Below are 115,343 nucleotides of genomic sequence, written 5' to 3'. Positions count from 1 at the left end.
CCCCCAGAACCAGACCGATGATAATTTGCCAGTGGGTCAGACCGATGAGCGTAACAAAGGTCAGGGAACTGGATAGGGAAATGAAAAATTCGGCCAGATTGACCGAGCCGATTGTGTAACGCGGATGACGACCGCTGGCAATTAGGGTGGAAGACACGATCGGTCCCCAGCCTCCACCACCAATGGCATCCATCGTGCCGCCAAACCAGGCCAGCAACCCGATTTTTTTGATCGGCTTCTTCTTAACCCGTTTGGCCAAGGCTTTCTGAATGATCAAAACCCCCAGAATGGCCGTATAGACCGCCACGATGGGTTTGATATACACCGAATATTGTTCCAGTGACACCAGCACATAGGCGCCCATGCAGGCCCCAATGACACCGGGAATAAGGACGGCTTTAAAGAGTTTGCTGTTGACATTCCCGAACCGCAGGTGCATATAACCCGACACTCCGCTGGTAAATATTTCGGAACTGTGAACACTGGCACTGACAGCCGCCGGACTTACGCCCACGGTCAGCAGAAGCGTCGAAGCCGTCACCCCGTAAGCCATGCCCAATGCCCCGTCGATCATCTGGGCCACAAAACCGCCCGCTACGTAATACCAGAAATCACTGTTCAGTTCCAGCGACGTCATGACCAGCGTCAGCCGGTCGAGCGTGAGGTAACTGAACAGCAAATGCCCGACAATCATCAGGGCCAGGGCCGAAGAAATATAAATGGCAATTTCGGTTCGGTTACGACGGCGAAGCATGACGGACCGGGCCGGACCATCGGCAATCAGATCAACTTCCAATTCCGGAAACGCCTGCCGCAAGGCTTTCACCTGCTCAGCCGCCGATTCACCCTGAACCGTTATTTTCAATCCATTTAAGTTCAGCCCGACGGGGGTAGAAGCTTCTGGCGAAGAGTCGGAGGCTGAGATAGACTGCATAGGTAATTAGCTATATATAGTTAGTAGAGAATTCTTCTCATGAAAAACGGCATTAAGAAATGCCGCCGGGATAATCGAATTCGAGTGCAAAGGTGGGCAATAGATTGGATTAAAGCAAGAACCACGCCTGATTATTCACCCCCGGCAATCGGATCTGCGGTTCCATCCGGATCATTCTTGACAAAGCCGTTGGTCGGGATGGTTCGCCCCCGGATTAGCAGCAAACCGGCCACGTGCGGAGACGCCATCGAAGTGCCCGACAGGGTGGCATAGCGACCGTTCAAATACGTCGACGTGATCCGAACGCCATACGCGCAGATGTCGACCGTCGGGCCGAAATTGGAGAACGAAGCAAAATTGCCGCTTTGGTCCATGGCCGAAACCGTAAACACATTGGCGTGATTAACATTGGCCGGCGCGTATTTCTCGGCGGATTCTCCTTCGTTTCCAGCCGCAATCGCAAACAGAATTCCTTTGTCGGCGGCCTGTTTGATGACCCGTTCGAGGCTCGCTGACGTCCCTTCGCCACCGATGCTGATGTTGACGACATCGCCCGCTTTGCCGTTGGTATTGACGTAGGAAACCGCCTGAACCAGCGCCGACAGTTTGCCTTCGCCTTCATTGTCCAGCACCCGCAGGGCCACCAGCGTGGCACCCGAAGCAACGCCGGTTACGCCGATGTTATTATTCAACGCACCAATAATGCCAGCAATGTGGGTTCCGTGGCCATTTTCGTCATCGGCGGTTTTGCCGGTCAGAAACGATTGGCTCCGTTTGGTATCGACGTTCAGATCGGGGTGATCCAGATCAATACCGGTATCGAGAATCCAGGCGGTTTTGTCGGGATTCAGATCGCCCCGTCCGTAGCCGGTTTGCTTCACATTCCAGGTCAGCGTGGAGGTGACGGCCACATCGACGCAACTGCAAATGGAGATAATACGGTCGGGTTCGACTAGTTCAACGGATGGGTCGGCTTTCAGCGTTTCCGCTTCGGCGGCACTCACGTGTGCCAGAAAACCGGTCGATTCGCCGGAAAAAAGCACCTGCGCATTTGGATCGTTCAGGCCGTGGCGGGTTAAAAGTTGCTGAACGGCGGCACCAACCCGCGCATTCGGCGCTACCGGTAAGTTCTCCGTGGATTTGTACGTCACAATATAGGAACCGGCAATGGCCTGTCCGTTGGTGACGGAAGACTGAACCAGGCAATCACCCGCTGGTCCAATGGCGTCCGGATCAGACTGACACCCAATTAATAGAGAGAGAATTGCGACATTGACAGAACAAGTCGATAAAAATGTCCACCGCATACGAATTGATTTCTAAGAAAGCCGGGAAATGAAAAAAGTAGCGGTAGATCGATAAGATTCATGTAGTTACAGTGAAAAGACCTCATTAATTAACGAATGGGAAAATCGAAAATTGTACCCGGTTTCATGCGGTTGCGATTTTGCAGAAATGAAACCAGATTAGTAGAAAAAGCCGTTAATTTGCTTTTTTTCCTATACTTTTCCCTCATGAGAAAATACGCAGTTGTAGTGCTTTTCGTTGCACTTTGCGGCCTAAAAATTCCGGTAGCCCTTGCTCAGGATACAACCTTGACAATTCGGGCCATCGAAGGCCTGAAGTACGATGTTCCGCGTTTTGTGGTGCGCCCCGGCACCCGGGTCCATCTGACCCTCGATAATTACGACGACATGGCTCACAATCTGGTGGTTACGTTGCCCAATTCGCGGTTGAGGGTGGTCAACACGTCGCTGGCGCTCGGCGATCAGGCCGTCAAACTCAATTATGTTCCCCGCACCCCGGATGTTGTGGCGCACACGGCAACGGTCGAACCGGGCAAATCGGAAAAAATTAGCTTTGTGCTGTCACAGGAAGGGATTTACTCCTACGTCTGTACGTATCCCGGGCACGGTTTTGTGATGTATGGCGTCATTTACGTTACCCGACGGCCCGCAACGGTTCCCCCGCTGGACAAAGATCCCAACGTAGCGGCCAACCGCAAAGACGATATGGCTGGTCATGCCGGACACATGCCCGACCATCCGTATGAATTGAAATACCCGGCGGTATATAGAACCTTCATGCCCGATTCCGGCCCGGCCTCCATTGCGGTCGGACTGACGCCCAAACAGGCGTATTGCTGGGATGCCGGGGCTTGCCGGTTGCGTTACGCCTGGACAGGGGGATTCATCGACCAAAGCGACCACTGGGATGGGAATGGTAAAAAACCGACGCACGTGGTCGGCGACGTCTATTTTCGGGATCAGGGCGGTTTTCCGATCCGCTTTGGTACCGCCGACCGGCTGCCGGAAGTCCATTTCAAAGGCTACAAACTCATCAACCGCTACCCGGAATTTCGGTATACTGTAAATGGAATTGAAGTTCGGGAGATGATCAAACCGTTGCCGACGGGGCGGGGGCTGGTGCGGTATTTCAGCCTGGGGGCGGTTTCCGGACCGGTTTATTTTGCCTGTAAATCCGGCGATGGCGTCAAATACCGTCCGTCGGTGGGCAAAATTCAGGACGGCATGGTGCGACTGCCGGTCGGAACGAGGAACTTCACGATAACGATGACTGCGGAATGAAAACGACAACTACGAGTTTGATAGCAACACGGATGACACGGATTGGACGGATCAAACGGATTTTAATTTATCTGTTGTTATCCGTTCTATCTGTATCATCTGCGTTCCCATCAAAAAACTTCCCCGCCGATACGATTACGGATTATTACGAGGTTGAAACCATTCAGATGCCCAAAGGGCTGACGGCAGAAACGGATGGTCTGGCGATTATGCCCGATGGCCGGATTGTCGCGGGGTTTCACCGGGGGGAAATCATGATGTATAACCCCAAAACGAAAACCTGGAAGCTGTTTGCCGAAGGGATTCACGATCCGCTGGGGATTATGGCAATCAGCAACAACGAGATTCTGGTCATGCAACGCCCGGAACTGACCCGCATCAAAGACACCAACGGCGACGGGGTTGCGGATGAATACCTTACCGTGACCGATGACTTTGGGCTGTCCGGCAATTACCACGAATTTGCCTTTGGTCCCGTGAAAGACAAACAGGGAAATCTGTTCATTGCTCTGAATTGTGCGTCGAACGGAGCCGGAATTTTCCCGGAAGTACGCGGGAAACTGGACACCCTGGGCCGACCGGGCCGGATGTATTCGGCGGTACCATACCGGGGCTGGATCATGAAACTGACCCCCGACGGAAAACTGCATCCCTATGCCAGCGGTTTTCGGTCGCCCAATAGCATCGGGTTTGATGCCTATGGAAATCTGTTTGCTTCTGATAATCAGGGCGATTGGTTGGGGACGAGCAAATTGTATCACGTTCAGGAAGGGAAACACTACGGCCATCCGGCGAGCCTGTTGTGGAAGGAAGGGTTTCCGCATCTTACGCCCATCAAATTGCCGGTCAAAATGCTGGATAGTCTCAGGACAGTCGAGAGCGTGGCGTTTCCCCATAGCCGGATCGCGGATTCTCCGACGCAGCCGGTGCTGGACAATACCGGTGGCAAGTTTGGGCCGTTTGCGGGAAAAATGCTGGTTGGCGAGATGAACCATCCGTACCTGGTTCGGCTGATGCTTGAAACCGTCGATGGGCATATTCAGGGAGCCTGTGCGCCGTTTCTGGTCGGAAGTGGTTTGCGGAAAGGAAATAACCGGCTGGCTTTTGCGACCGATGGAAGTCTCTGGATTGGCCAAACCGACCACGGCTGGGCGGGCGATCGGGGCATTCAGCACGTTCGCTGGAAGGGGAAAGTACCGCTCGAACTGGCCGACATGAAACTGACGCCGACCGGTTTTGCGCTGACGTTCACGCAGCCACTCGATGCGGTTACGGCGAAGCAAGTGGCTAATTTTCAGTTCAAACGCTATTATTACGAATACCACGAAGCCTACGGCTCCAAGCAGTTCGACGTGCAGCCCGTGGCGGTTTCAAATGCCGAACTCTCGGCCGATGGGAAAACTGTGACGCTGAAACTGTCGGAACTCAAGGCCGGGTATATTTACGAACTCGAACTGGGCAAACTTCGCTCCACGACCCAACAAAACCTTCTGAATCACCTGGTTTGCTATACCCTCAACCGACTTCAGAGAAATACGCAGGCGAATCCATAAGAAAATCCTACTTTTGCGGGACGAGAAAAAGTTGTTTCGCAGAGTTAAGCGGAGGAAATCAGAGTTTATCAGAGTTTTCTCTGCTTAACTCCTTTTTTCTCTGATAAACTCTGCGATACAACTTTCTTTAAAGCGCATAAAAAGAAGTTTATATGTCTGAATACAACCACAAAAAGATTGAAGAAAACTGGCGGGCGTTCTGGGAAAAGAACCACACCTTTCGCACCGAAAACGACGCTTCAAAACCCAAATATTACATTCTCGACATGTTTCCCTATCCGTCGGGCGCCGGTTTGCACGTCGGCCATCCGCTGGGATACATTGCCTCTGATATTGTTACCCGCTACAAACGGCTGAAAGGATTCAACGTGCTGCACCCGATGGGCTTCGACTCGTTTGGTCTGCCCGCCGAGCAATACGCCATCCAAACCGGTCAGCATCCGGCGATTACGACCGAAGAGAATGCGACCCGCTACATTGAGCAATTGAAAAATATTGGCTTCAGTTTCGACTGGAGCCGCGAAGTCCGCACGTCCGACCCGAAGTTTTACAAATGGACGCAGTGGATTTTTATGGAGCTATTCCGCAGTTGGTACAACAAGGAAACCGACCAGGCCGAACCCATCGAGACCCTGATTGCCAAATTTGAAAGCGCGGGCACCTACGGAATTCAGGCCGTGTCCGACGACGACGTGCCCCATTTTACTGCCGAAGAATGGAACGCCAAATCGGAACGCGAGCAATACGAAATTACGCTGAAATACCGCCTGACCTACGTGGCTGATGCCGTCGTCAACTGGTGTGCGGCTCTGGGGACGGTTTTGGCGAATGACGAAGTGAAGGACGGCGTTTCGGAGCGGGGCGGTTATCCGGTGGAGCAGAAACTGATGCGCCAGTGGATGATGCGGATTACGGCCTATGCCGACCGGTTATTGCGCGGGCTGGACACCGTCGATTGGTCGGATTCGCTGAAAGAACAGCAACGCAACTGGATCGGAAAATCGACGGGAGCGGAAGTAGCGTTTCCGGTTTCCGGTTTTCAGTTTACGGAAGGTGATCCGGAAGGGTTACCAAAAACCGAAAACCGTGAACCGAAAACCATAAAGGTTTTTACGACCCGGCTGGACACCATTTTTGGCGTGTCGTTTATGGTGTTGGCACCGGAGCACGAACTGGTGGCAGAACTGACAACACTGGCGCAAAAACCGGCTGTCGATGCGTACGTTACGGCCGCCAAAATGCGCTCCGAGCGCGACCGGATGGCCGATGCCAAAACGGTTTCGGGTGTGTTTACGGGCAGCTATTGCATCAATCCGTTCAACGGCGAGCGCGTGCCCATTTATTTGGCGGATTACGTGTTGGCGGGTTATGGAACCGGTGCCGTCATGGCGGTTCCCTCCGGCGATCAGCGCGACTGGGCGTTTGCCAAACACTTCGATTTACCGATCATTCCGATTCTGGACGGTCAGAAAGGCATTGACAAACAGGCGGATAACACCAAAGAAGGCCGGTATATCAACTCCGGAATCATCGACGGACTGACCTATCAGGAAGCCGTGCCGGTGCTGGTCAAGTTTCTGGAAGAACACGGCATTGGCAAAGCCAAGATCAATTTCCGGATGCGCGATGCGGTTTTCAGTCGCCAGCGGTATTGGGGTGAACCCGTTCCGGTTTATTTCAGAGACGGACTTCCTTATCTGCTGGACGAACAGGATTTGCCGCTGGAATTGCCGCCGGTCGATAAATACCTGCCGACCGAAACCGGTGAGCCGCCGTTGGCGCGTGCGGAAGATTGGAAATATAAAGGAGAATTTGAGTACGAATTAAGCACCATGCCTGGCTGGGCGGGTTCGAGCTGGTATTGGTATCGCTACATGGACCCGCAGAATGACCAGGAATTTGCCGATCAAAAAGCAATCGACTACTGGCGCGATGTGGATTTGTACGTGGGCGGTTCTGAACATGCGACGGGTCACTTGCTGTACAGCCGGTTCTGGAACAAGTTCATGAAAGACCGGGGTTACGTTCCGGAAGAAGAGCCGTTTAAGAAACTGGTGAATCAGGGCATGATTCTGGGGCGGTCGAATTTTATGTATCGCTATGTTGATACTAAAAATACTCGGTTGACCTCTGAATTGGCTACTCCTTTTCAATATAAAGTGACAAATATCTTTGTTTCTTATGGCATTTATAAGAAACTGACCGCCTTGCCTGATGCAGAAGCAAGAATTGAGTTCAAACAACTTGTAAGAGAACAATTAGGAGATGAAGTCGCTAATGGGATTAGTGATGATAATGAACGTGACTACGAAGATGGAGTTCCTTTACCTAATTTTTATATCGGAGACCTTCACGTAGATGTAAATATTGTTGCTAACGACGAATTAGATATTGAAGTATTCAAGAAAACCCGCACAGATTTATCTGATAACCCATTATTTATTCTGGAAGATGGCAAATACATCTGCGGGGTTGAAATTGAGAAAATGTCAAAATCGAAGTTCAATGTCGTCAATCCCGATACGATTGTTGAACGTTACGGTGCTGATACGTTGCGGCTCTACGAAATGTTCCTCGGCCCGCTGACCGACGCCAAACCCTGGAATACGAACGGCATCGACGGCGTGTACCGTTTTTTGAAAAAGTTCTGGCGGTTGTTTTACGAAGAACCGACGGAAACCCGCCCCGGCCGCTGGCTGGTGACCGACGAAAAACCGACGCCCGCCGAACTGAAAGTGCTGCACAAAACCATCCGGAAAGTGGCGGAGGACATTGAACACCTGTCGTTCAACACCTCGGTGAGCGCGTTCATGGTGTGTGTCAATGAGTTATCGGCCTTGAAGTGTAACAAAAAGGCGGTTTTACAGGAATTGGTCGTGGTGCTGGCTCCGTTTGCGCCCCACATCACGGAAGAACTCTGGGCCGCTTTGGGCAACGAAGCCGGTACCCTGAGCTACGCCGAATTTCCGGTGTTCAATCCGGCTTACCTGGTGGAAGACACGATTGAATACCCGGTGCAAATCAACGGGAAAGTCCGAACGACCCTGGTGTTTTCGGTCGATACCGCTACGTCGGACATTGAGAAAGAAGTCCTGGCGAATGAGGTGGTTTTGAAGTGGCTGGAAGGAAAAACACCGAAAAAAATAGTAGTCGTGCCGAAGCGGATTGTGAACGTGGTGATTTAACAACTTGTCACTAAATCCGGTCTTTGTCCCCGACCCCTAAAGGGGCACGGACGCCGAGCCATCCGGATAAAGCGACGTCCGCGCCCCTTTAGGGGTCGGGGGCAAAGGCGCAGGACGAAGCGAATTCTTAGAAAATTACGTTGTCTAATGACCAATACCGACACATTCAATCACTCCGGCGAAACCGTTAAAATCCTGACCTACAACCTCAACGGCATCCGGTCGGCGCTGAGCAAGGGACTGGTCGAATGGCTTGCTCAAAATTCGTTCGATATCCTGTGTTTTCAGGAAGTGAAAGCTACCCACGACGTGGTCGATTTGCTGCCGTTTGAAGAACTGGGCTATCAATATCACTGGCATGCGGCCGAGAAGAAGGGCTACAGCGGGGTGGCCACGTTTTCGAAACTGCCGCCGGATCTGGTCGTTTTGGGGTGCGGCATGTCGGTTTACGACTGCGAAGGCCGGATTCTGCGCACCGATTTTGGCGACCTGACGCTGCTGAACTGCTATTTTCCGTCGGGAACGACCGGCGAAATTCGGCAAACCGTCAAGATGCAGTTTCTGGATGATTTTTTCGACTACGTTCAGGAGTTGCGCCAATCCCGACCGAATGTCATTGTCGTCGGCGACTACAACATCGCACACACGGCCATCGATATTCACGATCCGGTTCGGAACAAAACGTCGTCGGGTTTTTTGCCGGAAGAACGGGCGTGGATGACGAAGTGGTTCGACAGCGGTTTTATTGATTCCTACCGCTACAAAAATCCGGACAAAATCGAATACAGTTGGTGGAGTTACCGGGCCGGTGCGCGCAGTAGCAACAAGGGCTGGCGGATCGACTACATTTCCGTCAGCGAGCCCTACAAAGATCGCATCGTGGCCGCCGGACACCTGCCCGACGCCGTTCATTCAGACCACGGCCCGGTCTGGCTCGAAGTCACGCGATGAAAGAATTATTCGATATTGAGTCGATCTTCTTTACGGTTCTCGGCTATCCGATGAGCTACCTCGAATTTTTTGGAACCGTTACGGGGGCGGTCGCAACGCTGCTGTCGGCGCGGGCTCACCTCTGGAGCTGGCCGGTGGGCATGGTGAGTGTGGTCATCTTTCTCTTTCTTTTTTACCAGATTCAACTCTACCCCGACATGTTTTTGCAGGTGTTCTTTTTCATCACCAACGTTCTGGGGTGGTGGGAGTGGACGCACCCGAAAGCTGGTGAAGAAGACCGTCGGAATGAGCTGAAGATTACGCCTTTATCGACGAAAAACTTTGCCATTTTGCTGGGTGCGGGGGTGTTGGCAACGGGGGTTTTAGGCACCATTGCGCAGAACCTGCACGCCTGGTTTCCGGTTTTGTTCAGCCAGCCCAGCGCGTTCCCGTACCTCGATTCGTTCACGACGGTCATGAGCATTGTGGCGACATTTCTGCTGATTCGCAAGAAACTGGAATGCTGGTACGTCTGGCTGCTGGTCGACCTGATCAGCACGTACATGTACTTCACCAAAGGCGTCAAAGTGCTTGGCATTGAATATGGTTTTTATTGCCTGATCGCGTTTGTCGGCGCCTGGCACTGGACGCGCGAATACCGTAGTTATCCCACAACCACGGCATGAAAAAGGGGCTAATTTTCGGGAAGTTCATGCCGGTTCATCGGGGGCATATTGCGCTGATCGAATTTGCGGCCGGTCAATGCGATCACCTGATTGTGTCCATGAACTGCACGCCCACCGATCCGATTGATCCTGAACAGCGGATGGCGTGGCTGCGGGCTTTGTTTGGCCATCGTGGAAACATCGAATTGGTGTCGGTTCTGGATGATTTTTCGGACGACGATCGGCCGTTGTGGGAAGCCACGCGCTTGTGGAGCGATTTTATCAAACAGCGGTTTCCGGACATCGACGGTTTTTTCTGCTCCGAACCGTATGGGGAGCCTTTGTCGCAACACCTCGGATTGCCCTGCATCGAATTCGATTCTGAACGGAAGCAAGTGCCGGTTTCGGCCACGCAAATCCGGCAGCACCCGGCCCGGTACTGGGATTTTATTCCTGACGTGGTCCGGCCGTATTTTGTGAAGAAAATCTGCCTGTACGGTTCTGAAAGCGTTGGAAAAACCACGCTGGCAGAGCAACTGGCTGCGCATTACCAGACGGTATTTGTACAGGAAGTCGCCCGCGATCTGATTACGTCCAACGACCTGACGCTCGACGATTACGTGACGATCGGCCACGCCCAGACGAAGGCAGTGCTGGAGGCCACCCAAAAAGCGAACAAGCTGCTGATTTGTGATACGGATCTGATTACGACCGAATTATACGCTGATCATTATTTACAGGAAGTTCCTCCGGTTCTCTTCGAACTGGAAAAACAGGTTACCTACGACCGCTATTTTCTGCTGAACATCGATGTACCCTGGGTGGCCGACGGTTTGCGCGACCTGGGTCATCGCCGGGAAGAAATGTATAACCGCTTCAAAACCGCCCTGGCCCAACGGAATATCGCTTACGTCGATGTGTCGGGCGATTGGGCCGCACGTTGGGCGATTGTAACGGGGGAGATTGATCGGTTACTCGCCTAGCTTCAGGTGGTCCGCGAGTTTAAAGACCTCTTTTAAACACTTCGCCGTTAAAACCGCATCTTCGAGGGCGTTGTGAATGTCGGACTCGCGTTCGAAGCCGAAATGGCCGGCAATGTCTTTCAGACTCAGCCGTTGCGGAACCGGTTTGTTGTTCTTTTTCAGAATCCGAAACGAAAAATAACTCAGCGTGTGCAGGTCGATTAACGTCCGGGAATACGGCCATTTGAGTTTCTCCAGGCGGTAGGCTTCCTTCAGAAAATTGATGTCATTGATCACGCTCTGCCCGCAAATGATGACGTCGCGCAGATACGGGTTGTTGTCGGTCGTCGTCTGGGTTTTCCGAATTCCCAATTGGGTGATAATCCACTCTTCCAGTTCCGGCAATACGTCGTAAATCATCGGCGCATCTTCCAGATCGGCCAGCGATAGGTTGTGAATTTTCTCGGACGAACTCGAAAATGCGTCTTCGTTTTCGGGATAGACGTTGGTCAGATACTGGCCTTTTTCGACCCAATTATCGTCGAAAAGAACGGCACCCACCTGAATAATTTCGTTCCAATCCGGCTCGGGACCGGTCATTTCAAGGTCAAGCACTAAAAAGGGCATACAGGTTTATTTTAATCTACGGTCGAATGAAATGGGTTGAATGCTAACGACTTCCAACGTTTTGTGTTCCGGATGTAATGGATTTAACAAATAATTGAATTCAGTGGGAGAGTGGGCTGATGGAACACGCATAGCCCAGAACTTCATTTCAGTTATCCACCGTTCAGTAATATCGGCTAAGGTTTCTTCATAAGGTATATTTCTCCAATCCGATGGCAAATCTTCAAGCCTAGTCTGACGAATTGAAGCCATTTCAGGAAGCTCTACCGTTACTAGACTCACGTTGATGGGCAATATTTCTGAATTGGCTAGCGTCTCAAGCATAGCTAAGGAAACGTGTTCGGCAAAGTAGAGAAGCAAGGTGCCTTCACGGTGCCACCGTCCCGAAGCATAAAGGCCACCAGTGCCGTTAAGATCGTTAGCGTAATTTGTTTTTGTGATTCTATAAAGTCTCATGTGGGCAAAAGTAATCCCAGATTGTACACCTTTTTTTATGAAACGCTTTTCAGTTATGGGCAGTAAGTAATTTTTGTTATAGAGTAGCTGTCAAGTGTAAATACCGTGCAAAATGGCGTTCAAAACATTTAAAACCTGTTTGCGACCGATCATTGAATCTAATAGATCAATCGGTTTTTGGCTTTGTAGGGCTATTATTTTTGCATTTAACCAATACTCAAAGTCTTCTTTGATTTCAAAAACCTCCATGCCTTTTGCGTAAATCTCAGATAAAGCAATGGCTTTTTCCGTTTCGTCCTGATTTAGTTTAGACTGATTTCGGATGCGACGTTGGTAGGTGCTTTCCGAAATGGCAAGAATATGGCTCATCGTTTTATTCGTGAAACCCATATTTTTTTGAAGGTGAGTGATAGAATCCATTGGTAACCCTTCTCTGGCAACAGCCAACAAATCAAATTCATGTCTGACCTGATGATTGATCAGACCTTCACCTCCCAATGCTAATACAATCTTCTGAAGTGGGACTTGCATAGTTATTTGAATAGTTTAGTCCTGTCATTTGACAACATCCTGACAAATATATAAATTCCATGCGTATCTATTGGCTTGTGTTCTACCTTTGCCACCGGAAGCGCCGGGCAAACCCGCCGGCACCTTTTTCTCAAGTCTAAACATCTTTAGTCTTCACAATGGAATACCGGATTGAAAAAGACACGATGGGCCAGGTTCAGGTACCGGTCAACGTGTATTGGGGCGCACAAACCCAGCGTTCGATTGAAAACTTCAAAATTGCGCAAGACATCAATAAAATGCCCCGCGAAATCGTTCGGGCGTTTGCCTATCTGAAAAAAGCCGCAGCCCTGACCAACCTCGACGCGGGCGTGTTGTCGCAAGAGAAGTCTGACCTGATCGGGCGGGCCTGCGACGAAATTTTGGACGGCAAACTGGACGATCAATTCCCTCTGGTTGTCTGGCAAACCGGTTCCGGTACGCAGTCGAATATGAACGTCAACGAAGTCGTTGCCTACCGCGCCCACGTGTTGCAGGGTGGTCAGTTGACCGACGAAAAGAAAGCATTGCATCCGAACGACGACGTCAACAAGTCGCAATCATCGAACGATACGTTTCCGACGGCCATGCACATTGCGGCTTACAAGATTCTGATCGAAGTGACGATTCCAGGAATTGAAAAACTGCGGGACACCCTGGATGCGAAGGCGAAAGAGTTTAAAAATGTCGTCAAAATTGGCCGGACGCACTTCATGGATGCCACGCCGTTGACGGTAGGGCAGGAATTTTCGGGTTACGTTTCCCAGTTGACGCACGGTTTACGGGCCATCAAAAACACGCTGGCGCATCTCAGCGAGCTGGCCCTGGGCGGAACCGCCGTAGGAACGGGCATCAACACGCCCCCGAATTATTCCGAAAATGTTGCCAAGCACATCGCTGACCTGACGGGTTTGCCGTTCGTTACGGCCGAAAACAAGTTCGAAGCCTTAGCTGCCCACGACGCCATTGTGGAAGCGCACGGGGCGTTGAAAACCGTTGCCGCCAGTCTGATGAAAATCGGGAACGACGTGCGGATGTTGTCGTCGGGACCGCGCGCCGGCATTGGTGAAATCTTCATTCCCGACAACGAACCGGGTTCGTCGATCATGCCGGGGAAAGTGAACCCGACGCAGTGCGAAGCCATGACGATGGTGGCGGCTCAGGTGTTTGGCAACGACGTCGCCATCAACATCGGCGGTTCCATGGGTCATTTCGAACTGAACGTTTTCAAACCGGTAATGATCTATAACTTCCTGCACTCGGCGCGGCTGATTGGGGATGTGTGTGTGTCGTTCAATGACAAATGCGCTGTCGGGATTCGTCCGATTGAAGAAAATATCCGGAAACACGTCAACAATTCGCTGATGCTGGTGACGGCCTTGAATACCAAAATTGGGTATTACAAAGCCGCCGAAATTGCCCAAACCGCCCACCGCGAAGGCAGCACACTGAAAGAAACCGCCGTGAAACTGGGTTACCTGACGGAAGCAGAGTTTGACGAATGGGTGAAACCGGAAGACATGGTGGGTACGATTGATGTATAGTAATAAACACCGGTTAGGTTTTTAAAACCTAACCGGTGTTAGTATGATAGATTAATCAAAACACCGGTCAGGTTTTAAAAACCTGACCGGTGTTTGCACACTTCACAACATGAAACGAATTTTATGGCTTGGTTTTACGATCGGTTTACTAACCGGTTGTGCGCCCAAAACCGTCCTCAACACCTACCGCGTTCCGGCGGGCGGGCTGTCGACTTTTTTCAAATACACGCCCGGCAGAACCGCCATGATCAGTGCCCACCGGGGTGGGGGCGATATCAAAGGCTACCCCGAAAATTGCATCGAATCGTTCGCCTATCTGGCCGAAAAACTGCCCGTGATCATCGAATGTGACATCGACCTGACCCGCGACAGTGTGCTGGTGATGATGCACGACCAAACCCTTGACCGGACGACGACCGGAACCGGCAAACTCATCGGGAAAACCTACGAAGAAACGCAGCAATACCGCCTGGAAGACAACCTGGGCAACGTGACGAACTTCAAAATTCCGACACTGGAGCAGGTGCTGCGGTGGGGGAAAGGCAAGGTGATTTACACCCTGGATGTCAAGAAAAATGTGCCGTTTGCCAAAGTCGTCGAGATGGTTCGGCGGACGGGAGCGGCTGATTATTCGGTGGTGATCACCTACAGTGCCACGCAAGCCGCTGAGGTTTACCGGCTTGACCCGAACCTGATGTTGTCGGTTACGATTCTGAAAGAAGAAGACTACCAGCGGCTGCACGACCTCGGTATTCCCGACCGCAACATGGTGGCGTTTGTTGGTGTGAAAGAACCGACCCCCGACTTATACCGGTTTTTGCACGAGAAAGGCATTTCGTGCATCCTCGGAACGCTCGGCAACCTCGACAAACAGGCCGCTGCGAAAGGCGATCAGGTCTATAAAAAGTTTGCCGAAAACGGTGCGGATGTGATGTCGACGGATCGGCCGTTGGAGGTCTATCAGGCGGTAAAATAACAGATCTCCAGGCAAAGAGCGTCTTGATCCAGGTCTTTCACGACGACCCGGATCAAGACCAATGATTACTTTTTCCGCTGAATAACCGCCAGCGCTTTGGCCACAATCGAAGCCGCCGTTAATCCGTATTTTTCCATCAGTTGCTCCGGTGTTCCGCTTTCGCCGAATGAATCGTTGACGGCCACCATTTCCAGCGGGGCCGGATGGTTCAGCGCCAGGACCTGCGCCACGCTATCGCCGAGACCGCCGTTCATCTGGTGTTCTTCGGCCGTTACGGCACAACCCGTTTTCGAAACCGATGCCAGAATTGCCTCTTTGTCCAGCGGTTTGATGGTGTGGATGTTGATGATTTCGGCTTCTACACCCTGTTCGGCCAGCAGCTTACCGGCTTCCAGTGCCTGCCAGACCATATGCCCGGTGGCAAAAATAGATACATCCGCACCTTCGTTGAGAAGGATGGCTTTTCCGATTTCAAACGGTTGGTCGGCGGGGGTAAAGTTTGGCACAACGGGACGTCCAAACCGGAGGTAAACCGGTCCCTCATAATCGGCAATGGCGATGGTGGCGGCTTTGGTCTGGTTGAAATCGCAGGGATTGATAACGGTCATGCCGGGCAGGGCTTTCATCATACTGATGTCTTCCAGCACCTGGTGCGTTGCGCCATCTTCGCCCAGGGTCAGCCCCGCGTGAGAGACACAGATTTTAACATTTTTATTCGAGTAAGCAACCGCCTGACGAATCTGGTCCAGCACCCGGCTTGAGCCAAAGTTGGCAAAGGTCGTAGCATAAGGAATCAGGCCGTTCAGCGTCAGACCGGCGGCAACCCCGATCATGTTGGCTTCGGCAATCCCGCACTGGATAAACCGGTCCGGATTTTCTTTGATGAACGTGTCCAGTTTAAGGGAAGCCACCAGATCGGCGCAGAGGGCAACGACATCCGGATGCGAGTGGCCCAATTCTGCCATGCCCGCGCCGAAACCGGAACGGGTATCTTTCTTTTCGGTAAACGTGTAGGTTTTCATGAGGTCAGAATTAATAGTCGCCGAGGGTTTCTTCCAGTTGAGCCAGGGCTGCGGTGAGCTGTTCGTTGTTGGGAGCCGTTCCGTGCCACTTGTGGGTGTGCATCATGAAATCGACGCCCTGTCCCATTTCCGTCTTCATGATGATGCAAACGGGAGCGCCCTGGCCACCAGCCTCTTGGGCCGATTTCAGGGTCGACGCCACCTCTTCGAGATTATTGCCGTCCATGTGGAGCACTGTCCAGCCGAAGGCTTCGTATTTGGCACCCAGGTCACGATTGTTGAGAACCACATCGGTTGGGCCGTCGATCTGCTGTCCGTTAAAGTCAATAATGGCAATCAGATTATCCAGTTTGCGGTGCGGAATAAAGGCTGCGGCTTCCCAGATCTGCCCTTCCTGTTGCTCGCCATCACCCATCAAACAGTAGACCCGGTGGGGGTCGTTGCGGATTTTTTTGCCATAGGCAGCACCAGCCGCTACCGAAAGTCCCTGCCCCAAAGAACCGGAAGCAATGCGGATTCCGGGCAGGTGTTCCGCCGTTGCGGGGTGGCCCTGCAACCGGGAATTCAGTTTGCGGAATGTCGCCAGCTCGGAAACCGGGAAATAACCACGGCGGGCCAGCACGGAATATAGTACCGGCGAAATATGACCATTGGACAGAAAGAACAGGTCTTCGCCCGAACCGCTCATATCAAACACGACGGATCCCTGATCGTCCGTTTTCAGGTTCATGGCCTGGAAATACAGACTCACCAGTAAATCAGTACACCCCAGCGAACCACCCGGATGCCCGGATGCGACGCCATGCACCATGCGGACAATATCCCGGCGTACCTGCGAAGCGACTTTTGCTAATTCACTCGTTTCCATGCGTTTATTTTTTAGTATCATCCGTATATTCGCCACTCAGGCCACAAAAACATCGGACCTGAGTGGCGAATAGGAAAGGGAAAATATTAGATATACTGATTGATGAGGCTCTCCAGCCATTCCTGTTTGCCACTACGAACGGCAGGCTCCCCGTTTTCGAGCGTGTAGCTGCGCAGATCTTCCAGCGTCAGTTTGCCTTCTTCAAACGCTTTTCCGGGGCCGCCATCGAAAGAGCTGTAACGTTCAGTCCGGAATTTGAGATAGTCTGAATCTTTCAGAATGGCATCCGCCACGATAAACGAACGGGCAAACGCATCCATACCGCTGATGTGTGCAATGAATAAATCCTCGAAATCGGTGGAGTTCCGGCGCACTTTGGCGTCGAAGTTGATCCCCCCGGGTTTGATGCCTCCCGCCTGGTGAATCACCAGAGCCGCTTCGACCAGTTCATACAGATTGATCGGGAACTGATCGGTATCCCAGCCATTCTGGTTGTCGCCCCGGTTGGCGTCGATGCTGCCCAGCATCCCCGCATCGGCCGCTACCTGCAATTCGTGGTCGAAGGTATGCCCGGCCAAAGTCGCGTGGTTGACCTCGATGTTCAGTTGAAAATCATTCTCTAAACCGTACTGACGCAGGAAACCAATAACCGTTGCCGCGTCGTAATCGTACTGGTGTTTCGTGGGTTCCATCGGTTTCGGCTCAATGAAGAAGGTGCCTTTGAAACCTTGCTGGCGGGCATAATCGCGGGCCATGGTCAGAAACTTCGCCAGGTGCTCGACTTCCCGCTTCATGTTGGTGTTCAGCAGAGACATGTAGCCTTCCCGGCCACCCCAGAACACGTAGTTTTCGCCACCCAAAGCGATGGTGGCATCAATGGCATTTTTAACCTGGGTTCCGGCATAGGCCAACACCGCAAAATCCGGATTGGTCGATGCGCCGTTCATGTAGCGCGGGTTCGAGAACACATTCGCCGTACCCCACAGCAGCTTGACACCACTGGCCGACTGCTTCTGTTTTGCGTAGTCGACAATGGCCTGCAGGCGGTTTTCGTAATCATTGACCGATGGGCCTTCATCCACCAGGTCAATGTCGTGGAAACAATAATACGGCGCTCCGATCTTGGTGAAAAACTCAAAAGCAGCGTCCATTTTCAGTTTCGCCCGCACGTTGGCGTCGCTGTCCTGATCCCACGGAAAAACCCGCGTTCCGGGACCAAACGGATCTCCGCCCGCTCCGCAGAAGGTGTGCCAGTAGCTAATGGCAAAGCGGAGTTGTTCCCGCAGCGTTTTGCCACCCAGCATGTGATCAGGATTGTACCACTTAAACGCTAACGGATTCTTGGATTTGGGGCCTTCGTAGGCAATGGCGCCAATGCCGGGGAAAAATTCCCGGTCGCCCAGGGTGATGGTTGACATGGTTTGTAAACTGGTTAAGCGGTTTTGAATTCGATCTAGTTTCAAATGCAATTTTTTAATGGTGTAAAGTTGACACTTATTTTATAAATGTCAAAACGACACCTACTATTTTTTTATTGAACTCCTCTCTGTATCTGGCCGTAAAGTAGCAAGTCGTTGCGCTCCGGGAGATGAGATCGCTGGCTGGAAATTTGAGCTAGGTGGGTATGAAATTTAAAAAGGAGTCGGTGGCCTGCTGGTATTTGGTTTGATCTACCTGGTAGTAATAGGCTCCTTTCCGGGAAAATCCTTTCTGCTTTTCGTCCAGTTTAATGAGAAGGTTCGTCGAGAGGATTTTTCGGCTGAAGTTTCGTTTATCGAATTCGGTGTTGTAGACCGCATCATACAACTTTTTAAGTTGGGGAATTGTAAACTTCTCAGGCAGAAGTTCGAAACCAATGGGGTGCTGGGCCGCTTTGTAGCGTAACCGTTTGATGGCCAGGTCGACCATATCGCCGTGGTCGAACAGCAAAGGGGGTAAATTATAGATCGAAAACCACCGGGCCTGATACGTCTCCGTAATTTTCGATTCATAATCTGCCACTTTTACCAGCGAGAAATACGCCACCGAAACTGTTCGGACAATGGGGTCGCGGTGCGGGTCACCAAAAGCATGCAACTGTTCCAGGTATACGTTGGTCAGGCCGGTCAGGTCAAACAAGATGCGGGCGGCTGCCTGTTCCAGGCTTTCAACGGGTTGCAGCCATCCACCCATCAGCGACCAGGTACGCTCTTCCATGCCGCGTTTGACGAGTAACACTTTCAGGCTTTCCCCGTCAAAACCGAAGATGATGGAATCCAGAGCCACTAAGTACGGATGTTGCTGTTTATATTGGTCTAACATGGGTTGTTGAAAAGCCGGCGGTTTCGAAGTAAAGGCGAAAGTAGGGAATTCATCTCATTTTTACGGTTTGCCAAACACATCGTTCCGCCATAACAATCACCGACTGATCCAATTCAGGTCATCAGCCGCTCTGTTTTCCGGTCATTCTTCTGCTTTTACCGGTCGGTCCGAAAGGGGGATGCCGGTAATCCTTCCCGGTTATACAGATTGGGATTCACAGGGTTATCGGCCCAGGCATAGCGCACATACCGGGGCTCCGGCACCTCATCACTCCATACCACCACCTGGCCATTTTGGATACGGGCTTTTGCCCATACAAATTTTTTATCGCTACCCGCAATGGCAAAGTCACCGGGTGCTTCACCGTCCTGCGTGACCAAACCTCCACCGGTATGGGTGAAGCTGACCACAATTGTATTCCCCTCAATTGCCGATGATTGGTAGATTGGGCCGGAAGAAACCAGGTTTTCGTGGTAAGCGGTTTTCAAGGCAGCCAGAGCCAGCCGTTCGCCCACGTCTTTTTTATTATCGGGGTGAATGTCGTTCCATTCGCCCAAATCAATCGCCACGGCCATACCCGTGTTAGGCTCCTTCAGGGCGTTGAGCTGTGCTTCCCGCAAAACCGCCCAATGGCTCTCAGAGGGCTGGTAATTGTAGTCCATAAAACCGGGTAGCTGAACATACAGAAAGGGCAGCGTCCCCTGGTTCCAATGCCGTCGCCAGTCCGAAATCAAGGCCGGTAGCAGCGTAGCGTATTCGGCAGGACGACCGGCATTGCTTTCCCCCTGATACCAGCAAAAACCTTTGATGGCGTAGTTGGTTTCCGGCGCCACCATCGCATTATACAAGGCGGTGGGTTGATTTTGCGCACTGATTCCACCCCCGGAAACGCCAACTGGGGGCCGATAGGCCGCACCTACTTTATACTGCCAGGTGCCTTTCAGATCGAGGGTGTCGGTTCCGGCAAAAAGACAGTAAGGTTTGTCGGGAACAAAACCGCCTTTCCCCGCCGTGTTGGTGACCCGGATGACGAGCACATTCTTCCCGGCTTTCAGGACACCGGCAGGTAGTTTATACCGGCGCTGGGGGTATTGATACGTTGTTTTTCCGACTGATTTTCCATTGATAAATAGTTCATCGGCGTCCACGATGCGACCCAGAAAGACTTTGGCGGGCTGGCCGGTCATTGAAGCCGGTACGTCGATTTCCTTGCGATACCAGACCACGCCATTCAAGTCTTTCAGTCCCTGATCCTCCCAATAACCGGGAATGTTGATCGGGCGCCAGCCCTTCGGCGTATACGAAACGTCAGACCATTTTGGGGTGGCGGTTAGCCCGACATCTTCGGGTTGTATTGCAAGCGCAGGCGGTTTTCGGTTCTGGTGATTGAAATACGTCGTGTCTTTGTTCTTCGCGATGGTGGTTTTCATGGCCGGGAAACTGGCCAATCCCGCTTCACTTGTCCAGGCTTCGATGGGCGTCCCGCCGACACTGGCGTTGATGATGCCAATGGGGATTTTATAGGTTGCGTACAGTTTTTTAGCAAAAAAATAAGCCACTGCCGAAAAAGCCCTGACGTCTTCGCCCACGGCGGCTTTCCATTGTCCGGCCGGAAGATCACTTTGGGGCATTTGGAGGTTCGTCAGAGTGGGGACCCAGAACTGCCGGATTTGGGAGTCGTTGGCCTGTTCAATTTCTTTTGCGTACGTGACGTCATGGATGTTGAGTTGATGCACCATGTTGCTTTGCCCGCTGCAAAACCAGACGTCGCCCACCAGAATATCCTTGAGAGTCAGCCGGGAACTTCCCACAATATCCATCGTGAAGGGCCCGCCCGCCGGCATGGCGGATAGCCTAATCTGCCATTGACCGGTGGCGTCGGTGACGGTTTTGTAGCTGCGGTTTTTAAAACGGACGGAAATTTTTTCGCCCGGTTTTGCCCACCCCCAAATCTTCAGGGGGGCGTCGCGTTGGAGCACCATGCCATCGCTGATGAATTTGGGTAGGCGCACCTGCCCGAAACTCACGACCGACGCCAGCAAAAGAACTGTCAGGACATTCAGGACTTGTTTTGTATTTACGCTCATGGGTTAGGTTCAATTGATTCTTTTGCCCCGATAAAAAGTTGCCATAAAAATGCCGTCGTTTTGTTGTAAACGACGGCATTTTTACGCTGATCTTCATATATTACTCTACCACAATAACCGGTGGCAGCACTTTCTGTTCTTCCTCGGCCGACACTTCCTTCTTCTTCTCCGGTTTAGAACGCGCCTGCCGTTTCATGGTAATGTCGTACAGATCGGTTCGGCGGTCTTTCAGGATTTGAACCGAGCCTTGCTCGTGCAGTTCAGTCAGCAGTGACAGATCGAGATCGGTGATTAGCACCATTTCGGTGTTGGGCGTCGACTCGGCTTTGATGGCATTGTTGGGGAACTGAAAATCGGATGGCGTAAATACCGCCGATTGGGCGTAATGAATGTCCATATTGGCTACCCGGGGCAGGTTACCGACGCAGCCCGAAATGGCCACGTAACATTCGTTTTCAATCGCCCGCGCCATCGCACAATGCCGCACCCGGTTGTAGCCATTCTGGGTGTCGGTCAGGAAGGGGACGAACAGAATCTGCATGCCCTGATCGGCCAGAATCCGGCTCAGTTCCGGGAACTCGACGTCGTAGCAGATCAGCAACCCAATCTTGCCGCAGTCGGTATCAAATGTCCGGATTTCGTTGCCACCCACCATGCCGTAATGCCGAACTTCATTGGGTGTAATGTGAATTTTCCGGTACTCTTCGAACGACCCGTCCCGGCGGCAGAGATAGGCTACGTTGTATAGCTTGCCTTCGTCGATGAGCGGCATACTGCCACCCACAATGTTGACATTGTACGAAATTGCTAATTCTGACAACCGCTGCCGCACTTCATGCGTGACTTCGGCCAGTTTCCGAATGGCAACCGGGCCCGGCAGGTCATTGTAATCGGCCATCAACGGCGTATTGAAAAATTCCGGGAGAACCAGAAAATCGGCTTTGTAGTCACTGACAGAATCGGCGAAAAATTCGACCTGTTCGAGCAGTGCCTTCATATTCGGAAACAACCGCATTTGCCACTGCACCACACCCAACCGGATGATGTCGTTGGTATGCGGTTTTTTCTTCTTTTCATCGACGTAATAGATGTTGTTCCACTCCAGCAAGGTTGCGTATTCCAGCGATTCACTGTCGCCGGGCAAATAACCGCGCAGCACTTTCTTGACGTGAAAATCATTGGAAAGCTGGAACGTCAGTGTGGGGTCGTAGATTTCCTTCTGCTTTACTTTGGCAATAAACTCGCGGGGCGACATTTCGCCGGCATAGCGCACGTAGTTCGGAATCCGTCCGCCCGCCATGATGCCTTTCAGGTTCAGCGACTCACAAAGTTCCTTGCGGGCGTCGTACAGCCGTCGACCCAGTCGCAAATCCCGGTATTCGGGGTGGACGAACAACTCGATGCCATACAGCCAGTTACCTTTCGGATTGTGCGTGTCGAAACTGTAATTACCGGTAATTTCCTCGTACGTGTGGTTGTCGCCAAAATCGCTGTACTTCACCCGGATCGCGAGTGAACAGGCCACCACTTTGCCATCGACTTCCACACAGAACTGGCCTTCCGGGAAGATTTTCAGCAGTTTATCGATGAGGTTCTTTTCCCAATAATCCCCACCGATTCCGCTGTAGACTTCGATCATGGACTCCTTCAGGTCGGCGTAATCGGATTTTTGTAGTGTTCTGGTTTGAATATGCATAATACGGTCGTATTGTGAAGTTGTTACACAGAGTTAATCAGAGGAAATCAGAGATAAACAGAGACAAACTCTGATAAACCCTGATTTCCTCTGATTAACCCTGTGTAACAACGCCTTCTTTAATTTTCTCTTCTAAACTCAAAAGGTGTTCATCTGTAAAGTCCAGATGCGTGACGAAGCGGACCAGATGTTTCCCGAAGGTAACGGCTAAAATTCCTTTGCGGCCTAATTCTGCAACGTAATCGGCGGCTAAGATGTTCTGGTTCAGCCGAAAAATGACAATATTGGTATCGATGGGGTAAATTTCTTCCACTTCCGGCAACGGTAGCAGCATCTGACCGATTTTTCGGGCGCGGGCATGGTCGAGTTTCAGGCGGTTGATGTGGTGGTCGAGGGCGTAGATGCCCGCAGCCGCCAGGTAACCGGCCTGCCGCCATCCACCACCCATTAGTTTCCGGTAGCGACGGGCCTGTTTGATCACCTCCGCTTTCCCCAGCAACAACGATCCCACCGGACAACCCAGCCCTTTGGACAGGCAAATGCTAATCGAATCGAAGAGCTGACCGTAGGCTTCCGGGCTTTCCCCGGTTTCGACCAGCGCATTGAACAGGCGCGCGCCGTCGAGGTGCAGTTTCAACCCGTGTTCGTCGCACACCTGCCGGATGGCGGCAATTTCGGGAATGGTGTAATAACAGCCCCCGCCTTTGTTGACGGTATTTTCCAGACAAACCAGCCGCGTAATCGGCTTGTGCAGATCGTCGGGCTGAATATGGTCGCGCACCAGCTCGGGCGTCAGTTTGCCGCGTTCGCCCTGTGCCAGGCTGAGCGACGCCAGCGCATTGACGGCGATGCCCCCGCCTTCGTAGAGGTGAACGTGCGAGAGCTGGTCACAGATCACATCGTCGCCCGGGCGGGTATGGGTGCGAATCGCCAATTGGTTGGTCATTGTGCCGGAGGTGCAGAAAAGGGCGGCTTCCATCCCGAACAACCGGGCGGCTTTCTCTTCCAGGGCCAGCACCGTGGGGTCGTCGCCCAGCACATCGTCGCCCACTTCTGCGGTGAACATGGCTTCCAGCATCGCCGGGCTGGGTTTGGTAACGGTATCACTTCGTAAATCGATCGGCATAGCCTGACAGGGAAAATTTCGGTTGTACACAACTTACAAAGAAAACAAAAAAGCCGTCCCCTAAAAAGGAGACGGCTTTCTAAAACAGTAACAACAAATACTACTCTACTCTCACTTATATCGTTATAAACCAAAGTTTTTCGAAATTCCGAACGACGCCCCACTGCCAAAATCAAATTTAAAATTCGTCGTACTTTCAGAAGCGCCCTTGGGTTTGAGGGATGCGTAGCTCAAACCGCCGAAGCTAAAGTTTAAAGCAAACCCGTTTTTCATATTAACACCAATTGCCGGGAAGAAAGTGCCACGAAACCCATTTGACGATATGCCACCGGTTTTGCCTGAGAGAATATCGGCGTTAAACTGGCCATAGAGGGCGAAAATGTCCGAAAGGGGAACGGCATACCGGATAAAGGGGCCAACGGCAAAGGCCGAGGTTTTCGACTCGACGGCGTTCGTGGTGGTTTTCCAGCTTTCGGTCGAAAGCGACAAGCCGGCCGTCCAGTTGTCGGTAAACTGGTAACCAACCGCAGGTGAAAAACCGAAGGTATTGACCTTGTTACTCTCGCTGGTCTTTTGCGATTCGGCTTTGATCGACCCATACACCAATACCGTATTTTTCTGGGCATAAACGCCGGCTACGCTCAAGGCGGAAACCAGCAAACTCATTACTACTTTTTTCATTTCTTGTGTCTGGTTGTAAGATGACGCCCTTTTTCGAAGGGTTTACGTTGAGACGTAGAAATTTTTAAAAGTTACATTTTTTGAAAAAAAAACGGTTTAAACGGCACAAAAACGCGATATGCGGGCAGTCGGCAGGGTGGGGTGCCGGATTCGTTGGTTACGAATCCGGCACCGGATTTGCAGAAATGATTAGAGAAGAGCCGAATCAGTCTTTCCTGGTTTTAAACAACAGGTATGGATGAGTTGATCCATTACGCCATTCCGGGGTTTGTCCTTCTGCTGCTTACGGAAGTTGTGGTTACGGCGGTTCAGCAGAAAGACTATTACGAAACCCGGGATACACTGAGCAGTCTGTCGATGGGCATTGGCAATGTCATCATCGGACTGCTGGGCAAGGTTATTGTGTACGGAGCCTATGCGCTGGTGTATGAATACCGGCTCTTGACCATTGATATGACCCGGTGGTGGGCATGGGTCGCGTTGTTTTTGGCCGACGATTTCAGTTACTACTGGTTTCACCGAATCAGCCACAGCAGCCGGTATTTCTGGGCGTCCCACGTGGTGCATCACTCGTCGCAGAAATACAATTTAGGAACAGCGCTCCGGCAAACGTGGACGGGCAGTCTGAGCGGGGCGTTTGTTTTCTGGATCTGGCTACCGTTGCTCGGTTTTCATCCGGCCGCAGTTCTGACCATGCAGGCAATCAGCTTGTTATATCAGTTCTGGATTCATACCGAATACATCAACCGGTTTCCGGCTTTCATCGAAGCGGTTTTCAATACACCTTCGCACCACCGTGTTCACCACGGTTCGGATCTGAAATACCTGGATAAAAATCATGCCGGGGTGCTGATTATCTGGGATCGGGTTTTTGGCACTTTTCAACAGGAAGAAGAACGACCCACCTATGGGCTGACTAAAAATATTGAGACCCACAACCCCGTCCGGATTGCGTTTCACGAATGGGTAGACATAAGCCGGGATGTGGCCAAATCCGGTTCTTTTCGACGGGCTATTCAGTATGTGTTCGGTCCACCGGGCTGGAGTCACGATGGTTCCCGAAAAACCACCCGACAATTGCGCAGGGAAGCTTCAGTTCCGGAAAAACACGATACTGGAAGGCTATAAAACAAGATGACCGGAATCACAATCATACTTTTTTCCGATATTCCTGACTAATCAACCGATTATATTCCGGATGGTTTTTAATGTAAGTCGCTACAAATGAACAGGATGGGATTATTTCTAGGTTGTATTTCTCGATGTATTCCAGCGTGCCTTGCACCAATTGAGAGCCTAAACCAGCGCCTTCCTGTTTGGAGGGCACTTCCGTATGCGTCAACACCAGCGTTTTTTCGTCTTTAGGAGTGTAGGCGATAAAAGAGAGCTGTCCATAATTTTCGAGTTCAAAGCGATTTTCCGCCCGATTGATGGAAACCGCTTTTTCCTGAGTTTTCATGATGAGGGGTTTTTAGGTTTTGTACGTAGGTAACCATTCAAGAAATAATATGTTACGATTCTGTGGTAATTTATGAGGAAAATACGGCTGTTTGTCAATTGCCAACCTAAGCGTTGAAAATTCTCTTGCCATAATCGACGGTTTTCCTGAAATTAACGCTCTGGATAGGAACACGGATGGAGCGGATGTGACGGATTTTCACCGATTAAAATCCGTCACATCCGCTCCATCCGTGTTCCTATCTAAATCCCTAACCATTTCAAATCATGAAAATCAAAACCGTATTTTCCCTTTTGCTGGTGTTGTGGATGGCCACAGCCTCCCGCCAATCCGTTCCTTCGCTGGCCGGTTCCTGGCGCCTAACCGATAGTGGTGGTGCCACGGTCGACTTTGTGCTTTCGGAAGGCTATATGATGGGGGCCTTTCACGAAAATGGCCGCTTTCTGGGTGCGCAGGGAGGAACTTACCAAACCGATGGCAAGCAACTGAAAATCACTTACGAATTCAATACTGAAGACAGTATGCAGGTAGGAACCACGCAAACGCTGACCATCGATTCATTCAAAGACAACCGCCTGGTTGTGAAAAGCGACGACGGCACCGATACTTACGAACGCACCGATACACCGACGGCCCAAACCCCGATGGCTGGTTTATGGCGCATAACGGGCAACATCGACGATAATGGGCAGGTGAAAACCCGTCAGCGAACTGCCCGGAAAACCCTGAAACTCCTGACTGGAAACCGGTTTCAGTGGGCCGCCATCAATCCGGAAACCAAACAATTTATGGGAACGGGTGGTGGCACCTACACCGCTGTAAACGGCAAATACACCGAAAAACTGGAATTCTTCTCCCGCGACAACAACCGCGTGGGCCGTTCCCTGCCATTTGATGCCGAACTGAAGGGAAACGACTGGTATCACCGGGGGCAAAGCTCGACCGGCGGAAAGGTCAGTGAAGTTTGGAGCCGCGAAAAATAAGCTTACCTTGGGGCTGAAATACTGTTTCAGCCCTTTTTACTGAAAATTGCCTGCCATGTTTTTGATTGATGCCCACCTGGACATTTCCCTGAATGCGATTGAATGGAACCGCGATTACCGGCTGTCGGCCCACGAAATCCGGGACGTGGAAGCGGGAATGACCGATAAAATTGACCGCGCCAAAGGCACGGTTTCGTTGCCCGATCTTCGCCGGGGCGACATTGGCCTCGTGGTCGCCACGCAAATCGCCCGGTTTAACCAGAGCAACGGCAACCTGCCCGGTGCAGGTTGGAATTCGCCCCACCAGGCCTGGGCCATGACCCAGGCGCAGCGGGCGTGGTATGAAGCCATGCAGGACGCGGGTGAGATGATTCAGATTCGCGACCTCACCGGACTCAATCAGCACGTTGCGCTTTGGCTCGATGCATCGATTCCCAACGAAAAAAAACCGGTGGGCTACATTCTGAGTCTGGAAGGGGCCGATTCGCTGGTGAACTTGTCGTACCTGGAAAAAGCCTATGCGTATGGACTGAGAGCCTTGGGACCAGCGCATTACAGCTCCGGCCGCTATGCACCCGGCACGGGATTGAGCGGTCCGCTGACGCCCCTGGGCCGGGAACTGGTGTTGGAAATGGATCGGCTGGGGATCATTCTGGATGCCACACACCTGACCGATGAAGGGTTTTCGGAAGCTCTTTCGCTGTTTAAAGGTCCGGTTTGGGCCAGTCACCACAACTGCCGGACGCTCGTGCCGTACCAGCGTCAGTTGTCCGACGACCAGATTCTTCAGTTGGCCGAACGCGGTGGGGTGATTGGCGGATGTTTTGATGCCTGGATGATGAAACCCGGTTTTACGCAGCGAACCAGCAATCCGGCCGATTTTGGCATCACCATCGAAACCATCATCGAGCACTACGACCACATTTGCCAGCTTACGGGCAGCAGCCAGCACATCGCCATCGGTAGCGATCTGGACGGAACGTATGGCACCGAGCAGTCGCCCACCGACCTGGATACCATCGCCGATTTGCAGAAATTGACCGGTTTACTGGCTGCGCGGGGGTATGCTCAGAATGATATTGAAAACATCTTTTACAAAAACTGGCTGCGGTTTCTGCGGAATGCCTGGCGTTGAACCTGTGGAATTCAAACTGGCTGGCGGGGTTGCCTTTTTCGGGTGAGCATGAGCCGGATGATGAAGACAAAAATCAGCAAAACCACAACAGCGGCCAGTAGCGGCAGAAAAACCGCCATCAGCGAAAGCCCGAAGGATGCGACGTTCTCGACACTGGCGACCACCGGATTGCCCAAACCACCGGTTGTGGCCGTCGAGCCGATGCGTAGCAAACTGGTGCCGGTCTGAATGAGACCCGCCGTTCCACCGCCCGCAATGATGCCCAATCCCCATTTCAAAACCGGCTCGTCGATGGCAACGAACGAGGTTGTCAGGATGGCACCGGCTACGAACGCAATCGGCGTGGCCACCGTATCCAGCGCATTGTCGAGCCACGGAATGTAATACGCTCCGACTTCTATCAGGGTGGCTGTCGCCAGTAAAAAGAAAGCAGTCCAGGTTCCCAGCCATTCAAAACCGGGCGTTACGGCAATCCAGCCCACTTTGACGGCCAGGCTGGCGACGAGCATGGGGACAAATATCCGAAAACCGCAACAGGCACTTAAGGCAATGCCCAGGCAAAAACTGAGTATCCATTCCATACTGGTGTGTATCGTAATCCGGGAAGAAAGATAGGAGATGGGCGTTAATAATCTCAGGAATTCCGTATTTTTCGCGCCAAATCGTTCTTATTCCCAAACCTTTCATGAACCGTCGTCAGACCCTTGCTGCCTTAGCCGCCACGACTGGTGGAGCCGTTATGTCGCCCTCAACGTTGTTAGCCCATTCTTCACCCGAAGTGGTAAAAGATCCTCCGCCGTTTACGTTTGCTCTGAATATGAGCACCATACGGGGGCAAAATCTTGGTTTTGTGAAAGAACTGGAAGTGGCTTCGAAAGCCGGTTTTCGCTCGGTCGAAATCTGGATGAACTCCTTTCAGGAATACCTGAAAACCCATACCGTTGCCGATGTTCGCAAATTGCTGGGTGATCTGGGAATCAAAGTTGAAAACGCCATCGGGTTTGCGCAGTGGATTGTCGATGATGAAACCACCCGAACGAAGGGCGTAGAACAACTGAAGCAGGAAATGGAATTGCTGGCGCAGATTGGCTGCAAACGCACCGCTGCACCGCCGATGGGAGCGACCCAGCAACCCGGTCTGGACCTGCGGAAAGCCGCCGAACGGTACCGGACAATTCTGGAACTGGGGGATAAAACCGGCGTGGTACCGCAACTGGAACTGTGGGGCGGTTCCAAAAACCTGAATAAACTGAGTGAAGTGATGTTCATTGCTGTCGAGAGCGGACACCCGTCAGCGCGGGTGTTGCTGGACATTTACCACTTGTATAAAGGCGGGTCGAGCCCTGCCAGCCTGCCGTTGGTGGGCAAACCCGGCATCGAGGTTTTCCATTTGAACGATTACCCCGCGAATCCGCCCCGCGAAACCATCGTGGATGCCGACCGTGTGTATCCGGGCGATGGCATTGGGCCGGTTCGTGACACGCTCAAGCAACTGAAAACACCCGGCAAAACGATCGTGTTGTCACTCGAACTGTTCAACAAGAACTACTACGCGCAGGACGCGCTGCTGGTGGCAAAAACCGGGTTGGAGAAAATGAAGAAAGTGGCGGAGGGGGTTTGAAAAGAAGTTATTTCGCAGAGTTGAGCGGAGAAAAAGGGAGTTAAGCAGAGTTTTTTGTCAAGAAATTCTCCGCTTAACTCCCTTTTTCTCCGCTCAACTCCGCGAAACAACTCGTCTAAACTCACTTAGTGCGAGTCCCGCTTCACCACCGGGCCGGAACCGCCTTGCAGGAAGTCGAAGTCGGCGCCCTCGTGGGCTTGCAGAACGTGGCGGATATACATTCGGGTATAGCCGCGTTCGTAACCCAGGTCGATGGGTTTGAAATGAGTCAGCCGCCGGGCCAGCTCTTCGTTATCGACGTGGAGATTGAGCAGGCGGTTTTCGACGTCGAGCGTAATCAGATCACCATCCTGAACCAGTGCCAGATTGCCGCCTATAGCCGCTTCTGGCGAAACGTGCAGAACCACCGTACCAAAACCGGTGCCGCTCATCCGACCATCCGAAATTCGCACCATGTCGTGAACACCCAGCGCCAGAATTTTGGCCGGGAGCTGCATATTGCCCACTTCGGGCATGCCGGGATAGCCTTTCGGCCCCACGTTTTTGAGTACCAGCACGCACGACGGATCAACGTCCAGTTCCGGGTCGTCGATGCGTTTTTTGTAGTCGTCGATGTTCTCGAAAACCACCGCCCGACCGGTGTGCTGCATGAGTTCGGGAGAAGCCGCCGAGGGTTTCAAAACCGCCCCGTTCGGACACAGATTCCCTTTCAGAATGGCCACGCCCGATTCCGGTTTGAACGGTTCGGCCACCGACGCAATCACATCCCGGTTGTAACATTCGGCCGCCAGGCTGTTCTCGCCCAGCGTCCGGCCATTGATCGTCATGGCGTCGTTGTGTAAAAACTGCCGCAATTCCTTGATGATGGCGGGCAAACCACCGGCGTAAAACAAATCCTCCACGAAATGTTCTCCGGAAGGCTGCAAATTGGCTAACAACGGAATTTGAGCCGATAGTTTGTCAAAATCATCGATCGACAGCGGCACGCCCATCCGCCCGGCAATGGCCGTCAGGTGGATGATGAAATTGGTTGATCCGCCCAGAGCGGCATTGACCATGATCGCGTTTTCGAAGGCCTGGCGGGTTAAGATATCGGACGGCCGGATGTTTTGCTTCACCAGCTCGACGGCCCGCATCCCGGCCATGTGGGCCAGCACTTTCCGGCGCGAATCAGCCGCCGGAATGGTGGCATTGTCGGGCAAGGCCAGCCCCAGCGATTCGACCATCGCGGCCATCGTGGAAGCGGTTCCCATCACGGCGCAGTGGCCCTGGCTCCGGGCCATACAGGCTTCGGCGGCCACGAATTCTTCCTGCGACATTTCGCCTTTTTTGTTGGCTTCGGCAAACCGCCAGAGGTCGGATGTACCAATGTTGCGACCTTTGTATTTACCCGCCAGCATCGGCCCACCAGACACCACGAGGGTGGGAATGTCGACGCTGCAAGCGCCCATCACCAGCGAGGGCGTGGTTTTGTCACAACCGCACAGCAGCACCACGGCGTCCATCGAGTTACCGCGAATCGACTCTTCCACGTCCATGCTGGCAAGGTTTCGGAACAGCATGGTGGTCGGTTTCATCTGGCACTCGCCGAGCGACATGACGGGGAATTCGAGCGGAAAACCGCCTGCTTCCCACACGCCCCGCTTGACGGCTTCGGCCAGGTCGCGGAAATGGGCGTTGCAGGGTGTTAATTCAGAAAACGTATTGCAGATGCCAATAACGGGCTTACTTTCAAACAGATGGTGAGGAAATCCCTGGTTTTTCATCCAGGCCCGGTAAATAAAACCGTCTTTGCCGGTGCGGCCAAACCATTCTTGGGAACGAAGGTACATTGTTGAATTGGAGGTTAGTGAGTGAAGGATTTCGTGACTTTTAGGAACTGAAATTTGAGTTGTCGGATCATTTGGAGCGGTAAGTTAGAAAGTTTTTGGTAAATGAACGCCTTTGCACTTTTCATCAATAAGTTTAATATCTTCGCAAGATTACTCAATCGTTTCATTGAATGAACTCACCCGTCACTTGCTTTCTGATCGACGATGACGAAGACGATCAGGAATTGTTTACGCTGGCTTTGAAAAAAGTGGATCCAACGCTGACGTGTGTGGTGGCTGACGATTGTGGAGAAGCCATCCAAAAACTCCGCGAGGAAGATGCCTTCATGCCCCAGTTCATTTTTCTGGATCTGAATATGCCACGGATGCACGGAAAACAGTGTTTGATGGAGTTGAAGAAAATTGCGCGCATCGAACACATTCCCATCATCATTTATACTACGTCGTCGGAACCCAAAGATATTCACGAAACCAAAGCCCTGGGAGCAACCGATTTTTTGACCAAACCGCCCCTCATTTCAACCCTGACTACCCGCCTGGCTAAACTGTTGTTCAATCAGCCAATGGCTTGAAAGAGTTTTTCATGGAACCCAAAACCTTGCCTATTCCCTTCCAATTTCTCGCTCGTGGGGGCGAAATGGGCCGGTTGATCCATTCGTTCAACTGGTCGGAAACGCCATTGGGTCCAATCGAAAACTGGCCCCAAAGCCTTCGGACGACGTTGAGCATCATCCTGAATTCCAAATTCCCCATGTTTCTGTTTTGGGGACCGGAACTAATCGGTTTTTACAACGATGCCTTTCGGCCCAGCCTGGGCGGCAACGGAAAACATCCTATGGCGCTGGGAAAACGGGGGGGCGAAATCTGGCCGGAAATCTGGTCAACGATCCAACCCCTGATCGATCAGGTGATGCGGGGTGGAGAAGCCATCTGGAGCGAAGATCAACTGCTTCCGATTTACCGGAATGGCGGCATCGAGGAGGTATACTGGACTTTTAGCTACAGCCCGGTCAATGTAGAATCGGGTGCCGTGGGCGGGGTTTTTGTCACCTGTACGGAAACGACGGAGAAAATTCTGACTCTTAAAAAAATTGAAGAAAGTAAGGATCAGTTGCAGTTTGCCATCGATGCGGCTGAATTAGGAACCTGGGACCTGAACCCGTCTACAAACCGCTTTACCGGAAATAACCGGCTAAAATCGTGGTTTGGGCTGGCTCCCGATGTCGAAATCGATTTGTCGATGGCTCTGGATATCATCGCTGACAAAGACCGGCAGCGGGTCGCCGAAGCCATTCAAGCGGCTCTGAAACCGGGTTCGCCAGGGCAGTATGACCTCGAATATACCATCGTGAACCGCCTTGATAAACAGGAACGGTTTGTCAAGGCGAAAGGCAAGGCGTTTTTTGATGAGTCGGGAAAAGCCTATCGGTTTAACGGAACCTTGCAGGACATCACGGAGGAGGTTCGGGGCCGGGAAGAACAGCATAAATTGTTGACGCTGGTCGAAAATAGTGTCGATCTGATGTCGATTCTGGAACTGGATGGCACCAATTCGTACATTAATAAAGCCGGAAAAGAACTGCTGGGCATCGACTGTGATCAGGATGTTTCGCTGATTCCGATCTCGGATTTGCATACGCCGGAGCAATTTGAATTTGTTGCCGCCGAAATTATACCGTCAGTCATGGGAACGGGCCGCTGGTCGGGTCGGTTTGCCGCCCGGAATGTGAAAACCGGGGAGACCATTCCGCTGTATAACAACTGCCTGCGGGTCGACGACCGGAACACGGGCCTGCCCCTGGCGATCGGGGCGGTTATGCGGGATTTGCGCCCTGAGCTAGCGGTGCAGAAGGCTCTGGAAGAAAGCAAAGAACGGTTTCGGTTGCTGGCGGATTTTATGCCGCAGTTTGTCTGGGCTTCCGATTCGTCCGGAACGCTGAACTATTTCAATCAGGCGGTTTATGACTATTCCGGCCTGACCAGCACGGAAGTGGCCGACCATGGCTGGCTTCGGATTGTTCATCCGGACGACCGCCAGGCCAATCTGGCTCGGTGGATGAAGTCGATGGAAACCGGGGAGGATTTTGACTTTCAGCACCGGTTTCAGCGATATGACGGGGAGTACCGCTGGCAACTCAGCCGTGCCGTGCCCATGCGGGATGAGGAAGGCCGGATTCAGTGGTGGATTGGCACCAGCACCGACATCGACGACCAGAAAAAGATGGCGGACAAGCTGGAGCAAATGGTGCAGCAGCGTACGGAGGAACTGAACCGGAGTAATCAGGAATTGATCAAAACCAATCATGAACTGGAACAGTTTGCCTACATTGCCAGCCATGATTTGCAGGAGCCATTGCGCAAAATTCAATCCTTTTCGGAACTGCTCCAGGCTAATTTGAAGGATGAAGAAGCCGCAGGTCAGTACCTCGATAAAATCAGTACGTCGGCGAAGCGCATGGCCGAATTGATCAAATCCGTCCTCAATTATTCCCGCTTGTCGACCACCGCCGACCCCTTTGTCGAAACCGACCTCAACCAGATTCTGGAAAATGTCGAAACCGATTTTGAGTTGCTGATTCAACAGAAACGGGCTACGATTCAGCGCGACAGGCTACCGGTGATTGAAGGAATTCCGATGCAGTTGAACCAGCTTTTTTCGAATTTGATGGGCAATTCACTCAAATTCTCCGTGAAGGATCCCCACATCGTCATTGCTTCGCAGGCTCTCCGACCGACCGACGCGGCCCAGCTAAGCGGGTTAAATCCAGGTTTTGACTACGTCCACATTCAGTTTACGGACAACGGAATCGGCTTCGAGCAGGAATATTCCGAGCGGGTTTTTACAATTTTTCAACGGTTAAATCACCGCAAGTCCTACAGTGGCACCGGCATCGGTCTGGCCCTGTGCCGCAAAATCGTGGAAAACCACAGCGGCATCATCCGGGCCGAAAGCGAACTGGACAAAGGCACGACGTTCCACATTTATCTGCCGGTGAAGCGGTGATTTCTACGGTTTACGGTTTATAGTTTACGGTTTACGGTGGCTGACGCATACATAAGCGCGCGTCAGCCACCGTAAACCGTAAACTATAAACCGTAAACCGTTATTGAATCAACTCCTTGATTTTCTTGTTCAAATCTTCACCCCGTAAATTCCGGGCCACGATTTTGCCGGTTGGGTCTACCAGGAGGTTGGCAGGAACGCTGTTGATGCCGTACTGCTGCGCCACTTCATTTTTCCAGCCTTTCAGATCACTCACGTGCGACCAGGTCAATTTGTCTTTTCGAATGGCATTCAGCCAGTTCTGGCGGTTGTTGTCGAGCGAAACCGAAAAAATCGTGAAGTTTTTATCCTTAAACGCCTGATAGGTGGCCACCAGATTGGGGTTTTCTTCCCGGCAGGGGCCACACCAGCTTGCCCAGAAGTCGACCAGAACGTATTTGCCTTTGAAGGAAGAGAGTTTGATCACCTGGCCCAGCGTGTCGGTTTGCGCAAATTCCGGGGCCACCTTGCCAATGTTCAGTCGGCTCATGACGTCGATCTGCTGCCGGAAATATTTCGCTTGGGCGGTTTTTCCAATTTCCTTCGATTCCATGATCGTCAGCAGGCTATCAGCTCCGACCAGATCCCCCAAACTCATCAGCACACTGAGGACATTGACGCCGACAGCGGACGACGAATAGGTTGAAATGATGTTTTTAACCCGCACCAGTTCCTGCGCAACGGCTTGCTCGCGATCTTTGATGGCGGCTTTCATCGCATTGACATCATTGACCGCCCGGGCATTGGTGTACTTCAGTTCGGCGCGTTTGTAGCGGTTGCCAATGGCAGTGTCCATCATCATTTGCTGGATTTTCTGCCGGATATTTTCTTCCTTCGAGCCGCTTATGTTGACGGCCCAAAGTGAATCGGCATTTCCGGTGATGGTGATGGGGGAGTTTTCCAGAAAAAAGTATTGCGGGCTGGTTTTGCCCGCAACACTGAGGCTGAAAAATGTGGCCTCATCCAGTTTGCCCTTGAAAGCGAATTGCCCTTTGGCATTTGCCGTGGTGGTGTCGGATTGCTGCCTGGTTTTGTAAAAAGAATTTTCGGTCAGAATGATTTTTCGATTGGCGGCATTTTTTAATGTTCCGGTGATCGTATAACCGCCTGATAAAGGCTGCTGTGCCGGTTTTCTGTCAGACTTCGACTGGCCAAAACCGTCAATAAAAAAGAGCCACAAAATCAAACTAGCGAACAGGAATTTCATGATTCAGGTGTTTTTAAGCGAACGACGATGACCAAAGGGGCCATGTGTATACGTCGTCACCGTAAAATTTATGTTAATATGTTACTTATGCGGAAAAATTACCTTTTAAAATAGATTGGCTTGATCCCAAAACAAAAGGGGGGGCGTTGATAGTTCATGTTGAAATAACCTCTGCATCAAGGTGATTAACCCTAGGTGTAGGGCTAATAAATTCAAAAATAAGAAAAGAAACCATCTCCATCGGTATGAACAAAACATTTTCCAACCTCGTACTCTTCGGTACCCTGTTTGTATTTTCTGCCTGCTCCCGCAATCCGGTAACCGGAAAACGGGAATTGTCGTTAATGTCGACCGAGCAGGAAATTGCTATCGGCAAGGAATCGCACCCCTCGGTGGTTTCCACGATGGGACTTTACGACGATAAAAAATTGACCGATTTCATCAACCTGAAAGGGAAGGAGATGGCCAAAATTTCGCACCGGCCTGACTTGCCCTATCAATTCTACATCGTCGATTCGCCGGTCGTCAACGCCTTTGCCGTACCGGGCGGATACGTATACTTCACGCGGGGCATTATGGCTCACTTCAACAATGAAGCGGAGTTTGCCGGGGTGTTGGGGCATGAAATCGGACACATCACGGCCCGTCATTCGGCCCGGCAGCAGGCCACTCAGATGTTGGGAACCATTGGCATGATTGGCGGGGCCATTCTGGTGCCGCAACTGGGCCAGAATCTGGAAGCACTGCAACAGGGATTGGGCCTGTTTTTGATGAAATACAGCCGCGACCACGAGTCGGAATCGGACAAAATTGGCGTGGAATATTCGAGCAAAATTGGATATGATGCCAACCAGATGGCCAATTTTTTCAGTACCATCAAACGCATCTCCGACAATTCGGGGCAGCAGGTGCCCGATTTTATGTCGACGCACCCCGATCCGGCGGACCGCAACCGGAAAGTGAAGGAAATGGCAACGGCTTATCAGGCCCAGAATAAAGCAACCTACCAGGTGGAGCGCGAACGGTATTTGCGGATGATCGACGGTATTCTCTACGGGGAAGATCCTAAACAGGGTTTTGTCGAGAACGACATGTTCTACCATCCGGAGTTGCGGTTTCAGTTTCCGGTCCCCAGAGGCTGGCAGCACCAGAATTCGCCGGCCCAATTCCAGATGGCCCCCAAAGACGGAAAATCGGCCATGATTCTGATGCTGGCCAAAGGGAATTCGCTGGAAGAAGCCTCCCAGACGCTGGTGAAAGAACTGGGTCTGAAAGTCCTCGAAAGCAACCGCACCACCATCAACGGAAACCCCGCTTACGTGCTGATTTCACAGCAACAACCGCAGCAGCAACAGGGACAGCCTCAGCAGCAGCAGGATCCGAAAACGGCCCTGCAAATTGGTACCTGGCTGATTCAATACAACAACGCCGTTTATGCCCTGCACGGCCTGTCGGCGGCCGGTAATTTTGAAAGTGCATATCGTTCTTTTCGGCCGGTGGCCGAAAACTTCCGGGCTTTGACCGATCAGGAAAAGATCAACCGCAAGCCCGAACGGGTGCAGATTCGGACGGTTTCCCGCGAAGGCTCGTTTCGCGAAGTGATGGGGACGCTGGGAATGCCGGCCAATCGCGTCGAAGAACTGGGCGTTCTCAACAGCCTGCGTCCCGACGATAAGGTGGCACGGGGAACCCTCGTCAAAATTATCGGACGTTAACGCTACCACTTCCGTCTGATGACCCTGTTCCCAAAACGGAATGTAGAGTCATCAGACGGAAGTTCTGCCTTCGCTATAAATTGATTAAAAAGCATTGTTTGAATAAAAAATATAGTGGAATAGTTATATTTGACTGGTTAAAATTTTATATATTTTTACTATAAACTTTTCAAGAACTGCTTGTTATTCTGTGAATTAGTAAATACTTTTACAATACATACTACACCGGCATTGAGGCTGCCATATTCTATTTATCCAAAATTGAGCCTCCTGTCAGCATTTCCGGGACAAAACCGGCTGACCTACTTCCTCAAAGCATACGAAGCCAGTACCCGGAAGCGATAGATGACCCCAATTGGTTTTGGGTTTGATCGTCAGCCGAACCACTTCTCACCAACTTTCATCAGCATGAAACGATTTTCAGTTCTATATCTATTCAAAAAGCAGTACCACCACATTCTCTGTGAAACCCACGCTGAAGCCGACACAGAACTCCGGAAACTGTTCACGAAGAAAAAGAAAATTCCCGTTGGCATATACGACGATAAAACCGAGCTTTTTTACTGGGAGCCCGTCCGGCAACAAAAATTTGACCGATTGACGGTACAGGAGCAGGGCAAGGTGGGGAATGAGATGATTTCCATTGTCCAGAACCTGCGCAGCCGGGACGATCACTGGGTGCCTAATGAGACCCAGTTACAATCCGATATTCTTCAGCGTCCTCTTTTTCTGATTCATGATTGATTGGGCCCACCTTACTGGTGTGGTAGAACGTCGTTGCCGGGCCATTGGAGGAGAACCCCTGCCAGGTTTTCAAAACCTGGCAGGGGTAACGAGGTGATGGGGCACATGAAAAATCGGTGGTTTTCCGAACTCCTTGATGGGGCTGTTGGTTAAAAAAGCATACAATCGTAAAGCATCATGCCAAACTTATTCAGTCCGTTAACCATCCGAAGTGTTCAATTCAAAAACCGGATTGCGGTTTCGCCCATGTGTCAATATTCCAGTGAAGACGGGTTTGCCAACGACTGGCACCTCGTTCACCTGGGCAGCCGGGCCGTGGGTGGGGCGGGTTTGGTGATGACGGAAGCCACGGCGGTTTCGCCGGAAGGCCGGATTTCGCCCGACGATCTGGGCATCTGGAAAGACGAGCATCTGGTCAATCTGAAACGCATTGCGGCTTTCATTGAAGCCCACGGTGCGGTACCGGCCATGCAATTGGCGCACGCCGGGCGAAAAGCGAGCCATCACCGGCCTTGGGACGGCGGCAAGTTTATTGCTCCGGATGCCGAGCGCGGCTGGCAAACCGTAGCGCCCAGCCCGATTCCTTTTATTCCGGCCGAGCCGGTTCCGCTCGAATTGACAACCGAAGCCATTGAGAAAATACTCGCCGATTTTGTGGCCGCGAGCCGCCGGGCGCTGGAGGCCGGTTTCAAAGTCATCGAGCTTCATGCCGCCCACGGCTATCTGGTACACGAATTTCTGTCGCCCCTCAGTAACCACCGGACGGATCACTACGGCGGTTCGTTCGAAAACCGCATCCGGTTTTTGCTCGAACTGATCGAACGGGTTCAGACGGTTTGGCCGGAAGACTACCCCTTGTTTGTCCGGATTTCGGCTACCGACTGGACCGAAGGCGGCTGGACGCCCGACGATTCGGTGGCCTTGTCGACGGTTTTAAAAGACAAAGGCGTCGACCTGATCGACTGCTCGACGGGTGGCAACGTCGCGGGGGCTAAAATTCCGCTCAGCCCCGGCTATCAGGTTCCCTTCGCCGAGAAGGTCAAAAAGGAAAGTGGGATTCTGACGGGTGCAGTAGGCTTAATCACCACGCCCGAACAGGCCAATGAGATCGTGGAGAGCGGTCAGGCGGATCTGGTGTTGCTGGCTCGTGAATTCCTGCGCGACCCCTATTTCCCACTTCATGCCGCCCAAAAACTGGGGGCTGAAATCGCGTGGCCACCCCAATACGTACGAGCGAAGTAAACGCCGGTTTGGCGTCACCCTGACAGCGGTCGAAGTCCCTGTCAACGGTGACGGCAAACCGGCCGACGCAAGAAATTTTACAACGACTCCCGCAGCAACGCTTCCAGATCGAGCGGTCGCGTATACATTTCCAGCGAACCGTCGGGTTTCTGGGGCCACGCGTCGCGCGGACGATCCCAGTACAATTCAACGCCGTTCTGGTCGGGGTCATTCAGGTAAATGGCTTCCGATACGCCGTGGTCCGAGGCTCCGGTAATGGCGTAGTTAGCTTCGACTAAACGCCGTAACGCGACGGACAAATCCCGGCGGGTCGGGTAGAGAATGGCGGTATGAAACAGGCCCGCACTGCGGACCGGGGCCGGTGGGCCATCTTTGCTGTACCAGGTGTTTAAACCGATGTGGTGATGGTAGCCGCCCGCAGAAATAAAAGCCGCATCTTTTCCGTAGGTCGTCACAAGCGTAAAGCCCAGCAGATCGCAGTAAAAACCCAGGGCGCGTTCCAGGTTGGCAACTTTCAGGTGAACGTGTCCGATGCGGGTTTGATCGGGAATGGTATAAGCCATGTCAGTGGGGTAAAGAAGTCCGTTAATGATCCGGTTTTGGATACGTGAGCAACACGCGAACCGTTACAAAAAGTTGCCCGACGTGCCGCTGCGTATGTTCGGCGGAATGAAACAACAGGCCCAGAACCGTGGAGGGAAGTTGCGCCCGGCCAATGCCCCGAAAATCGGTCAGCGTCTGTTCGTCGGTGCCTGCCAGTTGCTGAAGCGCCTGATCGACCTGGCTGTTAAACCGGCTGATTAAATCCAAAACCGGATTTTCGGACTCGAACGACTTGCCCTCTGCAGCTAGCCACGCGCGCTGTTCGGGTGACAAACCCTCGTTTCGGGCGTAGGTAAAGAGCCGGTCCAGCACACCCGTCAGGTGCTGCAAATGAAATCCGACCGACGCCACACCGGCCGGTTTTTGCCACAGATAGCGGCTCGGAAAATCTTTCATCAGCGCATCGACTTCTTCCCGCGCCTGCAACAGGGCGTGGGCAACGGGTTGCAACAGGGAAGGAACACCGGCGACGGGACCACGTTGCCAGACTTCAGGCTTTGGAGTTGACATTCTTGCTTGTTGAGTATGTGTGGATGGATTATACTTATTTTACTGCGGCCAGAACCCGTTTGAATAACGCATCGGGATTGCCGTTGTGCCACCGCCAGACGATCACCAGATCATGTTCCGGGTCGATCCAGATGAGGTTGGAACCGACCCCAATGGCGGCAAAACTCGTTGCCGGGGCGTTGGGCCAGGCCTTCTTTTCGGTGTTTAGCCACCACAAATAGCCGTAATCCTGACCCGTCGGCCCCTTTTTGACCGATTCTTTAAACCAGTTGGCCGAAACCAGTTGCCGATCTTTCCAGCGACCATTTCGTAATGCCAGATACCCCAGCCGGGCTTCGTCGCGGGTGTTGATCCAGAGACCACCGCCCCAGCGCGTTCCGCCACTGACCGACGACATCATTTTTCCGTCTACTTTCACCCGCGCGTTCGGATAGCCCACATACTGCCAGGTGTTCGACGCGCCAATCGGGTCCATGATTTCGTCTTTCAAGACATTGGGCAACGGTTTTTTCCACAATCGCAGCAGCGAAAGCGCCAGCCGGTTCACGCGGACGTCGTTGTATTCGTAGAACGTGCCAGGCTCCTGCAAGGTTCGCGGTTTTCGCTCTCCGCGCCCGTAAGCAGCCGTCCCGACAAAATCGTGTTTCTTCCCCCATAACTCGCCTTCCCACTCGCTGGTTTGCCGGAGGTGGTGTTCCCAGGTCACTTTGCGGTTTTGCTCCGAGTCATACCCGCCATCCTGAATGGAATTTGCTACCGGATCATGAACATCCTTGATCAGACCCCGGTCGATGGTCAAGCCCAGAATGATGGAAAGTACACTTTTGGCTACACTATAGGTCGGATCAGGCCGTCCGGTTTCGCCCCATTCCGCTACAATATAACCGTGTTTGAGAATCAAACCGTTGGTTTGGGCGCGATCCGAGGGAATGGGACCCAGCAGGGTGCCGAATATTTCTTCCTGGGTCGAAAAATCGCGCGGCATTTGCTTCGTTTCCTGCTCTTGGGCGAAAATTACGGCCTGCTGCAACAAGGCCGCATCCAGGCCCACCTGCTCCGGTTTTCGACGTTCCCACGCATCGCCGGGAGCCGGGTAATAGACGGTAGATTGATTAACTGATTGTTGAGCAGGGCGTTGGCAGGTGGAAAATACCAGTAGAACGGCAAAAGCGGAAAGGGTGTGACGAATCATAGCGTTTGGACTAACCGGCCCGATGGGAATGAGGGGCTAAAAGGACGGTTCGTTTAGCAATGTAAGCGAATCAAAGGAAAAGAAGAAGAGCCGGGCGGGGGCAAATCGGCCTCAACATCCGCATGGAATTTGCTTTAATGCCTGAAATAGTGTTATATTGACCAAAATCTACACTTAACCATTAGTTTTTTAGCTTGAAATTCTCAGACTTTGGCTTCGATGATCGTTTGATGGAAGGTATCGACGCCATGAATTACGATACGCCCACACTTGTACAGGAACAAGTTATCCCTCTTATATTGGCTGGTAAAGATCTCATTGTCTCGGCCCAAACCGGCACGGGCAAAACCGCATCTTACCTGCTTCCTATTCTTCACAAAATAACGTCGGCCGGTCCCGACGACCAGATCAAGGCCCTTGTCATTGTGCCTACCCGCGAACTGGCGATTCAGATTGCCCAGAACCTGGAAGGCTTTTCCTATTTCACCTCGGTCAGCTCGATTGCCGTCTATGGCGGGGGCGACGGGGCTTCCTACAGCACGGAGCGGCAGGCCCTGGCGGGTGGTGCCGACATTGTGATTTGCACGCCGGGCCGGATGATCAGTCACCTGAACATGGGCTATGCCAAAATCGATCAGTTGCAATACCTGATTCTGGATGAAGCTGACCGGATGCTGGACATGGGTTTCCACGGCGATATTGTGAAAATCATTTCGTTTTTGCCCGCCAAACGGCAGAGCTTGCTATTGTCGGCCACGATGCCGCCCAAGATTCGGGAACTGGCGCGGAAAATCCTGCACAATCCCGAAGAAATTACGCTGGCCCTGTCAAAACCCCCGGCCAAGATCGTTCAGGAGGCTTTTGTGGTTTACCAGAAACAGAAAATTGCGCTGGTCAAATACTTGCTGAAAGAGCATAATTTCCCCTCGGTTCTGATATTCTGTTCCCGAAAAGAAAATGTCAAACAACTGGCCCGCGAACTGAAACAGGCGGGTTTTGCCGCCGAAGCGATTCACTCCGACCTCGAACAGAATGAACGTGAGCAGGTTTTGCTGGCCTACCGAAGCCGGAAACTGAAAATTCTGGTGGCAACGGATATTCTGTCGCGTGGGATCGACATCGACAACATCGACCTCGTCATCAACTACGACGTTCCGCACGACGGCGAAGATTACGTTCACCGGATTGGCCGCACGGCCCGCGCCGAAACTACCGGGATAGCCTACACGTTTATCAGCGAAACCGAACAACGGAAATTCGCGGCTATTGAACGGCTACTGGGTGTTCCGGTAACCAAGGTCCCGTTGCCCGCGCATCTGGGTGAAACGCTGGAATACAACCCGTCGAAAAGTGCCGCTTTTCCCCCGCGTAAAAAACGGCCCGGTCCCCGAAAAGGGCCATCCAACCGCCCGAAAGGGGGTGGAGGCCGGTCAGAACGACCGGCCTGACAGAGTCTATCTTAGGTAAACAGGAATCGAATTCCTGTTTTTTTTATGCCCATTCAAATTTAGGACTTTCGTCTGATCATTCTTTGCACTTTCGCTTTTGCCCTTAAATCCCCTAAAGGGGACTTTTTACATCTGGAGTTTGCTGAGTCCAAGTCCCCTTTAGGGGATTTAGGGGCAAAAAGCGAAAATTCTAAAATTAAAAATCCCTTATTTTTTTTCAAAAACGGCTTTCCGGCACTGGATTATTTCCAGTATAAATTTTATCTTTCCATAAACGTAAAAAATACATTTATTATTTATATTTGCCCACCAAAGCCTGATCGATCGTTGAAAGGCTACCTCAACATCCCATTCGCCAATGATTTCTTTTGACCATTTAGAAGTCTGGTTCGTTACCGGCAGCCAGCATTTGTACGGTGAAGACACCCTCAAAAAGGTCGCGGAGCATTCCCGGACCATCGTCGATGCCTTCAACCAGTCGTCGGTCACTCCAGTCAAAATAGTTTTCAAAACCGTACTGACCGGCCCGGATGAAATCTATAAATTGTGTCTGGAAGCTAACACTGCACCCAACTGCATTGGCTTGATGACGTGGATGCACACGTTTTCGCCCGCAAAAATGTGGATCAACGGCTTGAAGATTTTGCGGAAACCGCTGCTGCATCTGCACACCCAGTTCAACCGTGACATTCCCTGGGAAACCATCGACATGGATTTCATGAACCTCAACCAGTCGGCGCATGGCGACCGGGAATTTGGCTTCATCAACGCCCGCTTGCGCCTGGAGCGCAAGGTGGTTGTCGGACATTGGGAAGACGCCGAAGTGCAGGAACGCATCAACGTCTGGGCACGGGTGGCCGCCGGTTGGCACGATTTGCAGGGTGCCCGGTTTGCCCGGTTTGGTGATAACATGCGCGAAGTGGCCGTCACGGAAGGGGATAAGGTGGAAGCCCAGATCAAGTTTGGCTATGCGGTCTACGGCTACGGGATTGGTGATCTGGTCGCGTATGTCAACCAGGTAACCGACCAGGAAATCAATACATTAGTAAGCGAATATGAACAACGGTACCAAATTGTTGCCGAACTACAAAAAGCCGGGTTACGCCACGATTCGTTGCGCGATGCTGCCAAAATCGAAATTGGCTTACGCGGTTTTCTGGACGATCATCAAATCAAAGGATTCACGGATACCTTCGAAGACCTGCACGGCCTGAATCAACTGCCTGGAATTGCCGTACAACGGCTGATGGCCGATGGCTACAGTTTCGGGGGCGAGGGCGACTGGAAAACGGCGGCACTAGGCCGGGCCATTAAAGTGATGGGAGCGGGGCTTCCAGGCGGCAGTTCGTTCATGGAAGATTACACCTACCACCTGTCTCCCAATGGTCAGCGGGTGTTGGGGGCGCACATGCTCGAAATCGATGAATCGATTGCCGACGGAAAACCGTCCTGCGAAATTCATCCCCTGTCGATTGGCGGGAAAGCTGATCCGGTTCGGCTGGTGTTCAATGTGGCACCCGGCGCGGCCATCAACGCGTCGGTGGTCGATATGGGAAACCGGTTTCGATTGATTGTCAATGAAGTGGACGTTGTCCCGACGGAAAAACCATTGCCGAAACTGCCGGTCGCCCGTGTGTTGTGGGATGCCAAACCCAACCTGAAAACGGCCGCAGCCGCCTGGATTCTGGCCGGGGGCGCACACCACACGGTTTTTAGCAAAGCGATTTCCTCCGAATACATGGAAGATTTCGCCGAAATCGCCGGTGTCGAATACCTCCTGATCAACGAAGAAACCCGCATCCACGCCTTCAAACAGGAACTGCGCTGGAACGAAGCATACTATCACTTAAGGAGTTAAGAGTGATGAGTTAAGAGTGTATGCGTCAGCCAACTCTTAACTCTTAATTCTTAACTCTTAATTCTTAACTCATAACTCTTTATGGCTTATGTAATTGGGGTCGATTTTGGAACGGACTCGGTGCGGGCGGTTCTGGTGGATGCTGAAACCGGCGACGAATTGGCTTCCGGTGTTCATGAATACGTTCGGTGGAAAACCGGTGCCTATTGTGACCCCGCGCGTTCGCAGTTCCGGCAACACCCGCTCGATTATCTGGAAGGATTGGAACAATCGGTTCGGAGCGCGCTAAGTGCGGTGTCGGCGGAGGTGATTGCCGACATCCGGGGAATTTCGGTCGATACGACGGGGTCGACACCCGGCCCGGTCGATGAAAACGGGACGCCTTTGGCCATGCTTCCCCAGTTTGCCGACAATCCGAACGGTATGTTCATTCTCTGGAAAGACCACACGGCCAACCAGGAAGCGGAAGGAATCAACCAGTTGGCGCACCGCTGGGATACGGATTTTACGAAATACGTGGGCGGAATCTATTCCTCCGAGTGGTTTTGGTCGAAAATCCTGCGCACACTGCGGGTCGATGAATCCATCCGACCGGCGGCTTTTTCCTGGATCGAACATTGCGACTGGATCTCGGCGGTTTTGACCGGCAACACCAACCCACTGACGCTCAAACGAAGCCGTACAGCGGCTGGCCATAAAGCCCTCTGGCACGCCGAGTTCGACGGATTGCCGTCCGAAGAATTTCTAACCACGCTCGATCCGCTGCTGGCGGGACTGCGCGACCGTCTCTTTCGCCACACCTACACGTCCGACGAGCCGATGGGTACGATTTCGGCGGAATGGGCACAAAAGCTGGGCGTTCCGACTACGGTTATCATTGGTGTCGGCGGTTTTGATGCGCATATGGGAGCGGTTGGGGCCAATATTGAGTCCTACGCCTTGGTGAAAGTGATTGGAACTTCCACCTGTGACATGCTCATGGCGCCTTCCGAAGACGTCGGCCATTTGCTGATTCGCGGCATTTGTGGACAGGTCGACGGCTCCATCGTGCCGGGTATGCTCGGGATGGAAGCGGGACAGTCGGCGTTTGGCGACCTCTACGCCTGGTTTACGCGGCTCATTCTGGAACCGGTCGCCGGTTTATTGAAGCAACAAGGACAGGCGAGTTTGATTCCGTCGCTGCAAACCGCACTGCTTCCGTACTTAGCCGAACAGGCCAGCCAATTGCCCGTCAACGAAACCGACATCGTCTCCCTCGACTGGCTGAACGGCCGACGGACGCCCGATGCCAATCACACGCTGAAAGGCGCTATTTCCGGGTTAAATCTGGGCAGCGGTGCCGCGCACGTTTTCAAATCGCTGGTCGAAGCCACAGCCTATGGCGCACGCCGGATTGCCGAACGGTTTGTGGAAGAAGGCGTTCCGATTCAGCAGGTCATTGCCATTGGCGGGGTGGCCCGGAAGTCGGCCTTCGTCATGCAAACACTGGCGGACGTCATGAACGTACCCATCAAAGTGGCCGAATCCGACCAGTGCTGCGCCCGGGGAGCCGCCGTATGTGCCGCTGTGGCCGCTGGTATTTACCCGACATTCGCCGATGCCCAAAAAGCGATGGCTTCCGCTTTCGATGCGGTGTATACGCCCCGTCCCGAACGGGCCTCCGTGTATGATGTGCTTTACGAGCGGTATTTGAGTTTGGGCGGATTTATTGAGAAAAAAATGCCCCCAACCCCCTGAAGGGGGCTTAAAAAGAATTGTCCTAAGTCCCCTTTAGGGGGTTGGGGGCAAAAACGATGTGCTATGAGCTTATACCAATCCCTGAAAGAAGCGGTTTACGAAGCCAATATGGAAATTCCGCAGCAGAAACTGGCGATTTACACCTTCGGCAATGTCAGCGGAATTGACCGGTCTGCGGGCGTCATTGGCATCAAACCGAGCGGTATTCCGTACGACGAACTGACGCCTGATGACATTGTTATCGTGGATCTGGACAACCAGTTGGTGGAAGGAAAAATGCGGCCCTCGTCCGATACCAAAACACACACCTTGCTCTATCGCCATTTCGAAACCATCGGCGGTATTTGCCACACGCATTCGGCGTATGCGGTCGCCTGGGCGCAGGCCATGCGCGAAATTCCGAACCTGGGCACCACCCACGCCGACCATCTGGTGGCTTCCATTCCAGTGACGGAGGTGATGTCCGACGCGATGATTCAGGGCGATTACGAACACGAAACCGGCAACCAAATCCTGAATGTTTTTCGGGAACAAAACCTCTCGGCCAGCGAAGTCGAGATGGTGCTGGTCGCCTGTCATGGGCCGTTTGCCTGGGGAAAAAATCCGGCGAAAGCCGTTTACAACGCGACGGTTCTGGAAGAACTTGCCAAAATGGCCTACCTCACGCTGACCATTAACCCCGATACGCCCCGCATCAAGCAAAGCCTGATTGACAAACACTATTTCCGGAAACACGGCAAAGACGCCTATTACGGACAGTAAACCCAGACCGCAATCATGACCCTCGGACTCGAATCGGTTGACTATTTCATTTTTCTCATCTACTTCGTCATCGTCGCGGTGTACGGCTACTGGGTATACACCCACAAAGGCAAGCAAACCGCCGACTCCAAGGACTTCTTTCTGGCCGAAGGCTCCCTGACCTGGTGGGCCATCGGCGCGTCGATTATTGCTTCCAACATCTCGGCGGAACAGTTTATCGGCATGAGTGGGCAGGCGTTTCAACTCGGTCTGGCGATTTCGGTGTATGAGCTGGTCGGCGGTTTTTCGCTCATCATCATTGCGGTGTATTTTCTGCCGATGTACATCAAAAACAAGATTTACACCATGCCGCAGTTTCTGCAAAAACGCTACGACGGGCGGCTGGCAACGATCATGGCGGTTTTCTGGCTGCTTCTGTACATCCTCGTCAACCTGACGTCCATCATTTACCTGGGGGCTTTGAGTCTGGAAAAAATGACCGGTTTCGGGTTCATGACCTGCGCCGTTTTTCTGACGGTTTTTGCGGTTTTCATCACGCTGGGCGGCATGAAAGTGATTGGCTATACGGACGTCATTCAGGTCGTTTGTCTGGTTGTGGGCGGTTTGGCCACCACCTATTTGGCCCTCGATCTGCTGTCTGACCGGGTTGGAACCGGCGCGGGTATTTTTGAAGGACTGGGCCTGATTCGCGAAAAAGCCGATCATCATCTGCACATGATTTTCAGCAAGGGACAGTACCAGGTTCATGACGGGAAAGGCGGTTTTACCGATGCCTACACCCAACTGCCCGGATTGATGATGTTTGTGATTGGCGGACAATGGATCGTCAATTTTAATTACTTTGGTTGTAATCAATACATTACGCAACGCGCTTTGGGAGCCGATCTCAACACGGCCCGTAACGGCCTGCTGTTTGCTTCGTTTCTTAAAATCCTGATGCCCCTGATTGTGGTACTGCCCGGTTTGGCCGCTTATGTATTGTTTCAGGAAAACGCCGAACCGGCGATTGTTCGGGGCATTACCGAAGGCGGTATTGTGAAGCCGGATAATTCCTACCCGGTTTTACTCAATCTGTTGCCGGTGGGTCTGAAAGGGCTGGCGTTTGCAGCTTTGACGGCAGCCATTGTCGCGTCATTGGCCGGGAAAGCCAACAGCATCGCGACGATTTACATGCTCGATATTCACCGTAAGTTTTTCAACACCAACCTGTCTGAGAGACAAACCGTTTGGCGGGGGCGCATTGCCATCGTTGTTTCGTTCCTTATTGCCTTGGTAATCAGTCCGTTTCTGAAGAATTTCGGGCAGGGTTTCGAATACATCCAGGAGTACACCGGTTTCATTTCGCCGGGGATTCTGGCTATTTTTCTGCTCGGTTTTTTCTGGAAAAAAGCCACCTCCAACGGGGCGCTGGCGGCTGCCTTGCTGAGCATTCCGCTGTCGGCTTACCTGAAATTCAATGCAACCGACATTCCATTCCTGAACCGGATGGGGCTGGTTTTCTGGGCGTGTGTCGCCTTGCAGGTCGTGATCAGTCTGGTCGAATCGAAAGGCAACGATTCGCCGAAAGCCTTTGCCGTGGAAGCCAGTTGGTTCCGGGTTTCAAGATCCTTTTTGATTGGTGCTGCGGTTATTACCGGACTGGTGATCGTGGTATTTTCGATATTTTATTGAAATTACGTACCCATGGTCGGGTGTTCGATGCCGCTTTAGTCCGTGTTTTAGTTAATCTTGCAGGGAGTTAATTAAAAATACACGGACTCAGCCAAGTGGGCTGTTCGATGGAGGTACAGAATATGGAGATCGTATACGACCAGCACGAAAAACACTTTGTGGCCCTGGATTGCATTATTTTTGGATTCGATCAGCAGGAACTGCAACTGTTGCTGATCAAGCGAGGATTTGAACCCGAACAGGGCAACTGGTCGCTGATGGGCGGTTTTTTGAAAAATGACGAAAGCATCGACGAAGGCGCCGAACGGATTCTGGAAACCCTGACGGGTTTGACCGGCGTTTACATGGAGCAACTGTATGCCTACGGCGAAGTCCGGCGCGACCCGGTGGCCCGTACCCTCTCGATAGCCTATTACGCCCTGATTCGCACCGACCAGTATAACAAAGACCTCGCCGATTCCCACAATGCCAGGTGGTTCCCGGTTTCTCAACGACCGGATTTGATTTTCGATCACAACGACATGGTAGAGAAAGCCCTGGCCCGGCTTCGGCGTCGGGCACGCACCCAACCGATTGGCTTTGAGTTGCTTCCTGAAAAATTTACCATTCCCCAGTTGCGCAGTCTCTACGAAGCCATCAACAACCAGCCGCTCGATCATCGGAACTTCAGCAAACGACTCAATTCGATGGAGTGGCTGGTGAGACTGAACGAAAAAGATAAAGCTTCTTCCCGAAAAGGCGCATTTTATTACCAATTCGATCAGGATCTGTACCAGAAGCTGGTGCAAGAAGGCAGTAGTTTTGACTTGAAGTAAGCGTTTACGGTTTACGGTTTTCCGTTTACGGTGGCTGACGCGTTCATCTCAATAGATTGGCCACCGTAAACCGTAAACTGAAAACCGTAAACTATTTTGTATCTTTCCTGCTAAACCTTTGACCCATGGATCAGCGCATTATCAACCTATTTGACGAATACACCCACGTACCGCTGAAGCGGGATGTTTTTCTGTCACGATTGGCCAAACTGACCGGCGGTATGACCGCAGCTCTGGCGGTTTTATCGACCCTGGAAGTCAATTATGCCCAGGCGCAAACCGTGGCGGGTCAGGACGACCGGATCATCACCGAACGCGTCACCTATCCGGGTTCCGACACCACCATGAAAGGCTATCTGGCCCGTCCGAAAGCGAATGGGAAATACGGCTCGGTGGTCGTCATTCACGAAAACCGGGGTCTGAATCCGCACATTGAGGACGTCACCCGTCGACTCGCGCTAGCCGGTTTTCTAGCCATGGCCCCCGATGCGCTCTCAGCCGCCGGAGGAACGCCCACCGACGAAACGCAGATGCGGGAGTTGTTTGGGAAACTGGATGCGGAAAAAACGAAGCAGAACTTCCTGAAAGGCCTGGATTACCTGAAAAGCCGCCCCGACAGCAATGGCAAACTCGGTTGTGTCGGTTTTTGCTGGGGTGGGGCCATGTCAAACCAGTTGGCGGTTAATTACCCCGATCTGAAAGCCGCTGTTCCTTTCTACGGTCGCCAGCCCGACGTCGCTGATGTTCCGAAAATCAAAGCGACGGTTCAATTGCATTATGGCGGGATGGATGAACGGGTAAATGCGGGCATTCCGGCCTACGAGGAAGCCCTGAAGAAAGCGAATGTGCCGTATCAGTTGTATGTCTACGAAGGGGCACAACACGCCTTTCACAACGATACCGCCGGGCCGCGCTATAACGAAGCGGCTGCCAAACTCGCCTGGGGGCGCACCATTGCGCTTTTTAAGGAGAAACTGGGTTAAAATATGAATTATAAATGTAAAATGATGAACGCTCAATGTAAAAGTATGTAGCCTTGTGCTATTTACTTTTACATTGAGCGTTCACCATTTTACATTTATAATTTTTTAAATAATCCCTTCAAATCCGCATCGCCTTCAATTCCTGAACGGCAAAGTTCGCTGCGCGGGCCGAAAGCGCCATGTAGGTCAGCGACGGATTGACGCAGGCCGATGAGGTCATGCAGGCCCCGTCGGTAACGAAGACGTTTTTGACCGCGTGAATCTGGTTATTGCCATTGAGCACCGAGGTTTTGGGGTCCCGGCCCATGCGGGCGGTTCCCATTTCATGGACGGCCTGGCCGATGACCGAACCCCGGTCGTAGGTTTTTACATTGATCAACCCGGCTTTTTCGAGCATTTCCTGCGCATCGTTGAGCATATCGACCCGCATTTTCTTTTCATTTTCGCCAATTTCCGCATCAAAGACCAGCATCGGCATTCCCCATTGATCCAGTTTGCTTTTATCCAGATACATTCGGTTTTTGTATTCGGGCAGTTGCTCGCCAAACCCGATCAGGCCCATGTTCCAAAGCCCCGGTTTAGTGAGTTCTTCCTTCAACGATGCCCCGAAAGCCAGTTCGGCCACCTGATGCTGCCAGCCCTGCCGACCCCCACCGCCCTGGTATCCAAAACCGCGCAGGTAGTCGCGCTTGTCTGACCCGATGTTGCGGTAGCGGGGAATGTAAATGCCGTTGGCCCGTCGTCCGTAATAATACCGATCCTGTCCGCCTTCCCACTGCCCATTGGCCCCGATCAGGAAGTGGTGGTCCATTAGATTGTGGCCCAGTTGCCCTGAATCATTGCCCAGGCCGTTCGGAAACCGGTCAGAAACCGAGTTCATGAGCAGGGCCGTGGAGGCCATGGCGCTGGCACATACAAAGATAATTTTCGCAAAATACTCCTGGCTTTCCAGCGTCTGCGCGTCTTTTACCCGAACGCCTGAGGCCCGTTGTTTTTGGGCATCGTAGATCACCTCCGTCACCACCGAATTGGGGCGGAGGGTGAGTCGGCCCGTTTTGACGGCGGGGGGGAGTGTGCAGGATTGGGTGCTGAAATAAGCGCCATACGGACACCCCCGAATGCACTGGTTTCGGTATTGACAGGGCGACCGGCCATTGTCGACGTGGACTTTTTGGGCTTCCGACAAATTGGCGGTCCGTCCGATGGTCATCACCCGGCCCGGATAGTTTTTCTCGATGCTTTTCCGAACCTCTTTTTCGACCAGAAACATATCCATCGGAGCGATGAACTCACTGTCGGGAAGTTGGGGTAATCCCAGTTTTTCGCCCGAGATCCCGGCAAATTTCTCCACGTAGGAATACCAGGGAGCGATGTCTTTGTAGCGGATTGGCCAGTCGACGCCGATGCCTTCTTTGGCATTGGCTTCAAAGTCAATGTCACTGAACCGGTACGACTGCCGCCCCCACATAATGGATTTGCCGCCCACGATGTCCGGGCGCAACCAGCGAAACGGTTTTTCCTGCCGGTAGGATGCGTCGGCGCCGGGCATCCAGTAGGTCGGAACGGCTTTCGCGGCATCCGGCGGGGCCTGCGGATATTTCTGAGCCAGATCGCCCAGCCGGGTTGCTTCCGGCATTTCCCAGGGTGCTTTCAGGGCTTCGGTATAGCCCGTAACGTGTTCGAGCGGACGTCCCCGCTCCAGCATCAGGACCCGCAATCCTTTCTCTGTCAATTCCTTGGCGGCCCAGCCACCACTGACGCCCGACCCAATCACAATGGCGTCGTAGGTTTGTGCTTTTATTGCATCGATGTTGAGATTCATAGTAGTTTACTGATAGGCAGCAATTTGTTCGTTTACAAGGCCCAAACCTTCTGACCCGGTTTCAAAGGGACGTCGCCCTGGAACCGGCCCGGTACAGGGAGGTAGGCCAGGGTTTTGGTTGCTCCGGTTTCCGAGGTAAAGTAGCCGACGATGGTGAGCTCGCGAAGGATGAGGAAAAAGGGCTTTTCGCGCTGGGTTAGCTGTTTGACAATCTCCGTTCGTTCCGGGCTGCCGAGTTGTGAAAACGGTTTTTGGAAAGCCGTAAGACTCAGGGCGTCGGTTTGTTGGAGTCCATGTAGAAACAAATCCTGCTGGGCTGGAGCCGTACAATGGCCGATGACATGTCCAATGAACTGATGAACTCCCGCGGCTTTCGCGCCGGGTGTATCCGTGGTTGGAAGGATGATGTCTGCCAGATCGGCCACGAGTTTTTGCTGGGCATCCGAAAAGATCAGGGGAACCCCGGCGGTGGGTTCGCCCCGGAGGGCGGCCTGAACCGGAAGTGATAAGGTGGCCCCTACCAGTAGAGCCAGTCGTTGCAAAGCCTCCCGGCGAGGCATGAAAGGAGTAGACATTACTTGGATCAATTTAATAGAGAGTTGGTAAAAAGCAAGATTGGAGCTACTATGGGGGGAAAGCGGGGAATGCTTCCGGTTTACTCACCGGGGTTCAAAAGAAGGGGTAAAACGGACGGGGAATCCGTTTTACGGAGCCGTCAGGCCATATTGGGGCAGTTGCCGATGTCAGGACTGCGGAGCCATCAGCGGCAGCGCTACGGTAAAATAGGAACTGTCGGAGGTGACAATCGGGTCGCTTTGGGCCAGTAGGCGGTATTTGGCTAAAATGTTGGAAAGCCCCACCTGGTTGGAAGCCACCCGCCCGGTTTTCCGCTGGAGGTTGTTCCGGACCACCAGTCGACCGACCTGCGTGGTTTTGATCTCGATCAACAGCGGTTTGCTGGCGTGGATCACGTTGTGTTTGACGGCGTTTTCAACCAGCATCTGTAACGTCAATGGAGGAAGCTGGTATGCGAGAAATGGCTCGGCAATCACTATTTCCAGGCGAATACCGGCACCATAGCGGGTTTTAAGCAAATGAAAATACGACTGGATGAAGGTCATTTCGGTTTCCAGGGTAGTCAGTTCACCTTCGTTTGTCTGGAGCAGATACCGGTACACCTTCGACATTTCATCGACAAACTCCTCGGCCCGGTCAGGTTCGTCGGCAATCAGCGACGACAGCGAATTGAGGCTGTTGAACAAAAAGTGCGGATTGACCTGACTTTTCAGGCTCTCGTACTGACTTTGCAGATTGATCTTCTTCAACTGCTCCTTTTCCAGCGTATTCTCGCGCCATTTATTCAGTGAATAAACGCTTTCATCGATACCGACCGACACCAGATTGGCCACCAGATTGAGCAGCAGGATCTGTCCGGTGGCCGCCGGATTGTGGTGATACCCAAACAAGTGAAACGTTTCATAAATGAAAATACCCCCCAGAACGAAGCAGGGTGTTACGAGCACAAACACCAGCAGCAAACGCCAGACCCGCTGCCAGGTCTCGCCCAGGTTCGGATACCGCTGAATCACCCACTGGGTCAACTGGTCGAGGGTGAACAAACAGAGGCTGCCAATGGTCAGGTTCAGGAGGGTGGCCGATAGAAAAGTCCCCAGGTGAGCGAGATAGCGATCACCTACCACCCAGTAGGAAATAAGCGGGATGAACCACGGAAACAGCAGCAAAAAGTGCCACTGGCTCTGTTTCCGAAGACGCGGAAAATGACGAAACAAGCTGAAAATAAATGACTTCATAAACCGACCGTGTTCATCTTAATCTACTGATTTTGAATGAACGGAACCCGAAGATAGTGCGTAAATTGGTTGATTGGCTGTCTGAATTGCGAAAAAAACGGGATGAATTGCGAAGGATTTTGTAGACATCAGGGAGCGTTGTGGGGGGGCGTAAAACGCAGGAGAGGCAGCGATACTTCAAAATGCGTTCCGGTTTCTTCTACCCGGATCTCTTCCAGACCCAATTGCCGGTATTTAGCCATCAGGGTAGCCAGCCTGGCCTGCGAAAGATCCATTTTAACCGATTTTCGCTGGAGCGTATTCCGAACCAGCAGCCGTCCATTTGGGGCCATTTCGATGTGGATCTTCAGCGGTTTCGTGACGCTCATGACGTTGTGTTTAATTGCGTTGTCGATCAAAAGCTGGAGTGTCAGCGGAGGAAGCTGGGTGTCGGGTAAAGTCGGATCGGTCGGCAGAGCGATGCCCAGGGCAGGGCCGTAGCGGGTTTGCAATAGGGCCGAATAGTGTCCCACAAAGTCCAGTTCGGTTTGTAAACTGACCAGTTCGTGGGTGTTGGCCTGAAGCAAATACCGGTACACCTTCGAGAGTTGGTCGACAAATTGCTCAGCCTGTTTCTGGTCTTCCCCAATCAGCGACGACAGCGAGGTAAGGCTATTGAAGAGAAAATGCGGATTGATTTTCATCTTCAGCGAGTCGAGCTGGTGTTGAAGGGTGGCCTGCCGAAGCAGCTCGTTTTCGGTCTGGTCGCGGTGCCACTGGTTGTAGGTGTAAAAAACATTCAGTGCCACACAGAAGCAGAGATCGAAAATGAGCCCCAAAACTAGAATGGGGCGGATGGCATCCCACGTAAACGAGACATTCAGGAGGGGGAAGAGGCTGTAGATGAACACATCCAAAACCGCCAATCCGACGGTGATCAGGCCCACAACCGCCAGCATCACCAGGGTTCGGTGCGTGGCCCGGAGTACGTCGGGATACCGGCGAATGACTCCGCGAACGGCCAGCGTGAGGGTGATGACCGAAAACCAGTAGAGCCCGAAAACCACCGAAGTTCCCAACAAAAAGATCCGTACATCGCTGAAATAGCGGGGGCCAACGAAATAATAATTGCCGACAGGAAACAACACCGGCATCATCAGGATGTGGTACCAAAGCTCCCAGCGGGAGAAAAAAGGTGTCAATCGGCGGGAAGACCTTTGAATCATTCGAAAAAGCCGTCGGGGCTACCGTTTTTGCTGATTTTCGCTTAAAGGTACGGTTTTTTACAGGACGCTTCAATTCGGAGAAAAAGCGAACGGATTTCTGATTTGATCAGATTCGAATGGAACGTTGACTTTTTTTTTCAAATTTGGGGCATCTTTGCGGCAACCTTTTTTGCCATTAGCATTTTCCCCATGACTTTCCAAACCCAGACTGCCATCGTAACGGGCGCAGGCATCGGCATCGGTTTTGCCATTGCCCGCCAGCTTGCCCGCCAGGGTGCCTCCGTTTTACTTAACGACCTCGATGAGGTAGCGGCTCAACAGGCAGCCGACCGCATTCAGCAGGAAGGCGGCCGCTGTTTGGCCTATCCCGGCGATGCTTCCGACGTCGCCTTCATTCAGGGCATGGTCGATCAAGCGGTTGCTGAATTCGGCAAACTGACCATCGTCGTTGCCAATGCCGGCATTACCATCTTTGGTGATTTCTTCGATTACCAGCCCGAAGCCTTTCAAAAAGTGGTCGATCTGAACCTGCGGGGCAGTTTTTTCCTAACCCAAAGGGCTGCCCGTCAGATGCGGAGCCAGAACGAAGGAGGCAGTATTTTGCTGATGTCGTCCGTTACGGGCCATCAGGCGCATCCGGGGCTGGCCGCCTACAGCATGACCAAAGCCGCGCTGGAGATGCTGGCCAAAAACCTCGTGCTGGATCTGTCGCCCTGCGGAATCAACATCAATGCCGTGGCACCGGGCGCGACCCAAACTGAGCGAACGCTCGATGACCCGACCTATGTGCCGATCTGGTCGCGGATTACGCCGATGGGCCGACCCGCCACCGTCGACGATATTGCCAATGCCGCTCTGTTCCTGGTTTCACCGCAATCGCGTCACATCACGGGCCAGAGCCTGGTGGTCGATGGCGGCTGGACGGCGGTGAGTCCGCCACCGGTTGAATGATCGCTTTGCTCCCAACCCCCTGAAAGGGGCTTAAATCCGCCGATTTTTAAGCCCCCTTCAGGGGGGTAGGGCGAGCGATCATTTATTTCCGGCCCAGGGTAATCAACACCACACCCGATAAAATTACCAGGGCGGCCAGGATGGAATACGCGTTCAGGGTTTCGCCGGCGAAGGCCCAACCCAGCAGCATGGCCACCACCGGATTGACGTAGGCATAGGTCGAAACCAATTGCGGAGGGGCGTTCCGGGCCAGCCACGCAAAGGATGAAAAACCGATGATGGAGCCAAAAATGATGAGGTAAACCAGTGATCCAATGGCTTTTACCGGCGCATACTCAATGCTCGTCAGCGTAACGTTCTCCGTAATCATGCTACACAGAAACAGCACCAGACCGCCCACCAGCATCTGGATGGCACTGGAAATCAGTTGGGAAGGAAGCGAAAGCCGGGAAGAAAGCAGCGTGCCGACTGCCCACGAAACGTTCGCCACCATGATCAGGGCAACGCCTATCCAGGTATTACCCGTCGACGCCATTCCGGAACCGGAGGGCTGAACCAGTAGCGAAACCCCCATCAGCCCGAGCACCAGACCCGCCAGCGATAAGTTGGTGGGCCGGATGTGGCCGAACCCCACCCAGTTAAACAGAATAATGAAAAGCGGAACCAGCGCGGCCAGCAGCGCGGCAATGCTCGACGGCACGTATTGCAGCGCAACCGACATGCTGCCGTTGGCAATCGTGAGCAGCAAGACCCCAATAATTCCCGCCGACAGCCATTGCTTTGGAGCCGGAACGGGGGTGCCGGTAAGCCGGGCGTACAGAAATAAAATCAGCCCTGCCGTACTGAGCCGCAAAGATGCCATATACAGGGGCGGCATCTTCTCGGTCATGAAATGAACAAAAAGGTAGGTCGACCCCCATAAAACATACACGGAGATCAGGGCCATCCAAAGCGTCAGACGCGGAGGCTGTACTTTATTAACGTAAACCGGATTCATCACTCACTTTTCTCTTGGTTATTTTTACAACACCAAAGAAATAGAAATATTTCCAGAGATGAACCGCAAATTTTTTTAATGGAAGTGATTAGTTTTAATAATAGTCAGAATGAAAATGGGCGTAACGAATGGTTTAGTTGTCGTTTTCGGTCGTACACAGCGATAAAGGGACTTTTTCAACAACGGTAAACTGGACGCTGTTGCTGAGGACCTGGCGGTACCGGTATATGTATAGGGTAAACATGGCGTCGAAGAGGGTTGGATCGTCAGTGGTTTTCAAACGCCGGAGCAATTCAGTTACGTAGACGGTATCGTTCATCATTTCCTGGATTTAAAGAGAGAAATAGGGGAGTTTTAATCGTTTACGGCTGACTCAAACCAGTTCTTTAACGAAGGATGTTGTTGTAGCAAATCATCGAACGTGTGATCTGTCTGTAAATTAACGGTTTTTAATGTATTGATGTGTGCGTTAAATCGGCTTATGGAATCAACGGGTTCATTGGAAATGCGGTGCGTGGAAGGCGGTAAATCCTGAATCAGTCGGGCCAGGGTCATGACCAGAGTCGCTTTTAACCCTGCTAGTTTGGTCAATGCTTCTTCCGGGATGAGCAGGCGGTCGGTTTGGCTGAGTGCGTGGTTTAGAAAGTGATAATTGTGGTAGATTTCGTCAGCCGCCTGACCCCATTCGGGCAGCAGGTTGTTAAAATGAAGCAGTGGATTAGGGCTTTGATAAGTACTCATTCAGTGAACGGAGTTTTGGTTGGTAACAGGTAGCGAAGCAGCGGGAATTCCTTTGTGCCGCTTCGTCACCCATTTAGATGTCACATCCTCCAAAAAGTAACACGCATTTCAGTGGCCTTTTTAAATAAAATTCCGGGGTCGGCCCGTCATCCGGAAGGAGTGTACTCAGTGTCTGGAAATTAGGACGCCCCGCCCAAAAGGCAAACACGGTATTTCGTTCGGTCTACCATACATTGACCATCGTTTTTACCGGTTCGCTTCCTTCGGAAAACCGTTCAGCCAAAGAATATAATGCCCTTCCACCGAAAACGCCGGAAGCTTGTGGCTTCCGGCGTTTTCAATTCGGATATGCTTATGAATTACAGGTCGGCAGCAGCCTTCCGGATTTCGTCTTTTGTCTTCCCGGTTTTTTGCTGGAGTTTGCCCCACATTTCGTCTTCCTTGCCTTCTGCATACGTCAGATCGTCGTCGGTCAAATCGCCGTAGGCTTGTTTGATCTTGCCTTTCAACTCATTCCATCCGCCTTTAAGGGTTGTCTCGTTCATGATTGATAATCGTTATAACGTGAGTGATCTAGTAAATGATTCTTGCGAATCATAGGGTATAAACCGGCGACAGGCGGGAAATGTTTGAGGTTTTGGCGCAAAAAAAAACCGCACCATCACCGGCATCGTTAGTTTACGCGGGTCCAGGTCTGGGTTTTGCCCAGCAAAGAGATTCCGACATATCCCCGTACATCGAGCGTATTGGGGTTTTTTAATGTCATTTTGCAACTGTACTCTTTTCCGTCTTCGGGGTTGTAGATATGACCATCTTCCCAGACCTTGCCGCCATCGTGTACAAAGCCCTGCATCACATCCAGCCCCATGAGTGGCCGGGAACGCAGCGTTGCCTGGCTGTTTTTTAGGTCGGTTTTGGGCTTTCCGGTCGAGGGATTGTTGGGTTCACGCAGCCACACCAGTTTCCCGTAGTACTGATTGCCTTTTTTGTAAATCTGGATCTGCCCCTGTTTGGTGCCGTTGAGCCAGGTGCCTACCACCGCATCCGGATGAAACTGGGGCGTAAATGCGGTTAGCGAGTGGGCGAGCAGGAGAAGGGGAACGAGAAAAGAAAACGACTTCATTCGATTTTTAAGATGTTGATGGAAACGTTGACCTGTGTACTGATTAAAACGTAAAAATAATTAAAAATGTGTGTTGCCGGATTACGCTGGTTTGCGGAATTACACTGATTTTTGCAGGACAGAATCCGGCGGTTGCCTCGGCGTTCCGGCTGGATTTTGCATCCAAACCTGCCAAAAAGTCCATCAGTGACCACCACGCTATGATCAAACTTGATCCAACCAGAACTTACCCGCACGAAACGGAATCGCGCACCATCGTCCGTTTTCAGGATTGTGATCCGTTGCAGCACCTCAACAACGCGAAGTATTTCGACTACTATTTCAACGCACGCGAAGACCAGGTTGCTACCCAGTATAACTTCAGCCCGGCGCAGTTGTTTCGTGAATACAAGACGAGTTGGGTGGTTTATCAGCACCAGATTGCTTACGTCCGTCCGGCCATGGTCAATGAATGGCTTAGGATCGTATCCCGCATCATCTACGTCAGCGACGATACGATTGTCACGGAGTATTACATGACCGACGATTCCGGCCGACAGTTGAAGAATGTATTGTGGATGACCTCAAAATACGTCAGTGTTGTTACGGGCCGTCGAATCCCCCACGATCCCGACGTCATGGCGTTCCTCGCGGCCATTTGCGTGCGCGACATTGATTTCCACAACCTGAATTTCAACGACCGAATCCGGCAGATCAAGGAAGAACTGGTGCAGGAAAAAATGGAAGGAGAGAGCGGAGGTGATTAGGGGTAATTCCGGATGATGACGACTTTATCATTCGCGCCATCCGGCACGGCTAGCCGACCGTTTATAACGGTTTCCGATTTCAGTTTCTGTCCCGTTACCACATCCATCCACTCCGCCCGGTAGGAACCCTTTTTCAAATTCAGGTTTAGGTCATGCGATTTTACGGCCATTGGTTCGTAATACAGAACCCACTCTGTTTTTCCGTTGCCCAGCACCTGCGTCAGCGCGCCCGGGGCCGAAGCCACCAGACCAGGATCGGGTTTGTAGGTCACAAAATCCAGCTTTTCAAAAAAGTTCTTCATTGTTTTGAATTGCGACCGCAAGGCCGGACTGCCTCCACCGGGGGCTTTGTACGATGTATCCTGACCGGTTTCGGCACCAACGGAATACGAATAATCCAGATGATTGAATAAACCGCCCCCGGCCATCAAAAACCGCCAGGCCTGCCGACGGTACGTGGCATCTTCACGACCGGCAAAACCGGTTTCATTAAACCCGATCACACGGTTCAAATGATAATTTTCCGTGACGGCTTCGGGAAGGGCGTAATGAAATGTAAAAATCGAAATGTTGGGATCGGCGTCGGCAATCGGATAATGGAAATTGCTGATATCCTGAGAAATCAGATGCCGGTTTGGAAGTCGGCTTTCTTCGTCTTTAATCCAGCGGGCCACCTGCCGGTGCCAGTCGTTCGAGCGTTGCGAAACCACCTGCAGGGTTGAACGCCAGTCTTTTTCGGGGCCGTATTCGTTGCGTTTCAGCACAATGTCCGTCTGATCGGCCCAAGGTTCGTTCTGAATCTCAAAGTAGAAATTATCGAAACCATTCAATTCCCGGACAATTTTCCTGACATATTTTTCCTGATGCGCCAGCAAATTTCCGTTCTCCAGCGTATTGACGAGACGGGACGATAGACTGTCGGTTTTATTAATATTGTTTTTGGGATTCAGCGCACTGTATTTCCAGCCATCGCCATAATGCGCCGAAAACAGATTGATCTCCACAATCACCCCCTGCTGCCGGGCGTGGGTCATAAAGTCCTTCAACCGATCGAAATAAGCCCCATCCCACTGGCTGAGGTCAAACTTGTTTCCGCCCAGCGTGTAGCCAGATTCGCTACTCCGTCGCCACGGCAAAATCAACCGGCCTTCGGCGGCTGCCAGTGTGTTTTTCTGAATGCCAAAATCGCCCAGTTTTTCAATGTATGCCCCCGTAAAAAGCCGGGTGGTGTTCATGCCATCGGCGGCTGTGGCCTGCAAATACCGGGCGTAATCGAAGTCGAGGTTGATCACCGAACCGTAATGCTCTCCCGACCCGACCATCAAAATGGGCTTGTTTCGGTATTGAAAATAATGCGGATTCTGCGGATGCAACCGAAAGGTTCCGGAGGTTTGCGCCCAACTCCATGCGGCAGAACACACCAGGAACCCTGTCCAAAAAAAACCGGGTTTTCTAGTCAGTTTCCACATAATTCATGTCCTTTTTGAAGGTTTCCTCCATAAAGTACAGCGCAATGAACGCCAGCGTTGCCGTCAACAACCCGACACCGAGTGCACTATTCAGCGTTCCGACCTGGCCTTTTCCGTAAACAAACAGCGACGTTAACGGAATCACCGCTCCCCGCACAAAGTTGGGAACCGTCGTGGCCACCGTAGCCCGCAGGTTGGTTCCGAAAAGCTCGGCAGCAATGGTCACGAACAGCGCCCAATAGCCGTTGGCAACGCCCAGGAAAACACAAACGAGGTAGAAAACCGAAAGGTCTTTCATGGGCGCCAGCAGATAAATCAGCACGAAAATCAGCGAAAGGGCGATGAAACTGCCGATGACTTTTTTGCGGCTTTTGAAATACTGACTCAGCAATCCGCTGGCAATGTCGCCAAAAACCTGACCGGTAAACGTCAACATGACGGCTTTCCCGGCTACGACCGGTTCGGTCAATCCCATAGCCTGGCCAAATTCCGGGGAAAACGTCACCAGAATCCCGACAACAAACCAGATGGGCAAACCGACCAGAATGCACTGAATATACTTCAGAAACCGCTCCCGGTTGTTGAACAGCATCATCAAATCACCGCGCTTCACCTGACGCTCTTTCACCACTTCAAAAATCTTGGATTCAAACACGTTCATTCGCAGCACCAGCAGCATCAAACCGAGACCGCCCCCCACAAAATACGAGATCCGCCAGGCAAACAAATCGGCCACGAAATAGGCCATAATGGCTCCCAGAACGCCCATGGTGGCCACAATCGTGGTTCCATACCCGCGAATCTGCTTCGGCAACACTTCGGTTACCAGCGTGACACCAGCACCCAACTCGCCGGCCAGACCGACCCCGGCCACAAACCGCAGCGCGGCATACATCGGCAGACTATCGACAAATCCATTGGCGATGTTCGCCAGCGAATAAATCAGAATCGACCCGAAGAGCACGGAAAGCCGCCCCCGTTTGTCGCCCAGAATGCCCCAGAAAACACCGCCCAGCAGCATCCCGGCCATTTGCCAGTTTAACAACATGATGCCGTCGGGAAGCAGGCGGTCGTCAGGTACACCAATGGCTTTCAGGCTCGGAACCCGCACGACGCTAAATAGAAACAGGTCGTACATGTCCACCAGATAACCCAGCGCGGCCACCAGCACCGGAATTTGAAGCAATTGTTTACTCAGGCTTTGTTGGGGTTTCGGTTGCTCAATCATTTTTTTCGGTTTCAGTTTTATCGTTTACGGTATTCGGTTTTCAGTTTACGGTGGCTGACGCGTGCTTATAAATGCGACAGCCCACCGTAAACCGTAAACCGAATACCGTAAACCGTAAATTATACTTGCTTCGGTAGCGCGTACGGTGCGCGGTATTGACGACTTAGGTGCGAATTGGCTTCCGAGTCGCCGATGAATTCTTCTTTCTTCGGATCAAATTTCAGGGTGCGACCCAGGCGATAGGCAATGTTACCGATGTGAGCCAGTCCCGACGCCAGGTGGGCGGTTTCGACCGGGCCGTTCAGCTTCGATTTGTCCCGCGCCCGAACCGCTTCGATGAAGTTCAGGTAGTGGTCGCCCCCGGCATGACCCGCCGGTCCGGGCGTCCGTTCTTTGCCCAGAAACGTTTTGTAATCGTTGTAGCCATTGATGACCATATAGCCTTTGTCGCCGTAAAAGAGGTTGCCTACTTCCACGCCGTCTTCCCGGTTGGTCATCCACGGCCGCACTTCGAACTGGATTACTTTGCCCTGCGAGGGATAATTATAGGTGGATGTCAGCAATTCCGGCGTTTCCTTGCAGTCTTTCCAGAGGTATTTGCCGCCCGCCGACGTTACCTCTTCAGGAAAACCGACGTCCAGCCCCCACATGGCCAAATCCGTTTCGTGGATGCCCTGGTTGCCAATGTCGCCATTGCCGTAGTCCCAGAACCAGTGCCAGTTGTAGTGAACGTAGTTTTTGGAGAACTCGCGCGCTTTGGCCGGTCCCTGCCACAAATCCCAGTTCAAACCCGCCGGAACAGCGCTGGGCCCCTGGTTGCCAATGTCGGGACGCCATTTGTAGACCAATCCGCGGGCCATGTACACTTTCCCGATCAACCCGTCACGGAGGTGTTTGATGGCTTCCTGAATGGCGGTCGAGCTACGCAATTGCACCCCGTGCTGCACAATCCGGTTGTATTTGGCCGCAGCTTCCACCAGTTTTTTGCCTTCGCGCAGGTTGTGCGTACCCGGTTTTTCGACGTACACATCTTTTCCGGCCTGACACGCCCAAATGGCCGCTAGTGCGTGCCAGTGGTTGGGTGTGGCAATGCTGACGGCGTCGATGTTTTTGTCGTCATACACTTTCCGCAAATCCTGTTCGGTTTTTACCTTTCGGGCATACTTAGTCTCAAATTCAGCCGCGCGCTGGGCTGAAACCACGTTATCGACGTCGCAGAGCGTGACGACCTCGACGTTCGGCAGTTTGGAAAAATTGGCAATGTGGTCTTTTCCGCGTCCGTTGACGCCGATGACGGCCACGCGGATGCGGTCGTTGGCACCAAAGGCGTGGGCCGGAATCAGGGTAGGCAACCCCATCACGGCCAGGGAGCCGGTGGCTGCGGTTTTGAGGAAAGTCCTCCGGGAATCGGATTGGTTTTTCATGATTTAAGCGGTTTAGGAAAATGAGTTATTTCGCAGAGTTGAGCGGAGTAAAAAGGAGTTAAGCAGAGAAAGAGAGAAAAATCTCCGCTTAACTCCCTTTTGCTCCGCTCAACTCTGCGTAACAACTCTTTTTTCTAAAGTCTAGGCAACGTCAGCCCCCCGTCGACCATGATGACTTGCCCGGTTGAATACGGAAAGTCGCCACGGGCTAAAGCTGCCACGGCCCGGCCCACATCGTCTGGAAATCCCCAGCGTTTCTGGACCGTCAGCCCTTCCTCAATCAGTTTGTCGTATTTCCCGACGACTCCCGCCGTCATGTCGGTACGGATGATGCCGGGACGTACTTCAAAAACCGGGATGTCGTATTCACCCAGTCGGGCAGCAAACAATTGCGTGGCCATGCTGAGTCCGGCTTTGGCAATGCAATATTCTCCCCGGTTCACGGAAATAACCGTCGATGAGATCGAGGAAATGGTTAGGATACACCCCGTAAAGTCCGTTTGATCAGCCTTTTGCGCTATCATCCAGTTGGCCACTGCCTGGGTCAGAAAGTAGGCCCCCTGCAAATTGGTCGACAACACGTATTCGAAACTTTCCTCGGTTGCCTCCAGAATGTCCCGGCGTTCTTTTGGCGCAACCCCTGCGTTGTTTACTAATACGTTCAACCGACCAAAACGGGCCTTGATTTGTTCCAGCATGCGGGCGCGGTCTTCTTTTGACGCAATATCACCCTGGCAATACATCACTTCGGCCCCCAGGGTCTGAAGTCCAGCCAGGGCATCCCCAACCGCTTCTTCGGGCCGTACGCCGTTGATGGCCAGATCGAAACCGGCTTTCGCCAGGTGTTCCGCAATCCCGTATCCGATTCCCCGGCTTCCCCCGGTTACAAATGCTACTTTTTTCATAACTCCGGAACATCGACCCAGCAACGTTTTTCCCAGCTTTCGATGCCTTTTTCGGCCAGTTGAACCCCTTTGGCACCTTCCCGCAAGTCCCACGGAAATGGCTCGTCCTTCACGACGTGTTTCAAAAACAACTCCCACTGCACTTTAAAAGCATTTTCGGCCACTTCCTGCTCTGGCACTTTGGCCCAGCCTTCAAAAAACTTGATGGGCTGCTCGATGTCGGGATTCCAGACCGGTTTGGGGGTGTTGCCGTAATGCTGAATGTAACACTCCCGCAAACCCGCCACCGCCGAGCCCTTGGTACCATCCACATGCAAGGTCAGCAGATCATCGCGACGAACGCGGGTGGTCCACGAAGAGTTGAACTGAGCGATCACTCCACCTTCTAGTTCAAAGGTCGCATAAGCGGCATCATCAGCCGTTGCGGTATACGGTTTGCCCTGCTCGTCGATGCGCTCCGGAATGTGGGTGGCACCCAGACAAGATACAGCTTTTACTTTACCAAACACCTGATCAAGCACATAGCGCCAGTGGCACAGCATATCGACAATGATCCCGCCATCGTCTTCCTTGCGGTAATTCCACGAGGGCCGTTGCGCCGGAATGGAGTGTCCTTCAAATACCCAATAGCCGAATTCGCCCCGAACCGACAGAATTTTTCCGAAGAAATCGTTCTGCATCAGGCGTTTCAGCTTCAATAAACCGGGTAACCACAGTTTGTCCTGCACAACGCCGTTTTTCAGCCCGGCGGCTTTGCAGAGTTCATACAGTTCAAGGGCCACTTCGGTGCTGACGGCGGTCGGTTTTTCACAGTAAACGTGTTTACCGGCAGCTACGGCTTTGCGAACGCCCTCCGCCCGGCGCCCGGTCGTCTGGGCGTCGAAATAAATGATGTTATGAGGATCGGCCAGTGCTTCGTCGACGTTGGTCGTCATTTTCTGCACCCCCGACTGCTGGCACAATTTCTCCAGTTTATTGACATCACGACCTACCAGAATGGGGTCCGGCATGATGACCTCGTCCGGTCCAACCTTCACGCCCCCCTGTTTGATGATGGCGACAATGGAACGCATCAGGTGCTGATTGGTACCCATCCGGCCGGTTACGCCGTTCATGATAATACCGACTTTGTGTTCTTTCACTTTTCAATAAATGGCTAAAAGATGGTTGAATGGTTATGCCCCTAAATCCCCTAAAGGGGACTTTATGCATCTTGGTAATTCTGGGTCCAAGTCCCCTTTAGGGGATTTAGGGGTAATTATTTTACGAATGATACAAGTACCCGTGTTTGATTTTTTCCAGGAATTCCGCCTGATCTTCCGCCCAATACCGGTTTGAGAAGATCTCGACTTCGTTGAACCCCGAAAAACCGGCGGCTTCGACCCACGACCGAATCTGGCGGATGTTGATGCAACCTTCGCCCATCAGTCCGCGGTCGTTGAGCAGATCGAGGGTCGGGGTTTTCCAGTCACAGATATGGAAAGCATACAAATGTCCGTTTTTACCGCATCGGGCAATTTCCTGTTCCAGATCGGGGTCCCACCACAAATGGTAGACATCGATAGCGATGCCCACATAGGAAGAATTTAGCTCCTCGGCCATATCATTGGCCTGACCTAAGGTGTTGACAGCCGAGCGGTTATCGGCATACATCGGATGTAAAGGTTCAATCGCCAACCGAACGCCGTTGGCTTCGGCATGGGGCAGCAGCGCGGCAATACCGTCCCGAATTTGTTTGCGGGATTCCGTCAGGGACTGACCCGGTGCGGCACCACACACCAGCACGACATGGGGCGCGCCCAGTTCGGCGGCTTCGTCGATGGCCCGGCGGTTATCATCCAGGGCGATCTGACGACCAGCGGCTTCGAGGTGCGGAAAGAACCCCCCCCGGCAGAGTGACACTACCGACAGGTTATGATCCCGCAGCAATTGGCTGGTTTCCCGAATGTTGCGGTTGGCCAGCGCATCCCGCCAGACCGAAATTCCGCCAATGCCCGAGCGGGAATAGTGTTTTGCGGCTTCCTCGATGGCCCAAGGACGGGTGGTGATGGTGTGAATGCACAGCTTTGAAAAATCCCGGAATGCCGGTTCCCCAGACGATGACTCCGCTAGTGGTGTTGTGCTCATCACAGGGCTCCAAAAAAGGTGTAATACGGTTCGTTATTGACCACGCGTTGCAGGTATAAGGCAACCTCACGGGCGTGGTAATCCCCCCACATGCTTGACTCGCCGTAGGGAATTTTGCTCCCCGCCGGAACATGATCCCAGCCGTTGGGCCGGTGGTAGATCGAATGCAGAATCAGTCCCTGGTGGTTGGGGTCCTTGCTAAGATACGGTTCTTTAAAAAGCGAATCTAACACTGTTAAGCCCGCCTGCCAGTAGCGTGAGCCGTTTTCGGTTTCGCCCCGTTCGGTCAGGTAGTGGCCCAGACGAAGCAATCCCTGCGCCCCGATGGCGGCTGCCGAACTGTCTATCGGTTCAAAATCATTGTAAGGATCGGAGGGCCGGTCGAGGTAATTGCCCAGTTGCGACAAACCGGGGGCGCCGGTATCCCAGTATGGAATGCCGTCGATCGGTGTGTGTTCGATGTAAAAGTCGCAGGTAGCGCGGGCGGCTTTGAGCAGATACGCTTCCACTACCTGCCGTCCACCGAACGGTTCCAGATCAACGTCTTCGAGGGTGGTCAGGTATTCCAGTTGTTCGGCAAAGCCGCACATGGCCCACGCCAGGCCGCGCGTCCAGGTCGTAAAACCGGTGTAGCCCTGCTGGGAGTTGGGGCAACGGAAATTGCCGTCTTTGGTATTGAACACGCTTTCGTGCGCGGTGCGACCCCACAGGTCGTAGATGTCGCGTCCTTCGCCATAAAAAACCGAGTACTCGGCCGTTGCTTTCATGTGCTCCAACCCCCGCTCGAGCAGATTGATTTTTACATCGCCTTCCCCCTGAAAAACGTGACCGAGGCTGTGGCTCAACACAACCGCCCGGCAGGAACGGATCGTATCGACAAAAAGCGAATGCGGCCCGTTGAAGGAGTGAATAAATCCGCCGGTTTTGACGGTTGTCCAGCGGCTGGCCTGCACGGCTCCCGAAATTTTGAGGGCCAGTTCATAAAAATTCTTTTCCCACTCGTCAAATTCCACTTTGCCTTCCCGCATCAGCCGCAGCAGGTTGCCGTAGGTACTCACGTTGTTGAAACCGTGGTCGTGAACACCGATGTGGCTGATGTGGGGGGCCATGACGCCGAGCGTTTTTTGCCGCCCCGTTTCCAGAAAATGCGGGTCGCCGGTGGCGTCGAACTGGAGGATGGAGGAGCCAAACTGGAAGCCCTGCGTCCACTCGGTCCAGCCGCGGGTGGTGTAGTGTCCCTGCACCGTAAAAACCGGTGACCCTTTGGCGGTATCGTAATGGGAGTCGATCAGGTTGATTTTTTGGGCGGATAAATCCCAGAACTGCTTGAGTCGGGGGGTGAAGTCAGCCGGTTGAAGGCCGTAGTTGATTTGAATCATTGGTCGATACTGGAAACGGAAGGAAATCCATTGAACTACCGGTAAAAGACAGGATGGGGCTGGAATTACCGGTTTGAGTGGAAATAAGTTAAAACAAGGCCCCTAAAAAAATAGACCGACGGCTGTGGGGTCTACTTTTTCAGGGGCCTTATGGTGACTGGTCCGCTTACGCTTTCTACTCTTCCTGTTTTTTCGGAGCGGTTTTCGATTTCGCCGACTTGGCTGATTTCACGGTTTTTGCTTTGGGAGCACTGTTCGTTTTAATATGAATTACGGTTCCTTTTGTCGTTGACCAAGTGGAGACGTCATCCCCTTCTGCCGGTGCGGGCGGAACAGGCGGCTCCGGAGCAGATGGTGGGGGAGCCATCGCTGCCGGTGGAATGGGGGGGACTGGGGCCATCGCTGCTGCTGGCAGATCGGGTGCGTCAGCGGCAGCCGGTGGAACCGGTGGATTGGGCGCTTTCGGCATGTCTTCCGGACGGTTATAGCGTTTCCCGTTGTACCAATACTGCCCTTTTACACCAGCCGGTTTGGGCATCCGGGCAGGACGGGGGGGCGCAGCGGGAACCGGCGCAATGGCTGGCACTGAATCCAGGCGGTGCGCTCTTTCCTGCAACCGGAGCACTTCAACGGCATGTAAACTCGCTTTTTCGGCCATGCCCGCTATTTTCGCCGAAAAAGTCCCCATTGAATCGGTGAAGAGCCGCAACTGCCCATCAGTCAATGACTGGAGCTTCGCCATCTGCTGGTTTACTTTTTCCATTTCCTGATCGGTCAGTTGCTCCAGTTTGGTTTGCAGTTCTATTTGCTTCTCAAGCTGAAGCATGGGCAGGTGGATCTTTTCCATTTCGCGCTCCAGCCGCTCCACCTGTTCCAGATGGTGATCGAGTTCTGTTTTCAGCCGGATGCGCATCACAGGGTCAACCGCATCCGTATCGACTGAAAGGGAAAGTGGTTCCGGTTTTTCAACGACCTTGATGCTGATTTCTTCCGGAACCGACCGCTGGATATTTGTGTCTGAATGCCAGGTATTGATCGTCATGGCGTCGCCATACTCACGGCTGGCATTCGCCGGACGATCGACCTGCTGGCCCGTTACCAAACCGGCGAGCAACACCAGACAACCCGCTGCCAGCAGCCCGTTCGGTTTGGACGACGGTTGTTCACTCACGCCAATGACCCGTTTTACGCGCTGAACAAAGGATTGCCTACGAGCACCAAAGGCCATTGCCAGCGTGGGTGTAACCCGCAGCGCCTGCCGTAGTTCTTCCATGTGCACCAGCGCCTGAGCCAGACTAGCCCGTTCTCCCCGTAACTGAATGGCCACATCGTCGCAGCAATGCTCCCGCTCTTCCCGAACTCGGGCCGAAAGCCACCAGATGGCGGGGTGAAAAAACAAAACAATCTCGACCGCCGACTGCACCAGATTGACCAGATAATCATACCGCCGGATGTGCGCCAGTTCGTGGGCCAGCACGGCTTCGACCTGCCGGGGAGACAAACCAGCGAGCAAACCGATGGGGATTAGAATCACGGGTTTCAGCCAGCCAATGGTCATCGGCACGCTTATTTCCGCCGACTCCACCAGCCGGACAGCATTCGTGATGCCAAGCTGATCGGCGACCTTCTGCACATACCTTTGCCAGGCTTCCGGTGCCGGACTGCAATTCCTCCGCGTCAATCGCTGAACGAAAACCCAGCCCCCGAACAACCGTATAATCAGCAAAACCGTGCCGCAAAGCCAGACTGTCACGAGCAGGGACAGATGCGGATGGAGCCAGCCCATCAATTGACCCGACCAATCGCTGGTGAAGGACAAGTCCCGAACGATGGCGGTTTGCCGGTCGCCCTGGATCGACAGGGTGGTTCGGACCGGTTCATAACCCAGCCAGAACGTTGCCACAAAAGCCAGAAGTTGCAGGGACAGCGTTCCGATGCCGATGCCATAGCGCACCGACGCCGGGCGGTTTTGGGTCAGTCGCAACGCCAGAGCGGCCGCAGCCACAAGCAGGGTTGCCTGCCAGAGCGTATGCACCAAAGCCCAGCCCAGCGCATTCGTAAAGGGTTCTGAAAATACGTTAAAGGCGTTCATCGGGTTCGTTGTTTTCGGGGTTCAATTGGTTGATCAGTTTTTGCAATTCTTCGAGTTCCCGGGGCGTTGCCTTGCTGTTGCCCAACGCCTGCATCACGAGTTTCATGGCCGAACCCCGGAAAGCCGTGTCGACAAACCGGTCGAGCAAATGCTGCTGCGTTTCTTCTTCCCCGATCAGGGCCTGATAGACGTGGTAACGGCCTTCTTCGGTGCGGCTCAGAAGTCCTTTTTCGTGCATGATCTGCATCAGTTTCAGGGTCGTGGTATACCCAATGTCGCGCGTTTGGCTGAGCTGTTCGTTCACCTGCCGCACGGTGCTGGGACCTTTCGCCCAAAGCACCTGCAAGATTTCCAGTTCAGATTCGGTTGGTTTCATGGTTTTTTGTTAACGCAAATTATGAGATTATTGACCCCGGAGGGGTCCGATGTTAATAGCAAATGGGTGTTTTAAGCGCTTCAGGCGTGCCGGAGGTACGCAATTAAGCCTATATCGCGTACCTCCGGCACGCCTGAAGCGCTTAAAATACCCATTTGCTATTAACATTACGTGCCGCTGGCACTTAAACAACTGGTAGGAATGGGCATCATCTCATAGTTGGCGTTAATTTAAACTCTGATTACCTCTGATGCCCTCCGATCAACCGCAGGGCGGCCCCGTCTGTGTAAGCGCATCGTTACCGCAGCGGCAACCGGAAATAATCCTGGCCCATCTGAATCGTAAAACCGGATTTCTGGTACAGATGCAGGGCCGCTTCGTTGCCGGAGTCTACTTCGATTAGAATTGTTTCGGCCATGGACTCCTGCAGAATGTCCAAAATACGGAACAAGATGGTTTTGCCGATTCCCCGCCCCTGAAACGCCGGGCAAACGCCCAGTCCAATAATCCAGGCGTCGTTCTGCACAAAATTAATCGCCACCATGCCGATCGGCTTTCCGTCCAGCGTGGCAATATACTGCGTGAGATGGGGCGTTGTGATGGTGGTTTCCAGGAGCTTACGGGCTTCGTCGAGGGTGCCCCCAAAAATCGTCTGACTCAATTTCGACAACGGTTCCAGGTCTGCCATGCCAGCTTTGACGAGGTGGATTGCCGGTGTGGAAACCGGGAGTGCCAGCGACGGCAGCGGTTCCCAGCGCAGTTGGTATTCGGTATTGGAATAGGTGGCTCCCAACTGGCGGGCAAAAGCCTGCCCCGATTCGGAAGCGCGTTCCGTAATCAATAAGAGGTGCTCATAGCCGTAGTTTCGGGCTGCTTCCGCAGCCACTTCGAGCAGGGTCGAAAAGCACCCTTTCCGCCGGGCTTTGGGCAGCGTATAGCCGCAAAATTCAACCACGCTGGTTGTTGGAGCAAAAGCCGATAAAAGGCCAATCAACACGTCATTTTTGTAGAGTAAAAACCAGTGGCACATCGACTGGAAATAATTCATGGATTTATCCCAGTGAATGTGGCCCATCAACCCATCATCGGCCTTGCATTTTAGTTCGAGAGCCTGAGCGGCCAGGTACTGTTCCTGATTTAATTCGGTCAGTGAAAGGATCTTCATGCTGCAAACTTACGGTAAAAACAGAAAAGCCGGACTCTCCCCATGCAACCTTAAACACTTTTTGACACTCTATAGCATACATACATCAACTCCGGCTCGATGGAGCCAGTTCCACTGTCCATTCCGGGACAAAAAGTGTCCACTATTGGACGCGTAGTCTTCAACCTAGACGCGAATACCGTGATTTTGATCGATTAAGCATACTTTAGTAGGTTTGGCAACAGATTTGTTCTGCAAACATTGAAATAATACTTTGCCTTTTTATCTCCTGTAAACAACAAATGCACAAATCATGAAAACCCTCCTCCAAAAAACAGTCTGCAGATGCCAGAATTGGCTGGTTGTAAGTCTCTTCCTGTACGGTTTAACGGCGAAAGCGCAGTCCGATTATTATGCCAGAACCGACTCGGCCAGGGGATATTGGAAAATTCAGACCGACTACACGACCCAACAGACCAGGATCCGTTTTTTTAACCGCTGGCACGAACCGATTTATGAAGAATCGCTGTCGAACCGGTATGTAAAACTGACGAACCGGAACATCCGCTTGTTCGACACGATGCTGGAGCGGCTGTCGACCAACCAGTTGCTGTCGGCCGAAGTCAAAAGCCATGAGTTGGTGGCCACCAGCGGCAGTGAGCCTTACCACGTTGTGTCGACGCCGTTGTCAACTCCGGTTTCTACATCTTATATATTGGCATCCCCTAAAGAAACCCTGGATGCCAATCCGTTGCGCTCCGATGTTGCCATCAGCAGTACCGGTAAACTGAAAATACATGTTGCCAATCTTCGGCAAGAACCCATGCTGGTGTTGTTACTGGATGATCAGGGGCGGTATGTATTCAAAGAAAAATCGATTTCATCAACCTACAACCGAACGCTAAATCTGACCCGTTTGCCGGAAGGGAAGTTCCGGTTCGAGGTAGAAGGAACACAAAAGCGGTACACCTACCGGTTAATTATTCAAGCCAATCCGCAGTCGTATCAGCTTCGGGCCATTCCCTGAGGGCGCGCCGAAAGCTTGGTAAGGCTCAACAGGCTTTCCGTCCCGCTTTTCCACGCTTTCGTCACTTGCATTGAGCGGTTTGCCGACAATTTTGCTGCTTTGTATCCAGAAATCACCCGCCCGCAAAACCGTACAAAACCGGACAGGATTTGTACGGTTTCGGACAGTGCGATTTTCGAAAAATGCCCTCCATTGATTCATAATGCCATTTCTGATTCTGGTAAGAGATTTGTTTTACAAAGTTTGAAATAATATTAACCAAATTAACAACCTGTAAACAACACGCACAATTCTCATGAAAACCGTTCAAGAAAAAACCGCCTACCGGTTCAAAACTCTCCTGATCCTGCTTCTTCTATTCAGTACGCTAGTCGGTAACGCCCAATCGGATTATCGCTCCGGCCCGGAGGTGACCAAAGGATACTGGAAAATTCAGACCGACTACGGCACCCGCAACACCGTCATCCGGTTTTTCAACGCCCGGCAGGAGCCCGTGTATCAGGAAACGCTGCGGGGTCAGTATGTCAAACTGACCAAACGCAACATTCGCCTGTTCGACGAAATGCTGGATCGGGTGGTCAACAATCACCTGCTGGCATCGCAGGTGCGATCATCGGAGTTGCTGGCTTCCAATCAGCCCGGGTTTTCAAAAACCTCCCAGGTATATGCCTACGAAGAAACTCCGCCGTCGGTTGTTCCGGAATTCAATGCGAAATTTCTGGTCAATCCGCTGGTGAATTCGTACGGCAAACTCCGCATCAACTATGCTAATCCCGACCGGAAGCAGGTCATCATTGAACTGACCGACGAGTCGACCAACCTGATTCATTACCGCGAACTGAACCGGCAGGCGGGTTACAACCGGTATTTTGATGTCACGCACCTGACAAGCGGGAAATACCGTCTTCAGGTCAAAGGAGCCGGTGAAACGATAAACTACTGGCTGACCATCGACAAACCGTATCAGCGCTACGAGCTGAAAGCGGAGAAGTAGAGCGGGTTACGGTTTTCAGTTTACGGGTTACGGTTTTCGGTTTACGGTTGCTGGCGCACGCTGGCTGACGCGGTCTTCCACCGAAAACTGCAAACCGTATACCGAAAACCATATACCGAAAACCGAAAACTGCAAACCGTAAACTGAAAACCGAAAACCTGTTCGGGTTCGGACACCCGGAGTGTACGAATTCGGACAGGTTTGTTTCTGGAAACTGCTTAAACGACCTGATTAGGCCGTTTTTTGTTTCTGGCAGCAGATTTGTTCTACAGAAGTTAATTATATCTCTTTTCCATGAGACGATCTTATTTAGGCGAGTTTGAGGAGGTGGTGTTGCTGACGGTAGCGGTTCTGGGAACCGGTGCCTACGGCGTGGCCATCACTGACGAACTGGACCGGCAAACGGGCCGGGCCGTCAGCATCAGCGCCGTTCACGCGGCTTTGCACCGGCTGGAGGAAAAAGGCATGTTGAAATCACACCTCGGCGAGGCAACCGCCGAACGGGGTGGGCGACGCAAACGCCTGTTTTCGGTCACGGTGTTAGGGAGCCGGACGCTGCACGACATTCGCGCCGTCCGCGACCAGCTTTGGGATTCGATTTCTCCGCAGGGGCTGCCGGCAGTGAGTTTATAAGAAGAAATGAACAAATAATAATGAATATAGAACGCCGAATAACGAATGTCGAAAGGTTGGCCGATTCCTTCATTATTCGGTATTCAATATTCATTATTCGATATTCCAGCCATCATGAAACCCCAAAAACCGCCACAATGGGCCAGCCGACTTCTGGCCTGGTTTTGCGCTCCGCACCTGCTCGAAGAAATCCAGGGGGATTTGCACGAGCGGTTTGTTCGTAGGGCCAGGCTGTTCGGGGAGCGGGATGCCCGCTGGCAGTATGCGTGGGAAGTGCTGAAGTTTATGCAACCCCAATTTTTGAAAAGGAAACCGGATTATTCTCCAAAACCGCAAACGATTGCCATGCTACGCAACTATTTTACGATTGCCTACCGGACCATTCTTCAGCAGAAAAGTTACGCTTTCATCAACGTGATGGGGCTGGCCCTGGGGTTGTCGGCCTGCATTGTCATTTTTCTGGTCGTTCGGAATGAACTGACCTACGATGCGTTTAACCGGAAAGCCGACCGGACTTACCGCGTAACGGTTCATGGTTTAGACTACAATCCGAGCGTTTCATTTGCCATTGCGCCAACTTTTCGCACTGATTTCCCGGAAATGGAGCAGGTTTCCCAATATTATTACCGGGGAGAAGGCCAGACTCAGGTTGGCAACGAACGGTATCTGGAAGAAAGTTATGCCTACGCCGACCAAAATTTTCCGCAGGTCTTCGATTTTAACTGGCTGGCCGGAAACCCCCAAACGGCCTTACAGGAGCCGAATACGGTCGTTTTGACGGAAACCATTGCCCGAAAATATTTTGGTGATCAGGACGCGCTTGGTAAAACCATCCGACTGGATAACGAGCATGATCTGCGCGTAACCGGCGTCATGAAAGATCTGCCGTCGAACACGCACCTGGTTTTTAATTTTCTGGTCTCGTGGGAAACCGTTCGGAAACAGTTTAATACAACCAATTTCTGGTCGATTAATGGAGGCTACCTCTATGTGGTGTTACCGGAGAAGTTACAGGCTGAGCGGGTGGAAGCCCGATTGCCCGCTTTTGTTCAGAAAAACTGGGGAGATCAATTGGTTCGCGATAAGGGAGAGCTGATTTTGCAACCGTTGCGGGAAATTCATTTCGATAAACGCTACCTGACCCAGATTACCATGCCGCGCTCCAAAGAAACCATCTACGGTCTGGCGGGTGTCGCATTGGTCATTATCCTGACGGCCTGCATCAATTTTGTCAATCTGGCGACGGCCCAGGCCGTTCGGCGGTCGAAGGAAGTGGGCATCCGGAAAGCCCTCGGTGCCTTCCGGCGGCAACTGGTGGGTCAGGTGCTGGGTGAAACGACCCTGCTGGTGGGTTTGGCAACGGTTCTGGCACTAGGGGCGGTTTGGGCCTTTCTGCCCCTCACCAAGCCGCTGTTGAACATTCGAATCGACGCCAGCCAACTGATTGAACCCCAGGTGATAGTGGTTGTTTTTGGAGTTGTTCTGTCAACGATTCTGCTGGCGGGTTTGTATCCGGCCTTCGTTCAGTCCGGTTTTCAGCCCATCAAAGCCCTGAAAGCCCGGTCTACAGAAGCATCCTTTGGCGGAATGACCGTCCGCAAAGGCCTGGTCATCCTGCAATTTGCCATCACCCAGGTGATGATTATCGGGACACTGGTGGTGGCCAGCCAGATGGATTTTTTCCAGAATCAGGACATGGGTTTTGAAAAAGAGGCCATTGTATCCTTCGGTACGGGTGAGAAAGCCGATGTTCTCCGGCAGAAATTGCAGGATAATCCCGGCGTTGAGCAAATCAGTTTTGCGTCGGCGGGACCGTCCTATAATTTCAATTTTGCTCCTTTTTCGGCGCCGGAACTCGGGATGTCGGAAAACGATGTGGTCGAGTTTAAAATGGTGGATGAAAACTACATTCCGATGTATCATCTGGCGTTGCTGGCGGGCGAACCGATCATCAAAACGGCGGAGGGTGATACGGCTCGTAGTGTGATTGTCAACCAGACGCTGATTCGCCGGCTGGGAATTCAGAACGAAACCGAGGCCATTGGGAAGCGGTTTCGGCTTGCGGGCGAACCGGCTCTGATTCGGGGGGTAGTCCGGGATTTTCAGAGCGAATCCAAGCATAAAAAAATTCGCGCCTGTGTTCTCACCTACAATTCACGGGCGTTCTGGCAAGTGAGTGTCAAGCTGCGTCCGCAGAATATGCGTGAAACGCTGGCGACGATCGAGAAAGACTGGAGCGAATTGAATCCGGAATCGATATTTCGGTATGAGTTTGTGGATGAACACATTGCAAAACTATACAAGCAGGAGGAAACGATGTACAATGCTTTTCGGCTGTTTGCGGGAATTGCCATCGTCATCGGTGGACTGGGCCTGTTCGGGCTGGTTTCGCTGATGGCCGTTCAACGCACCAAGGAGGTCGGAATTCGGAAAGTACTCGGCGCGTCGGTGGGCAGCATTGTCGTGCTGTTCTCGCGGGAATTTGTGTGGCTAATGCTGATGGCCTTCGTCGTTGCCGCTCCGTTGGCCTGGTACGGGATGGATGCCTGGCTTCAGGAATACGCCTACCACATTCAGATTGGGCCGTCGATTTTCCTGGTTGCGATGCTAGTCACGTTTGTCATTGCCGCGCTAACGGTGAGTTACCAGTCGATCAAAGCGGCTTTGGTGAATCCGGTGAAGAGTTTACAAAGTGAATAAAGAAGAATAATAAATGTAAAATGATAAATACTGAATGTAAAAGTAAACGGACATCCGACCGTGTCACTTTATCATTCAACATTTTTCATTTACTATTTAAAATTAACCGGCATGAAATACTCCCAACCGCCCCGCTGGGCTACCCGGCTGCTGGAAATGGCCTGCGCTCCGCCTTTGCTGGAGGAGATGGAAGGCGATTTGTACGAGCGGTTTTTGCGGAATGCCCGGCTGTTCGGAGCTTCATACGCCAAGCGGCAGTATGTCCGGGAAGTGCTGGGGTTTGTGCGACGGCGACCGGGCCGAACATCGGGGGTAATCCGGAAACAATTCTCAACAGAATCTTCACAAGTGTATTTATTTCAACCGGCTATGATCCGTAACTATTTCAAAACCGCCTGGCGTAATTTGCTGAAAAACCGGTTTTACTCCCTCATCAACATGACCGGTCTGACGGTCGGGCTGGCCGTTGGGATGCTGATTCTGCTGTGGGTGCAGGACGAACTGAGCTTCGACCGGTTTCATACCAAAGCCGACCAGATTTACCGGCTCGAAAACCGGGTGGGAACGGGAAGCAGTCAGCAAATCTGGCGGACGACGGTTGCGCCGATTGCTGAAATGGGAAAGAAGGAACTGCCCGAAATAAAAGATGCCGTTCGCATCACCCAGAGCAATCTCTACAGTCTCTACAAATACAAGGGGAAAACCTTCACCGACGAACAGTCGGCCTTTGTCGATCCTTCCCTGTTTTCAATTTTTGATTTTGGGCTTATCAAAGGAAATCCGGCGAATCCGTTCCCGAACGACCAGTCGATTGTGCTGACGGAAGCCACTGCCCGACGGTATTTTGGCGATGCCGAACCCATCGGAAAAGTGATTACGGCCGACGGAAAAAACCGCTTCACGGTCACCGGCGTAATCCGGAATTTTCCAAAAAACACCACTTTTAACGGAGAACTTGATCTGCTGTTACCGATTTCGCTCTGGTTTAAAACCATCTATGCGGAACGGAAGGATGGCCGAAACCAGGATAACGATTTTCATGAGTTCAATTACGTCACGTTTTTACTGCTCGAACCGGGCGTTTCGACGGAGGCTTTGGCGACCAAATTGCGGAACATTCACCTGCGGAACAAAGCGGATGATACTGATCTGACGTATCTGCTGCAAGCCTTGCCCGACATGCATTTGTACAAGTCGGACGGCAGCGATGGCGGTATCGAAACCGTTCGCATGTTTACCATCATTGCGCTGCTGATTCTGGTCATTGCCTGTATCAATTATGTCAATCTCTCCACCGCCCGTTCCATGCTGCGGTCCAAAGAAGTGAGTATGCGGAAAATCGTGGGCGCGGCAAAAGGGCAGTTGTTTTTGCAGTTTATCATTGAAACCGCCCTGCTTTTCACGCTTTCGGCGCTGCTGGCAATCGGGTTGATGAGCTTGTTGATGCCCTTCTACAACGAGCTTTCGGGTAAACAGCTCGTCATCGACTTAACAGACCTTCGAATGTGGCTGGTGATCGGGTTGACCATTACGGCCACCCTGCTGGTGTCGAGTATCTACCCGGCCCTGTTGCTCTCTTCGTTCGAACCCCTGAAAGCCTTAAAAGGGAAAGTCTCGGCGCGGTTGACCGATGCGGTTTTTCGGAAAATACTGGTCGTCGTTCAGTTCGCGTTCACCGTCATTTTGATTTCCGGGACCTTGATCATCGGCAATCAGTTGGAATACATCCGCTCGAAGGAGTTAGGCTATGATAAAAGTCACGTTTTTTCCCTGCACATGCGCAGTATGTCTTCTCATTATGAGGTCGTTAAAGCCAGCTTGCTGAGCCAGCCGGGTGTGACGGACGTTACCCGTTCCAACGCCCATATTGTATCGCTGAACCAGCAAACCGGGAGCAGCGAATGGGAAGGGAAGGAAGTTGGGGAGACCATGATGGTGAGTCCGATGGCCATTGACAAGGATTTTATACCCTTCTTCAACATAAAACTGGAACAGGGCAAAAATTTTACAGGTGCGGTTTCCGATTCCACGCATTTTATTTTGAACGAAACCGCCGTCAAAGTCGCCCGGCTGAAAGAACCCATCGGCAAGCGGTTTAAACTCTGGAATCGGGAAGGAACGATTATTGGCGTGGTGAAAGATTTTCATTTTGCGTCCCTCAAACAGAAAATCGAACCGGCGATTTTTTATTACAACCCAAAAAATGAAGATCGAATTTACGTCAAAACGACGGGTAAAGAAGCCGCCGGAGCCCTGGCCGCGACCGAGCGTTTGTGGAAGCAATACAATGCCGAGTTTCCCTTCAACTACGCTTTTCTGGACCAAACCTTCGATGACCTCTACAAAACCGAGCAACGCACCGGCACACTCTTCAACGTGTTTGCCACCATTGCCATCGTGATTTCCTGCCTGGGCTTATTCGGTCTGGTTGCCTACACGGCGCAGGTCCGCACCCGTGAGATTGGGGTTCGCAAGGTGCTGGGAGCCACCGTGCCGGGTATCATCGGATTACTGGCCAAAGATTTCGTGAAGCTGGTGTTGATCGCCATCGTTGTGGCGGTTCCGGTAGCCTGGTATGCGATGGACCAATGGCTCGAAGGGTTTGCGTACCGGATCGATATGAACGGGTGGGTGTTTGCCACAGCGGGTTTGCTGGCACTGGCCATCGCCCTGCTGACGGTTAGTTTCCAAAGCATCAAAGCCGCGTTGATGAATCCGGTGAAGTCACTGCGTTCGGAGTGAAAAGTAATACTGAATATCGAATAGCGAATATCGAATAACGAAGTGCGGTTCGGTTTCTTCCATATTCGATATTCAACATTCAGTATTCGATATTCAAACGATATGAAACCGCCTAAATACGCTGATAAACTGTTGCAATTCTTCTGCTCTCCCCATCTTTTTGAGGAGATTCAGGGGGATTTATACGAGCGGTTTTTGCGAAATGCGAAGCTATTTGGAATCGCCTACGCCCGGCGGCAATATGTCCGGGAAGTGCTGAGTTTTCTAAAACCCTTTTTCTTAAAACGACAAGCTAACGAACATCCATCCATCTCTTTCCTGAATCCTGGTATGATTCGCAATTATCTGAAAATCGCCTGGCGGAACATCGCCCACAACAAATCCTTTTCGGCTATTAACATTCTGGGCCTGGCGCTCGGCATGGCATGTAGTCTGCTCATTTTGCTCTGGATTCAGGACGAATTTAGCGTCGATGCCTATCACGCCAATGGCCCGCAGCTTTACAACGTCATGGAACGCCAGTTCTACGACGGTAAGGTGGAAGCAAGCCCGGGAACGCCCGCTTTGCTGGCCGACGAACTGAAAAAAGAATTCCCGGAAATTGCCTACGCGTCCGGCCTTTCCTGGGAGCAGGAACTGACGTTTTCGGTGGGTGAAAAGCTGAACAAGGAAAAAGGGCGCGCTGCCGGTGCCGACTGGTTTAAAATGTACAGTCTTCCCTTGTTAGCCGGAACCGCCGAAACCGCCTTGAACGGGCCGACGAACATTGTCATTTCGCGGCAGCTCGCGGAGAATTATTTTGGTAGCCCACAGGCGGCTATGGGAAAGAGCATTCGGCTCGGTAACAAAGATGATTATCAGGTTAGTGCGGTTTATGAAATGCCAAAAAATAGCTCGGAAACCTACGACTTTGTACTGAGCTGGGCCGATTTTATGCGGCACAATGAATGGATAAAAGACTGGGGTACCAACGCGCTTCAGACCCGCATCCAACTCCGGACCGACCGCAACGGTGTACCGGCTGATCCCGGCCGGCTGGAAGCCAAGATGAAGGCGTTTCTGAAAAAATACAATCCGAAAATGGCTACGAAGGGGTTGGATATCCAGCTTTTTCTGCAACCGTACCCGGAAGCGTATCTCTATTCCAATTTCAAAAACGGCTATCAGGATGGCGGACGCATCGAATACGTCCGGTTGTTTGGCATCGTGGCGGTTTTTATTCTGCTGATTGCCTGCATCAATTTCATGAATCTGGCCACGGCCCGGTCGGTGAAGCGGTCGCGGGAGGTGGGCGTTCGGAAGGTCGTTGGTGCCGGTCGGGGCTGGCTGATCGGGCAGTTCATTGGCGAAGCCCTGGTGCTGACGGCATTGGCCCTGGTGGTGGCCGTGGGCGTGGTCTGGATGCTGCTGCCGGTTTTCAACACACTGATCGAAAAGCACATTACGTTCCAGTTTGCAAACGCGTCGTTTTGGGTAACGTTGCTGGTCATGACACTGGTCACGGCTCTGATCGCGGGCAGTTATCCCGCCCTCTTTTTATCATCACTGAATCCGGTTCGGATCTTGAAAGGAAGCATCCGGTTTGGTTCCGGGGCGCGGCTTTTCCGGCAGAGCCTGGTGGTTTTTCAGTTCGCCCTGTCGATGCTGCTGATCATCGGAACCATCATTGTCTACCGGCAAATCGATTTTATCCAGACCAAAAACCTGGGCTACGACCGGGAGGGGATGATTTATCTCCAGGCTGAAGGGGCGCTGGCCGCCAAATACGAAACGTTCAAGCAGGAACTGCTCCGGATGCCCGGCATCCAGACCGTAACGTTCATGAACGGAACGCCAACCACCAGTTTCGGCACGACGGGCAACGTCCAATGGCCGGGGAAAGACCCCGCGACCAGCATTCAGTTTCAGTTTTCACAAGTCGATTATGATTTCACGAAGACCCTGAAAGTCAAGGTAGCGGGGCGCGATTTTTCACGCGATTTTGCCACCGACTCGGTCAGCTATCTGATCAACAAAACCGCAGCCCGCCGGATTGGCTACCGGGACCCAATTGGAAAACCACTGACTTTGTGGGGCAAACCGGGTTTAATCATTGGGGTGGTGGACGACTTCCACCAGAATTCCCTGCATGTGGCCATCGAACCGTTCATTGCCAAATTAAGTCCGGCCGCCGAGGGAAAAAACATCATCATTCGCACCCAGCCGGGCCAAACGAAGCAGGCCCTGGCGAGTCTGGAAACGATGTGGCAGCAACTGAATCCGACGTTTCCGTTCACCTACCAGTTTGCGGATGAGGCCTTTCAGCGATTGTACCGCAGCGAAACCGTGGTCGGCACGCTGGCCAACTACTTCGCGTTTCTGGCCATTTTTATCTCCTGTTTAGGCTTGTTTGGTTTGGCGGCTTTCATGGCCGAACAGCGTACGAAAGAAATTGGCGTCCGGAAAGTGCTTGGTGCTTCGGTGACCAGCATTGTCAGTCTCCTTTCGCAGGATTTTCTCAAACTCGTGGGCGTTGCCATCGTCCTTTCCTCGCCCGTGGCCTGGTATGCCATGAACCGGTGGTTGCAGGATTATGCCTACAAAGTCGAGATCGAATGGTGGGTTTTTGCGTTGGCGGGCCTGCTGGCGGTCGGTGTTGCGCTGCTGACGGTTAGTTTCCAGAGCATCAAAGCCGCGTTGATGAATCCGGTGAAGTCACTGCGTTCGGAATGAAAAGTAATACTGAATATCGAATGTTGAATAACGAATATCGAAGTGCGGTCCGATTTCTTCGCTATTCGTTATTCAACATTCCTTGTTCGATATTGAAATGAGATGAAGCCGCCTAAATACGCTGATAAATTGTTGCAATTCTTCTGCGCTCCCCACTTGCTGGAGGAGGTGCAGGGCGATTTGTACGAACGCTACGGGCGGGACCTGGCGGAGGTCGGCACTCGAAAAGCCAACCGCCGGTATGTGGCTAATGTATTGAAATTTATTAAGCCTTTTGCGCTGAAACGTCAGAACTCTGCGTATCCGTCACCTTCTTTTCTGCATCCTGTCATGATTCGCAATTACCTCAAAACTTCCTTTCGCAATCTGACCAAAAACCGGGTCAGTGCGCTGATCAACCTCTTCGGGCTGAGCCTGGGTGTCACTGCCTGTCTGGTGATTTACCTGATTACCAACTATGAACTCAGCTACGATACGTTCCACGCCGACCGCGGACGGATTTATCGCCTGATTGGTACCGAGAAATTTGGCCCCAACGCCGAAACCCATCCGGCGGGTTTTGTTCCCAACCCGGTTCCGCTGGCGATTCGGAAGGAAGTTACAGGGCTGGAAACCGTAGCGGCTTTTCACAACATTACTTCGGCAGTGGTGATTCCCAACGGCACAGAAAAACCGAAGCGGTTTGAGGAGGGGAAACACGGTGTAGATAACCAGGAAATTGTGGTCGTTGAACCACAATACTTCACTATTTTCAATTACCAGTGGCTGGCGGGCAATCCGAAAACCGCCCTGACCGAACCGTTTCAACTCGTGTTATCGGAGCAAAAAGCCCGTAAATACTTTGGCGATTTGCCGCTTGAACAAATCCTCGGGAAAGAGGTGATTTATTGGGATTCGGTTCGGGTTAGCGTTGCCGGGATTGTAAAGGGATGGGATAAACCGACCGATTTTACGTTTACGGATTTCATCTCCTTCTCCACCATTCGCAGCAGCCGGATGAGTAAGAGTATCAATCTCGATGACTGGAATGACATCTGGTCGTCGTCGCAGGCTTTTGTAATGCTGCCGGAAGGAACAAAACCGGAGCAACTCACGGCGTCTTTTCAACAGTTTTCCAAAAGGCATTTCCAGAAGGAATTTAAGTTTATACCCGGTTTGCAACCGCTGGCCGATTTGCATTTTAATGCGGATTACGTTGATAATTATTCCCGAAAAGCGCACCTGCCGACGCTCTACGGCATGATGGGCGTTGCGGTTTTTATCCTGCTGATTGCCGCCATCAACTTCGTCAATCTGTCGACGGCCCAATCGGTGCAGCGGGCCAAAGAAATTGGGGTCCGGAAGGTGTTGGGGAGCAGCCGGAAAAGCCTGATTTTTCAGTTTTTGAGCGAAACCACCTTGCTGACACTCACGGCGGTCAGTATGGCACTGGTGTTGGTTGGCCCCATTCTCTCCGCTTTTCAATCCCTCACCCCCAAAGGGCTGACGTTTGAGTTATTCAGTCTGGAAACCCTGCTGTTTTTGTTGTTCGTCACCGTAACGACCTCGCTGCTGGCCGGTTTCTACCCTTCGCTGGTGCTGTCGTCGTACCGTCCGGCCCTGACACTCAAAGGCCTGACGGCCTTGAAGGGCGGTCAGAAAGGATATTTCCGCAAAGGACTGATCGTTTTTCAGTTTACGGTTTCGCTGGTGTTCATCATCGCCACGCTGATCGTTGACCGGCAACTCAGTTACATCCGCAACAAGGAACTGGGCTTCTCGACCGACGCCATCATTTCCATCGATGCGGGCCGGGCGGGCAAAGCCGATGTGCTGGCGCAGCGAATCCGGCCCTTGTCGGGGGTGGAGCGGGTGTCGATGCAGTGGTTTCCGCCGATGGGGATGAGTTACATGATGACCAAAATGAAATACACCGGCAAGCAGGAAATTGAGATGGACGTTTCGGCCAAAGTGGGGGACGAGAATTTTATCCCTTTATACGGTATTCGGTTGCTAGCCGGGCGAAACTACCTGAAAAGCGATTCACTCCGGGAGTTGGTCATCAATGCCACGTTTGCCAAACGGCTGGGTTTTAAAAAACCGGCGGAAGCACTGAACCAGTTTCTGGATTTCAATGGTAAAAAAATCCCGATCGTTGGGGTCGTGGCCGATTTTCATGAGCAGTCGTTTCACGACAAAATTGATGCGACGTTCATCGGTTATTTGCCACAGCAGTCCCGGAATCTGGGCGTCAGACTGACCAGCAACGGCAAAACCATGAACGATGTGAAAGCTACGCTGGCCAGCATCGAAGAACAGTGGAACGCCATTCATCCCGATAAAAAATTCGAATACGAATTCCTGGACGACCGGATTGCGCGGTTGTACGAAAAGGAACAGAAAACCAGTCGGCTGGTCAACACCGCCACGGCCATCGCCATCCTGATTTCCTGCATGGGGTTGTTCGGGCTGGCCACCTTTACGGCCGAGCAGCGTACCAAAGAAATCAGCATCCGGAAAGTGCTGGGGGCTTCGGTGGCCGGTATTGTCGCCCTTCTGTCGAGAGACTTCCTCAAACTGGTGTTCATTGCCCTGCTTCTGGCCGCGCCCGTGGCGTGGTGGGCCATGAACGAATGGCTGAAGGATTTTGCCTACAAAGTGGACATCGAATGGTGGGTCTTCGCCCTGGCCGGACTTCTGGCGGTTTTCATCGCCCTGTTGACGATCAGTTTCCAAAGCATCCGGGCCGCCTTAATGAACCCGGTGAAGTCGTTGCGGAGCGAGTAATTACACGGAAATACCGTACTTTTGCGGTTTCGTCATTTTATCCGTGTAATGATCGCTTTGGCGACCCGAATTAACCAATGATTATTCCATTAGCCCACCGTGCCGGACAAACGCAGGAATATTACTTCTCGGTCAAGTTGGCCGAAGTTCGTAAACTGCTGGCTGCCGGGCACGATGTGATCAACATCGGCATCGGTAATCCCGATATGATGCCGTCCGACAATACGATTCAGGCCCTGACCCAATCGGCGCAGCAACCGAATGCACACGGGTATCAGTCTTATAAAGGAACACCCGGTTTTCGGAACGCCATTGCCGGTTATTACGACCATACGTACCAGGTTACGCTCGATCCCGAAACGGAAATCCTGCCACTGCTGGGTTCAAAAGAAGGCATTACGCATATTTCGTTAACCTTCCTGAACGAAGGAGATGAAGTGCTGGTGCCGGAACTGGGCTATCCGGCTTACAACGCCGTGAGCAAAATGGTGGGTGCCCACGTGCGGAATTATCCGCTTTTGGAAAATCAGGGCTGGCAACCGGATTGGGAAGCGATGGAAGAACTGGTGTCTGACAATGCCAAGATTCTCTGGCTCAATTACCCGCACATGCCCACGGGCGCTCCGGCCACACAAAAACTCTTCGAGCAAGCCGTCCGGTTTGCCTACGATTATAGCTTGTTGCTTTGCCACGACAATCCGTATAGCCTGGTTCTGAATAAAAAACCGCCCATCAGCCTGCTTTCCATCGACGGTGCTAAAGAGGTTGTGATTGAAATGAACTCGATGAGCAAGTCGCACAACATGGCGGGCTGGCGGGTTGGCTGGATGGCTTCCTCAAAACCGTACATCGATGCGGTTTTGTCGATCAAAAGCAACGTCGATTCGGGAATGTTCAAACCGGTTATGGACGCGGCTGCCGAAGCCCTGACCAATTCGGATGCCTGGCACGCGGAGCGAAACGCGGTGTATGAAGGCCGTCTGGAAGCCGCTACCGCTTTCCTGGACGCCCTGAATTGCACCTACACCAACGATCAGGAGGGCATGTTTCTGTGGGCCAAACTGCCGGATTCCATTGAATCGGCCGCAACGCTTGTGGATGACCTGCTCTACAACAAGCACGTTTTCATTGCCCCCGGTTTTATCTTCGGCCCGAAAGGAAACCGGTACATCCGGGTTTCGCTGTGTATGCCCAAAGAGCGAATCTGGGAAGCTGTTCAAAGAATCTCTAAATAAACCCTGATTCCCTCTGATGTACTCTGATCAACTCTGTGTAATAGTTGTTTCACAGAGTTGATCAGAGTACATCAGAGGGAATCAGAGAAACAGAACATGACAATCACAATCATTGGAGTGGGTTTATTGGGCGGGTCGTTTGCCCTGGCAGTTCGGGAGAAGTATCCGAAGGCGAAATTTATCGGGGTGGATGCGTCCCCCGTGCATGGCAAACTGGCATTGGCCAAAGGCATCGTCGACGAAATGAAACCGTTGGCCGAGGCCGTGGATGTCAGCGATCTGGTCGTGCTGGCTACACCCGTCAACAGCATTCTGGAATTGCTGCCCCAGATTCTGGATCAGTTGCCCAAAGGCGCTACCGTCACCGACCTGGGTTCAACGAAAGAACTGATTTGTCAATTGGTTGATAACCACCCGAAAAGGGCGCAGTTTGTGCCTGTTCACCCGATGGCGGGGACTGAAAACTCGGGTCCGGGGGCGGCTTTTCGGGAGTTGCTGCCCGGTAAAAACCTCATCATCTGCGACCGGGAAAAAAGCGACTATGACAGTCTGAAACTGGTGGAGGCTTTGTTCAGTGACATTGGCATGAAGCTTTTTTACATGAACCCGCAGGAGCATGATTTGCACCTGGCCTACGTTTCGCACTTGAGCCACATCAGTGCGTTTGCGCTGGGACTGACGGTTTTAGAGAAAGAAAAAGACGAGCAGGCCATTTTCGATATGGCCAGCACCGGTTTTAGCTCTACGGTGCGGCTGGCAAAAAGTTCTCCGCAAATGTGGGCGCCTATTTTTGACCAGAACCGGGCGAATGTCTCCCAGGCTCTGTCTGATTACATCGAATTTTTGCAGCAGTTCAAAGCCATCATCGACGATCAGAACCTGGACGATTCATTCGAATTTATGGCCAAAGCCAACCAGATCCGGCGGGTATTGGAGGGAATTGACCGGAAGTGATGTGCGTGAGGAATGATCTGTGTAGAATGATGAACGCTAACTGTAAAAGTTGTAGACAAACCGGCACTTTTACAGTTAGCGTTCATCATTTATAATTTTACATTTCAGGTTTTGCTCCGTTCTCCTTCAAAAACCGCTTTGGCTTTCTCAATGCTTTTCCTTTGAATGAAGTGGGCTATGGCGGCTCGTCCAATACCCAGGGTTGCGGTGGTCGCAATACCGGCGGAAACCGCACTGCCCACGCCCGGAAAGAAGATTTTGACGGAAGCCCGGGCCAGTTCGCGCAGCACCAGACCGGCACTGATCGTGGCACCGATGGCGGTCAGGAATTCTTTCGCAGTATCCTGACTCAGTTGGCGACCGGCCACGTACGCAATGGCAATGATCAGTGTAATCTGCAATGAGGTGATCGGAATAATATCGCCCAATGGAATCGGTACGGCGGCAATACCTCCACAAATGGCCGCCACCACTTTGGTGAGCCGGTTGGCAATCGATTCCTGGAGCGTGCGAACCTGACTCAGCCGGGCAAAAGCCAGCTTGCCTTCTTTCGGCAGTTCATTGAAAATATAATCCAGCAGTTCGTCGATCCGCCAGCGCTCGTCGGAGCGGAGCATGTCATTTTTCCAGGACTGGTACGATGAGACCCCTAAGACTGTAATCAGCGATTCTTTTAAATACGGATCGGCTTCAAATTTCGTTTTGAGCAGGTTTTCAATGACCTTGACTCGCTCCAGTTTTTCGTTCAGGTCTTCCGGGTCTTCGTCCTCCGGTTGGTGCAAACGCACATTTTTGGGTTCGAGCGTATCGCAATGGGTGGCAACGACCAGAATGGGCGGGCGGTAGTTGTGGACTTTCTCAACGGTTTTACTGATTTCTGTGAGCGCTTCGAGGTCGTGGTTGATCCCGGAATCGGCTTCGGTGGCTTTGATCAGAAACAGGATTAAATCCGGTGATTTCTCCTTTAAGGCGTTGAGGATCGACTCGATGGGAGAGGCTGCGGCATCGGCTTCGTCGGGGCGCGAGCCCTCCTGTAAACCACGGGTGTCCAGAATTTCGAGCGTTCCCATATCGCTCGAATACGGCCACCAGGTAGCCTCGCCGGTTTGGGCTTTTTCGTGACCTACTTCCGCGACTTTACGCCCAAAAATCGCGTTGATCAGGGATGACTTGCCGCTGCCCCGCCGGCCGACGAGGGCAAACCGGGGAGAACGCGTTTCAACGAGCAACTGGCGGAATTCGCGGATTTCCTGACGGACGTCCTTCGCGACAGACTCCGGGATACGATCGAGTAAGGTTTCCAGTTTCTGTAGGACCTCACTGATTTGGGATTGCAGGGGTTGGCTCATGGGCGTCAAGTATAGGCAAATTGGTCGGCATTCTTTCCGGAAATTACAGCACCGGTTCTATACCATAAACCAATTGCGATTTTTTTGTTTGGAGATTTTTTGCATCAAACCGGTCCCGAATTTTCGATTGCACCAAATTTTTCGGATCATACAACCACCCCGAATTCCCCGGACGATGTCCGGGGCTAATGATGATAGCCCTTTGGGCTGGTGTTGGGGGTGATGGCGAATTTTCTACCCCCGAATTCCCCGGACGATGTCCGGGGCTAATGATGATAGCCCTTTGGGCTGGTGTTAGGAGTGATGAAGTAAATATTTTTGGAACTAACTTCCAACGGTTCAGGCAACTACCGGGTCTATTCTCCAAATGACCAAACCCCGTTCTCCTATGAAAAATCGACTACTTCTACTGCTTTCTGCATCCTTGTGGCTAGCCTGTCAACCCGGTGACTCTTCTGAATTTGGCATCGAACCTGGCGGCAATGCCTACAACGACGAAGCGTCGCCCACCCAAAAGTTGTATTGCAACGGCACCAATTGTGATAACCCCAACAACATCGAAAAGTATTCCTATAACTCGGCCGGAAAGTTGACGCGAATCGATTACGTTGGCCGGGTCGCCAGCGGGAAAATGGAGACCTATTCGTATTATGAATACCGCTATAATTCGAATGGTCAGTTGGTTGCCAAAACCCGGTTTGGCCAGTATGGCGCCGGTTCCAACTGGGTCGCTTACGATGAAACTGAGTACGAATACGCCGATGGAGTATTGAAAACCGAGCGGAATTATTTCAACCAGCGCAATCCGGAGCAACGCGTTCTGACCGGTCTGGTGGAATACACGTTTAAAGACGGAAAAAAAACAGAGCAAAAGTGGTTCGATTCCAACCAAAAACTGAGTCGACGGGTGGTCTATGAATATCAGGAGAATGTGTTGATCCGCGAAACCTGGTACTTGGATACGGATAAACCCTTTCGCTTGTTTACGCATACTTTCGCTGGAAATCGCCGGCAAATCAGCGAACACTTACCCAATAGCAGCGATCAAATTGCGCTCATTGAAAAGACCTACGACAAACAGGGGCGGCTTTTGACCGAGGAAACCAAGGTGAACAATCCCTTACTGTGCGTGATGATTGCGGGTATTATCCGGTATACGTATTGAGAATCCGGTTTCGTAAAATAAAACCGGACCAGAAGGCAATCCGCAGCGGGTTGCTTTTTTCTATTCATTCGCTCGTCAAAATGTCCGGTTTGGAGCTTGATTCTTCCGGTTCGTCGAGGTAAACAAGACAAAGAGAATCCCTTTTTTTTGCTTTGTACATGAATTTCGATTCGTGTATGAAAAAGGTGTTCATCGTTTTCCTGTTGTTGGCCAGCCATGAAGGAGGGGCGCAAACCGTCGTTCGGACGGTGCAGGAGGCCATTCAACTGGCCCGGCAGCAAAATCCCGATCTGAAAATTGCCCGGCAGAACCGCATCACGCAGGAGCAGCAACGGGCCGCCACCCGCGCCGGTCTGATGCCAACGGCGCGGGCGTTTACCAACCTCGATTATAATTATGCATTGCCGACGCAACTAATACCGGCGGAGTTTCTGGGTGGTCAGCCCGGCGAATTCCGGTCGCTGCAATTTGGCGTTCCGTTCAACCTGACAGCGGGCGTGGAGGTTTCAATGCCCTTGCTGAGTCGCCCGAACCGCCAGGATGTGGGATTGACCAACCAGAATTTACGAATCATCGACGACCAGAATCTGGTGTTGCTGGACGAGGTGTCGACGCAGGTCGCTCGGGTTTACCACGCCACCCTGCTGACCCGCTCGGCCATCGACATTGCCCGCCGGAACGTGGCCAATGCTGATACCATCGCGACCATCGCCCGGTATCGACTGGAAAAAGGCCAGATCGAACCCCTGGAATACAACCGATTACAATCCATCCGGCTGACGGCGGAGGATGTGCTGCGGCAAAATGAACTGAGTTATATCCGCAACCGAAACCAGATGAAGGTTTTGCTGGGGCTAGCCTTACGAGATTCGCTGGTGCTGGAGCAGGACCTCGTTGGACCGTCTGCGCAAACCGGGTTTTCGGCCCTGAACGGAACCGTCGAACGCCCACAGATCACCGTTCGCCGTTCGCAACTGGCGTTGTTTCAACAGCAGTTGAACCGGGAAAATGCCTTACGGTGGCCAACTTTGTCGGTGTATGCCCGGTATTCGGCCCAGGCGCAACGGAAACAGTTCGACTTTCTGGATTTTAGCGAAAAGTGGTTTCCCATTGGCGTAGCCGGATTACAACTGAATATCCCCCTGTATACGGGCGGCTTGCGAACGGCCAACCTGAACCGTGCCCGGCTGCGAATCGAGCAGGCCCAGACCGAACTGGCGTATGAACAAACGCGCGCGGAAGTCGACAATCAGGATATTCTGAATGCGTATAATCAGGCCGTTCGTTCGCTGGTTTTTAACCGGCAGAATTTCGAATTGAACGAGCAGAATACGCAGATTGCCCTGGTGAAATATCGGGCGGGAATCTTCGCGTATGACCAGTATCTGAACGTATTCAATGAGTCGTTGAACGCCCAGAACCGCTACCTGAATACGTTGTCGAACGTGTTTATCAATCAGACGATTTTGCAGATCAGAAATGGACAATAAAGCACACCCCGAATTGAATTACGAGTTCCTGCTTCCGACGGTTGCGGGAATGCGAAAGGGACTCATTCTGCTGGCTATAGCGGTTTTATCCGGCTGTAACCGGAAAGAAGAAGGCACTTCGCCGACCTATAAAGACCTGACGGAAGCGGTTTATGCATCGGGCGGTATTTACCCCCGGAATGAGTACAAAGTGCTGGCCAATGCCGACGGTATTTTGCAGCAGAAGCTGATTAGTGAGGGCGATTCGGTCAAACGCAGTCAATTGTTGTTTGTGCTGGAAGGCATTACGCAGGGTGCGCGCGAACAGGCTACGGCCAACATTTACCGACAGTCGCAGGCCAACCTGAGCGACAACTCACCGGTTTTAGCCGAACTCGAAGCGCAGGTTCGCACGGCGCAAACCCGTCTGGCCAACGACTCGGTCAACTATGCCCGCTACCGGGATTTGTACCAGCAGAATGCGACCTCCAAAGCCGAACTGGAGCGGGTTCAACTGGCCTACCAGACGTCCCGGAATGATTATATTGCCCGACGAAGTTCGCTGCAACGCACTAGGAATCAGTTGTATGTCGACTTGCAAAACTCCAGGAGTCAGTACGTTGCCAGCGGGCAGGAGCAGGGCAATACCCGCGTCCGGAGTTTTGTGGATGGCAAGGTGTACGAGATTTTGAAAGAACCGGGCGAAGTAATTCGGCGGAATGACCAGCTTGCGCTGATTGGGAGTGGGCATGATGTGTTTGTGAAACTGGCAGTCGATGAAAGCGATTTTGGGAAGATTCGGGAAGGGCAGGACGTTGTCGTCAAAGCGGATGTCTATCCCAATAAAGTGTTCAAAGCCCGGGTTCGGAAGATTTATCCGAAGCTGAACCGGGTCGATCAGTCGTTCCGGGTCGATGCGGATTTTGTCGGTGAACGACCCGACGCGTATTACGGTTTGACGGTCGAAGCCAATATCATCATCAGCCAGAACAACCGGGTGCTGACGATTCCGAAGTCGTATGTGGTTGGAAATGATAGCGTTTGGGTCAGTGAGAACGGCGATAAAAAGAAGGTGAGAATTGTAAAGGGCGCTGAGAATTTCGATCTGGTTCAGGTGAAAGGCGGTTTGAATGAGAAGTCTGTTGTGGTTAATCCGGAATGAAGTAATTACACAGAGTTAACCAGAGGATAGCAGAGTTAATCAAAGATTTTCTCTGATTAGCCCTGATACCCTCTGATTAACTCTGTGCAACAACCACCTTTAAAATTCATGAATCTCAGCATCACCATCCAAATTGCCAAAACGCACCTGCTGTCGAAGAAGCGGCAAACCCTCGTTGCCATGCTGGGCGTCACGTTCGGGATTGCCATGTTCATCACCATGATTTCGTTCATGCAGGGCGTCAACCAGTTTCTGGAAGACTCGGCGCTGGACGCTAGTCCGCACGTGCGGATGTACAACGAGGTGAACACGCAGCGCCCCGCCCTGATCGACCAATTGAACCGGAGCGACTCGGCCTTCAACGTCATCTATCATCAGAAACCGAAGGAACAATTGTCGCGGCTGAAAAACGGTTTTCTGATTGCCCGACGGATCGAGCAGGAGCCGGGTGTACTGGGCGTTTCGCCCCAACTCAGCACGCAGGCATTCTACAACAACGGTCCCATTCAGATTTCAGGAACCATCGCCGGGGTTGACATCGATCGCGAAAACCGTCTGTACAATCTGAAAAGCCGGTTAAAATCCGGAACGATTGAAGCCTTGCGGAGCAACCCGAACGGGCTGATTATGGGCAATGTGCTGGCACGGAAGCTCAACGTTCGCGAAGGTGACAAGGTAAGTGTGACGACGCCGACGGGGGGGACGATGATTCTGCGGGTGGTCGGCACCTTCGGATTCGGCATCGGAACGGTCGACAACACCAAGAGTTACGCCAATTTATCGACAGTGCAGGAGATTTTGCAGAAAGATGCGAGCTATGTGACCGATATTCACATCAAAATGTTCGATCCATTGCTGGCGCTGCCACTGGGTAAAAAACTGCGGGCCATATACGGATATTATACGGAAGACTGGGCAACAGCAAACTCGGCCATCCTGGCGGGCGAAAAAATCCGGAATGTCATGACGTTTGTGGTGTCGATGACGCTCCTGGTGGTGGCCGGTTTTGGCATTTACAACATCATGAACATGAATGTCATCAATAAAATAAAGGACATCGCCATTTTGAAAGCGACCGGTTTTGAAGGGAAAGATATCGTTCTGATTTTTCTGCTCCAGGCGGTTTTTATCGGGGTATTGGGTGGATTACTGGGGCTGTTGATTGGCTTTATTCTCAGTTATTTATTGTCGATAACGCCGTTCAACGCCGGGGATTTTTTAAGCATCAAAACGTTCCCGGTTATTTTTGATCTGAAATACTACGGAATGGGCCTTCTCTTCGGATTGATTACGACGGTTTTAGCCGGTTATTTTCCTTCTCGAAAAGCCTCGAAAGTAGACCCGGTTTCGATATTAAGAGGATAACGATGGAAAAGGTATTAAAAGCATCGCATTTCAACAAGTACTTCACCGAACCCGATCGATTTCAGGTGCTGAAAGATGTGACGTTCGAGGTCAATAAAGGCGAATTTCTGGCGATTGTTGGCAAGTCGGGTTGTGGCAAATCGACGCTGTTGTATTTGCTGTCAACGATGGACACGGAGTATGAAGGAACACTGGAGATTAACGGACAAACGTTAACGGGTCGCAGTCAGGATTATCTGTCGAAGTTTCGGAATGAACACCTCGGTTTTGTGTTTCAGTTTCACTTTTTGTTGCCGGAATTCACCACCTTACAAAACGTGATGCTTCCGGCTTTAAAATTGGGGAAATACTCGGAAAAAGAGGTGGAACACCGGGCCTACGAAAAGCTGAAAATGATCGGAATGGAAGACCACGCCCGCAAACTATCGAGCAAATTATCGGGCGGACAGCAGCAACGCGTGGCCATCGCCCGCGCCTTGATCAACGATCCGACCATTGTGATGGGCGACGAACCAACGGGGAACCTGGACAAGACCAATACCGGGATTGTCTTTGATATTTTCCGCGAAATTGCGCAGGAAAACCACCAAACCATTATTGCCGTTACGCACGATCCCGACTTTGCCGCCGGTTGCGACCGGGTCATTGAGATGTCGGACGGCATGATCATTTCCAGCCATGAAAATCAAGTTTAACAAATACGTCGAGCTGCTATTGCTGTGGGGAGCCCTGGGTGGTGTGGTGGGTCGGCAGTGGCTGATGCCCGATATTACGTGGCAGGTTCAGGTTGAATTATTCTTTCTGTCCTTTTTTGTTTTGAACGCCATCTGGCTGTTTCATTACTGGTTCAATGATTATCTGAATCGCCAATTGCCCTTTGAAAAAAATATCAAATTACGCGTTTTGATTCAGATCATTGGTGGGTGGGGCATTGTAAAAACCGTGTATTTGGTAATTAGTTATTTTGTTTATACTGAGTTTTTATCGGCGCAACTAACCAGCATTCCCTTACTCAACCGGTTTAGTGTGATCATCATTGGGATGACGGTTTTTTTAGCGAATACGGTGGTGTGTCTGGGCTTTATCGCCAGTCATTTCCTGAAACAATGGCAGGAGAATGCCATTCGGGCAACGCAACTCGAGAAGGAGAAAATTCAGGTGCAGCTCGATAGTTTAAAAAATCAGATTAGCCCGCATTTCCTCTTCAATAGTTTGTCGTCTCTGGACGGATTAATTCACGAAAATCCGGATTTAGCATCGCAATTTTTGCGGCAACTATCGAAAGTATTCCGGTATGTCATCCAGCATAAAGACAAGGATCTGGTGAGCTTAACCACCGAAACCGACTTTATAAATAACTACATTCTGCTCCTGAAAACCCGCTTTAATGGCTCGCTTGATATTCAGGTAAAAATCCCACCGGCCTACTCCGATAAAGCCATTGTACCGGTAACTTTACAAATTCTGGTTGAAAATGCCATCAAGCACAATGTCGCCAATGCCGGGCAGCCGCTGACCATTCAGATCGTAGCGGATGAAGACTATGTCTCCGTCGAAAATAACCTGCAACGAAAACCGCGGGTTGAAACGTCGAATGGGCAAGGGCTGACGAATTTGAAAGCTTTATACCACTTTTTGAGCGAGAAGGAAGTGAAAGTGGAAGAACACAATGACCGGTTCCGGGTGAGCATTCCCTTGGTTTAATGAAAAATGAACTCTGAAAAATAACAAATGAATGGCCAATCGTCGTACATTGTGCGCAATCATCATTTCGTAAAAAACTATGACGCACGCACACAATGCCGACCAATTGCTGGACATTACGCTCCGGGAGTTGACTACCGATCCGGTTCATTTGCAACCGATGGCAAACAGTTTTATTGATCAATGGGTCCGGGCGCTGGGATCTGGTCACCTGGTTCTGGACGATATTTCGGATGAACTGGAGCAACTGAAGGCGGCACTGGCCACCGGAAAAAGCCTGCTAATTGCCGAGTCGCTGCATTCACTGGCGAAGCTGACCCGGAAAAGTCTGGAGAATGCGGAAGAAGAAATGAAAGGAAAACTTCAGGAGTTGGCGACTACGCTGGATGCGGTTTCGACGGGATTGGGGAGGAAAGGAAAATAAAGAAAAAGGATAATAATGAATGTTGAATATCGAATAAAGAATATCGAATAATGAAGTTTTGAACGCATCAACGTTCCTTTTTCATTATTCGATATTCGTTATTCAATATTCAACATTCATTATTCGATATTATTTCAGATTTTACTCCGTAACATCCCGCAGCGTCGCGATTTGATCGCGGGTTTGGCGGAGTTCGTCGAGTTGGGTGCTGAGGGTTTGGCGGATGTAGGATGGAATGCTTTCATCTTCCAACGTTTCTTCGTATTCTTCAACCGCAGCATTTTCGCCAAAAACGCAGGATTCGAGAACCGTATTACGGTCTTTTCCCGTAAAGGCCGACTTGATGTCGATCCAGGCGCGGTGAATTTTGCTGCCGGTACTGGTTTCGTCAACGCCGGGAACCACTCCGCCAATGCGAACGATGTTGTCGGCCAGTTCACTCCGGAATTTCCGGCTTTGTGAAGTCAGGTTCTTGAACAGAGAAGCCAGTTCGGCGTCTTCGATGTCCTCGGCGGCTTTTTCAAAACCGTTGATGCGGTCGTTGTTAATTTTAACCAGATCGTTCAGAGAGTCAACTATTTCGTCGTTTGTCATGATTGCAAGGTGTGTTGATTATTACCTATTTTAACTGGATCATTCAGCGAATGTTTAATAAAAATCGATTTTGAGCGTAAAAAAGGCATGACTATTTTATTGATCGAAGATGAACCGCTGGTTGCCAAAACGTTGGCCCGACTGGTTCGGCAACTGGAGCCGGAGGCTCATCTCGAAGGACCGCTGGAGAGTGTGCAGATGGCGATGGAGTGGTTTGGCCGCCACCGCGCCACCGATCTTCCGGAGCCGGATCTGATTTTGTCAGACATTCAGCTTTCCGACGGAGTCAGTTTTGATATCTATCGTGAAATCAATCCGAAGTGTCCCATCATTTTTACGACGGCTTACGACGAATATGCCATTCGGGCGTTCAAACTCAACAGCATCGATTACCTGCTGAAACCAGTCGAACCGGACGAATTAAAAGCCGCCTTCGACAAATACCACCGTTGGCGGCAGGGCGGTACTTCGGCCGATTTTCGGGATCAGCTCCGGGATTTGCTGGCGGACGTTTCGGCACCGAGCAAAAAGTACAAACACCGGTTTATGGCGCATTACCTCCGGAATATTGTGCCGGTTCTGGAAGAAAACGTGGCGTATTTTTGCCGGGATGAGTTGATCTATCTCTACACGATGGACGGGCAGAAATTGGTAACGGATTACGGCTCGCTGGATGAACTGGAAGAACTGACGGATCCGGGTGTTTTCATTCGCGCCAACCGCCAGTGTCTGGTCAATCTGAATGCGATTGCCGGTTATCAATCGCATTACAGCGGCAAGCTGATTGTCACCCTCCGAAAACCGGCCACGACTGAATTGACCATCAGCAAAGAAAAAGCCGCCGTGTTCCGGGAGTGGTTTGAGCAGGGGTGATTTTAGAATAGAGAAGTGAGAGTCGAGAAGTGAGAACAGAGAGGGGGACGGTATTTTGGGCGGTTGGTCTTTACTCTCTTGTCTCTGCTCTCTTGTCTAGTCTTCTTTTTGAACAATCTGAACCCGCACCAGATCGATCCGGGCTTCCGTCATCGACAGAATCGTAAACGTAAACGGCGACATTTCAATCACATCGTTTACGTTCGGAATTTCGCCATTGATCGATAAAATTAAACCGCCCAGGGTATCATAATCGCCTTCTGGGATGCCCCAACCGTACTTTTCATTTAGATTTTCGATTTCGTGCCGGGCACTCAGGAGCCAGGTGTTGTCGTCCAGTTGCCGTTCGTCCCAATCTTCGTTGGTGTCATATTCGTCCTGAATCTCGCCGAAAATCTGTTCTACCAAATCCTCGACGCTAACCAGGCCTGATGTTCCCCCGAATTCATCAACTACCAAAGCGAGACTTTTGCGTTCGGCCAGAAACTTTTCGAGCAACAACCGGGCAGGCATACTGTCCGGCACAACCCGAATGGGCGTCAGGATGCTCTCAATGCTTTGCGGTTTTTGAAAGAGGGCCAGGGCGTGGCAATAGCCAATTACGTCGTCGATGTTGTCACGGTATACGACAATTTTTGAGTGGCCGCTGTCCTGAAAACACTTTTTCAATTCTTCAATGCTGTCTTCCACATCCACCGCCGTAATTTCCGTCCGTGGAATCATGCAATCCCGCACAGCTACGTTGCGGAAATCGATGGCATTGTTCAGAATTTCGGTATCGATGTCGATTTCTTCCTGACTCGAATCGACCTGCTGTTTCTGCTGGTTGAATTGCTGGAGGTAGTGGTTCAGGTCGATCAGGCCAAAAACCGGCCGAACTTCGGAGTACTGACTTCCCGGAATAATCTTGACGATGCCTTTGGTGAGCCAGACCATCAGCCGGACGATGGGCGCAATAGCCTTGTAGATGACCCAAATCGGAATCGCCAGCCTTTCCATGAACGCATCGGGGTGAATGAGCGCTAGGCTTTTAGGAACATAATCCGCGAACGGCATGAAAACAACCGTCAGAATCAGCGTTTCGATGACGATCAGTGTAACGGGATGGTTGAACGCATCCGGAACGTAGGCTGACAGAAACGGGTTGAGGGCCGTCACGCCCAGCACACCGTATAACACCAGAAAGAGCGTATTCCCGGTCAGGGTTGTACCGACAAACAGAATGGGTTGTTTCAGAAAGGCCGATACCAGCTTTTCGCCTAAGGGCCCCTGTTTACTGTGCAGTTCAAAATAAAGCCGGTTCACCGATTGGTAGGCCATCTCGACCGCCGAGAAAAAACCGGCCAGCACCAGTGCCACGAATGCTCCGAGGAGAATACTGTAGGATTCCATAGGGTTTCTGAACTCGGATTACGCGGATTAAAAGACCGTGTCAGCGATCGTGGTTAATCCTTTAATCTGCGTAATCCGAGTTCAAGACTTTTTCTTCTTTTTTCGGGTTGGTTTCACCGGAACCGCCGGTTTTTGTTTGACCGAATTCAGGTGTACGCCACGAACATACATAAAAGCCAGCAAAAACGCCAGACACAGCATAATTAGCCAGTAATGTTCGCCAAACGTACGCGTCCGCCGGAACTCCAGAACCCACAGAATAAGGCAGCCGATGGAAAGGGAAATAAGAACGGTTTCTCTGATTTTCATAAAATGCCTACTGTGAACTGCCCACCAGCGTCGGCTTCTTTTTGTCCCGCATCTTGGTGAATTCCCGGTAGCGACGGATTGCAGCCATCGAGAAACCGATGACAAGCACAAACGTCCCGATCCAGAGCAGGTTGATGAGCGGCATTTCCTTGGCTTTCATCACGATGTAATCGCGCTGGGTCGTGTTGGCCGTGAAGGTAAACAGGCCGGTTCGCGGATCGATTTCGTTCAACTGAAGCCGTAAGCCGAGTTCTTCGTTGGTTTCGGCTTTCCGGCCCACCATGCGGTCTTTAATGATGAAGGCCGGTGACAGGGTATATTCCCGCTCCTTGTCCAGCACGCGAACCACGGCTTTGACAGCCGCATCGTTTGGTCCGAGGGGTGTTCCTTCGATTTCGCGGGTTTGAATGACATTGTCAAAAACCGCTACGTAATCGTTCACGAAGAAGGTATCTTTGGGCGCAATCCGGTACGTTTCCGTCGGGCTCCAGGTGCCTTCGCTGCTGGGGTCGGGAACGGTCGCTACGTAAGTATACAGGTCTTTGCCCGGCATCCGGCGAATATCCGGCGAGGGCAGAAAACCGCCTGCGCCCATTTGCTCGTTGATCTGACCACGCGGATACAAGGTGAAAATCTTGCCCCCCGGTTCGCGGTATTCCACTTCGTAATAGGTGTTTTCGGGGTGCAGGGCAACGGTATCGCCTTTTTTGTGATACAGCTTGCCGTTTTGTTCAATATCCCGTGTCGCAATTCCGTGAAAACTCAGTTCCGGCGTGGCGCCCACAATCGGCTCGACCCAGTTGCGGGGAACGTAATCCGGCACGTCGCGAATCTCGATCCGCTGGCCCCGGTACGTGAGGAGATAACCGCTCATTTTCTGCGGCTGATTGAGCCACAGGATGACGTTTTCCTTGTTTTCCTTGTTATCATTTTTCGTAAAATCGTCCCCTTTCGAAATCAGTAAACCGGTGTTGTTCAGGGAGACAATTTTGGAATAGCCCGACGAAAACAAAATTCCGATTAGCATCAGGGCCACGCCAATGTGCGCCACTGCGCCACCCGACAGCTTGTAATTCCCCCGAACGACGCCCCACAAAATGCTCGAATTCGCAACAATGGCAAAAACCGATGTAGTGAGCAACACCATGAAGGCCGGTTTCGTAATGTCACCGTAAGCAATCAAACCGCCACTGATGAACATTGTAATGATGCCGGAAGTAATGAGGGAGTTCAGATTGCCTTTGCCCACTTTCCGCCACCAGATGAATTGCCCGATTCCCGTCAACAGCGCAATGGCCGAGAAAAACCAGATCTGGAATTTGTTGTAGTGCGCCACCTGATCGGCGGGCATGGCGATGTTGGGGCTAAATCCGAAGGCTTCGCCAATTTTGTTATAAACCGGAAACGAGGTGGTGTTCAGAACCTGAAAACCGGCCAGACAGAGCACGATGGCACCGATGAACAGCCAGAATTCTTTGGAATATACGGAAGTTTCTTCTTCGTCTTTCTCAATCAATTTCCATTTGAAACTGATCAACACCACAGCCATCGCGACGAAAACCAGCATGTAAATTAGCAACTGGCCGGAAAGCCCCAGATCCGTAAAAGAGTGAACCGAGGCATTGCCCAGAATACCACTGCGAGTCAGGAAGGTCGAATAGAGAATCAGCAGGAACGTGGCTACGGAAAGAATGATGGCGGTTTTCAAGCCAGTCGAACTTTTTTTGGCAATCAGCATGGCGTGAATGGACGCTATCAGGACCATCCAGGGCACCAACACCGAGTTTTCGACCGGGTCCCAGTTCCAGTAACCACCGAAATTAAGTGTTTCGTAAGCCCAGTAGCCACCCATCAAAATCCCGACGCCCAGTACCATGGCCGAGAACAACGCCCAGGGCAGGGCGGGACGCATCCATTCTTTCGGCTCGTTTTTCCACAAACCGGCAATGCAAAAAGCGAATGGAATCAGCGTCGTGGCATAGCCCAAAAACAACGTTGGTGGGTGAATGACCATCCAGTAATTTTGCAGCAGCGGGTTCATGCCCTTGCCGTCTTCCGGAATGTAATTCGGATTGCTGGTAAAAATCGGTATATCGGCCAACGCATCCCGCATCAATACGAACGGTGAACTGCCCACTTTGAAGGTGTCGCCAAAAACCACACCCAGAATCATGGATGCCAGAAAAGCCTGGACTAACGCAAAAACCGTCATCATCGGCGCTTCCCACTGGCGCGAACTGAGGCTTTTTGCCCGGTCGTCGCGGTTGGTTTGAATCAGAACGATACCCAGAATCACGTTCCAGAACAGCCAGAGCAGAAAACTGCCTTCCTGTCCGTGCCAGAAACTTGAGATGATGTATTCAGCCGGCAACGCGCGCGACGAGTAACTCCAGGCGTAATGGTATTCGTAATAATGATTGGAAATGATGTAGAACAAACAGGCGACGATACCGAAAATGGCGACGCCGTGGAGATAAAAAGCACCCCGGGCCAGCCAGCGCCACTGCGTAATTTCCCGTTTGTTTTGCAACAGCTCGTTACCCGCCAGCGAAATCCGCAGGTAGGCGAACGTGGACATCAGGGCCGTAACAAAGGATATAATAACAAAAAGGTGGCCGATATTACCGACGGTTGTATGAATCATGATTGAATGGTTCGAATGGCTAAAGGGGTGGTTTTATGGTTAAAAATGGTTCTAATGGTTGAAAATGGTTGAATGGATTGGTCATGATTGAAAGCGTTCGATCACCTAACCATTTTAACCATCAAAACCATTCAACCCTATCCAACCATCAAAACCATGTATTTATAACTTTGCCGTTTTCGCTTCGTATTCTTTGGTTTCCAGCTTGTTATCCTGGTATTTCGACGGGCATTTCAGCAGAATTTTATCGGCGCGGAAATGATCGCCCTGCATGCTGCCGATGACCACCACCTGTTCGGAACGGTCGAAATCCTGCGGTTTGGGCGAATTGTAGACCACTTTCTGGAGGTGGTTTTCGGTGTCGACCAGCGTGAATTCGAAACGGTTGGGGTCGACCTGGGGTTGATACACCATGTTGATGATCTTGCCCTGCGCGTCTTTTGTCAGGGTGCCCACGACGTGAACGCCGTCGGATTCACCACTTTTGGCCAGTTCAGCCGCCTGGGTGAAAGTCACGTAGGAACTGGCATCCCCTGCGGTGGAAATAATGATACCGATTGCCAGGGCAATCACGACAATACCGAGAATATGTGTCTTTTTCATGATTGAGAATAAAGAGGATAGACAAGAGAGTAAAGAATAACAGGACGCGTTTTTGTCTTTACTCTCTTGTCTATCCTCTCTTGACTATTTAGAAATCTCTTTTTCCAGTTTACTAATTTTCGTATCCAGTCGGATGAGGTAGGCAATGACTCCCGCAAAGGTAACCAGGAAAACGGCCACAACGACCCAGATTTTACCATCGGCCCGAAGCCGGTCAGCCATCTCAATTTCCTGAGCCTGACTGCTGAACGACAGCAATACCAAAAAACAAAGGACTAGGAATTTAGGTATCATAGTAGTGAGTAGTGTAAAGTGGTAACAAGTTTGGTCGGCTAATCATTCCGCAGTGGAATGGGCTTTGGGCAGGGCATCGTTGATATGATCCAGCCGGTCGCGTAGCCGACGCAGCCGCACCCGCAGTTGGGTAATCCAAACGCCCAGTAACGTCATCCCGATCACGGACGGATACAGCACCAGCCGCATGCCGCTGTCCATGTCGTATTTGCCAAAAGCCGGGTTGCCGCCATTGCCCGGGTGCAGTGAATCGGTGAGCCGGGGCAGAATAAAAATGAGCGGCACAAAAACCGCGAAGGCAAAAATGTTGTAGATCGCCGAAATCCGGGCCCGGCGCAGTTCGTCATCAAACGAGTTCCGCAGAATCAGGTAGGCGAAATACATCAGCATTCCGACCGCGACGCTATTCAGTTTGGGGTCGTTGGGCCATGGATCTCCCCAGGTGACGCTGGCCCAGAGTGAGCCGGTGGCACACCCCAGAATACCGTAGAGAATGGCGCTGTTGGCAAACTCCACGGAAATATGATCGTCGTCCATGCGCCCTTTCCGCAGATACCGGATCGAGTAAATCATCGACGTCAGCATCAGGATGATCATCGAAAACCACAGCGGAACGTGAAAATAGACGTTGCGAATGCTCTCATTCAGAATGGGTTGACGGGGAACCGTTCCCAGAAGACCAACCCAGATCACATACGTCATGATGACGACGGCCAGGACTTTCCACCAGTTTTTTTTCATAGTCATTTCAACTTCTCCACAAATAGGGAAATAACAATACCGACAACACCAGCACAATGGCGTCGATGGCCAGCAAAGTTCCGATTTCGTCCAGACTAACGCTACGGTCTAAGCCATCAAGTGCATTTTTTGACACCCGAATCAGCATAAGCAGCAAAGGAAGCACCACCGGAAAGCTTAAAACCGCCATGAGCGTCGCACTATTTTCGGCTTTGGAGGCAATGCCCGCAACCAGCGTCAGCGAAGCCGCAAAGCCGATGGCACCCAGCAGCAGATTGACCACAAACAGCGGCATGTCCATCCCCTCACCGGGAACGCCCATCACCAGCGTGTAAATCCCGAACCCCAAACCGGCCAGCACCAGCATCAGCAGGGTGTTGTACACAATTTTGGACAGGATGATTTTCTGCGGACTGACCAGTGTGTAATAGTATAAAAGCCGCCCGGCGCGCTCCTGCACGAAACTTTTGGCAATGGCATTGATGGCCGTAAACAACAGAATAATCCAGAACAACGCGTTCCAGACCATCGGCGTCAGTTGGTTCCGGCGCAGGCTGAAGCTCAGAAAACAGACGAAAACCGTGCTGACTATGTAGAGCAGCATCCCGTTCAGGGCATATCGCTGTCGCCATTCCAACCGAAATTCTTTGCTGATTAATACTCTGAACTGTTGCATCGCGCTGTTGCCTGAAGGACTTTACCCTCCGTTATCCGGTCAAAATGTATGAATTTCGAGTGCTTGTACCAGATTCTACAAAATTACAACACAAACCCCAGTTCAGCTTGATAAGAGGGCGGTTTTTTCACGGGCTGGAGCGAACGACTCCCGGAATTAATCCGGTTTGTGGAATCTGCCCGTTTTAACTAATTTTTTCGTTTACTCGTCCAGCCAGAAAACCCCGGTTTTTTTGAAACATTTCTTGTAAAAGCGAACGGATATCCGTTAACTTGCATTAATTTGTAATGAGTCTAAATATCGTACGCGAATGCCCCACCGAAAAATACAGAAGCGCAGTGTCGCCGATTTAAAGGTTGGCGAAAAAGCGGTAATCGAGTCATTTAGTGACCAATGGATGTCGCTGAAGTTGCTTGAAATGGGTTGTTTACCCGGCACGGAAGTGTGTTTGCACTGCAAAGCGCCGTTGGGAGATCCCATTTGTCTGAATGTTTCCGGGTACTGTTTATCGATGCGGAAATCAGAAGCGGCTACCATATTAATCGAACAATAATATCGCCAGGGGGCCGGGTGTTGTAGGACAGTTCCCGGCTTTTTCATTCTATAGTACCCTTGAAATCAAAACCTGTCATCGCCCTCGTGGGCAATCCGAACTCCGGAAAATCATCGCTGTTTAATCAATTAACCGGCCTTCGCCAGAAAGTGGGCAACTTTCCCGGTGTGACCGTCGATAAAAAATCGGGAACGGCCTTTCTGAATGAGATCACCGAAATTTCGGTCATCGACTTGCCGGGCGTTTATAGTATTTACCCGAAATCTATTGACGAACAGGTCGTAACCGATATTCTGGCCAATCCGCAGCATCCGGATTACCCGGATGTGGCCGTGGTGGTGGTCGATGCCTCCAACCTGAACCGTAACCTGCTGCTTTTCAGTCAGATTCAGGATTTGGGCGTGCCGGTTATCATGGCGCTGAATATGCTGGATATTGCCAGGCAGCAGCACCTGGAAATTAATGCCGTGCGGTTGTCGATGCAACTGGGCGTACCGGTGGTGAAAATCAATGCGCGGATCGGGGAGGGGCTGGAGCTGTTGAAGGTAGCCATCGAGCAGCAAATTGGCCAGCCGACGGTTTCGGAAACGCTTTTTTTCGATCCCGGACAGCAGACGGTTTTAGCGGGGCACGACATGAAGGGGCTGATTTCCGATGTTCGGCAGCAATTCCAGCTCACCAACAATTATCTCGCCCTGCAATACCTCATTCAACACGACGGATTTTCGTTTCTCGGACAACCGCAACGGGTTAAACTGGACGGCCTGATTGAAAAATACCAGTTCGACGAGGTCGATTTTCAGGCGAAGGAAACCATTGGGCGGTATAAGCGCATTGGCGAAGTGCTCAAAACCGTCGTGACGGACAAACGGCCCCTCGACCAGTCGACCTGGAGCCAGCGCATCGACCGGATTCTACTGCATCCCATCTGGGGCTATGCCATTTTTGCCACGGTTCTCCTCCTGATTTTTCAGGCCATTTTTGCCTGGGCGCAGCCCTTTGTCGATGGCATCGACGCGGGTGTGGCCTGGCTGAATGGCACCCTGCACGAACAGCTTCCCGACAGTCCGCTTACGGACTTACTGACAGACGGCATCATTGCCGGGGTGGGTGGTGTCGTCGTTTTCATTCCGCAAATAGCTTTCCTGTTTCTGCTGGTTTCGCTGCTCGAAGAATCGGGTTATATGTCGCGGGTGATGGTGCTAATGGATCGCATTATGCGGCAATTTGGGTTAAACGGGCGCAGTGTGGTGCCATTGATTTCGGGCGTGGCCTGTGCTGTTCCGGCCATCATGGCCACCCGCAGCATTGGTTCGTGGCGCGAGCGACTGATCACCATTCTGGTGACGCCCCTCATGAGCTGTTCCGCCCGCTTGCCGATCTACACCATTCTCATTGCGCTGGTGGTCCCGGAAAAAACCGTACTGGGCTTCCTGAATTTACAGGGAATTGTAATGATGGGCTTGTATCTGCTCGGGCTGGTGGCGGCTCTGGTGGCGGCCTATGCCTTCAAACTCATCATCAAAGCCAAAGAACGGAGCTTGTTTGTGATGGAACTGCCTACCTACAAATGGCCGCGCTGGAACCACGTCGGCATCACGGTATGGGATAGTGTTACGTCGTTCGTATGGCAGGCTGGGCGGGTCATCGTCGCCATTTCGATTGTGCTGTGGGTGTTGGCCTCCTACGGTCCCGGCGATGCGCTGGAACAGGCCGAAAACCGGGTGCGAAGTGAATATGCCAATCTGCCGGCTGAACAGGTGGAAAACCGGGTCGCTTCGGAGAAACTGGAAGCTTCCTACGCCGGTCGATTCGGGAAAATTCTGGAGCCCGTGATCAAACCGCTGGGCTACGACTGGAAAATCGGAATTGCCCTCATCAGTTCGTTTGCGGCCCGCGAAGTGTTTGTCGGGACCATTGCCACCATCTACAGCATCGGGAGCGCCGGCGAAGGAAACGACAATACGATTCGGGAAAAACTGGCGGCAGAAATGAACCCGGAGACGGGCGGGCCGATGTATACGCCCGCAGTGGCCTTTTCGTTGCTGGTTTTTTACGTATTCGCGATGATGTGTATGAGCACGATCGCAACCGTTTACCGCGAGACGAAGGGGTGGAAGTGGCCCATGATTCAGTTAGCCTACATGAGCGTTCTGGCGTATGGTTCCGCTTTTCTGGTTTATCAACTGATGAAATAAAAAACAGATTTCATCAGGAGCAACCGGTTTTGAAATCCGCTCTTCCTGATGAAATCTGTTTTGGTGTGGTTTACTCAGAATGTGTTACCAGAATAACCCTTTCGAAATGATCGGGTAAACGAAGTGAAAGAGAATATAGGCAAAAATCATTACAGTTAAGACGCCTAACAATGAAATCTGATCAATTTCAAATCGAGCACGGCGACCTCCTGTACGATTCGCTCTCCATTCTTTTGGGACAACATTTCTCATGATAACGTTCAATTATGGTGTTGATATAGGATATGCTGGATATAGACTACAAAATTCGGCAATCCGGGCGGTTTTGGAATGCGTACAACTACGTGATTTTCAAAACAGGTAGTTTTCACATTTCAAGTTGCAGTACACTACTTACTCTTCAGTCAAATACTATTCCAGTGGATGGCGATTTTTTAACTTGACTTACCAAAAGGAAAACTTGTCTGATTTTCAGTCTGTTATTTATAGATAAAAAAGCTGAAAAGCATTTTTTTTGATTTTTTACAGACAAGAGCTGATGGGTAAGTGTAGATTTTTTTCTACACCCGTTGGGAACGTATTACACAACGTTAGACCCGGTTGTATCTACGTTGGTTGTAAGAAAATAGATGGAGAAGAAAAAATCTTTTTTTAGACGGGTATTTTTACCATTGAAAAGCAGCCACAGGTCTTAATCCCACCGCAGGGCTTCGATGATGTCGGAAGCCGTCAGACCAATTGGGCCACGATGTTCGGCCGCGCGGTCACCCGCCCGCCCGTGTTCAAAAACGCCCAGTACTGCTGCTTCCACCGGGTCATACCCCTGCGCGATCAGGGCCGTTAGAATGCCCGTCAGAACGTCGCCGGTTCCGCCGGTGCTCATGCCCGGATTCCCGGTTGAATTGAAATGGGTGGTTCCGTCCGGCGTCGCAATGGCCGTATGGGCACCTTTCAGAACGACAACAAACTGGTTGCGCTGGGCAAAATCCCGCAGAATTCCCAATTTGTCATAATCGCTCGTCCAGCGTCGTGTCAGTCGCTCAAACTCTTTGGGATGGGGTGTTAAAATGCTGTTTTTCGGTATCTTATCAATCAGATCACGATTCCGGGCAATCAGATTAATGGCATCGGCGTCAATCACCATCGGTTTTTTTGCTTCCGAAAGCAGTTTGCGCAACATCGCCAGGGTTTCGGGAGCGGTGCCAATGCCGGGTCCAACACCGATGGCCGAATAGCTGCTTAGCTCGGGTGCTTCCAGTTCCGACTGTCCCGACAGAATGTGTAAATGGCCATCGGGCAGGCACATGGCTTCCGGGACCGTGGTTTGCAGAATTTCGTAGCCACAACGGGGCATCTGTACGGTCAGCAGCCCAACCCCCGACCGTAGGCAGGCTTTAGACGCGAGAACACCAGCCCCAATTTTTCCGTAACTGCCAACCAGCAGCAGGGCATGCCCGAACGACCCTTTGTGCGAAAACCGGTTTCGTGGGCGTAACAAATGGCGGGCTTCCTGTTCGGTGGTATAAAAATAGGTCGTCGGCGTTCGTTCGATAAAGACCCGGCTCAATCCAATATCGACCCAGTGCCATTCGCCCACGTAAAGCCCCAAAGTCGGTTGCAGAAAAGCCAGTTTCGGCAGGTGAAAGGCGACGGTATAATCCGGCTGAATGATGGTAGAATTGGGGCCGTTGGCGGTGTCGGCAAAGAGACCACTGGCAATATCAACCGCAACGACCGTGGCCGGACTGTGGTTGATGGCGTCGATCACCGCCTGAACAATGCCCTCCGTGGTTCGGGAGAGTCCCGAGCCCAGAATGGCATCAATCACCACTTCCCGGTTTCGAATAATCGGTATATCGCGTTCATTTTCAATGTAATTGATGGATGAAATCAGCTTCAGCCGCCGGTGGTTGTGCATGAAGTCATCGGATTCGCGGGGAGCGTAGCGAACCACATACGTCTGCACGGAATATTCTAACTGGGTCAGCAAACGCGCAATTGCCAACCCGTCACCGCCGTTATTGCCTAATCCGCAGAAAACCCGAACGGGACGGGTTTTGTCAAACCGGGCCGTATACCAGTCGGTAAACGCCTGAGCAGCCCTTTCCATGAGGTTGATGGGCGCAATGGGTTCATGCTCAATGGTATATTGATCGAGGGTACGGGTTTGTTCAACGGTCAGAATTTTCATCAGGCTGGATCAACTGGGACTAACGGGTTCGGGTCTTCAATGGCGAATTAGCTAAAAACCCGTTAACTTTCCACGGTTCGGGGGGCAATCAATTTATTTTAAGGACAACTATTTATAAAACGGAATCTTTTGGCTATATTTGCGGCTTATTAGGAAATTTCATACCCCCGAAGATATCTACGGTCATGAGTGAATTAATTAAACTGGTCGAAGCTGAGAATGCAGGTCGGCGGAACAATTTTCCGGACTTCCACTCAGGCGATACAGTCAATGTGCATGTTAAAATCCGTGAAGGAAACAAAGAGCGGATTCAGGTTTACTCGGGAACGGTAATCCAGCGCCGGAATCCGAACACCAACGGAGAAACGTTTACAGTACGCAAGATCTCAAATGGTATCGGTGTTGAGCGGATTTTCCCGATTCTGTCGCCGAATATCGACAAAGTTGAATTGGTTCGTCTGGGCCGCGTTCGCCGGGCACGTTTGTTCTATCTGCGTGGTCGTCAGGGTAAAGCAGCACGGATCAAGGAACGCAAGGCTAAAGTAAGACAGCCACAGGCGTAGTACTGCCCATCTTCTCAGTAAGAAAGCTGTCTGTCCGGACGGCTTTTTTTGTACCCCAAAAAAAGAGTTAAGAATTATTAATTAAGAGTTAAGAGTTAAGAGTTAAGAGTTTTGTATGCGTCAGCCAACTCTTAATTCTTAACCCTTAACTCTTAACTCATAAAATGATCGATTTCTTCAAATACCAGGGAACCGGCAACGATTTCATCCTGATCGACGACCGCGAAGAAACCTTCCCGGTTTCGCAGGAACGCATTGCCCGGCTTTGTCACCGGCGGTTTGGGATCGGCGCCGATGGACTGATTCTGCTTCGCAATCACCCGGAGTATGACTTTCAGATGGTTTACTTCAACGCGGATGGCGCCGAAGGCAGCATGTGTGGCAATGGCGGACGCTGCATCGTTCGGTTTGCGCACGATTTAGGTTTGTTTGAAATAGAAACCCGCTTTCTGGCCGTCGATGGCGAACACCAGGCTTCGGTCACCGAAGCGGAAGTATCCCTGAAAATGAACGAAATTGCCGGGATCGACCAGCAGGCTGATTATGCTTTTCTGAATACCGGTTCTCCGCATTACGTGAAAGTGGTAGAAGACGTCGAATCGATGGATGTTGTCGCGGAAGGCCGGCCGGTTCGCTATGACAGTCGGTTTGCACCCGGTGGAACCAACGCCAATTTCATGCAGCCAATTGGGGCTAATGCCTTGTTTGTAAGAACCTACGAGCGGGGTGTTGAGGATGAAACCTATTCCTGCGGCACAGGCGTAACAGCCTCGGCTTTGGTTGCGTACCAGCAACTCGGTATGAGCAGCCCGGTTTCGATTCAGACGCTGGGCGGTAATTTGCGGGTATCCTTTGTTACCACTGCTGACGGCGGTTTTAGCGACCTTTATTTAATCGGCCCGGCGGTTCGGGTATTCACCGGTTCGGTAGCGGTTTAAATGATCACTCTTCGGCTCCGAGAATGCCGCCTTTGAGGTGATACAACTGTTTTTCTTCCATTTCGGGATGGCGGCAGAAATCCTTCACCGCCACCCGGCTTCGGACGCCATTGGTGCAGACCACAATCACGTTGTCATACGGCAACAGATAATGCCGTTTGCTGCGGATTTCGGCCAGCGGGATGTTCAGGCCACCGATGTTAAATTCTTCAAATTCCCATTCGTCGCGCACGTCGACAATGACGGTTTCCGGTTCCATCACCAGCGACTCCATTTCTTCCGTTGTAATGTCGGTATATGTTTTCGGGTTCACAGGCGATAGGGCGGTGTAGTAGAGATGGGTGGTTCATTCGGTGTCATTGCATACGAAACACGAAAATAGGAAAGGGTGTTTTCTCAGTCCGGAAAATAGTAGAGGATCCGCGATCTTTTATTTTCCGTCGGCTTTTTACTGCCAACTTGTCACATTCTGACGCTCTGGAACAGTTGTTGGTGCCGTCTGGGCATCAGTTTATTGCGTCAATCATACTCTAATTTTTATTGTCATGAGCTCGACCATTCAGGAAAAAGGTCAAATTTCGATTCATACGGAAAACATCTTTCCGATCATCAAAAAATTTCTCTATTCCGATCACGAGATTTTTTTACGGGAACTGGTTTCAAATGCCGTCGATGCATCACAGAAACTGAAAAAACTGGCTGGATTCGGCGAATTCAATGGTGAGCTGGGCGATTTGAAAGTGACCGTTACCCTCGACGAAGAAGCCAAAACCATTACCGTCAGCGACCGGGGTATCGGGATGACGGCGGAAGAAATCAAGAAGTACATCAACCAGATTGCGTTTTCCGGAGCCTCGGAATTTCTGGAAAAGTACAAAGACAAGCTGGACGAAAAAGGCGCGATCATCGGTCATTTTGGCTTGGGCTTCTATTCGGCCTTCATGGTTTCGGATCACGTAGAAATTATCACCAAATCGTACCGGGAAGGCTCGGAAGCGGCCCGCTGGATTTGCGATGGCTCGACCGAGTTTGAAATTACGGAAGCCGAGCGGACGGAACATGGAACGGACATCATTCTGCACATTGCCGCTGATTCGGAAGAGTTTCTCGATAAAGACCGCCTTCGGTCGATTCTGGACAAATACGGCCGGTTCCTGCCCATCGACATCGAATTCGATGGCGCAACCATTAACAATACTGCCCCGATCTGGACCAAGTCACCTTCTGATCTGACCGACGAAGATTACCTGAATTTTTACAAGGAACTCTATCCGATGTCGGAGGAACCCCTGTTCTGGATTCACCTGAACGTCGATTATCCGTTTAACCTGACGGGTGTGCTGTATTTCCCAAGGGTTAAAAATGATTTTCAGATCCGGCGTGAAAAAATTCAATTGTACAGCCGCCAGGTTTTCATCACCGATGAAGTCAAAGACATTGTGCCGGACTTCCTGATGATGCTGCACGGCGTAATCGACTCGCCGGATATTCCGCTCAACGTGTCGCGGAGTTTTCTGCAAGCCGACAGCAATGTCAAGAAAATCAACGGGTACATCACGCGTAAAGTCGCTGACAAACTGGGAGAACTATTCCGCAACGACCGCGCCGGTTTCGAACAGAAATTCGATGACATCGGTCTGTTTGTCAAATACGGTATTATCAGCGACGAGAAGTTCTACGAAAAAGCCAAAGATTTCTGTCTGGTGAAAAACGTAGGAGGGAAATACTTCACCTTTGAGGAGTTCAGCGCAGCCGTTAAAGAAAACCAGACGGATAAAAACGGTTCGGTCATCTGGCTGTATACGAATGATCTACAGAAACAGGATGGTTTCATCGAATCGGCCCGGAAGCGCGGGTACGAGGTGTTGCTGTTCGATACGGTGATCGACAGCCATTTTATCAATCAACTGGAATACAAACTCGAAAAAACCAGCCTGAAACGTGTCGATGCCGATACGTTCGACAAGCTGATCGACAAGGGGATCAATAACGAAAGTGTGCTGTCGGAAGACGACAAAACAAAACTGAAAACGTTGTTTGAGGAAGCGCTGGATATTAAAACCGGCACGGTTTCCGTCGAAGCAATGCCGACGGACGAACTGCCGGTGATTATCACCCTGCCCGAATTTTTCCGCCGGATGAAAGATATGTCCGCGTTGAGCGGGGAGCGTGGCATGTTCGGTGCCATGCCGGACAGTTACAACATTGCCGTGAACGCCAACCACCCATTGGCCGACCGCATTTTGAAATTAAGCGATACGGAGGAGCAAAAGGTACTGGTCAAACAAAGTCTGGATCTGGCTAAGCTGGCGCAGGGCATGCTTTCCGGCTCCGACCTGACCGCGTTCATCCGTCGCACGGTCGAGACGTTGTAAAATGGGTTTACGGTTTTCAGTATACGGTTTACGGTGGCTGACGCGTGCATTTGAATGCGTCAGCCACCGTAAACCGTATACTGAAAACCGTAAACCGTTTTAAGCCTCCCGCCCGTACTTATTTTTATACAGTTGTTTAGCCTGTCCGACCCAGTCTTCGCGCTCGATGCGGTCGGGGAAAAATTCAATAATATCACTCACCTTCTCCACATCTTCGGTCGTAAAGTTGGCCAGTTGCCGGAAACTGAAAATGCCGAGCGTGTGCAGTTTGCGTTCAAAAAACGGACCGACGCCCACGATTTCCTTCAGATCATCTGCATCATTCAGGGTAGCGTAGCCAATGCGGCCAAAATTCAATTCCGAAGCGCGTGACGCAATTTTACGGAATATCGTTTCTTCGTCGCTTTCTGTTGTTGTACTACCATTGGTTGTCGTTGCAACTAAATTGGCACTGGAATACTCGACGGTTTTTTTGGCGGATGGGGGAGTTATAACGACGGTCGGCGGTGCTTTCCGCTTGCGGTGGCAGTCATCCAGGGCGGCTTCCTGATCGGACAAAGCGGCTCTTAATTCGCTGATGCGGCTGTTGGTGATCAACCGGGCGAGGACATAGCCCACAAGGGCGGCAAAGGCCAGCAAGATCAGGATTTCAGTAATGGCAACGCCCCGGCTAAACGGATCTAAATTGAACATAATATCAGTGCTTTTTTAGGTCGAACAGTTGAATTCTAAACGCCGTATTTTTTGCGGTGTAACTTTTTTGCCTGACCGATCCAGTCCTCCCGCTCGATGCGGTCGGGGAAGAACTCAATGATGTTGGCAATCTGGTTGGTGTCTTCCGTGGTGCAATTGGCCAACTGCTGAAACGTATAGATTCGGAGGCTGTGCAGTTTTTTCTCGAAAAACGGACCAATCCCGTTGATTTCCTTCAGGTCATCGGCTTTCGCGAGCGAGGAATGGCCGATCCGTGTGAAATTCAGTTCATTCGCCCGGGAGGAGATGCGTTGGAGAACGATGTCTTCCTGCTGCGCCTGGCTCGATTTCAGGCACTCTTCCACCTGGCTTTCGGTGGCATTGATCTGGCTTTCGAGCTGGCGAATCGTAACCTTTCGCCCGATGTAGCCAATGATGAAACCTAGGGTTCCACA

General features: G+C 51.9%; 100 protein-coding genes (2 of these 100 running past the window's edge). 48 read left to right on the top strand and 52 right to left on the bottom strand.

The features are described 5' to 3' along the window. Window positions 1-934, bottom strand: the 5' portion of a protein-coding gene (locus ACS5NO_RS20350) for a sulfite exporter TauE/SafE family protein (protein ID WP_439416836.1). It extends 125 nt beyond the left edge of the window; only the first 934 of its 1,059 coding nucleotides appear in the window; it begins with the start codon at window positions 932-934; its stop codon lies beyond the left edge, outside the window. Window positions 935-1,065: 131 nt separating this feature from the next. Beyond that, the gene (locus ACS5NO_RS20345) at window positions 1,066-2,241 is read right to left on the bottom strand and encodes a S8 family serine peptidase (protein WP_439416835.1); all 1,176 of its coding nucleotides are present in this window, start codon (window positions 2,239-2,241) and stop codon (window positions 1,066-1,068) included. Window positions 2,242-2,448: 207 nt separating this feature from the next. On the opposite strand from ACS5NO_RS20345, the gene ACS5NO_RS20340 reads away from it, so the two are divergent. The 6 genes from ACS5NO_RS20340 (at window position 2,449) to ACS5NO_RS20315 (ending at window position 10,838) form a co-directional block, all read left to right on the top strand. Next, window positions 2,449-3,522, top strand: coding sequence for a plastocyanin/azurin family copper-binding protein (locus ACS5NO_RS20340; RefSeq protein WP_439416834.1), 1,074 nt, complete (start codon window positions 2,449-2,451; stop codon window positions 3,520-3,522). Then, window positions 3,519-5,075, top strand: a complete 1,557-nt coding sequence (locus tag ACS5NO_RS20335; RefSeq protein ID WP_439416833.1) for a DUF7133 domain-containing protein — start codon at window positions 3,519-3,521, stop codon at window positions 5,073-5,075. The genes ACS5NO_RS20340 and ACS5NO_RS20335 overlap by 4 nt, the downstream gene beginning before the upstream one ends. Before the next feature lie 152 nt (window positions 5,076-5,227). After that, entirely contained in the window at window positions 5,228-8,260 is a 3,033-nt protein-coding gene (locus ACS5NO_RS20330; RefSeq protein WP_439416832.1) for a leucine--tRNA ligase, read from the top strand. A 147-nt stretch (window positions 8,261-8,407) separates the two neighbouring features. Beyond that, window positions 8,408-9,211, top strand: a complete 804-nt coding sequence (locus ACS5NO_RS20325; protein WP_439416831.1) for an exodeoxyribonuclease III — start codon at window positions 8,408-8,410, stop codon at window positions 9,209-9,211. Next, a complete protein-coding gene (gene pnuC, locus ACS5NO_RS20320) occupies window positions 9,208-9,876 on the top strand; it encodes a nicotinamide riboside transporter PnuC (RefSeq protein ID WP_439416830.1) in 669 nt (222 codons plus the stop codon). Before ACS5NO_RS20325 ends, pnuC begins: the two co-directional genes overlap by 4 nt. Beyond that, window positions 9,873-10,838, top strand: coding sequence for an AAA family ATPase (locus ACS5NO_RS20315; RefSeq protein WP_439416829.1), 966 nt, complete (start codon window positions 9,873-9,875; stop codon window positions 10,836-10,838). The genes pnuC and ACS5NO_RS20315 overlap by 4 nt, the downstream gene beginning before the upstream one ends. Here ACS5NO_RS20315 and ACS5NO_RS20310 read toward each other — a convergent pair. From ACS5NO_RS20310 to ACS5NO_RS20300, 3 genes are all read right to left on the bottom strand, one after another. Further along, window positions 10,827-11,444, bottom strand: a complete 618-nt coding sequence (locus ACS5NO_RS20310) for a 3'-5' exonuclease (RefSeq protein WP_138991547.1) — start codon at window positions 11,442-11,444, stop codon at window positions 10,827-10,829. The genes ACS5NO_RS20315 and ACS5NO_RS20310 overlap by 12 nt on opposite strands. A gap of 6 nt (window positions 11,445-11,450) precedes the next feature. Further along, window positions 11,451-11,900, bottom strand: coding sequence for an RES family NAD+ phosphorylase (locus tag ACS5NO_RS20305; RefSeq protein WP_439416828.1), 450 nt, complete (start codon window positions 11,898-11,900; stop codon window positions 11,451-11,453). A gap of 90 nt (window positions 11,901-11,990) precedes the next feature. Continuing rightward, entirely contained in the window at window positions 11,991-12,431 is a 441-nt protein-coding gene (locus ACS5NO_RS20300; RefSeq protein ID WP_439416827.1) for an Xre family toxin-antitoxin system antitoxin, read from the bottom strand. Between the two features lie 158 nt (window positions 12,432-12,589). On the opposite strand from ACS5NO_RS20300, the gene fumC reads away from it, so the two are divergent. Both fumC and ACS5NO_RS20290 read left to right on the top strand, forming a co-directional pair. After that, window positions 12,590-13,993, top strand: coding sequence for a class II fumarate hydratase (gene fumC / locus ACS5NO_RS20295; RefSeq protein WP_439416826.1), 1,404 nt, complete (start codon window positions 12,590-12,592; stop codon window positions 13,991-13,993). 109 nt (window positions 13,994-14,102) lie between these two features. Continuing rightward, window positions 14,103-14,969 (top strand): glycerophosphodiester phosphodiesterase family protein, encoded by an 867-nt coding sequence (locus tag ACS5NO_RS20290; protein ID WP_439416825.1) that lies wholly within the window; start codon window positions 14,103-14,105, stop codon window positions 14,967-14,969. A 65-nt stretch (window positions 14,970-15,034) separates the two neighbouring features. Here the strand turns inward: ACS5NO_RS20290 and ACS5NO_RS20285 are convergent, their stop codons facing one another. The 8 genes from ACS5NO_RS20285 to ACS5NO_RS20250 form a co-directional block, all read right to left on the bottom strand. Further along, window positions 15,035-15,991 carry a transketolase family protein gene (locus ACS5NO_RS20285; protein ID WP_439416824.1) on the bottom strand — a complete coding sequence of 319 codons (957 nt, stop codon included), beginning with the start codon at window positions 15,989-15,991 and terminating at the stop codon, window positions 15,035-15,037. Window positions 15,992-16,001: 10 nt separating this feature from the next. After that, window positions 16,002-16,859: a transketolase gene (locus tag ACS5NO_RS20280; protein ID WP_439416823.1), complete on the bottom strand. Its 858-nt coding sequence runs from the start codon at window positions 16,857-16,859 to the stop codon at window positions 16,002-16,004. Window positions 16,860-16,945: 86 nt separating this feature from the next. After that, window positions 16,946-18,277, bottom strand: coding sequence for a xylose isomerase (xylA, locus tag ACS5NO_RS20275; protein ID WP_439416822.1), 1,332 nt, complete (start codon window positions 18,275-18,277; stop codon window positions 16,946-16,948). 196 nt (window positions 18,278-18,473) lie between these two features. Continuing rightward, the gene (locus ACS5NO_RS20270; RefSeq protein ID WP_114409481.1) at window positions 18,474-19,160 is read right to left on the bottom strand and encodes an NUDIX hydrolase; all 687 of its coding nucleotides are present in this window, start codon (window positions 19,158-19,160) and stop codon (window positions 18,474-18,476) included. A gap of 155 nt (window positions 19,161-19,315) precedes the next feature. After that, window positions 19,316-21,247 (bottom strand): sialate O-acetylesterase, encoded by a 1,932-nt coding sequence (locus tag ACS5NO_RS20265; RefSeq protein ID WP_439416821.1) that lies wholly within the window; start codon window positions 21,245-21,247, stop codon window positions 19,316-19,318. Between the two features lie 100 nt (window positions 21,248-21,347). Then, on the bottom strand, window positions 21,348-22,943 hold the full coding sequence (locus ACS5NO_RS20260; RefSeq protein WP_439416820.1) for a GNAT family N-acetyltransferase: 1,596 nt from the start codon (window positions 22,941-22,943) through the stop codon (window positions 21,348-21,350). A 94-nt stretch (window positions 22,944-23,037) separates the two neighbouring features. Then, window positions 23,038-24,069 carry a threonine aldolase family protein gene (locus ACS5NO_RS20255; RefSeq protein ID WP_439416819.1) on the bottom strand — a complete coding sequence of 344 codons (1,032 nt, stop codon included), beginning with the start codon at window positions 24,067-24,069 and terminating at the stop codon, window positions 23,038-23,040. 123 nt (window positions 24,070-24,192) lie between these two features. After that, a complete protein-coding gene (locus ACS5NO_RS20250) occupies window positions 24,193-24,750 on the bottom strand; it encodes an outer membrane beta-barrel protein (protein WP_439416818.1) in 558 nt (185 codons plus the stop codon). 234 nt (window positions 24,751-24,984) lie between these two features. On the opposite strand from ACS5NO_RS20250, the gene ACS5NO_RS20245 reads away from it, so the two are divergent. Beyond that, window positions 24,985-25,878, top strand: coding sequence for a sterol desaturase family protein (locus ACS5NO_RS20245; protein ID WP_439416817.1), 894 nt, complete (start codon window positions 24,985-24,987; stop codon window positions 25,876-25,878). A 22-nt stretch (window positions 25,879-25,900) separates the two neighbouring features. Here ACS5NO_RS20245 and ACS5NO_RS20240 read toward each other — a convergent pair whose 3' ends face one another. Further along, window positions 25,901-26,209 carry a GNAT family N-acetyltransferase gene (locus tag ACS5NO_RS20240; protein ID WP_439416816.1) on the bottom strand — a complete coding sequence of 103 codons (309 nt, stop codon included), beginning with the start codon at window positions 26,207-26,209 and terminating at the stop codon, window positions 25,901-25,903. Window positions 26,210-26,475: 266 nt separating this feature from the next. Between ACS5NO_RS20240 and ACS5NO_RS20235 the strand changes: the two genes are divergently transcribed. Then, entirely contained in the window at window positions 26,476-27,192 is a 717-nt protein-coding gene (locus ACS5NO_RS20235) for a membrane or secreted protein (RefSeq protein ID WP_439416815.1), read from the top strand. A 55-nt stretch (window positions 27,193-27,247) separates the two neighbouring features. After that, a complete protein-coding gene (locus tag ACS5NO_RS20230; protein WP_439416814.1) occupies window positions 27,248-28,327 on the top strand; it encodes a dipeptidase in 1,080 nt (359 codons plus the stop codon). Between the two features lie 11 nt (window positions 28,328-28,338). Here ACS5NO_RS20230 and ACS5NO_RS20225 read toward each other — a convergent pair whose 3' ends face one another. Next, window positions 28,339-28,908, bottom strand: coding sequence for a DUF4126 domain-containing protein (locus tag ACS5NO_RS20225; RefSeq protein WP_439416813.1), 570 nt, complete (start codon window positions 28,906-28,908; stop codon window positions 28,339-28,341). A 104-nt stretch (window positions 28,909-29,012) separates the two neighbouring features. Here ACS5NO_RS20225 and ACS5NO_RS20220 point away from each other — a divergent pair, with 104 nt between their 5' ends. Further along, the gene (locus ACS5NO_RS20220) at window positions 29,013-29,948 is read left to right on the top strand and encodes a sugar phosphate isomerase/epimerase family protein (protein WP_421825606.1); all 936 of its coding nucleotides are present in this window, start codon (window positions 29,013-29,015) and stop codon (window positions 29,946-29,948) included. 125 nt (window positions 29,949-30,073) lie between these two features. Here the strand turns inward: ACS5NO_RS20220 and ACS5NO_RS20215 are convergent, their stop codons facing one another. Then, entirely contained in the window at window positions 30,074-31,780 is a 1,707-nt protein-coding gene (locus ACS5NO_RS20215) for an IlvD/Edd family dehydratase (protein WP_439416812.1), read from the bottom strand. A 170-nt stretch (window positions 31,781-31,950) separates the two neighbouring features. On the opposite strand from ACS5NO_RS20215, the gene ACS5NO_RS20210 reads away from it, so the two are divergent. Continuing rightward, entirely contained in the window at window positions 31,951-32,352 is a 402-nt protein-coding gene (locus ACS5NO_RS20210) for a response regulator (RefSeq protein WP_138991565.1), read from the top strand. A gap of 11 nt (window positions 32,353-32,363) precedes the next feature. Further along, window positions 32,364-34,784 carry a PAS domain-containing sensor histidine kinase gene (locus ACS5NO_RS20205; protein ID WP_439416811.1) on the top strand — a complete coding sequence of 807 codons (2,421 nt, stop codon included), beginning with the start codon at window positions 32,364-32,366 and terminating at the stop codon, window positions 34,782-34,784. A 100-nt stretch (window positions 34,785-34,884) separates the two neighbouring features. Here ACS5NO_RS20205 and ACS5NO_RS20200 read toward each other — a convergent pair whose 3' ends face one another. Next, on the bottom strand, window positions 34,885-36,030 hold the full coding sequence (locus ACS5NO_RS20200; RefSeq protein ID WP_439416810.1) for a redoxin domain-containing protein: 1,146 nt from the start codon (window positions 36,028-36,030) through the stop codon (window positions 34,885-34,887). A 245-nt stretch (window positions 36,031-36,275) separates the two neighbouring features. On the opposite strand from ACS5NO_RS20200, the gene ACS5NO_RS20195 reads away from it, so the two are divergent. The 3 genes from ACS5NO_RS20195 to ACS5NO_RS20185 all read left to right on the top strand — a co-directional run bounded on the left by ACS5NO_RS20195 (window position 36,276) and on the right by ACS5NO_RS20185 (window position 39,731). Then, entirely contained in the window at window positions 36,276-37,745 is a 1,470-nt protein-coding gene (locus tag ACS5NO_RS20195) for a M48 family metalloprotease (protein ID WP_439416809.1), read from the top strand. 408 nt (window positions 37,746-38,153) lie between these two features. After that, the gene (locus tag ACS5NO_RS20190) at window positions 38,154-38,489 is read left to right on the top strand and encodes a hypothetical protein (protein ID WP_439416808.1); all 336 of its coding nucleotides are present in this window, start codon (window positions 38,154-38,156) and stop codon (window positions 38,487-38,489) included. A 177-nt stretch (window positions 38,490-38,666) separates the two neighbouring features. Continuing rightward, the gene (locus tag ACS5NO_RS20185; RefSeq protein ID WP_439416807.1) at window positions 38,667-39,731 is read left to right on the top strand and encodes an NADH:flavin oxidoreductase/NADH oxidase; all 1,065 of its coding nucleotides are present in this window, start codon (window positions 38,667-38,669) and stop codon (window positions 39,729-39,731) included. A 77-nt stretch (window positions 39,732-39,808) separates the two neighbouring features. Here the strand turns inward: ACS5NO_RS20185 and ACS5NO_RS20180 are convergent, their stop codons facing one another. Genes ACS5NO_RS20180 through ACS5NO_RS20170 form a run of 3 tightly spaced genes read right to left on the bottom strand, consistent with a single transcriptional unit; the run spans window position 39,809 to window position 42,036 of the window. Further along, complete coding sequence (locus ACS5NO_RS20180) at window positions 39,809-40,294, bottom strand: VOC family protein (RefSeq protein WP_439416806.1); 486 nt, start codon at window positions 40,292-40,294, stop codon at window positions 39,809-39,811. A gap of 22 nt (window positions 40,295-40,316) precedes the next feature. Next, complete coding sequence (locus ACS5NO_RS20175; protein WP_439416805.1) at window positions 40,317-40,844, bottom strand: DinB family protein; 528 nt, start codon at window positions 40,842-40,844, stop codon at window positions 40,317-40,319. Window positions 40,845-40,878: 34 nt separating this feature from the next. Next, a complete protein-coding gene (locus tag ACS5NO_RS20170) occupies window positions 40,879-42,036 on the bottom strand; it encodes a serine hydrolase domain-containing protein (protein WP_439416804.1) in 1,158 nt (385 codons plus the stop codon). 194 nt (window positions 42,037-42,230) lie between these two features. Between ACS5NO_RS20170 and ACS5NO_RS20165 the strand changes: the two genes are divergently transcribed. The 7 genes from ACS5NO_RS20165 (at window position 42,231) to ACS5NO_RS20135 (ending at window position 51,310) form a co-directional block, all read left to right on the top strand. Beyond that, window positions 42,231-43,484: a DEAD/DEAH box helicase gene (locus tag ACS5NO_RS20165; RefSeq protein ID WP_114409460.1), complete on the top strand. Its 1,254-nt coding sequence runs from the start codon at window positions 42,231-42,233 to the stop codon at window positions 43,482-43,484. 358 nt (window positions 43,485-43,842) lie between these two features. After that, window positions 43,843-45,342, top strand: a complete 1,500-nt coding sequence (gene araA / locus ACS5NO_RS20160; RefSeq protein ID WP_439416803.1) for an L-arabinose isomerase — start codon at window positions 43,843-43,845, stop codon at window positions 45,340-45,342. Between the two features lie 81 nt (window positions 45,343-45,423). Continuing rightward, window positions 45,424-47,079, top strand: coding sequence for a ribulokinase (locus ACS5NO_RS20155; RefSeq protein WP_439416802.1), 1,656 nt, complete (start codon window positions 45,424-45,426; stop codon window positions 47,077-47,079). A gap of 63 nt (window positions 47,080-47,142) precedes the next feature. Then, on the top strand, window positions 47,143-47,841 hold the full coding sequence (locus tag ACS5NO_RS20150) for an L-ribulose-5-phosphate 4-epimerase (protein ID WP_439416801.1): 699 nt from the start codon (window positions 47,143-47,145) through the stop codon (window positions 47,839-47,841). 15 nt (window positions 47,842-47,856) lie between these two features. Continuing rightward, window positions 47,857-49,512 (top strand): sodium/sugar symporter, encoded by a 1,656-nt coding sequence (locus tag ACS5NO_RS20145; RefSeq protein WP_439416800.1) that lies wholly within the window; start codon window positions 47,857-47,859, stop codon window positions 49,510-49,512. Between the two features lie 122 nt (window positions 49,513-49,634). Beyond that, a complete protein-coding gene (locus ACS5NO_RS20140; protein ID WP_439416799.1) occupies window positions 49,635-50,327 on the top strand; it encodes an NUDIX hydrolase in 693 nt (230 codons plus the stop codon). A 125-nt stretch (window positions 50,328-50,452) separates the two neighbouring features. Continuing rightward, window positions 50,453-51,310 carry a dienelactone hydrolase family protein gene (locus tag ACS5NO_RS20135; protein WP_138991579.1) on the top strand — a complete coding sequence of 286 codons (858 nt, stop codon included), beginning with the start codon at window positions 50,453-50,455 and terminating at the stop codon, window positions 51,308-51,310. Between the two features lie 118 nt (window positions 51,311-51,428). On the opposite strand, the gene ACS5NO_RS20130 is transcribed toward ACS5NO_RS20135, so the two are convergent. From ACS5NO_RS20130 to ACS5NO_RS20115, 4 genes are all read right to left on the bottom strand, one after another. Further along, entirely contained in the window at window positions 51,429-53,132 is a 1,704-nt protein-coding gene (locus tag ACS5NO_RS20130) for a GMC oxidoreductase (RefSeq protein ID WP_439416798.1), read from the bottom strand. A 32-nt stretch (window positions 53,133-53,164) separates the two neighbouring features. Then, window positions 53,165-53,707 carry a gluconate 2-dehydrogenase subunit 3 family protein gene (locus ACS5NO_RS20125; protein ID WP_439416797.1) on the bottom strand — a complete coding sequence of 181 codons (543 nt, stop codon included), beginning with the start codon at window positions 53,705-53,707 and terminating at the stop codon, window positions 53,165-53,167. Between the two features lie 168 nt (window positions 53,708-53,875). Then, window positions 53,876-54,943 (bottom strand): sensor histidine kinase, encoded by a 1,068-nt coding sequence (locus ACS5NO_RS20120; protein ID WP_439416796.1) that lies wholly within the window; start codon window positions 54,941-54,943, stop codon window positions 53,876-53,878. 128 nt (window positions 54,944-55,071) lie between these two features. After that, window positions 55,072-56,148: a sensor histidine kinase gene (locus ACS5NO_RS20115; protein WP_439416795.1), complete on the bottom strand. Its 1,077-nt coding sequence runs from the start codon at window positions 56,146-56,148 to the stop codon at window positions 55,072-55,074. A gap of 189 nt (window positions 56,149-56,337) precedes the next feature. Here ACS5NO_RS20115 and ACS5NO_RS20110 point away from each other — a divergent pair, with 189 nt between their 5' ends. After that, a complete protein-coding gene (locus ACS5NO_RS20110) occupies window positions 56,338-57,099 on the top strand; it encodes an SDR family NAD(P)-dependent oxidoreductase (RefSeq protein WP_439416794.1) in 762 nt (253 codons plus the stop codon). An 82-nt stretch (window positions 57,100-57,181) separates the two neighbouring features. On the opposite strand, the gene ACS5NO_RS20105 is transcribed toward ACS5NO_RS20110, so the two are convergent. The 5 genes from ACS5NO_RS20105 to ACS5NO_RS20085 form a co-directional block, all read right to left on the bottom strand. Continuing rightward, entirely contained in the window at window positions 57,182-58,096 is a 915-nt protein-coding gene (locus ACS5NO_RS20105; protein WP_439416793.1) for an EamA family transporter, read from the bottom strand. 133 nt (window positions 58,097-58,229) lie between these two features. Further along, a complete protein-coding gene (locus ACS5NO_RS20100) occupies window positions 58,230-58,415 on the bottom strand; it encodes a hypothetical protein (RefSeq protein WP_439416792.1) in 186 nt (61 codons plus the stop codon). A 35-nt stretch (window positions 58,416-58,450) separates the two neighbouring features. Beyond that, complete coding sequence (locus ACS5NO_RS20095) at window positions 58,451-58,837, bottom strand: hypothetical protein (protein ID WP_439416791.1); 387 nt, start codon at window positions 58,835-58,837, stop codon at window positions 58,451-58,453. Between the two features lie 359 nt (window positions 58,838-59,196). Beyond that, complete coding sequence (locus ACS5NO_RS20090) at window positions 59,197-59,382, bottom strand: CsbD family protein (protein WP_114408876.1); 186 nt, start codon at window positions 59,380-59,382, stop codon at window positions 59,197-59,199. 128 nt (window positions 59,383-59,510) lie between these two features. Continuing rightward, entirely contained in the window at window positions 59,511-59,960 is a 450-nt protein-coding gene (locus ACS5NO_RS20085; protein ID WP_439416790.1) for a DUF2147 domain-containing protein, read from the bottom strand. Window positions 59,961-60,160: 200 nt separating this feature from the next. Between ACS5NO_RS20085 and ACS5NO_RS20080 the strand changes: the two genes are divergently transcribed. Beyond that, the gene (locus ACS5NO_RS20080; RefSeq protein WP_114408879.1) at window positions 60,161-60,706 is read left to right on the top strand and encodes an acyl-CoA thioesterase; all 546 of its coding nucleotides are present in this window, start codon (window positions 60,161-60,163) and stop codon (window positions 60,704-60,706) included. On the opposite strand, the gene ACS5NO_RS20075 is transcribed toward ACS5NO_RS20080, so the two are convergent. From ACS5NO_RS20075 to ACS5NO_RS20030, 10 genes are all read right to left on the bottom strand, one after another. Next, on the bottom strand, window positions 60,703-62,127 hold the full coding sequence (locus ACS5NO_RS20075; RefSeq protein WP_439416789.1) for a hypothetical protein: 1,425 nt from the start codon (window positions 62,125-62,127) through the stop codon (window positions 60,703-60,705). The two genes, ACS5NO_RS20080 and ACS5NO_RS20075, sit on opposite strands and share 4 nt — an antisense overlap. A 31-nt stretch (window positions 62,128-62,158) precedes the next feature. Then, a complete protein-coding gene (locus ACS5NO_RS20070) occupies window positions 62,159-63,403 on the bottom strand; it encodes an MFS transporter (protein WP_439416788.1) in 1,245 nt (414 codons plus the stop codon). A 119-nt stretch (window positions 63,404-63,522) separates the two neighbouring features. Next, window positions 63,523-64,827, bottom strand: a complete 1,305-nt coding sequence (locus ACS5NO_RS20065; protein ID WP_439416787.1) for a Gfo/Idh/MocA family protein — start codon at window positions 64,825-64,827, stop codon at window positions 63,523-63,525. Window positions 64,828-64,961: 134 nt separating this feature from the next. Next, entirely contained in the window at window positions 64,962-65,732 is a 771-nt protein-coding gene (locus tag ACS5NO_RS20060; protein WP_439416786.1) for a 3-ketoacyl-ACP reductase, read from the bottom strand. Further along, window positions 65,729-66,874 (bottom strand): Gfo/Idh/MocA family protein, encoded by a 1,146-nt coding sequence (locus ACS5NO_RS20055; protein WP_439416785.1) that lies wholly within the window; start codon window positions 66,872-66,874, stop codon window positions 65,729-65,731. The genes ACS5NO_RS20060 and ACS5NO_RS20055 overlap by 4 nt, the downstream gene beginning before the upstream one ends. Before the next feature lie 121 nt (window positions 66,875-66,995). Then, window positions 66,996-67,859: a sugar phosphate isomerase/epimerase family protein gene (locus ACS5NO_RS20050; protein WP_439416784.1), complete on the bottom strand. Its 864-nt coding sequence runs from the start codon at window positions 67,857-67,859 to the stop codon at window positions 66,996-66,998. Then, the gene (locus ACS5NO_RS20045; protein ID WP_439416783.1) at window positions 67,859-69,238 is read right to left on the bottom strand and encodes a glycosyl hydrolase; all 1,380 of its coding nucleotides are present in this window, start codon (window positions 69,236-69,238) and stop codon (window positions 67,859-67,861) included. The genes ACS5NO_RS20050 and ACS5NO_RS20045 overlap by 1 nt, the downstream gene beginning before the upstream one ends. 175 nt (window positions 69,239-69,413) lie before the next feature. Continuing rightward, window positions 69,414-71,330, bottom strand: coding sequence for a M56 family metallopeptidase (locus ACS5NO_RS20040; protein ID WP_439416782.1), 1,917 nt, complete (start codon window positions 71,328-71,330; stop codon window positions 69,414-69,416). Then, window positions 71,317-71,706 (bottom strand): BlaI/MecI/CopY family transcriptional regulator, encoded by a 390-nt coding sequence (locus ACS5NO_RS20035; RefSeq protein ID WP_439416781.1) that lies wholly within the window; start codon window positions 71,704-71,706, stop codon window positions 71,317-71,319. Before ACS5NO_RS20035 ends, ACS5NO_RS20040 begins: the two co-directional genes overlap by 14 nt. Window positions 71,707-72,004: 298 nt before the next feature. Then, window positions 72,005-72,871 (bottom strand): GNAT family N-acetyltransferase, encoded by an 867-nt coding sequence (locus ACS5NO_RS20030; RefSeq protein ID WP_439416780.1) that lies wholly within the window; start codon window positions 72,869-72,871, stop codon window positions 72,005-72,007. Between the two features lie 292 nt (window positions 72,872-73,163). On the opposite strand from ACS5NO_RS20030, the gene ACS5NO_RS20025 reads away from it, so the two are divergent. From ACS5NO_RS20025 to ACS5NO_RS19985, 9 genes are all read left to right on the top strand, one after another. Further along, entirely contained in the window at window positions 73,164-73,877 is a 714-nt protein-coding gene (locus ACS5NO_RS20025) for a T9SS type A sorting domain-containing protein (RefSeq protein ID WP_439416779.1), read from the top strand. A 295-nt stretch (window positions 73,878-74,172) separates the two neighbouring features. Beyond that, window positions 74,173-74,871, top strand: coding sequence for a hypothetical protein (locus ACS5NO_RS20020; RefSeq protein ID WP_439416778.1), 699 nt, complete (start codon window positions 74,173-74,175; stop codon window positions 74,869-74,871). Between the two features lie 294 nt (window positions 74,872-75,165). Further along, window positions 75,166-75,504, top strand: coding sequence for a PadR family transcriptional regulator (locus tag ACS5NO_RS20015; protein ID WP_114407927.1), 339 nt, complete (start codon window positions 75,166-75,168; stop codon window positions 75,502-75,504). Window positions 75,505-75,618: 114 nt separating this feature from the next. After that, entirely contained in the window at window positions 75,619-78,204 is a 2,586-nt protein-coding gene (locus tag ACS5NO_RS20010; RefSeq protein ID WP_439416777.1) for an ABC transporter permease, read from the top strand. A gap of 111 nt (window positions 78,205-78,315) precedes the next feature. Beyond that, complete coding sequence (locus ACS5NO_RS20005) at window positions 78,316-80,946, top strand: ABC transporter permease (protein ID WP_439416776.1); 2,631 nt, start codon at window positions 78,316-78,318, stop codon at window positions 80,944-80,946. Window positions 80,947-81,048: 102 nt separating this feature from the next. Next, a complete protein-coding gene (locus ACS5NO_RS20000; RefSeq protein ID WP_439416775.1) occupies window positions 81,049-83,658 on the top strand; it encodes an ABC transporter permease in 2,610 nt (869 codons plus the stop codon). Window positions 83,659-83,760: 102 nt separating this feature from the next. Beyond that, window positions 83,761-86,424 carry an ABC transporter permease gene (locus ACS5NO_RS19995; RefSeq protein WP_439416774.1) on the top strand — a complete coding sequence of 888 codons (2,664 nt, stop codon included), beginning with the start codon at window positions 83,761-83,763 and terminating at the stop codon, window positions 86,422-86,424. A 77-nt stretch (window positions 86,425-86,501) separates the two neighbouring features. Continuing rightward, window positions 86,502-87,659, top strand: a complete 1,158-nt coding sequence (locus tag ACS5NO_RS19990) for a pyridoxal phosphate-dependent aminotransferase (RefSeq protein WP_439416773.1) — start codon at window positions 86,502-86,504, stop codon at window positions 87,657-87,659. Between the two features lie 96 nt (window positions 87,660-87,755). Further along, window positions 87,756-88,613 carry a prephenate dehydrogenase gene (locus ACS5NO_RS19985; protein WP_439416772.1) on the top strand — a complete coding sequence of 286 codons (858 nt, stop codon included), beginning with the start codon at window positions 87,756-87,758 and terminating at the stop codon, window positions 88,611-88,613. A gap of 104 nt (window positions 88,614-88,717) precedes the next feature. On the opposite strand, the gene ACS5NO_RS19980 is transcribed toward ACS5NO_RS19985, so the two are convergent. Then, entirely contained in the window at window positions 88,718-89,962 is a 1,245-nt protein-coding gene (locus ACS5NO_RS19980) for a GTPase family protein (RefSeq protein ID WP_439416771.1), read from the bottom strand. A 388-nt stretch (window positions 89,963-90,350) separates the two neighbouring features. On the opposite strand from ACS5NO_RS19980, the gene ACS5NO_RS19975 reads away from it, so the two are divergent. The 7 genes from ACS5NO_RS19975 (at window position 90,351) to ACS5NO_RS19945 (ending at window position 97,251) form a co-directional block, all read left to right on the top strand. After that, a complete protein-coding gene (locus ACS5NO_RS19975; RefSeq protein WP_439416770.1) occupies window positions 90,351-91,127 on the top strand; it encodes a hypothetical protein in 777 nt (258 codons plus the stop codon). 176 nt (window positions 91,128-91,303) lie between these two features. Next, entirely contained in the window at window positions 91,304-92,617 is a 1,314-nt protein-coding gene (locus ACS5NO_RS19970) for a TolC family protein (protein ID WP_439416769.1), read from the top strand. After that, window positions 92,607-93,758, top strand: a complete 1,152-nt coding sequence (locus ACS5NO_RS19965; RefSeq protein ID WP_439416768.1) for an efflux RND transporter periplasmic adaptor subunit — start codon at window positions 92,607-92,609, stop codon at window positions 93,756-93,758. The genes ACS5NO_RS19970 and ACS5NO_RS19965 overlap by 11 nt, the downstream gene beginning before the upstream one ends. 108 nt (window positions 93,759-93,866) lie before the next feature. Further along, window positions 93,867-95,123 carry an ABC transporter permease gene (locus ACS5NO_RS19960; protein WP_439416767.1) on the top strand — a complete coding sequence of 419 codons (1,257 nt, stop codon included), beginning with the start codon at window positions 93,867-93,869 and terminating at the stop codon, window positions 95,121-95,123. 2 nt (window positions 95,124-95,125) lie between these two features. Then, window positions 95,126-95,818 (top strand): ABC transporter ATP-binding protein, encoded by a 693-nt coding sequence (locus ACS5NO_RS19955; RefSeq protein WP_439416766.1) that lies wholly within the window; start codon window positions 95,126-95,128, stop codon window positions 95,816-95,818. After that, the gene (locus ACS5NO_RS19950) at window positions 95,802-96,827 is read left to right on the top strand and encodes a sensor histidine kinase (RefSeq protein WP_439416765.1); all 1,026 of its coding nucleotides are present in this window, start codon (window positions 95,802-95,804) and stop codon (window positions 96,825-96,827) included. The genes ACS5NO_RS19955 and ACS5NO_RS19950 overlap by 17 nt, the downstream gene beginning before the upstream one ends. A gap of 79 nt (window positions 96,828-96,906) precedes the next feature. After that, a complete protein-coding gene (locus ACS5NO_RS19945) occupies window positions 96,907-97,251 on the top strand; it encodes a hypothetical protein (protein ID WP_114406251.1) in 345 nt (114 codons plus the stop codon). A 141-nt stretch (window positions 97,252-97,392) separates the two neighbouring features. Here ACS5NO_RS19945 and ACS5NO_RS19940 read toward each other — a convergent pair whose 3' ends face one another. Further along, on the bottom strand, window positions 97,393-97,845 hold the full coding sequence (locus tag ACS5NO_RS19940; RefSeq protein ID WP_310587803.1) for a ferritin-like domain-containing protein: 453 nt from the start codon (window positions 97,843-97,845) through the stop codon (window positions 97,393-97,395). Between the two features lie 87 nt (window positions 97,846-97,932). Here ACS5NO_RS19940 and ACS5NO_RS19935 point away from each other — a divergent pair, with 87 nt between their 5' ends. Beyond that, a complete protein-coding gene (locus ACS5NO_RS19935; RefSeq protein WP_114406249.1) occupies window positions 97,933-98,718 on the top strand; it encodes a LytR/AlgR family response regulator transcription factor in 786 nt (261 codons plus the stop codon). 96 nt (window positions 98,719-98,814) lie between these two features. Here ACS5NO_RS19935 and ACS5NO_RS19930 read toward each other — a convergent pair whose 3' ends face one another. The 7 genes from ACS5NO_RS19930 to ACS5NO_RS19900 all read right to left on the bottom strand — a co-directional run bounded on the left by ACS5NO_RS19930 (window position 98,815) and on the right by ACS5NO_RS19900 (window position 105,377). Further along, window positions 98,815-100,110: a hemolysin family protein gene (locus ACS5NO_RS19930; RefSeq protein WP_439416764.1), complete on the bottom strand. Its 1,296-nt coding sequence runs from the start codon at window positions 100,108-100,110 to the stop codon at window positions 98,815-98,817. Window positions 100,111-100,191: 81 nt separating this feature from the next. Further along, the gene (locus ACS5NO_RS19925; RefSeq protein ID WP_114406247.1) at window positions 100,192-100,419 is read right to left on the bottom strand and encodes a hypothetical protein; all 228 of its coding nucleotides are present in this window, start codon (window positions 100,417-100,419) and stop codon (window positions 100,192-100,194) included. 7 nt (window positions 100,420-100,426) lie between these two features. Next, window positions 100,427-103,063, bottom strand: coding sequence for a cytochrome c biogenesis protein CcsA (gene ccsA / locus ACS5NO_RS19920; protein WP_439416763.1), 2,637 nt, complete (start codon window positions 103,061-103,063; stop codon window positions 100,427-100,429). Window positions 103,064-103,225: 162 nt separating this feature from the next. Then, the gene (locus tag ACS5NO_RS19915) at window positions 103,226-103,666 is read right to left on the bottom strand and encodes a cytochrome c maturation protein CcmE domain-containing protein (RefSeq protein WP_138992176.1); all 441 of its coding nucleotides are present in this window, start codon (window positions 103,664-103,666) and stop codon (window positions 103,226-103,228) included. 84 nt (window positions 103,667-103,750) lie between these two features. Further along, window positions 103,751-103,960: a CcmD family protein gene (locus ACS5NO_RS19910; RefSeq protein WP_150880475.1), complete on the bottom strand. Its 210-nt coding sequence runs from the start codon at window positions 103,958-103,960 to the stop codon at window positions 103,751-103,753. A gap of 42 nt (window positions 103,961-104,002) precedes the next feature. Then, window positions 104,003-104,701 (bottom strand): cytochrome c biogenesis protein CcsA, encoded by a 699-nt coding sequence (gene ccsA, locus ACS5NO_RS19905; RefSeq protein WP_500684150.1) that lies wholly within the window; start codon window positions 104,699-104,701, stop codon window positions 104,003-104,005. 7 nt (window positions 104,702-104,708) lie between these two features. Then, window positions 104,709-105,377, bottom strand: a complete 669-nt coding sequence (locus tag ACS5NO_RS19900) for a heme exporter protein CcmB (RefSeq protein WP_439416762.1) — start codon at window positions 105,375-105,377, stop codon at window positions 104,709-104,711. A gap of 325 nt (window positions 105,378-105,702) precedes the next feature. Between ACS5NO_RS19900 and ACS5NO_RS19895 the strand changes: the two genes are divergently transcribed. Both ACS5NO_RS19895 and feoB read left to right on the top strand, forming a co-directional pair. After that, window positions 105,703-105,930, top strand: a complete 228-nt coding sequence (locus ACS5NO_RS19895; protein WP_114406273.1) for a FeoA family protein — start codon at window positions 105,703-105,705, stop codon at window positions 105,928-105,930. 59 nt (window positions 105,931-105,989) lie between these two features. After that, on the top strand, window positions 105,990-108,128 hold the full coding sequence (gene feoB / locus ACS5NO_RS19890; protein ID WP_439416761.1) for a ferrous iron transport protein B: 2,139 nt from the start codon (window positions 105,990-105,992) through the stop codon (window positions 108,126-108,128). Window positions 108,129-108,819: 691 nt separating this feature from the next. Here the strand turns inward: feoB and ACS5NO_RS19885 are convergent. Then, window positions 108,820-110,319 carry an NAD(P)H-hydrate dehydratase gene (locus ACS5NO_RS19885; protein WP_439416760.1) on the bottom strand — a complete coding sequence of 500 codons (1,500 nt, stop codon included), beginning with the start codon at window positions 110,317-110,319 and terminating at the stop codon, window positions 108,820-108,822. Window positions 110,320-110,504: 185 nt separating this feature from the next. Here ACS5NO_RS19885 and rplS point away from each other — a divergent pair, with 185 nt between their 5' ends. Together rplS and dapF are read left to right on the top strand one after the other, a co-directional pair. Beyond that, on the top strand, window positions 110,505-110,882 hold the full coding sequence (gene rplS, locus ACS5NO_RS19880; RefSeq protein ID WP_114406239.1) for a 50S ribosomal protein L19: 378 nt from the start codon (window positions 110,505-110,507) through the stop codon (window positions 110,880-110,882). A 167-nt stretch (window positions 110,883-111,049) separates the two neighbouring features. Further along, window positions 111,050-111,820, top strand: coding sequence for a diaminopimelate epimerase (gene dapF / locus ACS5NO_RS19875; RefSeq protein WP_439417005.1), 771 nt, complete (start codon window positions 111,050-111,052; stop codon window positions 111,818-111,820). Window positions 111,821-111,824: 4 nt separating this feature from the next. Here the strand turns inward: dapF and ACS5NO_RS19870 are convergent, their stop codons facing one another. Further along, entirely contained in the window at window positions 111,825-112,133 is a 309-nt protein-coding gene (locus ACS5NO_RS19870; RefSeq protein WP_138992170.1) for a rhodanese-like domain-containing protein, read from the bottom strand. A 232-nt stretch (window positions 112,134-112,365) separates the two neighbouring features. Between ACS5NO_RS19870 and htpG the strand changes: the two genes are divergently transcribed. Continuing rightward, entirely contained in the window at window positions 112,366-114,195 is a 1,830-nt protein-coding gene (htpG, locus tag ACS5NO_RS19865; RefSeq protein WP_439416759.1) for a molecular chaperone HtpG, read from the top strand. Between the two features lie 99 nt (window positions 114,196-114,294). Here the strand turns inward: htpG and ACS5NO_RS19860 are convergent, their stop codons facing one another. Together ACS5NO_RS19860 and ACS5NO_RS19855 are read right to left on the bottom strand one after the other, a co-directional pair. After that, window positions 114,295-114,888 (bottom strand): helix-hairpin-helix domain-containing protein, encoded by a 594-nt coding sequence (locus ACS5NO_RS19860; RefSeq protein ID WP_439416758.1) that lies wholly within the window; start codon window positions 114,886-114,888, stop codon window positions 114,295-114,297. 35 nt (window positions 114,889-114,923) lie between these two features. Continuing rightward, a protein-coding gene (locus tag ACS5NO_RS19855) for a helix-hairpin-helix domain-containing protein (RefSeq protein WP_439416757.1) crosses the window boundary here: on the bottom strand, window positions 114,924-115,343 show its 3' portion. The gene runs 66 nt beyond the window's last position; the window shows 420 of its 486 coding nt (coding positions 67-486); its start codon lies off the right edge, out of view — the gene reads right to left on this strand; its stop codon occupies window positions 114,924-114,926.

Origin of the sequence: Larkinella fluvii (assembly GCF_051857545.1) — a bacterium.
Classification (GTDB): domain Bacteria; phylum Bacteroidota; class Bacteroidia; order Cytophagales; family Spirosomataceae; genus Larkinella.
This window is presented reverse-complemented; position numbering and strand designations above follow the sequence as displayed.

Bases quoted from the DNA above. Each gene is read 5' to 3' on its own strand.
- ACS5NO_RS20345 (WP_439416835.1), bottom strand. From the start codon at position 2,241: ATGCGGTGGACATTTTTATCGACTTGTTCTGTCAATGTCGCAATTCTC.
- ACS5NO_RS20340 (WP_439416834.1), top strand. From the start codon at position 2,449: ATGAGAAAATACGCAGTTGTAGTGCTTTTCGTTGCACTTTGCGGCCTA.
- ACS5NO_RS20335 (WP_439416833.1), top strand. From the start codon at position 3,519: ATGAAAACGACAACTACGAGTTTGATAGCAACACGGATGACACGGATT.
- ACS5NO_RS20330 (WP_439416832.1), top strand. From the start codon at position 5,228: ATGTCTGAATACAACCACAAAAAGATTGAAGAAAACTGGCGGGCGTTC.
- ACS5NO_RS20325 (WP_439416831.1), top strand. From the start codon at position 8,408: ATGACCAATACCGACACATTCAATCACTCCGGCGAAACCGTTAAAATC.
- pnuC (WP_439416830.1), top strand. From the start codon at position 9,208: ATGAAAGAATTATTCGATATTGAGTCGATCTTCTTTACGGTTCTCGGC.
- ACS5NO_RS20315 (WP_439416829.1), top strand. From the start codon at position 9,873: ATGAAAAAGGGGCTAATTTTCGGGAAGTTCATGCCGGTTCATCGGGGG.
- ACS5NO_RS20310 (WP_138991547.1), bottom strand. From the start codon at position 11,444: ATGCCCTTTTTAGTGCTTGACCTTGAAATGACCGGTCCCGAGCCGGAT.
- ACS5NO_RS20305 (WP_439416828.1), bottom strand. From the start codon at position 11,900: ATGAGACTTTATAGAATCACAAAAACAAATTACGCTAACGATCTTAAC.
- ACS5NO_RS20300 (WP_439416827.1), bottom strand. From the start codon at position 12,431: ATGCAAGTCCCACTTCAGAAGATTGTATTAGCATTGGGAGGTGAAGGT.
- fumC (WP_439416826.1), top strand. From the start codon at position 12,590: ATGGAATACCGGATTGAAAAAGACACGATGGGCCAGGTTCAGGTACCG.
- ACS5NO_RS20290 (WP_439416825.1), top strand. From the start codon at position 14,103: ATGAAACGAATTTTATGGCTTGGTTTTACGATCGGTTTACTAACCGGT.
- ACS5NO_RS20285 (WP_439416824.1), bottom strand. From the start codon at position 15,991: ATGAAAACCTACACGTTTACCGAAAAGAAAGATACCCGTTCCGGTTTC.
- ACS5NO_RS20280 (WP_439416823.1), bottom strand. From the start codon at position 16,859: ATGGAAACGAGTGAATTAGCAAAAGTCGCTTCGCAGGTACGCCGGGAT.
- xylA (WP_439416822.1), bottom strand. From the start codon at position 18,277: ATGTCAACCATCACCCTGGGCGACCGGGAATTTTTCCCCGGCATTGGC.
- ACS5NO_RS20270 (WP_114409481.1), bottom strand. From the start codon at position 19,160: ATGTTAGACCAATATAAACAGCAACATCCGTACTTAGTGGCTCTGGAT.
- ACS5NO_RS20265 (WP_439416821.1), bottom strand. From the start codon at position 21,247: ATGAGCGTAAATACAAAACAAGTCCTGAATGTCCTGACAGTTCTTTTG.
- ACS5NO_RS20260 (WP_439416820.1), bottom strand. From the start codon at position 22,943: ATGCATATTCAAACCAGAACACTACAAAAATCCGATTACGCCGACCTG.
- ACS5NO_RS20255 (WP_439416819.1), bottom strand. From the start codon at position 24,069: ATGCCGATCGATTTACGAAGTGATACCGTTACCAAACCCAGCCCGGCG.
- ACS5NO_RS20250 (WP_439416818.1), bottom strand. From the start codon at position 24,750: ATGAAAAAAGTAGTAATGAGTTTGCTGGTTTCCGCCTTGAGCGTAGCC.
- ACS5NO_RS20245 (WP_439416817.1), top strand. From the start codon at position 24,985: ATGGATGAGTTGATCCATTACGCCATTCCGGGGTTTGTCCTTCTGCTG.
- ACS5NO_RS20240 (WP_439416816.1), bottom strand. From the start codon at position 26,209: ATGAAAACTCAGGAAAAAGCGGTTTCCATCAATCGGGCGGAAAATCGC.
- ACS5NO_RS20235 (WP_439416815.1), top strand. From the start codon at position 26,476: ATGAAAATCAAAACCGTATTTTCCCTTTTGCTGGTGTTGTGGATGGCC.
- ACS5NO_RS20230 (WP_439416814.1), top strand. From the start codon at position 27,248: ATGTTTTTGATTGATGCCCACCTGGACATTTCCCTGAATGCGATTGAA.
- ACS5NO_RS20225 (WP_439416813.1), bottom strand. From the start codon at position 28,908: ATGGAATGGATACTCAGTTTTTGCCTGGGCATTGCCTTAAGTGCCTGT.
- ACS5NO_RS20220 (WP_421825606.1), top strand. From the start codon at position 29,013: ATGAACCGTCGTCAGACCCTTGCTGCCTTAGCCGCCACGACTGGTGGA.
- ACS5NO_RS20215 (WP_439416812.1), bottom strand. From the start codon at position 31,780: ATGTACCTTCGTTCCCAAGAATGGTTTGGCCGCACCGGCAAAGACGGT.
- ACS5NO_RS20210 (WP_138991565.1), top strand. From the start codon at position 31,951: ATGAACTCACCCGTCACTTGCTTTCTGATCGACGATGACGAAGACGAT.
- ACS5NO_RS20205 (WP_439416811.1), top strand. From the start codon at position 32,364: ATGGAACCCAAAACCTTGCCTATTCCCTTCCAATTTCTCGCTCGTGGG.
- ACS5NO_RS20200 (WP_439416810.1), bottom strand. From the start codon at position 36,030: ATGAAATTCCTGTTCGCTAGTTTGATTTTGTGGCTCTTTTTTATTGAC.
- ACS5NO_RS20195 (WP_439416809.1), top strand. From the start codon at position 36,276: ATGAACAAAACATTTTCCAACCTCGTACTCTTCGGTACCCTGTTTGTA.
- ACS5NO_RS20190 (WP_439416808.1), top strand. From the start codon at position 38,154: ATGAAACGATTTTCAGTTCTATATCTATTCAAAAAGCAGTACCACCAC.
- ACS5NO_RS20185 (WP_439416807.1), top strand. From the start codon at position 38,667: ATGCCAAACTTATTCAGTCCGTTAACCATCCGAAGTGTTCAATTCAAA.
- ACS5NO_RS20180 (WP_439416806.1), bottom strand. From the start codon at position 40,294: ATGGCTTATACCATTCCCGATCAAACCCGCATCGGACACGTTCACCTG.
- ACS5NO_RS20175 (WP_439416805.1), bottom strand. From the start codon at position 40,844: ATGTCAACTCCAAAGCCTGAAGTCTGGCAACGTGGTCCCGTCGCCGGT.
- ACS5NO_RS20170 (WP_439416804.1), bottom strand. From the start codon at position 42,036: ATGATTCGTCACACCCTTTCCGCTTTTGCCGTTCTACTGGTATTTTCC.
- araA (WP_439416803.1), top strand. From the start codon at position 43,843: ATGATTTCTTTTGACCATTTAGAAGTCTGGTTCGTTACCGGCAGCCAG.
- ACS5NO_RS20155 (WP_439416802.1), top strand. From the start codon at position 45,424: ATGGCTTATGTAATTGGGGTCGATTTTGGAACGGACTCGGTGCGGGCG.
- ACS5NO_RS20150 (WP_439416801.1), top strand. From the start codon at position 47,143: ATGAGCTTATACCAATCCCTGAAAGAAGCGGTTTACGAAGCCAATATG.
- ACS5NO_RS20145 (WP_439416800.1), top strand. From the start codon at position 47,857: ATGACCCTCGGACTCGAATCGGTTGACTATTTCATTTTTCTCATCTAC.
- ACS5NO_RS20140 (WP_439416799.1), top strand. From the start codon at position 49,635: ATGGAGATCGTATACGACCAGCACGAAAAACACTTTGTGGCCCTGGAT.
- ACS5NO_RS20135 (WP_138991579.1), top strand. From the start codon at position 50,453: ATGGATCAGCGCATTATCAACCTATTTGACGAATACACCCACGTACCG.
- ACS5NO_RS20130 (WP_439416798.1), bottom strand. From the start codon at position 53,132: ATGAATCTCAACATCGATGCAATAAAAGCACAAACCTACGACGCCATT.
- ACS5NO_RS20125 (WP_439416797.1), bottom strand. From the start codon at position 53,707: ATGTCTACTCCTTTCATGCCTCGCCGGGAGGCTTTGCAACGACTGGCT.
- ACS5NO_RS20120 (WP_439416796.1), bottom strand. From the start codon at position 54,943: ATGAAGTCATTTATTTTCAGCTTGTTTCGTCATTTTCCGCGTCTTCGG.
- ACS5NO_RS20115 (WP_439416795.1), bottom strand. From the start codon at position 56,148: ATGATTCAAAGGTCTTCCCGCCGATTGACACCTTTTTTCTCCCGCTGG.
- ACS5NO_RS20110 (WP_439416794.1), top strand. From the start codon at position 56,338: ATGACTTTCCAAACCCAGACTGCCATCGTAACGGGCGCAGGCATCGGC.
- ACS5NO_RS20105 (WP_439416793.1), bottom strand. From the start codon at position 58,096: ATGAATCCGGTTTACGTTAATAAAGTACAGCCTCCGCGTCTGACGCTT.
- ACS5NO_RS20100 (WP_439416792.1), bottom strand. From the start codon at position 58,415: ATGAACGATACCGTCTACGTAACTGAATTGCTCCGGCGTTTGAAAACC.
- ACS5NO_RS20095 (WP_439416791.1), bottom strand. From the start codon at position 58,837: ATGAGTACTTATCAAAGCCCTAATCCACTGCTTCATTTTAACAACCTG.
- ACS5NO_RS20090 (WP_114408876.1), bottom strand. From the start codon at position 59,382: ATGAACGAGACAACCCTTAAAGGCGGATGGAATGAGTTGAAAGGCAAG.
- ACS5NO_RS20085 (WP_439416790.1), bottom strand. From the start codon at position 59,960: ATGAAGTCGTTTTCTTTTCTCGTTCCCCTTCTCCTGCTCGCCCACTCG.
- ACS5NO_RS20080 (WP_114408879.1), top strand. From the start codon at position 60,161: ATGATCAAACTTGATCCAACCAGAACTTACCCGCACGAAACGGAATCG.
- ACS5NO_RS20070 (WP_439416788.1), bottom strand. From the start codon at position 63,403: ATGATTGAGCAACCGAAACCCCAACAAAGCCTGAGTAAACAATTGCTT.
- ACS5NO_RS20065 (WP_439416787.1), bottom strand. From the start codon at position 64,827: ATGAAAAACCAATCCGATTCCCGGAGGACTTTCCTCAAAACCGCAGCC.
- ACS5NO_RS20060 (WP_439416786.1), bottom strand. From the start codon at position 65,732: ATGAAAAAAGTAGCATTTGTAACCGGGGGAAGCCGGGGAATCGGATAC.
- ACS5NO_RS20050 (WP_439416784.1), bottom strand. From the start codon at position 67,859: ATGAGCACAACACCACTAGCGGAGTCATCGTCTGGGGAACCGGCATTC.
- ACS5NO_RS20045 (WP_439416783.1), bottom strand. From the start codon at position 69,238: ATGATTCAAATCAACTACGGCCTTCAACCGGCTGACTTCACCCCCCGA.
- ACS5NO_RS20040 (WP_439416782.1), bottom strand. From the start codon at position 71,330: ATGAACGCCTTTAACGTATTTTCAGAACCCTTTACGAATGCGCTGGGC.
- ACS5NO_RS20035 (WP_439416781.1), bottom strand. From the start codon at position 71,706: ATGAAACCAACCGAATCTGAACTGGAAATCTTGCAGGTGCTTTGGGCG.
- ACS5NO_RS20030 (WP_439416780.1), bottom strand. From the start codon at position 72,871: ATGAAGATCCTTTCACTGACCGAATTAAATCAGGAACAGTACCTGGCC.
- ACS5NO_RS20025 (WP_439416779.1), top strand. From the start codon at position 73,164: ATGAAAACCCTCCTCCAAAAAACAGTCTGCAGATGCCAGAATTGGCTG.
- ACS5NO_RS20020 (WP_439416778.1), top strand. From the start codon at position 74,173: ATGAAAACCGTTCAAGAAAAAACCGCCTACCGGTTCAAAACTCTCCTG.
- ACS5NO_RS20015 (WP_114407927.1), top strand. From the start codon at position 75,166: ATGAGACGATCTTATTTAGGCGAGTTTGAGGAGGTGGTGTTGCTGACG.
- ACS5NO_RS20010 (WP_439416777.1), top strand. From the start codon at position 75,619: ATGAAACCCCAAAAACCGCCACAATGGGCCAGCCGACTTCTGGCCTGG.
- ACS5NO_RS20005 (WP_439416776.1), top strand. From the start codon at position 78,316: ATGAAATACTCCCAACCGCCCCGCTGGGCTACCCGGCTGCTGGAAATG.
- ACS5NO_RS20000 (WP_439416775.1), top strand. From the start codon at position 81,049: ATGAAACCGCCTAAATACGCTGATAAACTGTTGCAATTCTTCTGCTCT.
- ACS5NO_RS19995 (WP_439416774.1), top strand. From the start codon at position 83,761: ATGAAGCCGCCTAAATACGCTGATAAATTGTTGCAATTCTTCTGCGCT.
- ACS5NO_RS19990 (WP_439416773.1), top strand. From the start codon at position 86,502: ATGATTATTCCATTAGCCCACCGTGCCGGACAAACGCAGGAATATTAC.
- ACS5NO_RS19985 (WP_439416772.1), top strand. From the start codon at position 87,756: ATGACAATCACAATCATTGGAGTGGGTTTATTGGGCGGGTCGTTTGCC.
- ACS5NO_RS19980 (WP_439416771.1), bottom strand. From the start codon at position 89,962: ATGAGCCAACCCCTGCAATCCCAAATCAGTGAGGTCCTACAGAAACTG.
- ACS5NO_RS19975 (WP_439416770.1), top strand. From the start codon at position 90,351: ATGAAAAATCGACTACTTCTACTGCTTTCTGCATCCTTGTGGCTAGCC.
- ACS5NO_RS19970 (WP_439416769.1), top strand. From the start codon at position 91,304: ATGAAAAAGGTGTTCATCGTTTTCCTGTTGTTGGCCAGCCATGAAGGA.
- ACS5NO_RS19965 (WP_439416768.1), top strand. From the start codon at position 92,607: ATGGACAATAAAGCACACCCCGAATTGAATTACGAGTTCCTGCTTCCG.
- ACS5NO_RS19960 (WP_439416767.1), top strand. From the start codon at position 93,867: ATGAATCTCAGCATCACCATCCAAATTGCCAAAACGCACCTGCTGTCG.
- ACS5NO_RS19955 (WP_439416766.1), top strand. From the start codon at position 95,126: ATGGAAAAGGTATTAAAAGCATCGCATTTCAACAAGTACTTCACCGAA.
- ACS5NO_RS19950 (WP_439416765.1), top strand. From the start codon at position 95,802: ATGAAAATCAAGTTTAACAAATACGTCGAGCTGCTATTGCTGTGGGGA.
- ACS5NO_RS19945 (WP_114406251.1), top strand. From the start codon at position 96,907: ATGACGCACGCACACAATGCCGACCAATTGCTGGACATTACGCTCCGG.
- ACS5NO_RS19940 (WP_310587803.1), bottom strand. From the start codon at position 97,845: ATGACAAACGACGAAATAGTTGACTCTCTGAACGATCTGGTTAAAATT.
- ACS5NO_RS19935 (WP_114406249.1), top strand. From the start codon at position 97,933: ATGACTATTTTATTGATCGAAGATGAACCGCTGGTTGCCAAAACGTTG.
- ACS5NO_RS19930 (WP_439416764.1), bottom strand. From the start codon at position 100,110: ATGGAATCCTACAGTATTCTCCTCGGAGCATTCGTGGCACTGGTGCTG.
- ACS5NO_RS19925 (WP_114406247.1), bottom strand. From the start codon at position 100,419: ATGAAAATCAGAGAAACCGTTCTTATTTCCCTTTCCATCGGCTGCCTT.
- ccsA (WP_439416763.1), bottom strand. From the start codon at position 103,063: ATGATTCATACAACCGTCGGTAATATCGGCCACCTTTTTGTTATTATA.
- ACS5NO_RS19915 (WP_138992176.1), bottom strand. From the start codon at position 103,666: ATGAAAAAGACACATATTCTCGGTATTGTCGTGATTGCCCTGGCAATC.
- ACS5NO_RS19910 (WP_150880475.1), bottom strand. From the start codon at position 103,960: ATGATACCTAAATTCCTAGTCCTTTGTTTTTTGGTATTGCTGTCGTTC.
- ccsA (WP_500684150.1), bottom strand. From the start codon at position 104,701: ATGAAAAAAAACTGGTGGAAAGTCCTGGCCGTCGTCATCATGACGTAT.
- ACS5NO_RS19900 (WP_439416762.1), bottom strand. From the start codon at position 105,377: ATGCAACAGTTCAGAGTATTAATCAGCAAAGAATTTCGGTTGGAATGG.
- ACS5NO_RS19885 (WP_439416760.1), bottom strand. From the start codon at position 110,319: ATGAAAATTCTGACCGTTGAACAAACCCGTACCCTCGATCAATATACC.
- rplS (WP_114406239.1), top strand. From the start codon at position 110,505: ATGAGTGAATTAATTAAACTGGTCGAAGCTGAGAATGCAGGTCGGCGG.
- htpG (WP_439416759.1), top strand. From the start codon at position 112,366: ATGAGCTCGACCATTCAGGAAAAAGGTCAAATTTCGATTCATACGGAA.
- ACS5NO_RS19860 (WP_439416758.1), bottom strand. From the start codon at position 114,888: ATGTTCAATTTAGATCCGTTTAGCCGGGGCGTTGCCATTACTGAAATC.